The 115,343-nt window shown below is 53.2% G+C and carries 100 protein-coding genes, 7 pseudogenes and 1 riboswitch (2 of these 108 cut by a window edge); of the genes and pseudogenes, 51 read left to right on the forward strand and 56 right to left on the reverse strand.

Annotated features, from left to right (window positions below):
* The 3 genes in view from AAF463_RS22435 to AAF463_RS22445 are tightly spaced (each overlapping or abutting the next) and all read left to right on the forward strand, a layout consistent with a single transcriptional unit that may run on beyond the window.
* Positions 1-229, forward strand: partial view of a heavy metal response regulator transcription factor gene (locus AAF463_RS22435; protein ID WP_350262138.1) — the 3' end only. It extends 446 nt beyond the left edge of the window; 229 of the gene's 675 nt are visible here — the last part of the coding sequence; the start codon falls outside the window, past its left edge; it ends in the stop codon at positions 227-229.
* The gene (locus AAF463_RS22440) at positions 226-1,110 is read left to right on the forward strand and encodes a HAMP domain-containing protein (RefSeq protein WP_350262139.1); all 885 of its coding nucleotides are present in this window, start codon (positions 226-228) and stop codon (positions 1,108-1,110) included. Before AAF463_RS22435 ends, AAF463_RS22440 begins: the two co-directional genes overlap by 4 nt.
* Positions 1,107-1,589: an ATP-binding protein gene (locus AAF463_RS22445; RefSeq protein WP_350262140.1), complete on the forward strand. Its 483-nt coding sequence runs from the start codon at positions 1,107-1,109 to the stop codon at positions 1,587-1,589. Before AAF463_RS22440 ends, AAF463_RS22445 begins: the two co-directional genes overlap by 4 nt.
* Before the next feature lie 73 nt (positions 1,590-1,662).
* Here the strand turns inward: AAF463_RS22445 and nfsB are convergent, their stop codons facing one another.
* Both nfsB and AAF463_RS22455 read right to left on the reverse strand, forming a co-directional pair.
* Complete coding sequence (gene nfsB / locus AAF463_RS22450) at positions 1,663-2,316, reverse strand: oxygen-insensitive NAD(P)H nitroreductase (protein WP_350262141.1); 654 nt, start codon at positions 2,314-2,316, stop codon at positions 1,663-1,665.
* A gap of 115 nt (positions 2,317-2,431) precedes the next feature.
* Positions 2,432-3,433 (reverse strand): zinc-binding alcohol dehydrogenase family protein, encoded by a 1,002-nt coding sequence (locus AAF463_RS22455; protein WP_350262142.1) that lies wholly within the window; start codon positions 3,431-3,433, stop codon positions 2,432-2,434.
* A 142-nt stretch (positions 3,434-3,575) separates the two neighbouring features.
* Here AAF463_RS22455 and AAF463_RS22460 point away from each other — a divergent pair, with 142 nt between their 5' ends.
* Complete coding sequence (locus AAF463_RS22460; RefSeq protein WP_101761732.1) at positions 3,576-4,496, forward strand: LysR family transcriptional regulator; 921 nt, start codon at positions 3,576-3,578, stop codon at positions 4,494-4,496.
* A 241-nt stretch (positions 4,497-4,737) separates the two neighbouring features.
* Here AAF463_RS22460 and AAF463_RS22465 read toward each other — a convergent pair whose 3' ends face one another.
* The 4 genes from AAF463_RS22465 to AAF463_RS22480 all read right to left on the reverse strand — a co-directional run bounded on the left by AAF463_RS22465 (position 4,738) and on the right by AAF463_RS22480 (position 8,688).
* Positions 4,738-5,511 (reverse strand): FCD domain-containing protein, encoded by a 774-nt coding sequence (locus tag AAF463_RS22465; protein ID WP_036650080.1) that lies wholly within the window; start codon positions 5,509-5,511, stop codon positions 4,738-4,740.
* 78 nt (positions 5,512-5,589) lie between these two features.
* Positions 5,590-5,907, reverse strand: coding sequence for a PTS sugar transporter subunit IIB (locus AAF463_RS22470; RefSeq protein ID WP_008110135.1), 318 nt, complete (start codon positions 5,905-5,907; stop codon positions 5,590-5,592).
* A gap of 9 nt (positions 5,908-5,916) precedes the next feature.
* Entirely contained in the window at positions 5,917-7,344 is a 1,428-nt protein-coding gene (locus AAF463_RS22475; RefSeq protein ID WP_271460521.1) for a glycoside hydrolase family 1 protein, read from the reverse strand.
* 9 nt (positions 7,345-7,353) lie between these two features.
* Entirely contained in the window at positions 7,354-8,688 is a 1,335-nt protein-coding gene (locus AAF463_RS22480) for a PTS transporter subunit EIIC (RefSeq protein WP_110866738.1), read from the reverse strand.
* A 168-nt stretch (positions 8,689-8,856) separates the two neighbouring features.
* On the opposite strand from AAF463_RS22480, the gene AAF463_RS22485 reads away from it, so the two are divergent.
* Together AAF463_RS22485 and AAF463_RS22490 are read left to right on the forward strand one after the other, a co-directional pair.
* A complete protein-coding gene (locus tag AAF463_RS22485; protein WP_110866737.1) occupies positions 8,857-9,168 on the forward strand; it encodes a PTS lactose/cellobiose transporter subunit IIA in 312 nt (103 codons plus the stop codon).
* Positions 9,169-9,261: 93 nt separating this feature from the next.
* Positions 9,262-9,891, forward strand: coding sequence for a LysE family translocator (locus AAF463_RS22490; RefSeq protein ID WP_350262143.1), 630 nt, complete (start codon positions 9,262-9,264; stop codon positions 9,889-9,891).
* A 69-nt stretch (positions 9,892-9,960) separates the two neighbouring features.
* Here the strand turns inward: AAF463_RS22490 and AAF463_RS22495 are convergent, their stop codons facing one another.
* Together AAF463_RS22495 and AAF463_RS22500 are read right to left on the reverse strand one after the other, a co-directional pair.
* Entirely contained in the window at positions 9,961-10,446 is a 486-nt protein-coding gene (locus AAF463_RS22495) for a hypothetical protein (protein ID WP_101761737.1), read from the reverse strand.
* 173 nt (positions 10,447-10,619) lie between these two features.
* Complete coding sequence (locus tag AAF463_RS22500) at positions 10,620-12,806, reverse strand: TonB-dependent siderophore receptor (RefSeq protein ID WP_350262144.1); 2,187 nt, start codon at positions 12,804-12,806, stop codon at positions 10,620-10,622.
* A 278-nt stretch (positions 12,807-13,084) separates the two neighbouring features.
* On the opposite strand from AAF463_RS22500, the gene fes reads away from it, so the two are divergent.
* The 4 genes and pseudogenes from fes to entS all read left to right on the forward strand — a co-directional run bounded on the left by fes (position 13,085) and on the right by entS (position 24,479).
* The gene (gene fes, locus AAF463_RS22505) at positions 13,085-14,443 is read left to right on the forward strand and encodes an enterochelin esterase (RefSeq protein WP_350262145.1); all 1,359 of its coding nucleotides are present in this window, start codon (positions 13,085-13,087) and stop codon (positions 14,441-14,443) included.
* Positions 14,436-14,657 (forward strand): MbtH family protein, encoded by a 222-nt coding sequence (locus tag AAF463_RS22510; protein ID WP_350262146.1) that lies wholly within the window; start codon positions 14,436-14,438, stop codon positions 14,655-14,657. The genes fes and AAF463_RS22510 overlap by 8 nt, the downstream gene beginning before the upstream one ends.
* Positions 14,658-14,708: 51 nt before the next feature.
* Positions 14,709-23,111: pseudogene (locus AAF463_RS22515) on the forward strand (amino acid adenylation domain-containing protein).
* Positions 23,112-23,216: 105 nt separating this feature from the next.
* The gene (gene entS / locus AAF463_RS22520) at positions 23,217-24,479 is read left to right on the forward strand and encodes an enterobactin transporter EntS (RefSeq protein ID WP_350262147.1); all 1,263 of its coding nucleotides are present in this window, start codon (positions 23,217-23,219) and stop codon (positions 24,477-24,479) included.
* Here entS and fepB read toward each other — a convergent pair.
* The 8 genes from fepB to AAF463_RS22560 all read right to left on the reverse strand — a co-directional run bounded on the left by fepB (position 24,476) and on the right by AAF463_RS22560 (position 30,873).
* On the reverse strand, positions 24,476-25,426 hold the full coding sequence (gene fepB, locus AAF463_RS22525; protein WP_350262148.1) for a Fe2+-enterobactin ABC transporter substrate-binding protein: 951 nt from the start codon (positions 25,424-25,426) through the stop codon (positions 24,476-24,478). The two genes, entS and fepB, sit on opposite strands and share 4 nt — an antisense overlap.
* A gap of 212 nt (positions 25,427-25,638) precedes the next feature.
* Positions 25,639-26,568 (reverse strand): ABC transporter substrate-binding protein, encoded by a 930-nt coding sequence (locus AAF463_RS22530; RefSeq protein ID WP_350262149.1) that lies wholly within the window; start codon positions 26,566-26,568, stop codon positions 25,639-25,641.
* A 9-nt stretch (positions 26,569-26,577) separates the two neighbouring features.
* Positions 26,578-27,312, reverse strand: coding sequence for an ABC transporter permease (locus AAF463_RS22535; RefSeq protein ID WP_192413244.1), 735 nt, complete (start codon positions 27,310-27,312; stop codon positions 26,578-26,580).
* On the reverse strand, positions 27,296-28,012 hold the full coding sequence (locus tag AAF463_RS22540) for an ABC transporter ATP-binding protein (RefSeq protein ID WP_350262150.1): 717 nt from the start codon (positions 28,010-28,012) through the stop codon (positions 27,296-27,298). The genes AAF463_RS22535 and AAF463_RS22540 overlap by 17 nt, the downstream gene beginning before the upstream one ends.
* Positions 28,009-28,974: a HesA/MoeB/ThiF family protein gene (locus tag AAF463_RS22545; protein WP_350262151.1), complete on the reverse strand. Its 966-nt coding sequence runs from the start codon at positions 28,972-28,974 to the stop codon at positions 28,009-28,011. The genes AAF463_RS22540 and AAF463_RS22545 overlap by 4 nt, the downstream gene beginning before the upstream one ends.
* Positions 28,975-28,985: 11 nt before the next feature.
* Entirely contained in the window at positions 28,986-29,744 is a 759-nt protein-coding gene (locus AAF463_RS22550; protein WP_222234267.1) for a thiazole synthase, read from the reverse strand.
* Between the two features lie 3 nt (positions 29,745-29,747).
* Complete coding sequence (thiS, locus tag AAF463_RS22555) at positions 29,748-29,945, reverse strand: sulfur carrier protein ThiS (RefSeq protein WP_110866723.1); 198 nt, start codon at positions 29,943-29,945, stop codon at positions 29,748-29,750.
* Positions 29,929-30,873, reverse strand: coding sequence for an FAD-dependent oxidoreductase (locus tag AAF463_RS22560; protein WP_350262152.1), 945 nt, complete (start codon positions 30,871-30,873; stop codon positions 29,929-29,931). Before AAF463_RS22560 ends, thiS begins: the two co-directional genes overlap by 17 nt.
* A gap of 129 nt (positions 30,874-31,002) precedes the next feature.
* Positions 31,003-31,122: riboswitch (TPP riboswitch) on the reverse strand.
* Positions 31,123-31,297: 175 nt separating this feature from the next.
* Between AAF463_RS22560 and AAF463_RS22565 the strand changes: the two genes are divergently transcribed.
* A complete protein-coding gene (locus tag AAF463_RS22565; protein WP_350262153.1) occupies positions 31,298-31,735 on the forward strand; it encodes a 6,7-dimethyl-8-ribityllumazine synthase in 438 nt (145 codons plus the stop codon).
* 129 nt (positions 31,736-31,864) lie between these two features.
* On the opposite strand, the gene AAF463_RS22570 is transcribed toward AAF463_RS22565, so the two are convergent.
* Positions 31,865-32,590 carry a pirin family protein gene (locus AAF463_RS22570; protein ID WP_222234265.1) on the reverse strand — a complete coding sequence of 242 codons (726 nt, stop codon included), beginning with the start codon at positions 32,588-32,590 and terminating at the stop codon, positions 31,865-31,867.
* A gap of 123 nt (positions 32,591-32,713) precedes the next feature.
* Here AAF463_RS22570 and AAF463_RS22575 point away from each other — a divergent pair, with 123 nt between their 5' ends.
* Positions 32,714-33,589: a LysR family transcriptional regulator gene (locus AAF463_RS22575; protein ID WP_192234573.1), complete on the forward strand. Its 876-nt coding sequence runs from the start codon at positions 32,714-32,716 to the stop codon at positions 33,587-33,589.
* 104 nt (positions 33,590-33,693) lie between these two features.
* Here AAF463_RS22575 and AAF463_RS22580 read toward each other — a convergent pair whose 3' ends face one another.
* From AAF463_RS22580 to AAF463_RS22600, 5 genes are all read right to left on the reverse strand, one after another.
* Positions 33,694-34,926 carry an MFS transporter gene (locus tag AAF463_RS22580; RefSeq protein ID WP_101761051.1) on the reverse strand — a complete coding sequence of 411 codons (1,233 nt, stop codon included), beginning with the start codon at positions 34,924-34,926 and terminating at the stop codon, positions 33,694-33,696.
* 148 nt (positions 34,927-35,074) lie between these two features.
* Positions 35,075-36,019 carry an ROK family protein gene (locus AAF463_RS22585; protein WP_350262154.1) on the reverse strand — a complete coding sequence of 315 codons (945 nt, stop codon included), beginning with the start codon at positions 36,017-36,019 and terminating at the stop codon, positions 35,075-35,077.
* A complete protein-coding gene (locus AAF463_RS22590; RefSeq protein ID WP_350262155.1) occupies positions 36,016-36,882 on the reverse strand; it encodes an ABC transporter permease in 867 nt (288 codons plus the stop codon). The genes AAF463_RS22585 and AAF463_RS22590 overlap by 4 nt, the downstream gene beginning before the upstream one ends.
* On the reverse strand, positions 36,882-37,802 hold the full coding sequence (locus AAF463_RS22595) for an ABC transporter permease (RefSeq protein ID WP_350262156.1): 921 nt from the start codon (positions 37,800-37,802) through the stop codon (positions 36,882-36,884). The genes AAF463_RS22590 and AAF463_RS22595 overlap by 1 nt, the downstream gene beginning before the upstream one ends.
* Positions 37,803-37,820: 18 nt before the next feature.
* Positions 37,821-39,356: an ABC transporter substrate-binding protein gene (locus tag AAF463_RS22600; protein WP_271460535.1), complete on the reverse strand. Its 1,536-nt coding sequence runs from the start codon at positions 39,354-39,356 to the stop codon at positions 37,821-37,823.
* 201 nt (positions 39,357-39,557) lie between these two features.
* Between AAF463_RS22600 and AAF463_RS22605 the strand changes: the two genes are divergently transcribed.
* The 3 genes from AAF463_RS22605 to AAF463_RS22615 are packed head-to-tail and all read left to right on the forward strand — an operon-like array spanning position 39,558 to position 43,944.
* Positions 39,558-40,691 (forward strand): ROK family transcriptional regulator, encoded by a 1,134-nt coding sequence (locus tag AAF463_RS22605; protein WP_350262157.1) that lies wholly within the window; start codon positions 39,558-39,560, stop codon positions 40,689-40,691.
* Positions 40,692-40,702: 11 nt separating this feature from the next.
* Positions 40,703-42,145: a M81 family metallopeptidase gene (locus AAF463_RS22610; RefSeq protein ID WP_350262159.1), complete on the forward strand. Its 1,443-nt coding sequence runs from the start codon at positions 40,703-40,705 to the stop codon at positions 42,143-42,145.
* The gene (locus tag AAF463_RS22615) at positions 42,142-43,944 is read left to right on the forward strand and encodes an ABC transporter ATP-binding protein (RefSeq protein WP_350262161.1); all 1,803 of its coding nucleotides are present in this window, start codon (positions 42,142-42,144) and stop codon (positions 43,942-43,944) included. Before AAF463_RS22610 ends, AAF463_RS22615 begins: the two co-directional genes overlap by 4 nt.
* Positions 43,945-44,045: 101 nt before the next feature.
* Here AAF463_RS22615 and AAF463_RS22620 read toward each other — a convergent pair whose 3' ends face one another.
* Both AAF463_RS22620 and AAF463_RS22625 read right to left on the reverse strand, forming a co-directional pair.
* Complete coding sequence (locus AAF463_RS22620; protein ID WP_350262162.1) at positions 44,046-44,492, reverse strand: tautomerase family protein; 447 nt, start codon at positions 44,490-44,492, stop codon at positions 44,046-44,048.
* A gap of 81 nt (positions 44,493-44,573) precedes the next feature.
* The gene (locus AAF463_RS22625; RefSeq protein ID WP_101761059.1) at positions 44,574-44,786 is read right to left on the reverse strand and encodes a hypothetical protein; all 213 of its coding nucleotides are present in this window, start codon (positions 44,784-44,786) and stop codon (positions 44,574-44,576) included.
* A 362-nt stretch (positions 44,787-45,148) separates the two neighbouring features.
* Between AAF463_RS22625 and AAF463_RS22630 the strand changes: the two genes are divergently transcribed.
* Positions 45,149-45,439 (forward strand): hypothetical protein, encoded by a 291-nt coding sequence (locus AAF463_RS22630; RefSeq protein WP_101761060.1) that lies wholly within the window; start codon positions 45,149-45,151, stop codon positions 45,437-45,439.
* 75 nt (positions 45,440-45,514) lie between these two features.
* Here AAF463_RS22630 and AAF463_RS22635 read toward each other — a convergent pair whose 3' ends face one another.
* A complete protein-coding gene (locus AAF463_RS22635) occupies positions 45,515-46,789 on the reverse strand; it encodes a Glu/Leu/Phe/Val dehydrogenase (RefSeq protein ID WP_217547614.1) in 1,275 nt (424 codons plus the stop codon).
* A 492-nt stretch (positions 46,790-47,281) separates the two neighbouring features.
* Here AAF463_RS22635 and AAF463_RS22640 point away from each other — a divergent pair, with 492 nt between their 5' ends.
* On the forward strand, positions 47,282-48,709 hold the full coding sequence (locus AAF463_RS22640) for an amino acid permease (protein ID WP_350262164.1): 1,428 nt from the start codon (positions 47,282-47,284) through the stop codon (positions 48,707-48,709).
* 8 nt (positions 48,710-48,717) lie between these two features.
* Here the strand turns inward: AAF463_RS22640 and AAF463_RS22645 are convergent, their stop codons facing one another.
* A complete protein-coding gene (locus tag AAF463_RS22645) occupies positions 48,718-49,887 on the reverse strand; it encodes an ROK family transcriptional regulator (RefSeq protein ID WP_137387222.1) in 1,170 nt (389 codons plus the stop codon).
* A gap of 464 nt (positions 49,888-50,351) precedes the next feature.
* The gene (locus AAF463_RS22650; protein ID WP_350262166.1) at positions 50,352-50,933 is read right to left on the reverse strand and encodes a TetR/AcrR family transcriptional regulator; all 582 of its coding nucleotides are present in this window, start codon (positions 50,931-50,933) and stop codon (positions 50,352-50,354) included.
* A gap of 86 nt (positions 50,934-51,019) precedes the next feature.
* Here AAF463_RS22650 and AAF463_RS22655 point away from each other — a divergent pair, with 86 nt between their 5' ends.
* On the forward strand, positions 51,020-51,910 hold the full coding sequence (locus tag AAF463_RS22655) for an ABC transporter six-transmembrane domain-containing protein (RefSeq protein WP_350262168.1): 891 nt from the start codon (positions 51,020-51,022) through the stop codon (positions 51,908-51,910).
* A 47-nt stretch (positions 51,911-51,957) separates the two neighbouring features.
* On the forward strand, positions 51,958-55,074 hold the full coding sequence (locus AAF463_RS22660; protein WP_350262170.1) for a multidrug efflux RND transporter permease subunit: 3,117 nt from the start codon (positions 51,958-51,960) through the stop codon (positions 55,072-55,074).
* A 361-nt stretch (positions 55,075-55,435) separates the two neighbouring features.
* Here the strand turns inward: AAF463_RS22660 and AAF463_RS22665 are convergent, their stop codons facing one another.
* The 4 genes from AAF463_RS22665 to AAF463_RS22680 all read right to left on the reverse strand — a co-directional run bounded on the left by AAF463_RS22665 (position 55,436) and on the right by AAF463_RS22680 (position 60,765).
* On the reverse strand, positions 55,436-56,980 hold the full coding sequence (locus tag AAF463_RS22665; protein ID WP_350262172.1) for a methyl-accepting chemotaxis protein: 1,545 nt from the start codon (positions 56,978-56,980) through the stop codon (positions 55,436-55,438).
* A gap of 549 nt (positions 56,981-57,529) precedes the next feature.
* On the reverse strand, positions 57,530-58,783 hold the full coding sequence (locus AAF463_RS22670) for a diguanylate cyclase (RefSeq protein ID WP_350262174.1): 1,254 nt from the start codon (positions 58,781-58,783) through the stop codon (positions 57,530-57,532).
* A 548-nt stretch (positions 58,784-59,331) separates the two neighbouring features.
* Positions 59,332-60,051: an SDR family oxidoreductase gene (locus AAF463_RS22675; protein WP_110866704.1), complete on the reverse strand. Its 720-nt coding sequence runs from the start codon at positions 60,049-60,051 to the stop codon at positions 59,332-59,334.
* Positions 60,052-60,132: 81 nt separating this feature from the next.
* Positions 60,133-60,765 (reverse strand): glutathione S-transferase family protein, encoded by a 633-nt coding sequence (locus AAF463_RS22680; RefSeq protein ID WP_350262460.1) that lies wholly within the window; start codon positions 60,763-60,765, stop codon positions 60,133-60,135.
* A gap of 123 nt (positions 60,766-60,888) precedes the next feature.
* Here AAF463_RS22680 and AAF463_RS22685 point away from each other — a divergent pair, with 123 nt between their 5' ends.
* The 4 genes from AAF463_RS22685 to AAF463_RS22700 all read left to right on the forward strand — a co-directional run bounded on the left by AAF463_RS22685 (position 60,889) and on the right by AAF463_RS22700 (position 64,585).
* Positions 60,889-61,770, forward strand: coding sequence for a LysR family transcriptional regulator (locus tag AAF463_RS22685; protein WP_350262176.1), 882 nt, complete (start codon positions 60,889-60,891; stop codon positions 61,768-61,770).
* A 123-nt stretch (positions 61,771-61,893) separates the two neighbouring features.
* Complete coding sequence (locus tag AAF463_RS22690; protein ID WP_110866701.1) at positions 61,894-62,667, forward strand: enoyl-CoA hydratase/isomerase family protein; 774 nt, start codon at positions 61,894-61,896, stop codon at positions 62,665-62,667.
* A 101-nt stretch (positions 62,668-62,768) separates the two neighbouring features.
* A complete protein-coding gene (locus AAF463_RS22695) occupies positions 62,769-63,890 on the forward strand; it encodes an alkene reductase (protein WP_350262177.1) in 1,122 nt (373 codons plus the stop codon).
* 293 nt (positions 63,891-64,183) lie between these two features.
* Positions 64,184-64,585 carry a VOC family protein gene (locus tag AAF463_RS22700; protein WP_350262178.1) on the forward strand — a complete coding sequence of 134 codons (402 nt, stop codon included), beginning with the start codon at positions 64,184-64,186 and terminating at the stop codon, positions 64,583-64,585.
* Positions 64,586-64,740: 155 nt separating this feature from the next.
* Here AAF463_RS22700 and AAF463_RS22705 read toward each other — a convergent pair whose 3' ends face one another.
* Entirely contained in the window at positions 64,741-65,286 is a 546-nt protein-coding gene (locus AAF463_RS22705) for a cysteine hydrolase family protein (RefSeq protein WP_350262179.1), read from the reverse strand.
* 612 nt (positions 65,287-65,898) lie between these two features.
* Between AAF463_RS22705 and AAF463_RS22710 the strand changes: the two are divergent.
* Positions 65,899-66,215: pseudogene (locus AAF463_RS22710) on the forward strand (tyrosine-type recombinase/integrase); the annotation flags it as partial.
* A gap of 96 nt (positions 66,216-66,311) precedes the next feature.
* Here AAF463_RS22710 and AAF463_RS22715 read toward each other — a convergent pair.
* On the reverse strand, positions 66,312-66,860 hold the full coding sequence (locus AAF463_RS22715; RefSeq protein ID WP_350262180.1) for a TetR/AcrR family transcriptional regulator: 549 nt from the start codon (positions 66,858-66,860) through the stop codon (positions 66,312-66,314).
* A gap of 133 nt (positions 66,861-66,993) precedes the next feature.
* Here AAF463_RS22715 and AAF463_RS22720 point away from each other — a divergent pair, with 133 nt between their 5' ends.
* The 4 genes from AAF463_RS22720 (at position 66,994) to AAF463_RS22735 (ending at position 70,916) form a co-directional block, all read left to right on the forward strand.
* Complete coding sequence (locus AAF463_RS22720) at positions 66,994-68,085, forward strand: alkene reductase (RefSeq protein ID WP_350262181.1); 1,092 nt, start codon at positions 66,994-66,996, stop codon at positions 68,083-68,085.
* 74 nt (positions 68,086-68,159) lie between these two features.
* A complete protein-coding gene (locus AAF463_RS22725; protein WP_350262182.1) occupies positions 68,160-68,942 on the forward strand; it encodes an SDR family oxidoreductase in 783 nt (260 codons plus the stop codon).
* A gap of 132 nt (positions 68,943-69,074) precedes the next feature.
* On the forward strand, positions 69,075-69,893 hold the full coding sequence (locus tag AAF463_RS22730; RefSeq protein ID WP_350262461.1) for an oxidoreductase: 819 nt from the start codon (positions 69,075-69,077) through the stop codon (positions 69,891-69,893).
* Positions 69,894-70,916 carry an NADP-dependent oxidoreductase gene (locus tag AAF463_RS22735; RefSeq protein ID WP_350262183.1) on the forward strand — a complete coding sequence of 341 codons (1,023 nt, stop codon included), beginning with the start codon at positions 69,894-69,896 and terminating at the stop codon, positions 70,914-70,916.
* A 905-nt stretch (positions 70,917-71,821) separates the two neighbouring features.
* On the opposite strand, the gene AAF463_RS22740 is transcribed toward AAF463_RS22735, so the two are convergent.
* Positions 71,822-72,250 carry a cupin domain-containing protein gene (locus AAF463_RS22740; RefSeq protein WP_192235554.1) on the reverse strand — a complete coding sequence of 143 codons (429 nt, stop codon included), beginning with the start codon at positions 72,248-72,250 and terminating at the stop codon, positions 71,822-71,824.
* A 305-nt stretch (positions 72,251-72,555) separates the two neighbouring features.
* Here AAF463_RS22740 and AAF463_RS22745 point away from each other — a divergent pair, with 305 nt between their 5' ends.
* Positions 72,556-75,012 carry a membrane-bound PQQ-dependent dehydrogenase, glucose/quinate/shikimate family gene (locus AAF463_RS22745; RefSeq protein WP_350262184.1) on the forward strand — a complete coding sequence of 819 codons (2,457 nt, stop codon included), beginning with the start codon at positions 72,556-72,558 and terminating at the stop codon, positions 75,010-75,012.
* Between the two features lie 520 nt (positions 75,013-75,532).
* Here the strand turns inward: AAF463_RS22745 and AAF463_RS22750 are convergent.
* Entirely contained in the window at positions 75,533-76,132 is a 600-nt protein-coding gene (locus AAF463_RS22750) for a TetR/AcrR family transcriptional regulator (RefSeq protein WP_192413345.1), read from the reverse strand.
* 169 nt (positions 76,133-76,301) lie between these two features.
* Here AAF463_RS22750 and AAF463_RS22755 point away from each other — a divergent pair.
* From AAF463_RS22755 to AAF463_RS22770, 4 genes and pseudogenes are all read left to right on the forward strand, one after another.
* A pseudogene (locus AAF463_RS22755) lies at positions 76,302-76,511 on the forward strand (glutathione S-transferase N-terminal domain-containing protein); the annotation flags it as partial.
* Between the two features lie 83 nt (positions 76,512-76,594).
* Positions 76,595-76,741, forward strand: coding sequence for a hypothetical protein (locus AAF463_RS22760; protein WP_350262462.1), 147 nt, complete (start codon positions 76,595-76,597; stop codon positions 76,739-76,741).
* Between the two features lie 27 nt (positions 76,742-76,768).
* Positions 76,769-77,068, forward strand: coding sequence for a putative quinol monooxygenase (locus AAF463_RS22765; protein WP_192413349.1), 300 nt, complete (start codon positions 76,769-76,771; stop codon positions 77,066-77,068).
* A gap of 178 nt (positions 77,069-77,246) precedes the next feature.
* On the forward strand, positions 77,247-77,945 hold the full coding sequence (locus tag AAF463_RS22770; RefSeq protein ID WP_350262185.1) for an FCD domain-containing protein: 699 nt from the start codon (positions 77,247-77,249) through the stop codon (positions 77,943-77,945).
* Between the two features lie 42 nt (positions 77,946-77,987).
* Here the strand turns inward: AAF463_RS22770 and AAF463_RS22775 are convergent, their stop codons facing one another.
* The 3 genes from AAF463_RS22775 to AAF463_RS22785 all read right to left on the reverse strand — a co-directional run bounded on the left by AAF463_RS22775 (position 77,988) and on the right by AAF463_RS22785 (position 81,275).
* Positions 77,988-79,322, reverse strand: coding sequence for an MFS transporter (locus AAF463_RS22775; protein WP_350262186.1), 1,335 nt, complete (start codon positions 79,320-79,322; stop codon positions 77,988-77,990).
* Between the two features lie 96 nt (positions 79,323-79,418).
* Positions 79,419-80,411: a transketolase family protein gene (locus AAF463_RS22780; RefSeq protein WP_192413355.1), complete on the reverse strand. Its 993-nt coding sequence runs from the start codon at positions 80,409-80,411 to the stop codon at positions 79,419-79,421.
* A 27-nt stretch (positions 80,412-80,438) separates the two neighbouring features.
* Positions 80,439-81,275: a transketolase gene (locus AAF463_RS22785; RefSeq protein ID WP_110868397.1), complete on the reverse strand. Its 837-nt coding sequence runs from the start codon at positions 81,273-81,275 to the stop codon at positions 80,439-80,441.
* Positions 81,276-81,477: 202 nt separating this feature from the next.
* Here AAF463_RS22785 and AAF463_RS22790 point away from each other — a divergent pair, with 202 nt between their 5' ends.
* Positions 81,478-82,440: a LysR substrate-binding domain-containing protein gene (locus tag AAF463_RS22790; RefSeq protein WP_350262187.1), complete on the forward strand. Its 963-nt coding sequence runs from the start codon at positions 81,478-81,480 to the stop codon at positions 82,438-82,440.
* Between the two features lie 327 nt (positions 82,441-82,767).
* On the opposite strand, the pseudogene AAF463_RS22795 reads toward AAF463_RS22790, so the two are convergent.
* Positions 82,768-82,899 (reverse strand): annotated as a pseudogene (locus AAF463_RS22795) (SDR family NAD(P)-dependent oxidoreductase); the annotation flags it as partial.
* Positions 82,900-83,035: 136 nt separating this feature from the next.
* On the opposite strand from AAF463_RS22795, the gene AAF463_RS22800 reads away from it, so the two are divergent.
* Both AAF463_RS22800 and AAF463_RS22805 read left to right on the forward strand, forming a co-directional pair.
* Positions 83,036-83,635, forward strand: a complete 600-nt coding sequence (locus AAF463_RS22800) for a TetR/AcrR family transcriptional regulator (protein ID WP_350262188.1) — start codon at positions 83,036-83,038, stop codon at positions 83,633-83,635.
* 16 nt (positions 83,636-83,651) lie between these two features.
* On the forward strand, positions 83,652-84,044 hold the full coding sequence (locus AAF463_RS22805; protein ID WP_350262189.1) for a VOC family protein: 393 nt from the start codon (positions 83,652-83,654) through the stop codon (positions 84,042-84,044).
* 140 nt (positions 84,045-84,184) lie between these two features.
* Here AAF463_RS22805 and AAF463_RS22810 read toward each other — a convergent pair whose 3' ends face one another.
* Complete coding sequence (locus tag AAF463_RS22810; RefSeq protein ID WP_350262190.1) at positions 84,185-85,135, reverse strand: AraC family transcriptional regulator; 951 nt, start codon at positions 85,133-85,135, stop codon at positions 84,185-84,187.
* Positions 85,136-85,231: 96 nt separating this feature from the next.
* On the opposite strand from AAF463_RS22810, the gene AAF463_RS22815 reads away from it, so the two are divergent.
* From AAF463_RS22815 to AAF463_RS22830, 4 genes are all read left to right on the forward strand, one after another.
* Positions 85,232-85,975 carry an SDR family oxidoreductase gene (locus AAF463_RS22815; RefSeq protein WP_350262191.1) on the forward strand — a complete coding sequence of 248 codons (744 nt, stop codon included), beginning with the start codon at positions 85,232-85,234 and terminating at the stop codon, positions 85,973-85,975.
* Positions 85,976-85,992: 17 nt separating this feature from the next.
* A complete protein-coding gene (locus AAF463_RS22820) occupies positions 85,993-86,397 on the forward strand; it encodes a VOC family protein (RefSeq protein WP_350262192.1) in 405 nt (134 codons plus the stop codon).
* Positions 86,394-86,606: a hypothetical protein gene (locus tag AAF463_RS22825; RefSeq protein WP_350262193.1), complete on the forward strand. Its 213-nt coding sequence runs from the start codon at positions 86,394-86,396 to the stop codon at positions 86,604-86,606. Before AAF463_RS22820 ends, AAF463_RS22825 begins: the two co-directional genes overlap by 4 nt.
* Positions 86,607-87,017: 411 nt before the next feature.
* A complete protein-coding gene (locus tag AAF463_RS22830) occupies positions 87,018-87,902 on the forward strand; it encodes a GGDEF domain-containing protein (protein WP_350262194.1) in 885 nt (294 codons plus the stop codon).
* 202 nt (positions 87,903-88,104) lie between these two features.
* Here the strand turns inward: AAF463_RS22830 and AAF463_RS22835 are convergent, their stop codons facing one another.
* The 3 genes from AAF463_RS22835 to AAF463_RS22845 form a co-directional block, all read right to left on the reverse strand.
* A complete protein-coding gene (locus tag AAF463_RS22835) occupies positions 88,105-88,488 on the reverse strand; it encodes a Rid family hydrolase (protein WP_350262463.1) in 384 nt (127 codons plus the stop codon).
* Between the two features lie 363 nt (positions 88,489-88,851).
* Positions 88,852-90,309, reverse strand: a complete 1,458-nt coding sequence (locus AAF463_RS22840; protein ID WP_350262195.1) for an MFS transporter — start codon at positions 90,307-90,309, stop codon at positions 88,852-88,854.
* Between the two features lie 117 nt (positions 90,310-90,426).
* Complete coding sequence (locus AAF463_RS22845; protein WP_222234220.1) at positions 90,427-91,173, reverse strand: glucose 1-dehydrogenase; 747 nt, start codon at positions 91,171-91,173, stop codon at positions 90,427-90,429.
* 129 nt (positions 91,174-91,302) lie between these two features.
* Between AAF463_RS22845 and AAF463_RS22850 the strand changes: the two genes are divergently transcribed.
* A complete protein-coding gene (locus AAF463_RS22850) occupies positions 91,303-92,163 on the forward strand; it encodes a LysR family transcriptional regulator (protein ID WP_271460547.1) in 861 nt (286 codons plus the stop codon).
* Positions 92,164-92,386: 223 nt separating this feature from the next.
* Here AAF463_RS22850 and AAF463_RS22855 read toward each other — a convergent pair whose 3' ends face one another.
* The 7 genes from AAF463_RS22855 to AAF463_RS22885 all read right to left on the reverse strand — a co-directional run bounded on the left by AAF463_RS22855 (position 92,387) and on the right by AAF463_RS22885 (position 99,937).
* Positions 92,387-92,965, reverse strand: coding sequence for a DUF308 domain-containing protein (locus AAF463_RS22855; RefSeq protein WP_350262196.1), 579 nt, complete (start codon positions 92,963-92,965; stop codon positions 92,387-92,389).
* Between the two features lie 214 nt (positions 92,966-93,179).
* Positions 93,180-93,833, reverse strand: a complete 654-nt coding sequence (locus AAF463_RS22860; protein WP_350262197.1) for a hypothetical protein — start codon at positions 93,831-93,833, stop codon at positions 93,180-93,182.
* A 322-nt stretch (positions 93,834-94,155) separates the two neighbouring features.
* Positions 94,156-94,746, reverse strand: a complete 591-nt coding sequence (locus AAF463_RS22865) for a TetR/AcrR family transcriptional regulator (protein ID WP_350262198.1) — start codon at positions 94,744-94,746, stop codon at positions 94,156-94,158.
* A gap of 54 nt (positions 94,747-94,800) precedes the next feature.
* Complete coding sequence (locus AAF463_RS22870) at positions 94,801-95,382, reverse strand: cytochrome b (RefSeq protein ID WP_350262199.1); 582 nt, start codon at positions 95,380-95,382, stop codon at positions 94,801-94,803.
* Positions 95,382-96,425: a catalase family peroxidase gene (locus AAF463_RS22875; protein WP_350262464.1), complete on the reverse strand. Its 1,044-nt coding sequence runs from the start codon at positions 96,423-96,425 to the stop codon at positions 95,382-95,384. Before AAF463_RS22875 ends, AAF463_RS22870 begins: the two co-directional genes overlap by 1 nt.
* A gap of 352 nt (positions 96,426-96,777) precedes the next feature.
* On the reverse strand, positions 96,778-99,087 hold the full coding sequence (locus AAF463_RS22880; protein WP_350262200.1) for an FdhF/YdeP family oxidoreductase: 2,310 nt from the start codon (positions 99,085-99,087) through the stop codon (positions 96,778-96,780).
* Between the two features lie 643 nt (positions 99,088-99,730).
* The gene (locus tag AAF463_RS22885) at positions 99,731-99,937 is read right to left on the reverse strand and encodes a DUF3606 domain-containing protein (protein WP_192413387.1); all 207 of its coding nucleotides are present in this window, start codon (positions 99,935-99,937) and stop codon (positions 99,731-99,733) included.
* A gap of 346 nt (positions 99,938-100,283) precedes the next feature.
* Here AAF463_RS22885 and AAF463_RS22890 point away from each other — a divergent pair, with 346 nt between their 5' ends.
* Positions 100,284-100,523, forward strand: a complete 240-nt coding sequence (locus AAF463_RS22890; protein ID WP_137387215.1) for a transcriptional regulator — start codon at positions 100,284-100,286, stop codon at positions 100,521-100,523.
* 126 nt (positions 100,524-100,649) lie between these two features.
* Here the strand turns inward: AAF463_RS22890 and AAF463_RS22895 are convergent, their stop codons facing one another.
* A complete protein-coding gene (locus AAF463_RS22895) occupies positions 100,650-101,528 on the reverse strand; it encodes a LysR family transcriptional regulator (RefSeq protein ID WP_350262201.1) in 879 nt (292 codons plus the stop codon).
* Between the two features lie 104 nt (positions 101,529-101,632).
* Here AAF463_RS22895 and budA point away from each other — a divergent pair, with 104 nt between their 5' ends.
* From budA to AAF463_RS22910, 3 genes are read left to right on the forward strand one after another with little or no spacing between them, the layout of a single operon-like run.
* Positions 101,633-102,415, forward strand: a complete 783-nt coding sequence (gene budA, locus AAF463_RS22900) for an acetolactate decarboxylase (RefSeq protein ID WP_350262202.1) — start codon at positions 101,633-101,635, stop codon at positions 102,413-102,415.
* A 14-nt stretch (positions 102,416-102,429) separates the two neighbouring features.
* Positions 102,430-104,109 carry an acetolactate synthase AlsS gene (gene alsS, locus AAF463_RS22905; RefSeq protein WP_350262203.1) on the forward strand — a complete coding sequence of 560 codons (1,680 nt, stop codon included), beginning with the start codon at positions 102,430-102,432 and terminating at the stop codon, positions 104,107-104,109.
* Positions 104,110-104,125: 16 nt separating this feature from the next.
* Positions 104,126-104,899: a (S)-acetoin forming diacetyl reductase gene (locus tag AAF463_RS22910; protein WP_350262204.1), complete on the forward strand. Its 774-nt coding sequence runs from the start codon at positions 104,126-104,128 to the stop codon at positions 104,897-104,899.
* 456 nt (positions 104,900-105,355) lie between these two features.
* Here AAF463_RS22910 and AAF463_RS22915 read toward each other — a convergent pair whose 3' ends face one another.
* Complete coding sequence (locus tag AAF463_RS22915) at positions 105,356-106,291, reverse strand: aromatic alcohol reductase (protein WP_350262205.1); 936 nt, start codon at positions 106,289-106,291, stop codon at positions 105,356-105,358.
* An 85-nt stretch (positions 106,292-106,376) separates the two neighbouring features.
* On the opposite strand from AAF463_RS22915, the gene AAF463_RS22920 reads away from it, so the two are divergent.
* From AAF463_RS22920 to AAF463_RS22930, 3 genes and pseudogenes are all read left to right on the forward strand, one after another.
* Entirely contained in the window at positions 106,377-106,778 is a 402-nt protein-coding gene (locus AAF463_RS22920) for a helix-turn-helix domain-containing protein (protein ID WP_192235511.1), read from the forward strand.
* Between the two features lie 235 nt (positions 106,779-107,013).
* Positions 107,014-107,265: a hypothetical protein gene (locus tag AAF463_RS22925; RefSeq protein ID WP_350262206.1), complete on the forward strand. Its 252-nt coding sequence runs from the start codon at positions 107,014-107,016 to the stop codon at positions 107,263-107,265.
* A gap of 84 nt (positions 107,266-107,349) precedes the next feature.
* A pseudogene (locus AAF463_RS22930) lies at positions 107,350-107,952 on the forward strand (site-specific integrase).
* Between the two features lie 78 nt (positions 107,953-108,030).
* Here AAF463_RS22930 and AAF463_RS22935 read toward each other — a convergent pair.
* On the reverse strand, positions 108,031-108,396 hold the full coding sequence (locus tag AAF463_RS22935) for a VOC family protein (protein ID WP_271460557.1): 366 nt from the start codon (positions 108,394-108,396) through the stop codon (positions 108,031-108,033).
* 57 nt (positions 108,397-108,453) lie between these two features.
* Between AAF463_RS22935 and AAF463_RS22940 the strand changes: the two genes are divergently transcribed.
* Complete coding sequence (locus AAF463_RS22940) at positions 108,454-109,170, forward strand: YafY family protein (protein ID WP_271460558.1); 717 nt, start codon at positions 108,454-108,456, stop codon at positions 109,168-109,170.
* A 156-nt stretch (positions 109,171-109,326) separates the two neighbouring features.
* Here AAF463_RS22940 and AAF463_RS22945 read toward each other — a convergent pair whose 3' ends face one another.
* The 3 genes and pseudogenes from AAF463_RS22945 to AAF463_RS22955 all read right to left on the reverse strand — a co-directional run.
* Positions 109,327-110,682, reverse strand: coding sequence for an amidohydrolase family protein (locus AAF463_RS22945; RefSeq protein WP_350262207.1), 1,356 nt, complete (start codon positions 110,680-110,682; stop codon positions 109,327-109,329).
* 163 nt (positions 110,683-110,845) lie between these two features.
* Positions 110,846-112,001 (reverse strand): annotated as a pseudogene (locus tag AAF463_RS22950) (IS30 family transposase).
* 381 nt (positions 112,002-112,382) lie between these two features.
* Positions 112,383-113,926: pseudogene (locus AAF463_RS22955) on the reverse strand (methyl-accepting chemotaxis protein); the annotation flags it as partial.
* 382 nt (positions 113,927-114,308) lie between these two features.
* Between AAF463_RS22955 and AAF463_RS22960 the strand changes: the two are divergent.
* Together AAF463_RS22960 and AAF463_RS22965 are read left to right on the forward strand one after the other, a co-directional pair.
* Positions 114,309-114,740 (forward strand): MarR family transcriptional regulator, encoded by a 432-nt coding sequence (locus AAF463_RS22960; protein ID WP_110868376.1) that lies wholly within the window; start codon positions 114,309-114,311, stop codon positions 114,738-114,740.
* 202 nt (positions 114,741-114,942) lie between these two features.
* A protein-coding gene (locus AAF463_RS22965) for a nitroreductase (RefSeq protein ID WP_350262465.1) crosses the window boundary here: on the forward strand, positions 114,943-115,343 show its 5' portion. 310 nt of this gene lie beyond the right edge of the window; the window shows 401 of its 711 coding nt (coding positions 1-401); the start codon lies at positions 114,943-114,945; its stop codon lies beyond the right edge, outside the window.

Consider the following 115,343-nt stretch of genomic DNA (forward strand, 5'->3'; position numbering starts at 1 on the left):
TCTCACCAACAAAGAGTTCAACCTGCTGCATCTCTTCCTGCTGCATCCCGGCGAAGTGCTGACGCGCACCGTGATCGCCTCACGCGTGTGGGACATGAATTTCGACAGCGACACCAACGTGGTGGATGTGGCGGTGAAACGCCTGCGGCAGAAAATTGATGGCCCGTTTGCCCAGCCGCTGATTCACACCGTGCACGGCGTAGGTTACCGCTGTGAAGCTGAATTATGAAAACCCGGTCTCTCGCCACGCGCCTGTCGCTGCTGCTGAGCGCCACGGTGATTGTCATTTTCTCCCTCAGCGGCATCGCGCTTTATCACTCGCTGACGACGCAGATTGGCGTGCGCGACGACGCGGCGCTGCTGACGCGCATCGATCAGATTCGCACGCTGCTGCGCGATGAAGATGCGCTTACGCTGATCCAGCAAAAACCCCGTCTGTTCGCCAATATGCTCGGCAATACCGAATCGTTATTGGTGCTGCGTGTCCCCGGCCAGCCGCCGCTGATTGTGGTCAATCCCGGCCAGCGTCCGGTCCCGGCGATTACGCCGGTTCCAGCCGATCAACCGCTGGCGCTGTCGTCGGTGCATCATCTCGCCGCCGCTGACGGCACGCCGTTTATCTCAGCGGCCGCGCTGGCGCCAACGCGCGATGGCAACGGCCAGATTGAGATCATCACCGGCCGCCTGATGAGCGACCGCACGCAAACGCTCAACGGTTATCGCGATCAAATCATCCTCGCCAGCGCGCTGGCGGCCTTGCTGGTGGCGGCGATCAGCATCTGGCTGGTGCGGCGCGCTTTAACCCCGCTGCGTCGTTTGGCGGCGCAGGCGGATGCGATTGACGTGCGCCATTTGTCGCAGCGCATGCCTGAACAGGCAGCGGTGGAATTGCAGCCGCTGGTGGCGGCGTTTAATCAGATGTTGAGTCGCCTTGAATTGGGTTATCAGCAGTTGAGCCAGGTTTCTGCCGATATGGCGCACGACCTGCGCACGCCGATTAGTACGCTGATCGGCCAAACCGAAGTGGCGCTGAGTCAAAAGCGCAGCGTTGCGATTATCAGGCGCTGCTCGGATCCAATTACGAGGAGCTGGAACGGCTGGCGAAGATGATTGATAACATGCTGTTTCTCGCCAAAGCGGAAGATGCCAGCCAGGCAATGGATTGGCAGAACATCGATCTGGCGCTGCTCGGCGAGAAGTTGCAGGACTACTTTGACGGCATGGTGGAAGAGCAGTCGATGCGGCTGGAGATGGCGCTACACGGCGAACTGCGCGCCGATCCGCAACTGCTGCAACGCGCGCTGGCCAATTTGATCGCCAACGCGCTGCGCTATGGCGACCAAAACTCAACCATTCGCGTGTTTAATCAGGACCATTCGTTGACAGTGGAAAACCACGGCCCGGCATTAAGTGAGGAACAGCAGGCGCGCATTTTTGATCGTTTCTGGCGCGCCGATAGCTCACGACATCAGGGCAGCAGCGGTTTGGGCTTATCGATTGTGCGCAGCATTATGCGTTTGCATCAGGGAAGTTGTGAGATGCATAGCGAGCAGGGTGTGAACCGTTTTACGTTGCGGTTTCCGTATTGATCTTGCGCGATAAATCGCGCCGCTACAGAAACGTGCGTCCATCCGTAGCGGCGCAATTTATTGCGCGAAATATTTAAATAAAGGTAAAAATCTCGTCACGTGGCAAACGTGATTTCGGCAGCGCGGCGTTGAAATCCGCATCGCTGCGATAGCCCAGCGACACCAGCACCACGCTGGTAAAGCCTTTCTCACGCAGGCCCAGTGCCTGATCCAGCGCGCGCTGGTCAAAACCTTCCATCGGTGTGGCATCAATGCCCAACATCGCTGCGCCCAGCAACAATCCGCCCAACGCCAGGTAAACCTGCTTTTCCATCCACTGCGGAACATCGCGTGATTCATAGCGATGCATATCGACATAGCTGCGACGCACCATGTCATTGTTCGCTTTGCTTTCCGGCTTGGCGTAACGGCCATCAGCATCTTCCTGATCGAGCACGTTCTGCAAATGCGCTTCATTCAGATCGGTGCGCATGCACAGCGCGATAACATGCGAGGCATTGCGCACTTTCGGGCTGTTATAGGCAAAGGCGCCATCGGTGGATGCGGCGATTTGCTCGCGACCCGCTTCGGTTGACGCCACCACAAAATGCCACGGCTGCGAGTTCACAGATGACGGGCTGTTGCGCAGCACGTTCAGCAGGGTTTCGATTTCATCCTGCGGCAGGCTTTTACCTTGTTCAAAGGCTTTTACAGTGTGACGACGAGCGACTGCATCATTGAGTGTCATGGCCTATTCCTTTTTCTTTGTAGCGCGATAAATCGCGCCGCTACACAAGTGTGCGGATATCCGTAGCGGCGCAATTTATTGCGCGTGGTTTGCATCATTTATTGCGTTAATTTGGTTAAAACCCGCTCAATACGATCTTACCGCGTGCGCGACCGCTCTCAATCAGCGCATGCGCCTTGCGCAAATTGGCGGCATTGATAATGCCGTGATGTTCGCCGGCGGTGGTTTGCAGCGTTTTGTCATCAATCAGCTGGCTCACGCGCTGCAGAATCTCATGTTGGCGCTGCATATCGGTGGTATGGAACAGCGAACGGGTGAACATCAATTCCCAGTGCAGTGAAATCGCTTTGCGCTTCAGCGGCACCGCATCCAGCATCTCAGGATCGTCGATCAACGCCAGCTTGCCCTGCGGCGCGAGCGCATCAATCAGCTGATCGTAATAGCTGTCGGTGTGCGTCAGCGAGGCGACATAGCGCACCTCTTTATGTCCAATCGCCGCCAGCTGTTCGCCCAGCGGTTGAGAATGATCAATCACATGGTGCGCACCGAGTGAACGCACCCAATCCGCCGTTTCCGGGCGGGAAGCGGTGCCGATCACCGTCAATTTGGTTAGCTTGCTGGCGAGTTGCGTCAATATGGAACCGACGCCGCCACCTGCGCCAATAATCAGTAGCGCGGCGTTGTCATCGGCTTGTACCTCAAGACGATCAAACAGCAGTTCCCACGCAGTCAGCGAGGTCAGCGGCAGCGCGGCGGCATCGGCGTCATTCAGTGAACGCGGTTTGTGCCCGGCGAGGCGTTCATCCACCAGCCCATATTCGGCATAGCTGCCGGCGCGCGTGATATCACCAGCATAAAACACCTCGTCGCCCGGCTGGAACAGCGTGACGTCTGCGCCCACTGCTTCCACCACGCCTACCGCATCCCAACCCAGAATGCGCGGCTGATCGGTTGGCGCACCGGCGCGCACTTTGGTGTCCACCGGATTCACCGCAATGGCGTGAATTTTTACCAGCAGATCGCGCGCGCCCGGCGTTGGCTTATCAACCTCAAGCTCATACAGCGCATTTTCATCGGAAATCGGTAAACCGTTTTGGCTATAAACAATGGCTTTCATCAGGCAGATCCTTATTCATCAGCAGGTTTGGTGAAGTAAATTCAGCATAGCGGTCCGCAGCGCAATGAAAAATGCCAGTTGCAGGTGAACACTTTCACTCTTAGAGTGAAAATCCCTGCTGACTACCACGATGAATAAGAAGATGATCCGACTGGAAGATGTCACTCTGTTTGTGCGTTCAGCCGCACTCGGCAGCTTTTCACGCGCGGCGCGAGAGGTGAATTTACTGCCCGGACAGGTCAGCGCGGCAATTCAGCGGCTGGAGCGGGAACTGGATCGCCGCTTGTTCGCCCGCTCCACCCGCAGCCTGCGCTTAACCGCCGAAGGGGAAAAGTATCTGCCCTTTGCGCAGGAGATGCTGGCGCTGATGCATGCCGGTGCCGACAGCTTGCAGAGCGATGAAGATGCGCTGAGCGGCGAGCTAAAAATCGCGCTGCCGTCGGATATTGGTCGCAATATTTTGCTGCCGTTGATCACTGACTTTTGCCGCGCGCATCCGGCGCTGGCGGTGCGGCTCTCCTTTTCCGACCAGATCAGCGATGTGTTCCGCGATCCGGTGGATATCGCCATTCGCTACGGCAAGCTGGAAGACAGCAGCTACGTGGCGTTGCCGCTGGCGGAGGACAATCGCCGCGTGATGGTGGCGTCGTCGGATTACCTTGATCGTCACGGTCGCCCGCAACAGCTGGAGGAGATCGCCCAGCACCATCATGGCCTGCTGTTTATGATGGGCGGCCACGTTTACGACAAATGGACCTTTCCGCAGGATGGCATGCGCCGCCAGATCACGGTGAAAAGCCGCATGCTATGTGATGACGCCGAAGTGGCGCGCCGCTGGGCCATCGCCGGCATGGGCATCGCCTATAAATCGTGGATTGATGTGTGTGACGATGTGCTAGCCGGCAGGCTGGAGCGCGTAATGCCAGAGATGCCGGGCGAAAGCACGCCGCTGCACCTTATCTGCCCGCATCGCAAACAGTTTTCCCCAGCGATTCGCGCACTGCACGAGGTGCTGCGCACGCCGCTGCGTGCGTTAACCGCGAAGCTCACCCAGCATGAGTAGCGTCGTGATTTATCGTGCAGCTTAGTCATTGAACTTTGCGCGCTGCGTTGTAATTACTGTCACACGGGGGCCCGCATTTAGGTCGTAATGCTCGTCAGTCAAGACGTGAAAATCCTTAGTTACCGAGAGCACACATTGTAGCGGCGCAATGCATTGCGCGATAAATCGCGCCGCTACGGAGGAAGCGGTGATTTGATACGGCGCTTAACTGAGCGGCATTACGCCATGAATGGCGACCTCATCACATCAACTTACCCTGGAAAATCGGCACGGATTCGAACAGGTAGCCATCAAAATCAGGCGCATCGGCATCGGATAACTCCAGCAATGTGTTCTTGACGTTTTCCAGGTGCTGCCACATCGCCTGCCAGGATCCCATCACATCACGGCGGCGCAGCGCGGCCAGAATCGTTTGATGATCGCCCAGCCACTTCAGGCGATAGGCGCGGGTTTCATACTGCGGACGCAGTTGCTGCCAGAGCGGGCTGGCTTCGTGATGACGCCAGACGCTGGTAACGGTATCGAGCAGCATCTGATTTTGCGTCGCGCCTGCCAGTAGCAGATGAAATAACTTGTCGTTATCCTGGCTGCTGTCGTTGAGTGCGATGGCGCGCTGCTCTTGCTCCAGCGTGCGGCGCAGGTTTTCAATATCGGCTTTGGTGGCCATTTTGGCGGCGAAGGCCGCGATGTTGCTCTCCAGCAGCTGACGCGCCTGCAACATCTCGAACGGGCCGACATCGCTGCGGAAAAAGGCCTCTTCCGCATCCTCGCTTTCCGAAGGAATGCGCATCACGTAAACGCCAGAACTTTGACGAATATCCACCGTGCCTTCCAGCTCCAGCATTAGCAACGCTTCACGCACAATGGTGCGGCTCACGCCCCAGGTTTCGGCCAACTGCCGCTCTGGCGGCAGTCGTGATCCAACCGGATAATGACCATCAAGGATTTGCTGACGCAGATGCTGACCAATTTCCTGATACTGCTTTTTCTCTTGTGGCGCTTCGGCTTTTTCCACGCTCTCACCCTTTTGCATCATGGTGCATTCGGCCCGGCCGCATCCTGTGCGAGCCGGAGCCTGACTGCTATCTGGGCGCTAGTGTACCAAAGCCAGTGCCTGATCGAGTACCTTTGCACCATTCAACGTGCCGTAAGCCACGGTATCGATCACCGCAATCGGCAGCTGATAGCTGTCGGTCAGCTTTTTATTCTCCTCCAGCTTAAAGCGCACCTGCGGTCCCAAAAGCACCACCACCACGTCCTGACCGTAGTTTTGTAACTCTTCACGCAGGTTCTGTTCCGGAATAGCGTAGATCTGATACTCAAGACCGCGTGCTACCGCCTCTTTCTCAATGCGGGTGACTAACATCGAAGTCGACATGCCTGCTGCGCAGGCCAGAATAATGCGTTTCATTGGTGGTCCTTATTTGGCTTCATCGTCAATGTTGAGGGTCAATTGCTGGGTGTCGCGCAATTGACGGAACCAGTGCGCGGATTTCTTCATCCGCCGCTGCCGCTGGTTGTCGAGGTCGATCTCGATCAGTCCGTAGCGGTTTTTGAAGGCGTTCATTGGTGAAACGTTGTCGGTGAACGCCCACAGCATGTAGCCCTGACAGTTGCTGCCCGCTTCACGCGCACGCACCGCCTGGTAGAGATGTTCAGCAATAAAGTTGATGCGGTAGTCGTCCTGAATTTCGCCCTGCGCATCCTTAAACTGCGCTTCGTTCTCAATGCCCATGCCGCTCTCGGCCACAAACCACGGCAGATTGCCGTACTCCTCTTTCATGCGCTGCGCCATGTCGAAAACAATGCGCGGCTGAATTTCCCAGCCGCGCGAGCTGTTCATGCGGCGGCCCGGCAGCTCAAAATGTTCGTAGTAAAAGGCCGGATGGAACGGCGTCTCCGGATGCCAGGCGCGTGAAGGCGCTTTAACACGATGCGGATAGTAAAGATTCAGCCCCACTTCATCGACGGTGTTGGCGGCGATGATCGCCAGCTCTTCCTCGGTCGCATCCCACTGCACCTCATGTTTATCCAGCAGCTGCAGTAATTCCGCTGGATAAACGCCTTTGATTGCCGGATCGAGAAACACCCGGTTGTAAAACAGATCGTAGATTTTTGCGGCTTTAACATCGTGCGCCGCCGAAGAGCGCGGATAGGTCACTTCCGGATTGAGAATGGTGCCCACCGTGCCGGCGTAACCCTGCTGGCGGAACAGCTTGACCACCTTCGCCGTGGCGAGATTTTTATGATGATTCCACTGCATCCACTTATGGGTGTTCTGTTCATACGGCCAGCGCAGCGCATCAAGATAGACGCGCGTCTGCACCACAATCGGCTCATTGAAAACAAACCAGCGCGTCACTTTTCCGGCGTAGCGGGCAAACACCTTCTCGGCATAGCGGGTAAAAAGCTCAACCACATGTTTTGATTGCCAGCCGCCATACTCCTCCAGCAACTGCAGCGGCAGTTCGTAATGTTCGAGACACAACATCAGTTCAATGCCCTGTCGCTGCATCTCATCAATCAGCTGGTCGTAGTAGGCCGCGTACTCCTCGTCAACCACCGCGTTTTCATAGTCGGTGAGAAAACGCGACCAGTTGATCGAGGTGCGATAGTGCGTCAGCCCCGCCGCTTTCATCAGCGCCACGTCTTCGCGGAAGCGGTTGATAAAATCCGTTGCTACCGCCGGTCCATAGCCGTTATGCCAGACGTGGCGATCCTGCTGATACCAGGCATCCAGATACGAATCCTGGCCGGCTTTTTTGCCGCTCCAGCCTTCGGTTTGCCAGGCCGATGCCGCCGCGCCGAGAATAAAGCCTTGCGGCAGCGCAATAGTGTGCTTACTCATAGATTCTCCTTAATTTTGTGCCAGTTCGGCCTGCAGATTTTTCGCTTCAGCCGCTTCGGCGCGACGCGCGGCCACTTTGACAAAAGGCAGATAAATCAACACAGAAACTACAATGCAGATGATTTGCGTAACCACCGCGCCCATCGAACCGGCGGTAGAAAGCCACGCATTGATGATCGGCGGCGTAGTCCAGGGAACCATCACCACCGCTTTGCCGGCAAAGCCCATCACCGTGGCGAAATAGCCAATCGAACCGGTTACCAGCGGGGTGATGATGAAGGGAATGGCAAGAATGGGGTTGAGCATGATCGGCATACCAAAAATCACCGGCTCATTGATGTTGAATAAGCCAGGTCCAAACGACAGTTTGGCGATTTCACGCATCTCTTTGCGTTTGGTGGCAATCATCACGGCGGTTAAAAGCCCGATAGTCAGGCCGGAACCGCCGATGCTCATGTACACGTCCCAGAATGGCATGGTGATGATGTTTGGCGCTTCCTTACCCTGCTCGAAGGCGTTCATGTTGACCAGAATCGCCCCCAGCAGCAGCGGCTCACGAATCGGTTTCACCATCTGGTTGCCATGAATACCAATCACCCAGAACAGCTGGGCAACAAACATCAGCAGCAGAATGCCCCACAAGCTCTGCACCACCGATTCCAGCGGCTGCTGCACCACTTTGTACACTGCGTCGTACAGGTACATGCCGGTGATCTGATGGAAGATGAAGCCAAAGGTGGCAACCAGCGTAACGGTGATGATCGACGGAATCAGCGCGGAAAATGACGCGGCAACGTTCGGCGGCACGGTATCCGGCATTTTGATTTTTAGCCGTTCAACCTGCTCCAGCCGGCAGTAAATCTCCACCGACAGAATGGCGATAAACATGCCGAGGAACAGACTTTTGGTATCGGAGAACTGTTTCGCCAGCACATCGGTTACCACCTGCATCTGGCCATCCACCAGCATTTGCAGCGTGGTGGGCGTCACCGAGATGAAGCAGATGATCGCCAGCAGGCCGGGAAACAGCGTTTTAATGCCGTTGATGCGGCCCAGTTCGATACCAATCAGAAACACCGCGCCGATATTCAGAAAGCTCAGCGTGGCGTAGTTAATGCTACTGGTGATCGGTTTCAGATCGGCGAGAAACGACAGCGCAGAGAAACTGGCGAGGCCATTTTTCGGGTCCAGCACCATGTTGGAAATCAGCACCGAAAACGCGCCGACGATGATCACCGGCATCAGCGTAATAAACGAGGCTTTGATCGCCATGATGTAGCGGTAGCTGTTGAATCGCGTGGCAAAGCTACCCAGTGAATCGATAAGACGTTCCTGTAGAGACATTGGTCAACCCTCAGCGGTTTTAGGTGTTATGCATCAGCTTGATGGTTCGTGGCATACCAAAATGGCGATATCCGCCGTTAATTTCTGTGATCATGCTCGCGGAACTCCTTTTTGGTATTCCGGTAGCGTCGTTATTACCAATTTGGCATACCAATAAGTGAGGCGGATATGGATTTTGAACAAACGATGATGGAGTTGCTGATCAATGCCGGTGAGGCGCGATCGCAAGCCATGATGGCGATCCAGCAAGCGCGTAAAGCTGACTGGCAAGGGGCGGACGAGGCTTTAGCGGCATCCGACGAGGCCGCGAAAGCCGCGCATAAAATCCAGACCGCATTGATTGGCGCCGATGAAGGCAGCGGCAAAGTGCCGGTTACGCTAATTTTGGTGCATGCGCAGGATCATCTGATGACGGCGATGCTGTGCCGCGATTTGGCGGGCGAGTTGGTGCTGTTAAGGAAGGAGTTGCATGGGGAGTAAGGATGCAGCAAGGATGAATAGTTAAACCATTCTGGAAGAATGCAGCTTCAGGCGATATAACATTGGTTCACTTCCGCCATCGCAGAGGAACCTTTGGCGCTGTCACATGAACTGATTCTTATCTACACCACCTATTTCGTCGCTACCGCCAGTCCCGGCCCGAGCAATATGGCGATTATGGGCACGGCGATGAAACAGGGACGCGGCGCGGCACTGGCATTAGCGAGCGGCGTGATTGGCGGTTCAATGATGTGGGCGCTGCTGGCGGCTTGCGGGGTTCTCACCGTGCTGGCCACCTTTGCGCAACTGCTGATTGTGCTGAAGATTGGCGGCGGATTGTATCTGCTGTGGCTGGCGTTCAAGGCAGGGAAATCGGCGCTGCGTCGGCCAGATGCCAGTGAATTCGCACCGGTCAGCGAAAAAGCGCGCTTCGGCAGAATGTTTCGTCAGGGCATTTTGATGCACGTCGGCAATCCTAAAGCGATTTTGACGTGGGTAGCGATCATGTCGGTGGCGTTAAAACCGGGTGCGGCGGCATCAACCTTACCGATGATTATTGCGGGCTGCGCGGCAATTTGTGTGCTGGTGTTTGGCGGTTACAGGCTGCTGTTTTCCACTGCGGTGATGACGGCCTTCTATCGCCGCATCCGTCGTGGGCTGGATGCGCTGCTGGCTTGCTGCTTCACAGTTGCGGGATTGAAACTGGTGTTTAGCCGGAGTTGATGTGGGCAGGTCGCCATCAATGGCGACCTGAAAAAAACATACTGGTGCGCATTTATGCGCACCCATACATCAGGAATTATTCGGCGGCGTGGCGTCGGTTTCGCTGAACGCGGGCTTCTGCCGCGTTACAGAATAGACCACGTTTTTCGGGCTGTTCGGATCGGTGGTGACATCCACGGATGCGATGGTCACTTTGCCAAAACCAAACAGCGTCTGCACGTAACCACCAATCTGGTGTTTACCTGGCGCAACACGAATTTCTCGTTTTTCACCCTTCTTCAGCAGCCCCGCATCCTGACCATCTACCGTCACATAGACAGAAGAACCGTCATCGGTACGCGTCACCAGGTGTGAAACGTTAATCACCGTTGGGCCGGTCTCGAATGGAGAAGGCGAATCATTATTGTCGATTGGCGCGCCGGTTGCAGGCTGAGCGGCGGATGCGTCCGCAGTCGCAGTGCTGTCATGAGATGTACCAGTAACGGCGGCAAGGCGGGCGCAGCCGGTGAGCATGATTGTTGCCATCAAAGTGGCTAAAGTGAAGCGCGATAACATCGTGACGAAAAACCCCTGCTAAATGAGAAGCGCGTATTTTAACGTGACTTGCAGAGTGATGACAGTCACACAAATACAGTATTTTCCGAAAACCGCTTAATAAATACCTGGCTGAAAAGCGCGTCGCACGGAATGCGAAACGAAACGGCGGCCACGCAGGCCGCCGGAGGGAATTACCAGCTGTAGCTGACCGAAGCCACAATGGTGCGACCGCTGCCGTAGAAGCAGGCACTTTCGTTACTGCATGACGCCACGTAGTGCTTATCCGCGATGTTGTTGACGTTCAGCTGCAGCGTGGTGCCACGCAGCGAGTTCGCCGCTTCGCCCAGCTCATACTTGGCCATCGCATCATACAAGGTGTAATGCGGTACTTTGTCGACGCCAATTTCATCCGCTGGCGCGGTGCCGGTATAACGTACGCCGCTGCCCAGCGTTAAGCCGCTCAGCACGCCATCAAGGAAGGTATAGCTGCCCCACGCCGACGCCGCATGACGCGGAATGCTCGACGGTGAATGGCCGATGCGCTGCGTGATGCTGCTCTCTTTGGTCACCGCATCGGTGTAGGTATAGGCCGCTAACAGTTTGATCTCTGGCGTGATCTGCGCATGCGCTTCGGTTTCGATGCCCTTCGAACGCACTTTACCAATCTGCTCGTTGTAGCCGGTCACGCTGTTATAAGCGGTGATGTTTTTCTGCGTGATATCAAACGCTGACACGGTAAACACCGCATCCCAACCCACCGGCTGATACTTCACGCCGACTTCGGTCTGTTCGCCGGTGGTCGGTTTGAACGGATCGGTGCCTGGCGCGCCGCTGTTGAGGTTCGGCTCGAAGGAAGTGCTGTAGCTGACGTACGGTGAAATGCCGTTATCGAAGGCATACAGCAGACCCGCGCGGCCAGTGAACTTGTTGTCATTCTGCTGAGTTTGGCTGTCGTCGGTGCGATCCTCCGTGCGCACTTCGCTCCAGTCGTGACGTCCGGAGAGCAGCAGGTTCCACTGATCCCACTCCAGCTGATCCTGCAGATAAACACCCACCTGATCGAGCTTCTTGCGCGTGCTGGTGGTGAGCGTCAAATCGCTCTCGTTGATCCTGATGCGCGTCGGATTCGCCCAGTCGAGGATGTACTGATCGCCGCTGTCGCGCCACAGTTTGTTATCGACGTCGCTCCACTTGTAATCGAGCCCGCCGAGCACGGTGTGCGCGATGTTGCCGGTTTCAAAGGTGGCTTTCAGCTGGTTATCAAGACCCAACTCTTTCGACTTGATCTTGTCATGCTGCGGACGACGATTGATGGAGTGATCGTTATCGGCATCAAAGGTATACACCAGATATTTGTACGATTCGTCCATGTTGCTGTAGCGCAGATTCTGCGTGAAGCTGATGTTATCGCTTAAATTGTGCTCGAAGATATAGCCAATCGACGTCTGTTCGCGCTTGGCTTCGTTAAAGCTTGGATCGCTGACGTTGAAATCGTAAGGGATAAAGCCCGCGCTGCTCTCTTTCAACGTACCGCTGGCCGGCAGGAAGTTACGGTATCCCGCTTTCGGCTCATTTTGATACATCGTCAGCAGCGTGAAACTGGTGTCTGCGTTCGGCAGCCAGGTTATCGCTGGCGCAATCGCCATGCGCTGCTGTTTGTTGTCCTTAACGAACTCATGTTTGGTGCTGGCAATACCGTTCAGGCGGTAAAACAGCGTGTTGTCATCATTCAGCTTGCCGCCAAAATCAAACGCCGCTTCACCCAAATGCTGATTGCCGGTGCTGAGCTGTACTTTGTGAATGCTCTGCGCGGTCGGGCGCTTGCTGGTCATTGCCACGATACCGCCCGGATTCACCTGGCCGTACAGCACAGAAGCTGGGCCGTGGATCATCTCTACGCGCTCCAGCAACCAGGGATCGATCTGCCCCGCTGCGCCCGCCTGGCCGGATAAACCGTAGCTCAGGCCATCAAGGAATTTTGGCGCGTAGCGGAAACCGCGCGCGATGATCTCATCATTACGGTTGGAGTTACCGCGATAGTTGGTCAACACGCCGCTGCTGTAGCTCAGCGCATCGGCGACGGAGGCCGCAGCCTGATCGTCCATCTGCTCGCGGGTAATCACCGAAATGGATTGCGGGGTTTTGCGCAGCGGCGTAGCGGTTTTGGTGCCTGCCGCGCTCTCTTTCGCCACGTAGCCCTGCAGCGGCGAAGTCACACTTTCACGCGTGTCGGCGTTGACGGTTAGGGTCTCTTCGGCAGCCAGGCTGAAGGCGGCTGGTGTCACCAATAAAATTGAGGCCAGAGAAAGGTACAGAGGATTGAATCTGAATTGCCGTACCACAGCAGGTATTGCTGAATTTTTAGCGTTAACGGACATAGTTGCCATCTCTATTTCAAACTGCCTTGTAAATGAAATAATCCGTTCAGTCGCCCTCACCCTACGACAAGGGCCGTAACGGATTGAAATATTAATCTCTTGCGTAATTGACGGTCCTAATCTCCCCGCGTGACGTCCTTCACAAAATAATCCACTGAAATTACGAAGGTTTATCAGGCACGAAAAATCATATTGCAAATGTAAATCGTTATCAATAGCATTTGCATTAGCTTTTATTAAGTAAAGACAGTGAACAAAATGTGGAGATGGGTTGCAGGATGTTTCTAACAAGCGCAGAAAATACGACGCAGACGTGGTTGCCCGCCGGAACAGTTGCGCAATGGTTGCAGCAGGCCGAAATAGGAAGCGAAAGCTGGTGGCAGCGGCTGTATGCGGTAGGTACGCCGCTGGTGGAGCGTGACGAAAGCGGTCAAACGACCATGCACTTCTTCTGGCGCGATCCCGAAGGACATTCCGCACGTTCTTCCACTGAACGGGTTTATATCGATATTAACGGCGTCACCGATCACCACAGCGAAGCGCCAGAAAGTCTGGTGCGCGTCGGCGACAGCAACGTCTGGCATTGGTCGACCGCCATTGAATCTGACTGGCGCGGCAGTTACAGCCTGATCCCCGCCACCGCGCAGCAGTTACCGCCGCTGTTTTGTGGCGATGATGCCGAATGCCGCGCGCTGCAGCGTAAGTGGTGGATCTCGCTGATGCCGCTAGCGATCCCCGACAAATTCAATCCCACGCCGCCGTTTCTCAGCAGTCGCCGTTTTGCGCTGAGCAACGCGCACATGCCGGATGCGCCGGATCAATCGGCCTGGCGCGCGCTGGATGCCGGCATGGCGGAAACCTGGCCGGATACGCTGCAAACCCTGCAGTGGCACAGCGCGTTGCTCAACGTCACGCGCAACGTCTGGCTTTATAGCACCGGTGCAACCGCTCAGCCCGAACAGCGTCCGCTGGCAATCCTGCTCGATGGACAAAACTGGGTGTACGGCCAACCGATTTTCAGCGCGCTGGATCAGGTCACCGCCGATGGCACACTGCCGCCTGCCTGCTGGCTATTTATCGATGTCATCGACAGCCAGCACCGCGAAGCCGAATTGCCGTGCAATGAAACTTTCTGGCAGGCGGTGCAGCAGGAACTGTTACCGCTGGCACGCCAGCACGCGGCGTTCAGCAGCGACGCCGACCGCACGCTGGTGGTCGGGCAAAGCTATGGCGGACTCGCCGCGCTCTATGCCGGTTTGCACTGGCCGCAGCGTTTTGGCCGCATTCTCACGCAATCCGGCTCCTTCTGGTGGCCGCATCTGCAATACATCCGCGACTACGCCAACCGCGAGCAGCACGCACCCGGTTTGCTACTGGAGCAGCTGCAACAGGGCGACTTACCGCCGGGCAAGCTGAAAATTTTCCAAGAAGTGGGCGATCGCGAGGCGGACATGGTGTACGTCAACCAGCAGATCGTCCCGGCGCTGCAAGCCGCAGGCCATGAATTACATTTTCGCCGCTTCGCCGGAGGGCACGATGCGTTGTGCTGGCGTGGCGGTTTGATCGACGGCTGCCGCTGGCTGCTGGCCGATTTTCTCTCCCCTACATCAACCTCTGAAGGTAACCACCATGTCTGAACAACAGAATCCGTTTGATAACGACGCGCTCGATTTTCTGGTGCTACTTAACACGCGCCAGCAGTACAGCCTGTGGCCGGCTTTTGCCCCGGTTCCGGCAGGTTGGCACAACGTGGCGGGACCGCTGACGCGCAGCGCCGCCATTGAGTTTATCGAAGCAAACTGGCACGACATGCGGCCAGCGACGCAACAGACGTCGTCTACCGCGCATTAAATTTTTTTAACTTTCTCTTTTTTAAATTGTTTTCTCGACAGGAATTGTCCTTTGGCATCGCTAAACAACTATTCTCCAGCCTATCCACTCGTCGCGGCACAGCCCGGCATCTGGATCGCTGACAGCATTGCGCAGCAGCGCAATCAATTTACCGTGGCGCACTACAGCGTGCTGCACGGCGACATCAATCGCGCGGCGCTGGACAGCGCCATTCAGCAGGCTATGGCGGAAGCCGATACCGTGCAGGCGCGCTTCGGCCTGGATGAGCAGGGCAATCCGGCGCAGTGGTTTGGTGCACAAGCGCCGGTCGCGCCGGAATGGCATGATTTCAGCCAGCGCGGCGATGCCAGCAGCCAGGCGCACAAACTGATGCAGGCCGATCTCGCTGCCGATCTGCCCGCCGACGGCGACAAACCGCTCTATCGTCACGCGCTGATGCGCATCGGCGACGGAAGCTGGCTGTGGTATCAGCGCTATCACCATTTGCTGGTGGATGGTTTCAGCTTTGAAGCGCTGACTCAACGCGTCGCAGCGATCTACGCCGCCCTTTGCGCCGGCGAAGCGCCCTCGCCCTCGCCGTTTACCCCGTTCACCACGGTGATTGACGAGATTCAGCAGTGGCAGGATTCGCCGGCTTTTACCCGCTCCGCCAGCCACTGGCAAAGTTACGCGGCGGATTTGCCGGAAACCCTGACGCTTGCCAGTGAAAACGTCAGCGATCCCGGCGATCGCCCGATCAGCTGTCAGGTAACGCTGCCGCAACTGACCACGCTGCGTCAGCAGCATCCACTCGCCGACAGCAGCGAAGGCGATATCGTCAGCGGGCTGTTGGTGGCCTATCTGGCCCGCTTCAGTAACAGCCAACGTTTGTCAATTGGCTTCCCGTTTATGCGCCGCATGGGTTCGGCGGCGATTTCTGCCCTCGGCCCGGTGGTCAACGTGTTGCCGCTGATTTTCAGCGTCAGCGATGAGATGACCTTGCCGATGCTGGTGCAGCAGGTGCAAAGCGAAATCCGCAAAGCGCGCCGTCATCAGCGTTATGAAGCGGAACAGCTGCGCCGCGATCTCGGTCTGGTCGGCAGCAGCCAGGCGCTGTATGGCCCGGTGATTAACGTCAAGGTTTACCACGACGATCTTCAATTCGATGGCCATGCAGCCACAACGCACACGCTGGCGATGGGCCCGGTCGACGATCTCGAGTTTGAAGTTGGCTTCCGCGCTGGCGCATTGCAGCTGACGCTGGTGGCGAACCCGCGCCGCTACGAGGCACAAACGCTACAACGTCACGCCGAGCGCATCAGCCACGTGCTCACGCAATTCGCGGCGGATGCCAACACGCAAATCGGCGCGCTGTCACTGCTGGCGCCACAGGAACAGATCGATCTGCAACGCTGGTCGACCGGACCAACCATCGTGCCGCCCGCCGATACCCACACCATCGTCGATATCCTGCTGCAAGCCGCTGAGCACTACGGCGAGCAAACCGCGGTGGTGTGCGGCGATCGCAGCCTGAGCTATCGCCAGTTAGCCGATCGCGCGATGCAACTGGCGCATCTGTTGATCGCGCGCGGCCTGCAGGCTGACGATGTGGTGGCGATTGGCATTCCGCGTTCGGTGGATTCACTGGTAGCGATGTTCGGCGTGCTGGCGAGCGGCGCGGCTTATATGCCGCTCGATCTCGACTATCCGCGCGAACGCCTGGCGCTGATGTGCGATGACGCGCAGCCGAAGCTGCTGCTGACGCACTCCAGCACGCTGGCGCAAATGCCGGAGTTGCCGCATCTGCTGATTGATCAGATTGCGTTGAACACCCTTTCCACCGCACGACCCGATACCCCACTGTGCGGCGACGATCTGGCCTACATGATTTACACCTCAGGATCGACCGGCCGCCCGAAAGGCGTGATGAGCACTCATCAAGGGTTGCTCAATCTGTTCCTGTCGCACCGCGAGCATCTGTTTGGCCCGGCGATTGCGCGCTTCAGCGCCAGCAGCCCGCGCCGCATGCGCGCTGGTCACACCGCTTCCTTCTCGTTCGATTCCTCATGGGAACCGCTGTTCTGCATGCTGATGGGCTGCGAGCTGAATATCTTCGACGAAGAGCTGCGCCGCGATGCCTAGGGCCTGATTCAGCAGATGAACGCGGTGCCGGTTGATTTGCTGGATATCACGCCGTCATTCTTCTCGCAGATGATCGACAGCGGCCTGCTGGAAGCCGATAACCATCGTCCCTCTTTCGTCATGATTGGCGGTGAAGCAGCCACGCCAACGCTGTGGAAGCTGATGCAGCAACAGCAGCAGATGGAGATCCACAACTATTACGGCCCGTCGGAATACACCATCGATACGCTGGGTGCCAGCGTCATGGCGTCGCCGCAGCCGGTGATTGGTCGTCCGGTGGGGAACAGCGAAGTCTATCTGCTGGATAACCAACTGCGTCAGGTGCCGATTGGCTGCGCTGGCGAGCTGTATATCGCCGGAACCGGCATCGCGCGCGGTTATCTGCGTCGTCCCGATCTCACCTGCGGACGCTTTGTCGCTAATCCCTTCCGCGACGGCGATGTGATGTACCGCAGCGGCGACCTGATGCGCTGGCGTCAGGATGGACAGCTGGCGTTTATTGGCCGTACCGATCACCAGATTAAAGTGCGCGGTTTCCGTGTCGAACTCGGTGAAGTGGAAAATGCGCTGGTGGCGCTGCCGGAAGTCAGCACCGCCGTGGTGATCGCCGAAGTAATGGGCGCCACGCATCGCCTGATTGGTTACTGCTCGGTGCAGGATGATGCGCTGCGCGCCGATGCCGATCTCAACGCCCGTTTGCTGGCGCAGCTCGCCACGCAGCTGCCGGATTACATGGTGCCTGCGGTGCTGATGGTGATGGACGAATTGCCGCTCAACGTTAACGGCAAGATTGATCGTCAGGCGTTGCCAAAGCCGCAACAGGCGCAGCAAAGTCAAAGTCGCGCCGCCAGCACGCCGCAGGAGCAGCTGATTTGCCACGCGATTGGCAGCCTGCTGGGGCTGGAGAGCGTTGGCGCGGAAGATGATTTCTTCGCGCTCGGCGGCGACAGCATCTCAGCGATGGGGCTCAGCACCGCCGCCCGTCGCGCTGGCTATCTGTTGCGTCCACGCGAAATCTTTGCCGAACGTACCGCTGCACGCATGGCGCGGGGTTTGCAGCCGCTGGCACAACACCACACCGGCGCGCGCGTCGCGCAACAGGGCGCGATTGGCGGCTTGCCGATTCTGTACTGGTTCAACGCCCAGGCGGGCATCAATGCGCGCTTTGCTCACGGCGTGCTGCTGTCGGTGCCGCCGCAGTTGCAGCTCGTTCAGTTGGAACAACTGATCGATCAGCTGGCGCAGGCGCATCCGGCGCTCAACGCCTTTACGCGCGGCGATCAGCTGATTGTCGGCGAAGCGCTGACGACGCGCCCTGCCCGCGTGCGTGCGCTGGAGGTGCAGGACCGCGACCGCGCAGCGGAACGGGCGTTTAGCGAAGATGCTGAGGCGCTCGACCCGGCTAAAGGCGCGCTGCTGCACGCCACGCTGCTGCAGCAAGAAGGCGCCAGCTGTGGGCTGGTGTTAACGCTGCATCACCTGATTGTCGATGGCGTCTCGTGGCGCGTATTGCTGGAAGAACTGCAACAGGCCGGTGACGCACTGCTCAATAACACGCCGCTGGTGATCCCCGCCGAGGAAACCTCGCTGCACGACTGGTCTGCCGCGCTGCTGGCGAACCTTGCGGCGCGCGCCAGCGAGTTACCGTTCTGGCAGCAGATGCTGACGGAACCGCTGCCGCTTGTCGGTCAACGGGCGATTCAGTCCGGCGATCGCCAACAGCATCAACGCACGCTGCTGGATGCCTCAACCACGCACGCGCTGCTCAACACGCTGCCGCAGTACTATCGCGCCACCAGCGAAGAGCTGCTGCTGACCTTGTTGACCCTCGCTCTGCGCCAGCTCAACGGCAGCGCACAGCAGCGCGTCACGCTGGAATCGCATGGCCGTGCCGAACTAAATGCGCAGCAGGATCTGGCGCGCACCGTCGGCTGGCTGACGTCCGAATTCCCGCTGCTGCTGCCGTTGCCAGAAAATCCACATGCGCCGCTCAATGAGTGCGTACGCGCGGTGAAAGCGGTACTGCGTGCGGTGCCGGATCGCGGTATTGGCTACGGGCAGCTGCGCTGGCTCGATGCACATCGCGGCGTGACGCTGGAAAAACTGGCAGCGCAACATGCGCCGCAGGTGCTGTTTAACTACCTCGGGCGCTTTACACCGCGCAGCGGTGACTGGACGCCACAGCGCACCGCGCAACAGTTCCGTGACACTTTCGCGGTATTACAGGATGACGCGCTGCCGCTGCAGCACGCGCTGGAACTCAACGTCTTCGTTGAGGAGCAGCCACATGCGGCGCAGCTGGCGCTGAACTGGAGCTGGGCGGACGGCGTGCTCAACGCCGAAGCGATTGCCGATTTACATCAGGCAATGGCGGCTACCGCGCAGGCGCTGATCGCGCTGGCCCAACAGCAACCGCAGCACGCCGCCCACACGCTGGTGGCCGCCGAGGTGGCGCTGGAAGGCGTTGATGACGCGCTGCTGCAACAGCTGCATGCGCGTCACGGTGCGTTTAGCCATGCGCTGCCGTTGTTACCGCTGCAAAAAGGTTTGCTGTTCCACGCGCAAACCACCACGCAGCAAGGCAGCTATAACTCATTAACCCGCCTGACGCTGAGCGGCGACATCAGCGCCGCAGCGGTACAAACCGCGCTCGACGCGGTGTTACAGCGTCATCCGCAGCTGGCGGCGCGCTTCGACGCCGAACTCAGCCTGCAACCGCTGCAGCTGATACCGGAAGGCGAATTGCACTGGCCGCTGACGCTGCTTCAGTTGGGCGAGGAAGAGGACATTCACGCGTTGGAACATCAGGCGCTGGCGCAGGATCTGTTTAGCCAGCCAATCATGCTGCACGCCACGCTGATCGCCCATCGCGATGGCGCGCGCTGGACGCTACTGCTCAACGCGCATCACTTGGTGGTGGATGGTTGGTCAACGCCGGTGATCCTCAACGATCTACTCAGCGCGCTGCGCCAGCATATCTTGCCCGCGCACAGCAGCAGCTACGCCGACATCGTGCGTCAGCTCAGCCAGCGCGACAGCCATGAAGCGCGTCAGCAGTGGCAAGCTTGCCTGAAAGACGTGCGTCCGACGCTGCTTTATCCGCAGGCCGCCGATAGCGCGGTCAACGAAAAGCGCATTACGCTGGATGCCACGCTGGAGCGGGAACTCTATGCCCTATGCCGGGCGCGCGGCTTAACCCTGAACACCGTGATGCAGGGATTGTGGGGCTTGCTGCTGTCGGTCGCCAGCGGCCAGCAAGACGTGGTGTTTGGTGCGCCGGTTTCTGGCCGTTTTGGTCAGATTGACGACATCGATCAGCACGTGGGCCTGTTCAGCAACACGCTGCCGGTGCGCGTGCGCTTCGATCATCAGCGTCCATTACTGGCGCAGCTCGCCGATCATCAGGCGCAGCAAATCCAGCTGATTGAGCAGGATTGCCTCGGCCTCGCCGAGATTCAGCAGTTGGTCGGCGCCGGTACGCTGTTCGATACCTTGCTGGTGGTGGAGAACTATCCGGACAACCAAACGCTGCTGGATGCCAACGCCACCGTGCGCTGCGAAGCGATCCATAATCGCGGTTACACGCACTATCCGCTGACGCTGCTGGTGCTGCCGGGCGAACAGCTGACGCTGCTGATGGAGTATCGCGACTGCGTTAGCGAGCCGGAACGTCTGGCCGAGCGGCTGTTATTGCTGTTGCAACAGCTGGTCAGCACGCCGGATCTGCCGCTGACGCAGTGGAAATTGCAAACGCTGGCCGAGCAATCGCTACTCGCCTGGGTGAATAACACCGGCGTTCAGCTGGAAAATGAAACCCTGCAGCAGGCGATTGCCCAGCAGGCGGCGCGCACGCCGGACGCGCTGGCGCTAATGGATGTGGATCACCGTCTGAGCTACGGCGACATGCAGCGTCAGGCCGCGCTGCTGACGGATCGCCTGATTGAAGCGGGCGTGATGCCGGGCGATATCGTCGCCGTGGCGCTGCCGCGCTCGGTGCGTCTCAGCATTGCGCTCACTGCCATCCTGCAGGCGGGCGCGGCGTACTTGCCGCTGGATATCGGTTATCCCGATGAACGTTTAGCTTACATGGTGGAAGATGCGCGGCCGTGGGTGCTGATCACCGAATCCGCGCTGGAAACCCGCTTTGCCACGTTTGGCACGCTGATGATGTTTGATGGTTTAGCCAATGAAAACCTTCAGCCGCGTCACCCTTTGCCGCAGGCGGACGCCAGTCGCCCGGCTTACGTGCTTTACACCTCGGGCTCGACCGGTAAACCTAAAGGCGTGGTGGTGAATCAGCGCGCCATCGTCAACCGCCTGCGCTGGATGCAGGCCAGCTATCCGCTGCGCGCCGACGATGTAGTGTTGCAGAAGACGCCGTGCAGCTTTGATGTATCGGTGTGGGAGTTTTTCTGGCCGCTGATGACCGGTGCGCAGCTGATGATGGCGCCGCCGGAAGCGCACCGCGATCCGCAGGCGCTGTGGCAGCTGATCGACGATTATCGCGTGACCACCCTGCACTTCGTGCCCTCGATGTTAGCGGCCTTTGTCGGCCATCTCGCCGCGCAAACCGAGCAAGCTTGCCCAACGCTGCGCCGCGTATTCTGCAGCGGTGAAGCGCTGGCGTGCGACCTAGCGCGCAGCTATCAGGAGATGATCGCCGCGCCGCTGCACAATCTGTATGGCCCAACCGAAGCCGCCGTCGATGTCACCTGGCAACCGGCCAGCGGCAGCGCGCTGGAAGGCCTTAACGGGCCGGGCGTGCCGATTGGTCGTCCGGTGTGGAACACGCAGCTGCATATTCTCGATAGCCTGCTGCGACCGGTGCCGGTTGGCGTGCCGGGCGATCTCTATCTCAGCGGCGTGCAGCTGGCCGATGGCTATTTGCATCGCGCCGACCTTACGTCACAGCGCTTTGTCGCCGCGCCGTTTGCCGAAGGCGAGCGCATGTATCGCACCGGCGATATCGCCAGCTGGCGCGCCGACGGTGCGGTTGAGTATCTCGGCCGCAGCGACGATCAGCTGAAAATGCGCGGACAGCGTATCGAGCCGGGCGAAATCGAACAGGCGCTAGTGGCGCTGTCGGGCGTGGCGCAGGCGGTGGTGGCGGCGCGCGCGCTGACGCAGCACGCCACGCCGGGCGTCGATAACCGTCAGCTGCTCGGCTGGCTGGTGGCCGAAACGGGCGTGCCGCTGGATATCGACGCGGTGAAGCAGCAACTGGGCGAACGTCTGCCGGCGCATATGCAGCCGGTCAGCTATCTGCTGCTCGACCATCTGCCGCTCAGCGCCAACGGCAAGCTGGATCGTAAAGCGCTGCCGATGCCGCAGCTCAGCGCACGCAGCGGCCGCCTGCCGCACAGCGCCAACGAGCGTTTGCTGGCGGATCTGTTCCAGCAGCTGCTTGGTTGCGACAGCGTGTTTGCCGATGACGACTTCTTCGCGCTCGGTGGTCATTCGCTGCTGGCGATGCGTCTGGCGGCGGAACTGCGTCGTCGTGAGGTGCCGCCGCTCAGCGTCGGGCAGATCATCGCCGCGCGCAGCGTGGAGAAGCTGGCGGCGCTGCTTGACGGCGGTGCCAACAGTGAAAGCGGTGGCAACGGCGAACTGCTGCCGCTGCGCGCCGGTCACGGCCCGACGCTGTTCTGCATCCATCCGGCATCCGGCTTCGCTTGGCAGTACAGCGCCCTGCTGCACTATCTCGACGGCGACTTCCCGATTGTCGGCCTGCAATCGCCGCGGCCAAATGGCGTGATTGCTGCCTGTCACAGCGTGGAGGCGATGTACGAACGCCATCTGCAGGCGATTCGCCAGCAGCAGCCGAGCGGTCCGTATTTCCTGCTCGGCTATTCACTCGGCGGCACGCTGGCGCAAGGCATCGCGGCACGTTTGCAGGCGCAGGGTGAAACGGTGGCATTTCTTGGCCTGCTGGATACCTATCCGGCAGAAGGTCAGGACTGGCGCACGCCGGATGCCGATGAAGCGGAACAGGAAGTGGCGCGTGAGCAGGCCGAGTTTATGGCTGCGACCGAAGATGAGCGCGATCCGCTACTGCGTGAAGAGAAGGCGGCGATGTTTAGCACCATCGTCGCGAACTACAAAGACGCCGTCGCACGCCTGGCTGAAGCGCGTACGCCGCGCTATGCCGGCCACGCCACGCTGTTTATGGCCGAGAAAACGCTGCCGCCGGAGATGGATGTGCGCGCCAGTTGGGCACCGTTCGTTGATGAATTGACGATCTTCCCGCTGGATTGCGAACACGCCGATATTCTTTCAGCAGATTCGTTGCAGGTGCTGGGACCGTTGATAAATCGTTTGTTAGCTCGGCGTTAATTAAGGCACATACCGTAGCGGCGCGATTCATCGCGTTCTGTCAAAAAACGCGCAATAAATTGCGCCGCTACGGGTGATGCAAATGTGATTCACCGTTGGAGATTTATGGCTAAGCCCTCGATATTCTTAGATTTCAGTTTGCTTAAAAACAATGCATCCTTCCGCGCGATATTCTGCGCGCGCATGCTCTCGGTATTCGCCCTTGGCATGCTGGCAGTTGGCGTACCAGTGCAAATTCAGGCGATGACCGGCTCCACGCTGCAGGTTGGCGTGGCGGTAATGCTTGATGGCGTCGGCATGTTTATCGGCCTGCTGCTCGGCGGCGTGCTGGCCGATCGCTACGATCGCCGCAAATTAATCCTGTTCGCGCGCGGCACCTGTGGCATCGGTTTTGTGCTGCTCAGCCTCAACGCCTTCAGCCCAGCACCTTCGTTGCTGGCGCTCTACTTCCTCGCCTTCTGGGATGGCTTCTTTGGCGCGCTTGGCATGACCGCGCTGATGGCGGTGATCCCGCTAATCGTCGGACGTGAACATCTGGCGGAAGCCGGTGCGCTCAGCATGCTAACGGTGCGCCTCGGCGCGATTTTGTCGCCCGCGCTCGGCGGCATGATCATCGTTGCGGCGGGTGTCGGTTGGGCGTTTGCGGTCGCCGCGATTGGTACGCTAGCAACGCTGATTCCGCTGGTGCGTTTACCGTCGATGAAGCCCGAAAAGCAGGAGCCGGAGCATCCGCTGCGCGCGCTGGCGAGCGGCATGCAGTTTGTCTGCCAGCATAAAGTGGTCGGCGCGGTAGTGTTGGTTGGCTTGCTGCTCAGCATGGTTGGCGCGGTGCGTATTCTGTTCCCGGCGCTGGCGCTGACCTATCACGCCGATGCATCCGCATTAGGATTGATGTACTCGGCGGTGCCGCTGGGTGCGATGATCGGGGCCTTTACCAGCGGCTGGGTGCGGCAGTTAACGCGCCCGGGATGGGTGCTGATGGGTTGTGCGCTACTGGCATTTGCCTGCATCGCCTCGCTCGGTCTTTACAGCCATCTGCTGCCCGCACTGCTGGCGCTGGTGTGTTACGGCTACAGCAACGCCATCGCCTCGCTATTGCAGTTTATGCTGACGCAGCACCACACGCCGGATGCGCTGCTGGGACGCGTCAACAGCCTCGGCACCGCGCAGGATGTGACCGGCGATTCGGTCGGTGCATTGGGTTTAGGCGCGCTGGCACGCGTGCTGGCACCGTTGAGCAGCGTGCTGTGGTTTGGCGGATTGGCGGTGGGATTGCTGGTGCTGTTGTCGCTGGCGGCGCGCGGCCTGCGCTCGGCGCGCCTCAGTGAACAACCGGACGCGCCGCAGCCCGCCACCGCAGATGCTTAACGGGTAAACTGCCGCTCGATGCTGCTGAGCATATTGCTGGCGCTGTAGTAATCGAGGCGGAAAGTATCGTTACCCACGGCAAAGATGTCGTGCTGCTGTACCGCCGGCAGATGGGCGAGGAACGGATTCTTCGCCACCTGCGGCACGGTTTTCTCATCAGCAGCGAATAGCAAAAGCGTGTTACCGGTGATGCCATCGGCCATGTTTTCGCCGTTCAGCTGAATAATGTCATTGCGCTTACCCATGCTGGTGCTGCCCTGAAAACTGGCGGGCGGCGCGGCCAGCGTAAAGCCCAAATCCTGTAACAGTGCGCCCTGCGCCGATGCGGGCGTCCACAAGTTCATCCCGCGCCCATCTTCGTAATAGACCAGCGCAGAGGTCGGCTGCGGCGGCAGCGTAATCTTGTGACGCACTGCTTCGACTCGTTGGTCGAATGCTGCGATCACCTTATTGGCATCAGCTTCATGGCCGGTAATCTCGCCCAGCTGCAAGGTCAATGCCTGCCAGCTTTTATCGCCGTAGTCGATCACTAACACCGACGCGATGGTTTGCAGCTGATCGTAAAGGCGCAGCGCCGAATCGCCGCCGGTGGCGGCAATCACGATCAAATCCGGCGCTTCGGCGGCAATCGCTTCGGCATTCGGCTGTGAGATATAGAGCGGTTTAACCTGACGCGCTTTGGCCATCGCGCTCCATTGCGTAAAAAAGCCCTGCGCATCCGATACGCTGCTATTGCGGCTGGTGGCGCCGGAGCCAATCAGCGGCGCGTTAATTGCCAGCAAAGTGCCACTCAGCGTAACGCTGGTCGAGACAATGCGCTGCGGCGGCTGTTGCAGCGTGAAGGGGCCTTTCGGTGTGGCGATAGTGCGCGGCCAGGCGGCGTCGGCTTGTACATGGGTGCAGATGAAAAACAGGCTAAGCAGCAGAGAAAGAGCGGGGAAACGCATCAGGTTGTCCATCACTTGATAGTTGAGAATAAATATCATTATCAAAAATAAGTGTAGGTGCAAGGGAAATTGTGCGTGGTTTCCCCTCACCCTAACCCTCTCCCGCAAGCGGGAGAGGGAATAATTAGGTGTAGAGAATGGTTAGATGGGCGCGGCCGGCTCCTTCTCCTGCGCGCGGGAGAGGGCTGGGGTGAGGGGCAAACCGCACCAACTTACAACGAATAGCGCGCCATCGGCGCTACAGCCTTAATTACACCATTACCCTTCATATACTCACCAAACGCCTGATAGCGCGCCTGATCAAACGCCGCACTGTGCGCGGCGAAATATGGCAACGTCGCCTGCCACGCCTCGTGATTGAGCGGCGTATTTAGCTCGGGATATTGCTTAATAAACGCCTGCCACGCTTCCTGCGGATGCGCGCGTAGCCACGCCACGCCGGCATCCAGAGCACGTAAAAACTCCGGAATGCGTTTGTCCTGCGCGGCAGTTTTCTGGTTTGCCAGGATGATCAACTCATCATAAGCAGGCACGCCGTAATCTTCCGGCTTGAACACCGTTGGCTTCGCGCCTTTGTCTTTCAAATCCAGCAGCTCATAGTTACGGAAGATGGTCATCGCGCCATCAATCTTGTGCGTTAGCAACGCGGAGGTGCCATCCATATTCAGGTTGATAAGCTTCACCGAGTCGGCATCAACGCCCTGCGTTTTTAGCATATTGCGGATCGCCACGTCTTCGGTGCCCGGCACCGCGTAGCCGATGGTTTTGCCAGCGAAATCCTTCAGCGAGTGAATATCGTCTGACACCGTGGTCAGCGTATTCAGCGGCTGATTAATCAACGTGCCGACGCGGATCACTGGCACGTCTTTATCCACCAGCGTGTAGAGCTGCGGCTGGTAGCTGACGGCGAGATCGACTTTGCCCGCCGCCAGCAGCAGCGGCACGGACGCCGAATCGGCGGGCGCGATCATCTCGACATCCAGCCCCTCTTTCTTAAACGCGCCGCTGTGCTGGGCAGCAAAAATCGCTGCGTGATTGGGGTTGATAAACCAGTCAAGCAGCAGGCGAACTTTCTCCGCCGCCTGCACGTTAGCGGTCGCCAGCAGCAGCAACGCGGTCAATGCCATTCGTAGGGTTTTCACGGTATTTCCTTATGTAGATTGCCAGAGGATTTTCTTGCGCATCAGCGCCACGCTGCCCGAAAGCAGCAGCGCCAGAATCAGTAACAGCAGCAGCGCCGCGAAGCTGGTGGCGGTTTCGAGTCGCGCGTTGGATTGCATCATCAGATAGCCGAGCCCTTCGCTGGCGCCGACCCATTCACCAATCACCACGCCAATCGGGGCCAACACCACCGCCATCTGCAGGCCGGAGAAAAACTGCGGTAACGCGGCAGGCCAGCGCACGCGCCAGAAGATGCGGAAACGCGACGACGTGGAGGTTTGCGCCAGCTCCAGCCAACCGACCGGCGTACGGCACAGCCCATCAAACAGTGACAAGCACAGCGGGAAGAACAGGATCAAAGCCGCCACCACCACTTTTGAGGCGATGCCAAAGCCGAGCCACAGCACCAGCAGCGGCGCGAGGGCAAACACCGGGATTGCCTGGCTGGCGGTGACCAGCGGAAACAGCACGCGACGCAGCAGCGAACTGGCGGCCATCAGCACCGCCAGCGTCACGCCCGCGCCGACGCCCAGCAACAGCGCCAGCACAATTTCCGCCAGCGTATAGAGCGCGTGATGCCACAGCAGTTGACGATGCAGCCACAGCGCCTCCAGCACCGCCTGTGGCGCGGGCAGCAGGAAACTCGGCACGCCGCTGTGACGCGCCAGTAACCAGCCGCACAGCAGCACCACGATCAGGTAGATCGCGCTAAACACTGTTTTCATGGGTATTCAGTCGGGAGAAGAGTTGCGCCTGCGCCTGCAGGACGTCGGGATGATCAAACGGACGCGGCGCGTCACCGCTAGCAACCGGCCAGCTTTCGATAGCCAGCGGCTGGCCTTGCAGCAGCAGAATGTCATCGGCCATGCGGCACGCTTCCAGCGGATCGTGCGTCACCAGCAGCACAGTTTTGCCCCGCAGTAATCGGGCGGTCAGCGTTTGCAAACTGAGTTTGGTCATCACATCCAGCGTGGCGAAGGGTTCATCCATCAGCACCACGTCGCGCTGCGCATAAAGCGTGCGTGCCAGCGCCACGCGTTGCCGCATGCCGCCGGAGAGTTGATGCGGGGGTGCATGCGCCACGTCGCTGAGTTTTACCTGCTCGAGCAGCGCCAGCGCACGCGGGCGATCCGGCTTGTCGCCGCTGAGCCGCGCCGACAGCATCACGTTGTCGAGCACCGTCAGCCACGGATACAGCAGATCCTGCTGGCCCATCCACGCCACGTTGCCGCTCAAGCCCTGCACCGCGCCCTGCTGCGGCTGGAGTAAACCGGCCACCAACCGCAGCAGCGTACTTTTGCCGATGCCGCTGCGTCCCAGCATTACCGTGGTTTTGCCACCGCGCAGGTGCAGATTCAGCCGCTGACACAGCGGTTTATCGCCCCAGCTAAAACTCACATCGTTGAACAGAATGTCCTGATTCATGGGCGATTGGCCGCCAGAATCGCCAGCTGATGAAATCCGCGCTGCGCCAGCGCGCCAGCGGCCTGCGCGGCGCGGATGCCGCTGGCGCACACCAGCACGATGCGCTGCTGGGCGGGCGGCTGCCACGCGGCGATCGCCTGCGGCAAGATGCGCTCAACGCCATCCGCCACGCTGACCGGCGCTTCTTCATAGCTGCGCAGTTCGACAATGCAGTCATCGGCGGCCAACTGTTGCGGATCGATAAACGGCACCGCATGTTCCGGCTCTTCAGCATCATCAAAGCGGAACTGGCGGAAGTGCCAGTTCACAAAATCGCAATTCACCAGACAACCGAGCGGCGATGGCGACAACTGCAGCAGCACGCTGAGCGCCATCTGCGCCTGCATCGCGCCGAGCGTTGCCACCGCCGGGCCCATCACGCCTGCGGTGTTGCAGTTCGCGGCCGATGACGGCAAGCGCGGGAACAGCGCGCGATAGCTCGGCGCGCCGCCACAGAATCCGCCGACGTAACCTTGCCGCCCCAGCACCGAGGCGCTGATCAGCGGCATGCCCGCCTGCATGCAAGCATCGGAAAGTTGGTAGGTGACGGCAAAGTTATCGGCGGCGTCGATCACCAGTTCGCATCCCGCCAGCGCCTGCTGCAGATTGCTGGCGCTCAGCGACTGCTGCAGCGCCTCGATTTGCACCTGCGGATTGCGCTGCTGCAAGGCGTGCTGCGCGCGCAGCACTTTGGGCTGGTCGATATCCTGCTGCGTAAACAGCGTTTGCCGATGCAGGTTATGCAGCGCCACCACATCGTCGTCATACAGCCGAATATGGCCGACGCCCGCGCCCACCAGCTGCGGCAGGAGCGTGGCGCCTAGTCCGCCCGCGCCCGCCACCAGCACGCGCGCGTTAAGTAGCTTTTGCTGCCCGGCTTCGCCGATTTCCGCCAGCATCATCTGGCGTTGATAACGTTGCATAGTTGCCGTCCTTAACTCAGATTTGCCAGGCCGAAGATCGGCGTGGACGCGGCTGCCATATCGCGCTTCTCCATCAGTCCGGCAGCGCGCGCGGCTTGTCCGGCTTCAATCGCCAGCCGGAAGGCGTTGGCCATGCCGATTGGATCGCCGGCTTTGGCGACGGCGGTGTTGAGCAAAATGCCATCGAAGCCCATTTCCATCGCCTGCGCCGCCTGCGACGGCGCGCCAATGCCCGCATCAATGATCAGCGGGATGTCGCTGAACCACGCACGCATGGCGCGCAGGCCGTCGATATTGCGCAAACCCTGGCCGGAACCAATCGGCGCGCCCCACGGCATCAACAGTTCGCAACCCGCTGCCAGCAGCTTTTCGCCGACGATCAGATCTTCGGTGGTGTACGGAAACACCTGAAAACCCTCTGCGCTGAGGATGCGCGCTGCTTCCACCAGCGCGAAAGGATCGGGCTGCAGCGTGTCGGCATGGCCGATTACTTCCAGTTTGATCCACGCGGTGTTGAACAGTTCGCGCGCCATGTGCGCGGTGGTGACGGCCTCTTTTACCGTGTGACAACCGGCGGTATTCGGTAACACGCGGAGGTTAAGTCCGGTCAGCAGTTCGCGGAATGCCGCGCCCGCCGCGCCTTCGCGCCGCAAACTGACGGTGATGATGTCGGTGCCGGAGGCGGCAATCGCCTGCTGCAAAATAGCGGGCGAAGGATAGCCAGCGGTGCCGAGCAGGAAGCGTGATTGCGGTTCAAAATCGTAAAACATCGCTTAACCTCCCTGCATCGGTGACAGCACTTCGAGCTGGCAACCTTCATCCAGCCGCTGCGTGTCGTACTGACTTTTTGGCACAAACGCACCGTTGTAGGCGGTGGCGACGCAGGCCACATCAATTTGCTGCTCGATCAGCAATTCGCTCAGGCTTGTTGCCTGGGTGCTGATGGCGCGGCCGTTAAGCTGAATATTCATTATTGAGTTCCCCAGAAATGCGTTGCATCAGCTGCTCTGCCAGCATTGGCGCCAGCAGAAAACCGTGGCGATACATGCCGTTGAGATAAAAGGTGTGATTGTGATAGTCGATTTCCGGCAGATTCGCCGGATAGGCCGGACGCAGCCCGCTGCCGCTCTCAATCACGCGCGCTTCGGCTAACGCGGGATGGATGGCATAGGCGGCGCTGAGTAACTCCATCATGGCGCGCGCGCTGATGGCGCTGGCATCGTCGCTCTCGATCATGGTGGCGCCGAGCATAAAATGGCCGCCGCGACGCGGCACCAGATAGCAGGGAAAACGCGGATGCAGCAGACGAATCGGGCGGGAAAACTGTACTTCATCGCTGTGTAAAATCAGCATTTCGCCGCGCACCGCACGCAGGCGCGGCAGTTGCGGCGCGGCGTGGATGCCGCGACAATCGATAATCTGCCCGCTCGGCGCGTGATTGCTGAATGACACGCCGCGCGCGATCAGCGCGTCACGCATTTCCTGCAACGCCAGACGCGGATCGAGATGCGCTTCCCCGGCGAAAAACAGACCGCGCGCAAAGCGTCCTTCCAGCGCCGGTTCAATGTCGGCGGGATCGATCCATTGATGCTGCTCGGTCATGCGGGCGAAACGGTTGAGTTCCTGGCTATCGCGCGGCGGCGCAACCACCAATGTGCCCTGATGCTCGACGCTGCTGACGCGCTGTTGCCACCACGCGGCGGCGTGTTGCCCATCAGTGATAACATCGCGCGGCGCGCTTTCGGCTTCACACCAGGGCGCCAGCATGCCGCCAGCAAACCACGATGCCGGGCGGCGCGCGTCATCGCCAATCACCTCAACGTCTTCACCGCGTTCCGCCAGCAAAGTGGCTACGCATAGGCCCACCACGCCGTAGCCAAGCACGCTCCAGCGGCTCACAGCGCCGGATCCAGGATGTTCAAACAGGGGGAATTCACATCGGCCTCTCAGTGTTAGCTGAGACCCGCAGATACAGGAGAAGGGAAATGGCGCATCCATCGAGCTGGTTTGAGCGCCAGACAGCCCAATGATAAAGACTGTCAGTCTTCCTACGCCAGTATCAACTGGGTCAGGTTCAAAGGGTCGCTAAACCGCGCAGCGCGCTATTAGCCTCTCAGTCTCTTTGGCGAGACTCCCCCGACGCGTCTATTTGTATTGCAGGCGATGGTCGCCGTCAAGCGCGGAATTACCGGATGCTTTACGTGGTATTTAGCATCACGGCATTTATCGCTACTTAGGCTTTGTGGATCACAAACGTAACATATGGTATACAAACACATTATTTTATGCGCAAGAACACATTACAGGTGATGTCGGAATAACCATGAAGAATATTAAAATTGCATTTATTAAAGCCGGCTGGCACAAAGAAATTGTCCATAATGCCCTGGTGGGTTTTGAAAAAGAATTAGCCGATCAATCCGTAGAAGCACAATTAAAAGTGCTGGAAGTGCCTGGCGCATTTGAAATGCCGCTGCTGGCTAAGCGTCTGGCCGAAACCGGCAAATACGATGCGATCGTCTGCGCTGCGCTGGTGGTTGACGGCGGTATCTATCGCCATGATTTCGTTGCCGCTGCGGTGGTTGATGGCTTGATGAATGTGCAGCTGACCACCAACGTACCGGTGTTCTCCGTTTCATTAACGCCACATAATTTCCAGCCGGTTGATGTGATTGAAAACTTCTATACCGAGCATTTCATTAAGAAAGGCAAAGAAGCGGCACGCGCGGTGTTAGCGATCCATAATTTGTCGATTGATTGATGCATTAAAAAGGGAGCACCTCTTCAGGCGCTCCCTTTTTATTTATGATGGCCTTCAACGGCTCATTTTCAGAATAGTGCCAGTCATCTCGTAAAATAGTCTAACGAATAAAGTATCAGCTATTCGTCATTAACGCTGTGGATGATTCACTTCCAGCGGACGCAGATCAAACACCAGCACTTCCGCATCATCACCGTTAGCGAACTGCAGCGCGCTTTCGTTGCGAACGCGTGCACCGTCGCCCTCTTTGAACTTCACGCCGTTCACTTCGATGCTGCCGCGAGCCACGTGAATATAGGCGTAACGATCGGCATCCAACGCGAAGGTTTGCTGCTCGACACCGTCGAACAGTCCGGCATAAACGCGAATATCCTGACGCACGCTGAGTGAACCGTTATCCCCTTCCGGCGAAATAATCAGGCGCAGCTGACCGCGTTTGTCACGTTCCGCCACTGAAATCTGCTGATAACCGGGAGGCGAATTACGTTCGCCAGGCACAATCCAGATCTGCAGGAAGTGCACGTTGTCCGTTTTCGAGTGGTTAAACTCGCTGTGCGTGACGCCGCTGCCGGCGCTCATTAGCTGCACATCACCCGGCACAATCACCGAACCGGTGCCCATGGAATCTTTATGCTCCAGCGCGCCTTCCAGCACGTAGGAGATGATCTCCATGTTGTTGTGCGGATGCGCACCAAAACCGCGACCCGGTGCAACGCGGTCATCATTGATCACCAGCAAATCTGAGAAGCCGGTTTGTTTTGGATCCCAGTAACTGGCAAAAGAGAACGTATGATGCGAATTCAACCAACCGTGGTCACCCACTCCGCGTTGTTCTGACAGGCGTTGTTCAATCATGGTCTGCTCCTCAAATTTGCTATTGGGGGGCGATTGCCCTTCCCGTTGCAAACAAGTATACGTAAACTGATTTGCCTAACAATGCGTCAAAATGACAATGACTGTCACCGATAAGTGGACAATATGCAGATTGAAGATCTCCGTATTTATGTAGCCGTCATCAAAGCCGGCAACTTCACCGCTGCCGCCGAACAGCTGATGCTGTCGAAGCAGTATGTCAGCCGCCGCATCGCCGCGCTGGAGGAGTCACTTGGCGCGCGGCTGCTGAATCGCAACACGCGGAAGTTGTCAGTGACCGATAACGGCCAGCTGTTTGCGCAGCACGCGCAGCGCATTCTCGATGATGTGCAGGAAGCCGAGCTGGCGGTATCGGGGCGTCGTCAGGTGCTGCAGGGCAGCTTCCGCCTGAGCGTGCCGATGTCTTTTGGTATAAGCCATCTGTCGCCGTTTATTGCCGAGTTTCTCAGCCAGCATCCGGGTTTGCAGTTTCAGGTTGAACTGGCGGATCGGCATGTCGATATGGTGGGTGAAGGATTTGATATGGCGATTCGCATCGGTACGCTGCCAGATTCGAGTTTGATCGCCAGGCGACTGGGCGAGTTTCGTCGCGTGATCTGCGGCAGCCCGTCCTACCTGCAGGGCGCAGGCGCACCGCGAACGCCGGAGGAGCTGAGCGAGCATTTGTGTCTGCGCTACGGGCGCGAAAGCCAGACCGGCTGGGAACTGTTTAACGGCGACCAGCGCAAAGTGATTAGCGTGCATGGGCCGATGGTGAGTAATAACGGGGAAATGCTGCGCGACGCAGCAGTGGCCGGATTGGGTCTGATTATGCTGCCAGAGTTTATTGTGGCGCCAGCGCTGGCGAGCGGTGAGCTGGTGAAGGTGCTGGAAGAGTGGCAGCCGACCTCGCTCCATCTCAATGCGCTCTATCCGCAGCACCGTCAGCGCAGTGAGATCAATCGGGTGTTTATGACATTTTTGCAGCAGAAGTTGGCGTAAAAATTAAGTCCCCGTTGCGGCGCGATCTAATGCGCATATCAAGGGCGGCAATGTGCCCATCCCGGCAATACGTAATATATCGCGCCGCTACGGTAGGTAGGGTGTTAATGACTTTCGTGTGCAAAGGTAATCGATTTACGGCGCGCATCGCGCATCGCCACCGCATGGATCAGCAGACCCAACACCGCCAGAATCGCGCCTACCCAACCGGTGGATTGCCATCCCAGACCAGCGGAAATGGTCACGCCGCCCAGCCATGCACCGAGCGCGTTAGCGAGGTTAAACGCCGAATGGTTCATTGCCGCCGCCATGGTTTGCGCATCACCGGCAACATCCATCAAACGGATCTGCAACACCGCCGCCAGCGCCACCATGGTGCCCACCAGCATGACGTTGATGGCACCTGCCAGCGCATAATGCGCGGCAAATACGAAGGCGCTGAGCACCAAAAATGACCAGATCAGCAAAATGCGGATAGTCTTTTCAATACCGCGATCGGCCAGACGACCGCCGGCGATGTTACCGATGATCATGCCTAAACCAAACAACGCCAGCACCGCCGGGATCCAGCTCACCGGCATCTGCGCCAGTTCGGTCATGGTCGGCTTCACGTAGCTAAACACCGAAAACAAACCGCCGCTGCCCACCGCGCCAATCGCCAGCGTCAGCAGTACCTGTTTGCGCGTCAGCGCCGACAATTCGCGCAGCGGGCTGGCATTTTTGTCGCCCGCTACGTTTGGCACCCACAGCCAGATCAGCAGCAAGGTCACCAGCGCCAGACCGCCGACAATGGCGAAGGCATCGCGCCAGCCAAACCATTGGCCGATAGCGGTGACGGCGGGCACGCCGAGTAAGTTGGCAATGGTCAGGCCGAACAGCACCATCGAGACCGCTTGCGCGCGTTTGCGCCGTTCAACCAAACCGGCTGCGACCAGCGCCGCCACGCCGAAGAAGGTGCCATGTGGGAAACCGGCGAGGAAACGCGCCAGCAGCATCGAGTAGTATCCCGGCGCTATGGCGCTCAGCAGGTTGCCGGCGGCAAACAGGCCCATCAGCGTCATCAGGAAATTACGACGTGAGGCGCGCGCGCCCAGCACCGCCAGCAGCGGCGCACCAATCACCACGCCCAGCGCGTAGATACTGATGAGATGCCCGGCCGAGGGGATCGATACGTTGAGACCTTTGGCTGCATCGGGCAGCAGTCCCATAATGACGAATTCGCCGGTACCAATGGCAAAGCCGCCGGTGCCGAGCGCGAACAAAGCTTTTAGCACGCTCTGACGCGGCAGCGATGCCTCATCCGGCAGCTGAGTAAGTTGGGGTTGTACTGATGACATGAGTTTTCCGAACCGCAAGTGAAGAACTCAGTCAGGATCGTGATTGCCTGAAACAATCATCGTCAGGACTGAGCAGAGTGAGCGGCTTATGATAGCGCAAAATCCCGCTTCCGTAGCGGCGCAATTCATTGCGCGATAAATCGCCCCGCTACAGAGTGTGCGTATTCTGCAGCGCCAACAGCGCTGCGCCCATCATGCCGCCGTGATGCGCGAACTCACCTGGCACCACCAGACGATGTACGGTGCGGCGCAATACGTAACCCTGCACCACCTCATCTAACGCCGCGATCAGCGGAGCCACCGATGCCAATCCGCCACCCACAGCCACGCGCGACGCGCCGGTGATATTGATGGTGTATGCCAGCGGCTGACCGACAATTTGCAGCCATGCCTGAACGGTTTGCTGCGCCAGCGCATCCTGCTGCTGCCAGCATTCGATGATCTCAATGCTGCTCGCCGTGCGGTCATGCAACGTCTGATGCAGATTTTCCAGCCCGCGCGCACCGCCGTAGCTGTCGAGACAGCCCTTTTGCCCGCATGGACACGCCTTACGCGGCAGTCGCCGCGTGACGCCATCAATCTCCACTTCGGTTAACGTGATCGGCCCATGTCCCCATTCGCCGGTCAATCCGTTTTGCCCGGTAATGATGCGCCCATCTGCCACCAATCCGCCGCCAACGCCCGAACCCAGAATCGCGCCAAACACCACTTTGTGACTTTTTCCCGCGCCCGCCAGCGCTTCCGCCAGCGTGAAGCAGTCGGCATCGTTATGCACAATCACCCGGCGTTGCAGCAGCGCGCCCAGCTCGTTCGCCAAACTGTGCTGGTGAAACGCGGGGATATTGCTGGCAAATATCTCGCCAGTTTCGGGTGCCACAATGCCCGCGGTGGAGATCGCTACCGCACTGCTGGCGGTAAACTGCAGGTGATGCTGGGCTATCATGCGACGTACCAGCGCGGTGAAATCGTCCCAGCTGGTAGCCGGAATTTTATGCTGATCGAGCAGGATTAATTGATCCTGCGCATTCATCACGCCTAGCTTGATAAAAGAGCCGCCCAGATCGAGGCAAATCACCGCAGATTGTCTTCTCATAAACGTTTATCCATCACATCACGCAAACCGTCGCCCAACACATTGAAGCCCAGCACGGTAATCAAAATCGCCAATCCGGGAAAGAGTGACACATAAATATTCAGGCCAAGGAAGTTGCGCCCATCGCTCATCATGGTGCCCCACTCCGGCATCGGCGGCTGCACGCCTAAACCGAGGAAGGACAAACTGGCGGCGGACAGCACCACCGCGCCCGCCGTCAGCGTGGATTGCACAATCAGCGGTCCAATTGAGTTACGCAGAATGTAGTGCGTAATGATGCGCGGATAGCGCACCCCGAGCATATGCGCCGCTTCGATGTACTCCATGTTCTTCAGGCCCAGCGTCAGGTTGCGGCTCAGACGCGCATACACCGGAATCGAAAACAGCGAAATGGCGATCAGCATATTGGTCAGTCCTTCGCCGAGCACGCTAACGATCAAAATCGCCAGCACGATGCCGGGAAAGGCGAAGATGATATCCATCACCCACATGATCAGCGCATCAATTTTGCGTCCGGCTAAGCCGGAAATGATGCCAAGCGGAATACCGATCACCATGGAGATCGCGACGCTGAGGCTCACTTCAAACAGCGTGATACGCGCGCCGTAAATCACGCGTGAAAAAATATCGCGGCCATAATCGTCAGTGCCAAACCAGTGCACGGCCGACGGCGCTTGCAAGGTGTTGAGCAGATCCTGCTCCACCGGATCCCAATGGGTAATTAGCGGGGCCAGCGCGGCGGCGAGCACCACCAGCAGCACTAACGCACCGCCGATGGCAATGGACGGATTTGCCAGTAAAGTGCTGATCAGGTGTCGGCTGCGCGAACGCGGCGGCAGCACGGAAGTATCAATGCTGTTCATCAGTCGAACCTTATTTTTGGATTGAGCAAGCCAATCAGGATTTCGCCCACCAGATTCATCAGCACCACGCCAGTCACGGCCACCAGCGTCACGCCCTGAATCACCGGATAATCGCGGTAGCGCACCGAATCCACCAGCAAGCGGCCAATGCCCGGCCAATTGAACACCGATTCAGTGACCACCGCGCCGCCAATCAGGCTGCCGAAGTTGAGCGCCACAATGGTGACAATCGGGATCAGTGCATTTCGCAGCGCATGCTTCCAGTTAATGCTGGCGGAAGATAATCCTTTGGCTCTGGCGGTACGGATGTAATCCTGACTCAGCACATCCAGCATGCTGGAACGCGTCATGCGGGCGATCATCGCCATCGGCAGGATTGCCAGCGTAACCGTGGGCATGATGTAGTTTTTCCACGAATCGGCGCCCAGCAGCGGTAACCAGCCCAACTCGACGGCGAAGTAATTCATCGCCAGTAGCGCTAGCCAGAAGTTGGCAATCGACGCACCGGCAATGGTCAGCACCATCACGATTTGATCCGGAATCCGCTGGCGATAAATGGCGCCGGTCATGCCCGCCGGAACACCTATCGCAATCGCCAGCAGATACGCCAGCGCCGCCAGCGATAAGGTGTACGGCAAACGCTCGCTGATCTCCGTCATCACCGGACGCTGCGACTGCAACGACAAGCCAAGGTTGCCGTGCAGCGCTTCCGCCGCGAACCTGACATATTGCAGCGGCAGCGGCTGATTGAGCCCCAGCCGCACGCGCATACTGTCCACAGCTTCCTGCGGCGCTTCCGGTCCCGCCATCAGCCGCGCCGGATCGCCCGGCAGCGCGCGGATGGCGATAAACACGATAATCGACACGCCCAAAATGATTAACGGCAGCGAAAGCACCTTTTTTGCGACATACGCTTTCATATCACATCAGCCATGAGGTTATTGCTTCACTGCGTCGCGCACGACGATTTGTCCGCCCGGCTGCATAACCACGCCGCTGATATTTTTACGTGCGGCATAGAGATCGTCCTGATAGAACAGCAGCACCTGCGGCGCTAATCCGCTGATCTGTTTTTGCGCCTGGAAGTAGAGATCTTTGCGTTTGGCATCGTCGAGTGTGGATGCGGCGGTATCGATCAGATCATCGGTTTGCTTGTCGCTAAAGAAGCCCAGATTGGCCCCGCCCGGCGCAAAGCTGCTGGTGTGATACAGCGGACGCAGCTGCAGATCCGAGCCATATAAACCGGAAGACCAGGACGCCAGCACCGCATCGGTGCCCTGCGCGGCTTTCTCTTTGCCATCAGCAAATGCTGCTTTGGTCCACACGCCGCTCTCCATCTGGCGCACGTTAAGTTTCACGCCGATTTTGCTCCACATGCCCTGCAGCACTTGTGCGGTACGCGCATCCGGCGCCTGCACCGCAATCGACATCGGGAAACCGTCGGCATAGCCCGCCGCTTTCAGCAAATCTTTGGCTTTTTGCAGATCGTACGGATAGTCATGCAAGCTTTTGTCGTAGTTGGGATCGACCGGTGCCAACGCGGAGTTTGCCGGTTGCGCATAACCAAACATGATGGCTTTTACCAGCGCCTGCTGGTCGGTGGCGAAATTCAGCGCCTGACGCACGCGCACATCGCTCAGCGCTTTGCTTTGGGTATTGAGATCGACCCAGAACACCGCCGCGCCCGGCGACTGTTTAAGATTTACGTTGGCGTTGTTTTTTAACATGCCGGCAAACTGCGGCGGCACCGGGTTAATAATATCAACCTGACCCGATTGCAGCGCCATATTCATCACTGAAGGCTCGCTGCTCCACGTCCATTTAATTTCATCCGGACCGGAAGATTTCCCCCAATAGTCGGGATTCTTTTGTTCAAGTACATATTCACCGGATTTGTACTGCACCAGTTTATAAGGCCCGGTGCCGTCGGCTTTATTGTTAATACTGCCCGCCTTGTCCGCTTTTGGGCTTACCATTAATCCTGGGCCGGAGGCTAAAACAGTTAAAAAAGCCGGATTAATTTTTTTCAGCTGAAACGTGACGGTAAGTTCGTCTTTTTTCTTCACGTCCTGAACAAAGGTGCGAATTTTCCCACTACCCGCTAAACCGCGCTGCGTATTTAAATGACGCTGGAAGTTTTCCACTACCGCATCGGCATTAAAGGGCGTGCCGTCGTGGAATTTCACATTGGGTCGCAGGGTAAAGGTCCAGTTAAGTCCGCTGTCATCGGATGTCCAGGATAATGCCAGTGCCGGAATGATTTTGCCGTCATCACCGAGCCGCGTCAGGCCTTCATACATTGGGTCCAGCACCGTACCGGTAAAGGTCGCGGTTTGGTTGCCGGGATCCATGCTACGCGGCGGTTCGTTCTGCATGATCACCAACTGGCTGGCAAAAACGGAGGCGCTCGCCATCGACGCCAGTAAACAACCAGCCAGCGTCAGTACCTTGAAATGCTTATTTTTGCTTTCCATGAAGGCCCTCAATGAATCATTGAAATGATCGATGAAATATCCACGCTATATAAGCCACACTCACTAAACAAAAGCCAATAGGTTGGTTCATATAATTTACTTATAATCAGATCTGCATTCAGAAATTTAACTAAATAGCGTTGTATTTGTTTTCTGTCCTTATTATTGTCAGCGCATAGTGCTAACGCTGTGAGAACCTTAATGCTCAATGCCCACCAGCAACAAATTCTGCGCTTACTTATTGCGTCGCATGGCATGAGCCGCACCGTGCTTGCGGAAAAAATGAAATTAAGCAAAGCCGCAATTAGCACGCTGGTGAAAGAGATGCTGCAGGCCGGATTGCTGGAAGAGAGTATTCCGGAATCCAGCGGCCAGGGTCGCCCATCGGTGTTATTAAAAATGCGTGCCGACAGCGCCTATTTTCTCGGTGCCTCGCTGCTGGACGAACGCGTGGTATTAGTGCTGATTGATATGCACGGCCGCACGCTGGCCGCCACCCAGATGCCGTTGAATCTCGATCCGCCGCAGCTGGCCAAAACCATTGCAGCGGCAATCCCGGATCTGATTGCGCAGAAATCAATTACGCAGGATCAGCTGATTGGCCTGGGCGTGACGCTTTCCGGCTTTGTCGATGAACATCAGGCGATTTGCGTGCAGTCGGCGCTGCTGGGCTGGAAGAACGTGCCGCTGGCGGAACTGCTGAAACAGCAAACCGGGCTGGAAGTGTCGTTAGAAAACGATGCCAAAGCGCTGGCGGTGAGCGAGAAGATTTTCGGCGTGGCAAAAAAGGCGCGCAACTTCACCCTGATCTCGCACGGTGACGGCATTGGGTCGGCGCATTTCTTTCAGGGCCAACTGCATCGGGGCGCACACGGCGCTGCCGGTGAAATCGCCCACTGCACCATCGAGCCCGGCGGACGTCCCTGCCGCTGCGGCAAACGCGGCTGCCTCGATACGCTGGCCTCGTTAACCGCCATCCGCGAAAGCGTGCGTGATAAAGCGCTGAAGTGTGAATCGATTACCGAATTGGAAGCGCTGGCGGTGAAAGGTAACAGCGCGGCGATTGCCATTTTGCATCAGGCCGGTCATGCGCTGGGCTTATCCATCGCCAATATTATCCAGATGAACGATCCCGAGTTGATTGTGATTGCGCATCAGCCCAATGCGTTTGATGGATTGCTAAAAACCGTGGTGATGCAGGCCATCGACAGCCATGTGCTGCCGTCGATTATCGGCAAAACACCGATCGCCAGCATGGTGATCAACGAAGAGAGCTGGGCCAGAGCCGCAGCCAGTGTGGCGGCGTATCGTTTTATCATTCATTTACCCGACTAGCGGAGGCTGCTATGCGCATTGCTTTTGGTGGCATTCATACTGAGTGCAGTACTTATAATCCGGTGCTGAATTATGCCGACGACTTCCGCATCGTGCGCGGGGATGAACTGACCACCAATCCTTATTTCGCCTTTTTGCAGGATTATGATGCCGAGTTTCTGCCGACCTTCCACGCGCGCGCCATCGCCGGTGGTCCGGTGGCGCGCGTCACCTACGACGATTTTAAGCAGGATTTTCTGACGCGCCTCACGGCACATTTGCCGGTGGATGGCGTTTATCTCGCGATGCACGGTGCGGTTTATGTTGAAGGTATGGAAGATGCCGAAGGCGACTGGATCAGCGCCACGCGCGAGCTGGTCGGCGCGGAGTGCCCGATCACCGTCAGCTACGATCTGCATGGCAACGTTACGCAACGCATCATCGATGCCATCGATATGTTCTCGACCTATCGCACTGCGCCGCACATTGATGTGGAAGAGACCATGCGCCGCTCGGTATCGATGCTGGTGAAAAGCCTGCAAACCGGCGTCAAACCCGGCGTGGTGTGGGCGCCGATTCCGGTGGTGTTACCCGGTGAACGCACCAGCACCGAAGATGAACCCGCCAAAAGTTTGTATGCCCGTTTGCCCGCGATAAACCAGCTGGAGCACGTCTGGGATGCGTCGCTGATGGTCGGTTACGTCTGGGCCGATGAACCGCGCGCCACCGCCGCCGCGATCATGACCGGCACCGATGCCGATGTGCTGGCAGAACAGGCGGCTAAACTGGCGCTGGCTTACTGGCAGGCGCGCGATGAATTTAGTTTTGGCTGCGTCACCGGCAGCATTGAAGAGTGCGTCAGCATGGCCATCGCCAGCGAAACCGCGCCGGTGATTCTGGCTGATTCTGGGGATAATCCCACCGGCGGCGGCGTCGGCGATCGCGCGGATGTGTTGGCGGAACTGATTCGCCAGGGTGCGCAGCAGGTGATCGTGGCTGGAATCACCGATAAACCGGCCACTGACGCGGCCTTTGCTGCTGGCGTTGGCGCAAGCTTAACGCTGAATGTCGGCGCATCACTCGATCCGGCCGGCGGCAAAGTGCAGGCCGAATTTGTGGTGAAGCATCTCAGCGATGATGCGCGTTCGCTGGCGAAACAGGCGCTGCTGCAAACCGGCGGCATTACGCTGGTGGTCGCCGACCGTCGCCGTCCTTATCACAATCTGGCGGATTTCGCCCTGCTCAGCCTCGATCCTGCAGCGGCCAAAATCGTGGTAGTGAAGTCCGGTTATCTGTCGCCGGAGCTGGCCCCGCTGGCCAATCCCAACCTGATGGCGCTGTCGGAAGGCGTAGTCGATCAATATGTGGAACGCTTAACTCGCAAGCGTAAATTACAGCCCGCCTATCCGTTCGATACCGATTTCACTTATCTGCCGGTTAGCCACTTATCGGCACGCTTTATGGCAGCGAAATGAACGCGCCCGCTTTAGCAGTCGAACCGGTGCTGCGCATCGAAAATCTGACCGTTGCCTTTCGCGTTGAGGATCAATGGCGCGAGGTGGTGAAGAACCTGTCGCTCACCGTTAATGCCGGTGAAACGCTGGCGATTGTCGGTGAATCCGGTTCGGGGAAAAGCGTTACCTCGATGGCGATTATGCGCTTACTCAACATGCGCCACGCGCGCGTCAGCGGCAAAGTGCTGCTGAACGGCGTCGATCTGCTGACGCTGAGCGAATCCGCCATGCGTGACATTCGCGGCAATGCGGTGGCGATGATTTTTCAGGAGCCGATGACCAGCCTGAATCCGTCGTTCACCATCGGCAATCAAATTGCTGAGGCGCTGATCAATCACCGTAAAATCAGTAAACGCGTCGCGCGTGAAGAGACCATTCGGCTGCTGGAGAAAGTGCGTATTCCCAACGCGGCGAAACGCTTCAATGATTATCCGCACCACTTTTCCGGTGGCATGCGCCAGCGCGTGATGATTGCGATGGCGCTGGCGCTGCGGCCAAAACTGCTGATTGCCGATGAACCGACCACCGCGCTGGACGTCACCATTCAGGGGCAGATTCTTGACCTGATTAAGACGTTGCAGGAAGAGGAAGGCACGGCGGTGCTGTTTATCACCCACGATATGGGCGTGGTGGCAGAGGTGTCGGATCGCACGCTGGTGATGTATCAAGGCGATGTGATGGAAACCGGCACCACCGCCGCGATTTTTTCCGCGCCCGCTGCGGATTACACCCGCACGCTGATTGCGACCGTGCCGCAGCTTGGCGCGATGCGCGGCATTGCTGGACCGCGTAAGTTTTCCTTTGACCAGCGCGACGCATCTGAGACCAACGCTGTATCGACATCGCAGCAGCCGCTGCTGTCGGTTAAAAATCTCAGCACCCGCTTCAGCATCCACGAAGGCGTATTCAGCCGCAAAACCGGCGCGGTACATGCGGTGGAGAACATCTCGTTTGATCTAATGCCGGGCGAAACCTTGTCGCTGGTTGGTGAATCGGGCTGTGGAAAATCCACCACCGGACGTTCACTGACGCGCCTCGTCACACCCGACGCGGGTGAAGTGGCCTTTGATGGTTACGACGTACTGAATCTTTCTGCTCATGAGCTGCGCACTTTGCGCCGCGCCATGCAGATGATTTTTCAGGATCCGTTTGCCAGCCTCAATCCGCGCATGTCGGTGCTGGAAGCGCTGACCGAGCCTTTTCTGCAACATCGCTTAGGCAGCAAAACCGAGGCGCGCACGAAAGCCGCCTCGCTGATGGAGCGCGTCGGGTTATCCGCTGACATGATGAAACGCTATCCGCACGAATTTTCCGGCGGCCAGCGCCAGCGTATCTGCATCGCTCGCGCATTGATGCTTGATCCAAAAATGATCATCGCCGATGAATCGGTGTCGGCGCTGGATGTCACGGTGAAAGCGCAAATCATCAATCTGCTGCTCGACCTGCAACAGAGCCTTGGCTTGTCGTATCTGTTTATTTCCCACGATATGGCGGTGGTTGAGCGCATCAGTCATCGCGTGGCGGTGATGCTGCTGGGTGAAATCGTCGAGATCGGCCCGCGCGCGGCAATATTTGAAAATCCGCAGCATGATTACACGCGTAAATTGCTGTCGTCGGTGCCGGTGCCCGATCCGGCGCGCCGTCATGTGAAGCGCCAGATTGACATCAGCGAGCTGAAAAGCCCGGTGCGTGCATTGGGATTTGTGCCCGAAGCGCGACGTTATCGTGAGGTGAGTGAGGGGCATTGGGTAATGGAATGACTGCTTTTTACAAAGCGTACACGCTGTAGCGGCGCGATTTATTACGCATGAAGTTTATGCACCAATGCGCGATATACCGCGCCGCTACGATTTGTGCGGCTCTAAACTATCATCCCCAAATCCAACATCTTCCCGCCGCTAAAACTCCAGTCTTCGGGCTGGGTTTGCTGGATGATGATCATTAAATCATTGGGATCGAGATTGAGCCGCTGTTGCAGCCGTTCACTCAACACCCGATAGGTTGCCCGCTTCTGTTCCGCGCTGCGCGGTTTGCCTGCCACAATGTTCAGCAACACATAGCGATCGCTACGACCACCGCTGAGATAATGGCGATCGTAGATAAAGCGCGGCGCCGCCAGCGATTCAATCACCTGAATGCGTTGCTGCCCGCTGCGGGAAATATGGGCATCGCACTGTGTCAGCACAATGCAGCAGATGGTGCGCAGCAGATGCTGGGGCAGCTTACGCGGCGTGCGGTGGCAGGCTATATTCATCACAGTGAGGTTGGAACGGCTTAGATGCGTTGTGCTAGCGGGTAAAACATCCATTGCTGGCCAGTTTCTGTCCTGCTCGTTAAAGTTAAATACAACCTTCTGCCGCTATTTTTCAGGCAGAAGGTTTTTCACACATTATTCTTTCATGCATAACAAGCAAAATACCGCTCGGCTGTTGGGATAATGCGTGTGGAAATATTGCCAGGCATGGTCAGGAGAATAAAATGATCCCATGAACACACGATTATCATAGGCAGGAGCCAGGCGGCAACTATCGCGGTGCAGATTGCAGCACCCTTCTGTATCTGCCTGACTAAAGACATAAAAATCCGTGATGCTTAAGTTCATCCGCTACTCCTCATGGGCAGAGATAAATACTAATTAATAAAAATCTTTAAAATCGCCCGTTGCGGATACTATTTGTACACTTTTTAGTAATCAGCCCAAAGTGAGCCATAAAATAATTATAGTCTGCGTGGAGTCGGCTGTCTTTAATTAAAAATAAACTTATTTAAGCCGAACGTAATAAAAGAGTAATTTAATAACTATTATTTAACCCTTTTTGTCGCTGCGCTTAATAGGGCCAGTATTTACTGTTAACGGCGGTCATCACTTATAAATTCGCGCTAAGATTTATCTTAAAAAAATGAAATTCATTTCTGGTCAATTAAACTTAAGTAAACTTAAATTAAGCCACCGGAGATAATATCATGCTCAGTTATACTATCCGTATCGAATTGAAAGAACCCACCGCTGGCGCGCAAATTGAATTGCTCTATGCGATGCTTGAGAATGGTTTCGCGCGTAGCTTGGTGTGCGAGAAAGGCTACACTTATGTGTTACCCACCAATGAATACGTTTATGTAGGCAGCGAGAATATAAGGAGTTTAACCGACCGGGTGGTGACTTTGGTGAGCGAGTTCAGTGAGGATCCTTCGGTGATGATTACTCAATCCGCCGCAAGGTGCTGGTCAGGTTTACGCGGCGTAAACCTCGCTTAATAGCGAAGATAAACGCCCTCTGCCCACTACGAAGGCGTTTATCCTTTAATTTAAACAAACTTAAAATATAATTAATTAGCCCGGATAAATACCGCGATCTTTACGTGCCAGTAAAATACGTTCGCAGGCAACGATATAAGCGGCAGTGCGCAGCGAGCAGCGCTTTTCGGCGGCCTTGTCCCAAACGTGAACCATGGCTTGGGTCATGATGCGGTCCATACGCTGGTTAATCTCATCTTCGCTCCAGAAGAAACTCGCCATATCCTGCACCCATTCGAAGTAACTCACCGTTACCCCGCCAGCGTTACAGATTACGTCTGGCACCACCTGCACGCCGCGACTCGCGAGCATATCATCTGCATCCGGATAAGTTGGGCCGTTTGCCCCTTCCAGTACCAGTTTGGCACTAATAACTTCTGCGCGCTCGCGGGTAATTTGTCCTTCCAGCGCCGCCGGGATCAGAATATCCATGGCGGTGGTCCAGAACTGCTCTCTGTCGATCTCTCGCGCGCCAGGGAAGCCAGCAATCTGTTTATGTTCGATCTGCCATGCAGTCAACGCGGCTAAGTCAATACCGCCTTCGTTGAGTAAGGTTGCGGTGTGATCCTGAATCACCACCACACGCGCACCGGCTTCGGCGAACAGACGCGCGGCTTCGCTACCGACATTACCAAAGCCCTGCAGCGCCACGCGTGCGCCTTCAATGGTGATATTGGAGCGTTGTGCCACTTCCCGACCGGTAATAAATACGCCACGCCCCGTCGCTTTCTCACGCCCTAACGAGCCGCCCAGATGGATCGGTTTACCAGTGACCACCCCGGTAATGGTGGTGCCGTGATTCATGGAGTAGGTATCCATCATCCACGCCATCACTTTGCCATTGGTGCCGACATCGGGTGCGGGAATATCTTTCTGCGGGCCAATAATCAGGCCGATTTCACTGGTGTAGCGGCGGGTTAATCGCTCCAGTTCACCTTCAGACAGCGAGTGCGGATCGACACGGATGCCGCCTTTGGCGCCGCCATAAGGCAGGTTAACCGCCGCACACTTGATGGTCATCCAGGCGGATAGCGCCATCACTTCATTCAAATCGACAGCAGGATGGTAACGCACGCCCCCTTTGCCCGGCCCGCGTGAGAGATTGTGCTGTACGCGATAGCCTTCGAAGTGGCGAATCGAGCCGTCATCCATCTGCACCGGGATGTCGACAATCAGTGCTCTTTTGGGGTGACGCAGGGTTTCTATCCAGCGAGACAATTCACCAAGATGAGGCGCAACACGGTCAATTTGGCTCAGGTAGGTAGTCCAGGGAGATGTACTGCTTTCAGAAGCGTAAGATAACTTTTCCATGAGAAGCCTGTAGGTTCAGAGTTATTTATATTGAAAAGACGTGGAAAGGTAATGCATTGCACTAGACGGAAAGTAATTTAACACCTTTTCAGACAAGCGGGTCAGGCCAAATAAGAGGGGTTTAACTTTTTCGACACAAAAATGCCTGAATAAATGAATAACTAAGCATTAAAAAAGAGCCACATATGGCGCATATCCATGCATTAATTATGCACTTAATTGCATAAATTTTGATTTTATCCCTATTTTTCAGTTCTTTGATGGTCATCAAAAAGTGAATAAACTGTTATTTTTCCGCATTGACTTTGTTAACACTCGCCACCACGATGAGTAAAACCCAGCTGGAAACCTCCATCATGAATTAGCGTTTTATTAATTTCGTTTTTCTTTCATCTATTTAAACGTGCCTCTTTAAGGTTCGACCCATATTTGCCATTGATGCTTGCGGGCAGGCATCGTCATGCGTCTTTTCGCCAGACTGAAGGAATCATTGTGTCTAACAAACCTACACAAGGGCAGATTCAGCCTGCTCGGGCTCACGACGCCCCGCAAAAACTGCAGCGAGGGCTGAGCGAACGCCATATTCAGATGATCGCGCTGGGCGGATCGATCGGTACCGGGCTGTTTATGGGCGCGGGACGCAATATTGCGGTAGCCGGAACCTCGATATTAATCATCTACCTATTGGTGGGTTTTTTTAGCTATATGGTGATGCGGGCAATGGGGGAAGTGCTGCTTAGTCGGCTCGACTATCGCTCGTTTGCCGATTTTGTCAGTGATTATCTCGGCCCCAAAGCCAGCTTCTTTCTCGGTTGGTCGTACTGGCTAAGTTGGGTGGTGACCTGCATCGCCGATGTGGTGGTATGCGGCGCGTATATGCAGTATTGGTTCCCGGAAATGTCGGCGTGGATACCCGCGTTATTTACCCTCGGTATTTTGTGTCTGTTTAACATGTTGTCGGTGAAGGCTTTTGGTGAAGCTGAATTCTGGTTTGCGCTGATCAAAGTGATCACCATCATCGCGCTGATCATCACCGGCGGATGGATGGTATTTACCGGCTGGACCTCGCCGGATGGCGTTAAAGCCTCGGTGCACAACCTCACCGATCCTGCGGTGTTCATGCCGCATGGCATCACCGGTTTTCTGGCTGGTTTTCAGATCGCGATTTTCTCTTACACCGGCATTGAGCTGCTCGGCACCATGACGGCAGAAACGCGCGATCCCGAGAAAATTTTGCCGCGCGCGATCAACTCTCTGCCGCTGCGGATTGTGATTTTCTACTTGCTCTCGATGATGGTGATCATCGCGGTGACGTCCTGGCAAGGGGTATCGCCGGATACCAGCCCGTTCGTGACGCTGTTTGCCAAAGCCGGCTTGCCTGCGGCGGCAGCGATCATTAATTTCGTCGCACTCACCTCGGCGATGTCTTCCGCCAATAGCGGCGTCTACTCCAGCACCCGCATGTTATACGGCTTATCGATCGAGAAGCATGCGCACTGGCAGTTTCGTATTCTTTCACGCACCACGCGTATCCCGCTGCGAAGCCTGCTGTTCTCCTGCTTCTGCATGCTGAGCGGCACCTTGCTGCTGTTCCTGGTGCCGAATGTGACAACACTGTTCACCATCGTTTCGACGCTGGCCGCCATTCTGGTGATCTATTGCTGGGGTATGATTCTGGTCTCTTATCTGGTGTACCGCCGGCAGCGTCCGGATCTGCATCAAAAATCCAAATTTAAGATGCCCGGCGGCAGGATGATGGTGTGGGCGACGCTGATGTTCTTCCTGTTTTCGGTAGTGATCATGATATTTGATTCCGACACGCTCGCCGCGCTAGCCGCTTCGCCGGTGTGGTTCATTGCGCTGTGGCTGTGCTGGAAGATGAAGGAGAAGCGGAAAACGGCAGTGAAGGTCGCGGCATGATCAGGCCGCTACTTCATCAACACGTTAAACTGTGGATTGAACTCGTCAAAAATCGGCAGCGCGGCGGCACCCAGCGCGGCGGTATCGCTGCCGGTCATACCGATCTTTACGCGTGTTCCGGTGAGGTAGCGACCGCGCACTGACTGATAGAGCGGCGGCAGGCGACGCATGATTTTATCCAGCAGCACCGCAGGCATCATGCCGCCGATTATCACGCTTTCGGCATCGAAGATGCATTCCAGCAGGTTAATCGCCTGACGCAGCGGCGTTAACACGCTATCGATCCATTTATCGAACAGCGCCGGATCGACTTCCAGCAAATCTTCCGGCAAAGCGGTCATCGGATCGAGCCCGCAAAACTCGTACGCCGCCTGCAGTGAAACATAGCGTTCTAAACAGCCGTGGTTGCCGCAGTAACATTCACGTCCGCCCGGCTCCACCACCACATGCCCGACTTCGCCGGCGTTATGCGCATGGCCGCTATAGACGTGGCCATCCATGATGATGCCAGCGCCCAAACCGGTGCCGATGTAGAGATAGACAAACGAATTGAGCTGACGCGCGACGCCATGAAAGCGCTCACCAATTGCTGCCACCGTGGCATCGTTTTCCAACGTCACCGGCACGCCGCTCATCGCGGCGAGTTTGGCTTCGATGTCCACCTGTTCCCAGCCGTGCAGCGTGGTCGGCCCCATTGAAGAGATGCCCTCAACACCAAACGGACCGGGCATCACCACGCCAATGCCCAGCACTTTCTGCCAGCGATCGCCCAGCTGCGTTTTAATTTCGCTGAGCACGTCGGCGATGCGGGCTAATGTGGCATCCGGCTGGGGTTTTTGTACCAGAATCAGGCGGCGGAAATGAATTTCGCCGGTGAGATCCACCAGCACAATCAGCAACGTTTGGTGATCAAGATGGATGCCGATCGAAAAGGCGCTGGCGGGATTAAGCGTCACCGGAATTGCCGGTTGCCCGCGTCCTTGTTTGCGCGGCGCGCGACTGGTGAGCAGTTCGGCCTGCTCCAGCTCTGCCACAATATTTGACACGGTTTGCGGCGTCAGCGCGGTGAGACGAGCCAGCTCGGCGCGGGTCAGTTCGCCGTGCAGACGAATGGCTTCAATGATCACGCGGCGATTGTGCGCCCGTGCGTGTTCCAGATTGGTTCCCGACGTTTTCACCTTGCTCCCTTCCCTTTCGTCACCTGCGCTGCGAATAGCCGCATCAATATCTCTGATCGCACACACATTTTACAACCCTTTCGGGCAGGTGAATGGTTGAGGCGGGGATGTCGATAATTCTAACTCTTGGTGACCATCCCAACGGTTATTTGATAAAAAGCCAACCCGCCACGGCTACCAGGCCGGTTAACAACGATGCGAAAACCGCGCCTGTTACGAATGAATGAGTTGTCGTCTGAAATAATTAATGAACGGGCATGGCTCTGTATTTGTATTTGGTTAATCCCAGCAGTGGATGTTGCTGGTACAGCTATTTTTCCGTTTAATAGCCCACTTCATAATTTAAACATATCCATCCGGGGAGCTTGCAGGAGACAGAGTTGAAGCAAAACGCTTCTGCCGCCCCTAAGTCTTGACCGCTCAACCCTTGCAGTTCAGAGCCGTCACGCTAAATTAATGTTTTATCAGCATGTCAGTATGTTTCTATGGATAAAATCGTCGATATCTTCCTTCGCCTGCTCTACTAAGCCTTTAGATGGCAGGGTTAAGATCTGCTCACTATAACCAAACAGCATTGCATCCAACTGGCGCGCTACGCGGTGCACATCAACAATTCGGAACGACTGCTCGTCCATGCCTGTCTGAATAATGTTTGCCAGCACCTCATGCCACTCATCCAGAAAGGTTTGCATCAGACTCGCGTAAGCTTCGTCATGGGTAGAGAGTAACCATAAGGAACCATATAATTTACGGGTCGGGTCGGGGGCATCGGTAATCATCCCCTTAATAAATTCCTGCAATTTTTGCCTGGCGGATAAAGGCTGAATGATGAGACGAAATTCCTTAATTTCTGCATTGATAAAACTTGTTACTGCCGCGAGACTCAGCGACTGCCAGTCTTTAAAATAATGGTAAATATGGCTTCGTGACAGGCCCAGATACTCTGTTACATCTCGCGTTTTAACCTTATCAATACCCTTCTCTGTAAATAACTCAATAACCGCATTAAGAATTTTCTCTTTCATTAGCTCAGATTTAGCGTTCATCTCTTACCTCAGTTGACTTTGAGCAGTTGCTCAAATAACATATACCATTATTGAGCACTTGCTCTATTTTAACAGAAGTACCACTCATGAACACTGAAAATATAAAGGCTATCTCCCCGACCACAAGCGCCTCCGGCACGCTGAAATCACTGGCTAACCGCTACCGCAAAAAGCTGTTCTTTACTTTTTTATTGGTCGTTGCCGAAAACGTCACTTATCTGTTGTATCCGATCCTGGCTGGCGTCTCCATAAACGCCATCATGTCCGGGCAGACGATAAATGCGATGCTCTATGGCGTATTGATCTTATTTATCTGGTGCTTGGGTGCAGCGCGCAGAAGCGTTGATACCCGCACTTTTGCCAGGATTTATGCGGCCCTGGCCGTATCCGTGATTAAGACTCAACGTAAAAATAACTTAAATCATTCAACCGTTGCAGCACGGGTTGTGTTGTCGAGAGAGTTTGTTGATTTTTTTGAACTGCATTTTCCTATGCTCATCACTTCGCTGTTTTCGATGATGGGTGCCGCAGTGATGTTGCTGATTATCGAATTCTGGGCGGGTATTGCCTGTTTGGTCATCCTGGCTTTACTGGCCTGTTTCCTGCCTGGTTTTGCCCGTAAAAATGAAGTGCTCTATAACAAACTCAATAATCGGCTGGAAAAAGAGGTTGATTTTGTTAGCAGGGCGACATCGTTATCTTTACAGCGACATTACTCCACGCTCGCCAGATTACGCATACGCCTCTCCGATCGCGAGGCAATGGGATATCTGTCAATCGGCGTGCTTGTCGCCATGCTATTTAGTCTGACCATTATCTGGATGACGCATACAACGGGGATCAGTGCCGGGCACATTTATTCGGTCATGACCTATATGTGGATGTTCGCTACCAGCCTGGATAATGGCCCTCAACTGCTGGAGAAATACTCCCAGCTGAGTGATATCGGCCGCCGCGTCCATACGGAACAAATCTGATCCTAACGCACACTGCAAATTTTACTGCTTAATTCCCGGATATTCCGATGCCGCAATTTTTTATTGAAAGGCCTGTTTTTGCATGGGTTATCGCCCTGTTTATTGTACTGGCAGGCATAATTGCCATTCCGCGGTTGCCCGTGGCGCAGTACCCCGCTGTGGCTCCTCCGAGCGTCAGCATTACGGTGACCTATCCCGGCGCCACGCCAGCAACGATGAATGAGTCGGTCATTTCGTTGATCGAGAGAGAAATCTCCAGCGTTGACGACATCCTTTACTTCGAGTCTTCAAGTGATACGTCAGGCACTGCCAGCATTACAGTGACTTTTAAACCCGGAACGGACATCAAGCTCGCTCAGGTTGATGTGCAGAACAAAATCAAGGTGGTTGAATCCCGGCTGCCGCTGACCGTACGTCAGAACGGTCTGAACGTGGAGGCGGCCAACGCGGGATTTCTGATGATCGTCGGGTTGCGCTCGCCCTCGGGTCGATTCAGCGAACAGGACCTTAGCGACTATTTTGCGCGTAACGTTTCTGAGGAACTACGCCGCGTGCCAGGCGTTGGCAAAGTACAGCTGTTCGGCGCTGAGAAAGCAATGCGCGTATGGCTGGACCCGGTCAAACTATTTAACTATAAGCTCTCGGTCAGCGACGTTACCACCGCGCTAAGCCAGCAGAACGCCCAGGTCTCGCCGGGCAGAATCGGCGATGAACCGGCGCAGCCCGGACAAGCTGTGACCTACCCGCTTAACGTACGCGGGCAGCTCAGTTCTGAGGAAGAGTTCCGCAACATTACGCTTAAGGCGCTAAGTAACGGTTCGCGCGTCCGGCTGGCTGACGTGGCGCGCGTGGAACAGGGTCTACAGAGCTACGCGTACGCGATTCGTGAAAACGGCCATCCGGCTACTGCCGCAGCGATCCAGCTGATGCCGGGTGCCAATGCCGTCAGCACGGCGGAGGGCGTGCGTTCTCGGCTTAATGAACTCTCAACGGTGCTGCCGCAGGGCATGGCGTTCTCGGTGCCGTTTGATACCGCGCCGTTTGTGAAGCTGTCGATTGAGAAAGTCATCCACACTTTTATTGAAGCCATGGTGCTGGTATTCCTGGTGATGCTGCTATTTCTGCAGAATCTGCGCTACACCTTTATTCCGGCAATTGTCGCGCCGGTGGCGCTGCTCGGCACTTTTACCGTAATGCTGATGAGCGGGTTTTCCATTAATGTGCTGACCATGTTTGGCATGGTGCTGGCTATCGGCATCATTGTTGACGATGCGATTGTGGTAGTGGAGAGCGTTGAGCGCCTGATGGCTGAAAAAGGCCTGTCGCCAAAAGAAGCAACACGTGAGTCGATGCGCGAGATTACACCAGCGATTATCGGTATTACGCTGGTGCTTACCGCCGTATTTATTCCCATGGGATTCGCCACCGGCTCGGTTGGCGTCATCTATCGGCAGTTCACACTTTCGATGGCTGTTTCCATTTTGGTCTCGGCTTTTCTTGCGCTGACGATGACCCCTGCACTGTGTGCTTCCCTGCTGAAGCCGATTGCGCAGCACGGCGTAGAAAAGAAAGGCTTTGCAGGCGTGTTTAACCGCCGCTTCAGTACCCTAACAACAAGCTATGAGCGGGCATTGCACGCCACGCTGCGCCGTGGCGGCCGCGTCATGCTGATTTATGCCATGCTGAGTGCGGTGATTTTTGCTGCCTATCTGGCGCTGCCTTCATCCTTTATCCCTGAAGACGATCAGGGCTACTTTATGACGTCGATCCAGTTGCCGTCAGATGCCACACAAGAAAGAACCCGTCATGTGGTTGATCGGCTTGAAAAAACGATCATGGAAAGGCCCGGCATTGCCAGTAATATCTCCATCTTTGGCTTTGGTTTTTCCGGATCCGGTCCGAACACCGCGATGGCCTTTACCACCCTGAAAGAATGGGGCGAACGGCAAGGCGCAACCGCTGATGGTGAAGCAAAATTTGTCCAGACGAAGATGAATGACGATCCCGCCGCCACGGTAATGAGCCTGATGCCGCCCGCGATTTCTGATATGGGGACTTCATCGGGTTTTGATCTCTACCTCGAAGATCGTGCCGGCCGCGGTTTTGCAGCATTGTTGCAGACAGCCTCAGAGCTAACGGAGAAAGCCAATAACAGTGGCGTGGTCAGTGATGTCTACATTGAGGGTTTACCTGCGGGTGTAAGTGCCACTCTTGAGGTAGATAGAGAAAAAGCGCAGGCAATGGGCGTCAGCTTTGACGACATTAATCAGATGCTGTCAGTCGCGATTGGCTCAAACTACGTCAATGACTACGTAGATAACGGGCGAGTACAACAGGTTATTGTGCAGGCGGACTCCCGTTACCGTATGCAGCTGGCAGATTTACTCAAGCTTTACGTCAGGAATGCCTCGGGTGAGATGGTGCCGCTGTCGGCCTTTATCTCGACGGACTGGACCCAGTCGCCGCAGCAGCTCAGTCGTTATCAGGGCTATCCGGCGATTAAAATCACTGGCAGCGCCGCTGCTGGTTACTCCAGCGGGGCAGCGATGGCTGAAATGGACCGACTTGCCGCTTCTCTTCCAGCAGGCTATTACGCCGAGTGGACTGGCACCTCGCTGCAGGAACGTAGCTCAGCGGCTCAAATGCCGCTGTTGATCGCCTTATCCGTTCTTATTGTTTTCCTGGTGCTTGCCGCGCTGTATGAGAGCTGGTCAGTACCGCTTTCAGTAATACTTGTCGTTCCGCTGGGTATGGCTGGCGCTCTACTGGCGGTATTTCTCGCAGGTATGTCTAACGATGTTTTTTTCAAGGTCGGTATGATCACACTAATCGGACTTTCAACCAAAAACGCCATCCTCATTGTAGAGTTTGCGCGACAACTTTATGCGCAGGGTGAGCCGCTGCTTGAGGCAACGAAGCAAGCAGCCCGACTACGCCTGCGGCCAATTATCATGACGTCACTGGCTTTTACTCTTGGTGTGGTTCCCCTGATGATGGCAAACGGTGCCAGTAAGAGCACCCAGAATGCGATTGGCACAGGCGTGTTCGGCGGGATGCTTAGCGGTACGCTGCTGGCCATCTTCTTTGTGCCCGTATTTTTTGTGATTATCACATCGGCTGTGCAAAAGCTTAGCGGCTTGCTGAAAAGGGTAAATAAAGGCTGAATGCTAAGCCCAGGCAATCCTGAGTTGATTGCATTGCCATCCATCGACAATGTTAATAAACCCTGCTTTAAACGCGAAGACCCACTTTTCGCTCATAGTGGACGCTGTCATGCACAGCGTCCACTATGGCAGGAGCGGACATTGTTGGCATCGTGATTATTGTTCACTGAGCAGTTCATATTTCGGTAATACCCGGCCATCGTCACTGACAACGTATTTAGCGCCATCTCAGCGACCCATCCTTAACAGGAAGAGCCACAGAGTAAGCTTGCCTAAGGCTGTTTTCACACGGAGTCGAACGAAAAGAATTCAAACAATGCGGGGCCCAGATTAAATAAGAGCCCCAATGTAAATGAAAATATTAAACCTGGAACGCTTCAACCATGCCTCGTAACGCATGTGCCTGAGCAGAAAGCTCTTGCGACGCAGAGGAGGACTCTTCAACCAACGCAGCATTGTTCTGCGTTACGCCATCCATTTGGCTGACGGCAATGCTGACCTGTGAAATTCCCTGCATTTGTTCAGAAGAAGCCAGAGATATCTCGTCCATCGCATCCGCAAGCTCACCTACCATGCTGACGATTTTCATGATGCTCTGCCCGGTTCCTGTCGCCACGTTCACACCACTTTCCACCTGCCCTACGGCCTGCTCAATGAGTTGTTTGATATCCCGTGCAGCAGTCGCACTTCGTTGTGCTAACGTTCTGACTTCACCGGCAACCACGGCAAATCCCCTTCCTTCTTCACCGGCGCGAGCAGCTTCAACGGCGGCATTGAGTGCAAGAATATTGGTCTGGAAGGCAATGCTTTCGATGACGGAAGTAATATCCCTCACTTTTGTCGCGCTGAGAGAAATCTCGTTCATCGTATCAGACATTTTCTGCACATCCGCCTCGCCTGCTCGCGCCAGCTCTGCTGTCCCACGTGCAACTTGTGCCGTCTGCTGTGCACCTGCAGTATTACTTTTCACCGTTGCCGTGAGTTGCTCCATACTCGCGGCCGTTTCCTGAAGCGCAGCGGCTTGCTGTTCAGTGCGGGATGAAAGTTCAGTGTTACCTTTTGATATCTCATCCGCGGCTAAAGCAACGGATCCAGCCGAGTCTTTAATTTGTGATACCAGTCCACGTAGACTCTCCTGCATACGATCTAACGATGCCAGTAAGCTGTGCTTATCGTTACGGCGCAAGGTTATTGAGGTTGTCAGATTCCCCGCGGCGATGGCTGCCGCAAGTGCCTGTGCCTCGGCGGGCTCGCCGCCTAGCTGACGCATCAGTACACGTACGATTAAATAACCGGTCACCACAGAAATAATCACTGAGAGCGCCGCCATTATTAATAAAATAAACGCTGTACGTGTCGTGGATGCACTATTCTCAGCCATCGTATCCTTGCTGAGTGTCATTTCGATGTTTGTTAGCGCATCCAGCGATCCCATTAATGCCTGTTGCGCCGGTCGCGCAGTTTTCATGAGGTAAACCGTTGCTTCTTGCTGACGGTTATCGAGTCCCATTTGACCTGCGATCATTAACGTCTCCATCGCGGCGCTCTCAGAGGCAACGACTTTTTCAAGAGCCTCCTTGCCGTGAGAGGAAACATTGATCCTCATGCTATCCACCAGCTCACGGCGCTTCTCAATATAATTTTTCTGCTGCGAGATTAATCTTTGCCATTCAGGCTGCATTTCTACGGGATCGCTCAGTAAAGCCAGGTTGCGAACGGCAATGGCCATATCTCGAGCAATTCCCCGCATATCCTGAACCAGCGTAAAGCGCTTCATCTTGTTATTGACCGTATCTTCCATCCCATCCCGCGCCTGCCATAATGCGTTCAGAGCAATCCCCGTGCACAATACGAAAAGAATAATGAGCAGACTGAAACCCGCAGCCAGACGTGTAGATATTTTCATTTATAATTCTCTTAAAGTTCAAGATGCTTTGCCGAAGAAAAGGAATTATAGACAGTGAAATTAACCCTGCCTGCGCGACAAATTAATAAGGGCTTCACTCAAATTCATCACGCACGGAAAATATAAGAACTGCTTGAGTTATCACGGTTTACTTAAGTTAAATTTGGCATTTTTAAATGCTTTGGATTAATTTAACTCCGTAAATAACTCAATTTAAATTAACCTTTATTTTAGGGAAAATATTTTATATTTTTTTAGTTACATTATTTTAAAAACGAAGCGTGTTTTAAAAACACGCTTACTTCGAGAAAATTTAACTTATGTTACGCTCTTACCATTACTCAGATTGGATTGAAAAGGAAACGACAGCTTCCTGTAATACCAGCAAACGCCATAATCATACTGAAAGTCTGTCCTATTTTGTCCTCACCGTGGTAACGGCGACCGGCATGCCCTCCTCTGGCCAACTTCATCACATATTTGAAGATCATGCTAAATGGAAAAGAAGTTGAGCGCCGAAGAGAGCATGTGAAACGGGCTGGCTTAATCTCACATTGGCAGCGTATCAGGTTGGAAAAATTGATATGACCCATCACGTCGTGCTTTAGCCTGATACATCGCTGTATCGGCATTTTCAAATAAGGTTTTTACCGTTTTTGTCCCAAATCGTGCCAGGCTGATGCCAATCGATGCGCCGATCTTTACTTCTACGCCATTAATAGCAAATGGAGCTTTCAGGCCGTCTATGAGGCGCAGTGCAATACCGGCTGCAGCATCATGACTACTGCACGTTGCTGCCACGACAAACTCGTCTCCTCCCTGGCGTGCTAACGAGTCGCCCTGGCGCATGCAACTTTGTAGCCGTTCGCTTACCTGCTGCAGCAACATATCCCCTGTTGCGTGCCCCATCGAATCGTTAACTGCTTTGAATCCATTCAGATCGATAAACAGGACAGTCGTATACGCAGGATCTTCTACGTGCGTAAGCATGGATTGCACTTTGTCGTTGATCCAGGCTCGGTTTGGCAGTCCGGTTAAGGTGTCGCGGGTCGCGAGCAGCTCAAGCATCAACATCTTTTCTTTATCCCGGGTGATGTCACGCGAAACCAGCACTGCTCCGATATTTTTACCTGTAGAGGGATCGCTTACGCCACAGGCCTTAGTGCCAAGTGTAATGTAGTGACCGTTACGATGCCGCTTGCGCACCTCGACGACGTCTGGTAACTCAGCACCGTTGAAGATATTTGCCAGAACTGCCGCAGCAGGCTTTTGATCGTCGATATGCAGGAAATCCACCACCAGCTGGCCCACCATTTCATCGGCTGACCAGCCTATCATTTCGCTATACGAAGGAGAGATCGAAACGTACCGACCATCCGCATCACAGTGGGCGATCAGATCAGTACTGTTTTCTATCAACAGACGATATTCTGTCGCCGTACGCAGCGCGTCCTGAAGGGCTTTGCGCTGTCCGGTAACATCTAAAACGAAGCCGCTAAACTGTGTATGAGAATCACTTGGTTGGCATGCCGGCAGACCTGAAACAATCACATGGCGCATCGTTCCATCCAGACACTTGATCGGCACCTCTATATTAAAAGGCGTCTTAAACTCTAATGCCGCTGTCAGCTGCATCGCGATTTTTGCATCTTCCTCTACCAGCGCAAGGCTAAGCCACTCACCAAGCGTTATGCCTTTAAGTAGTGGCAATAAGCCTTCAGGGCTTTCCTGGCTGGCAATGCAAATGCCCCGTGCATCCGTCGACCAAACGGCAGAAAGTGTGGGTTTGATCGCGATATTCATGCTGGTGATTCCGTTGTTTGCCGATGATGCTGAACACATTTATTTCTGCTGCTAAAACCCATCAGGTGCTAAAAAAGTGCCTGATAATGATAACGTCATGCTTTCCATCGCAGCACTGCCAGAGCCTGTTATGAGGCATCTTAGGGCCGCAAGAGCTGATCTCTATTTATCGGCTGATGAGTTCAGGATCTTTAGTGACCCGCATTAAACATCGCCGATCTCGACACGGCGTTTCGCTTCGTGCTTTTTATCGAGCAGGTATTATCCAGCGACATATGATGCTCATGCCATACGCGTGGGCGCGTCTGAAAATGCATAGGCAATATTTACCACTCCGTCTTCAGTCGGGCAATTATAGGTGAGTATTGAGTCATCATACTTTGCTTTCTTCTCAACGCTCTCAGAGCTGTAAACACATGACCTGCTTCGTGGTTAAAGTGGATCGTGCAGTATGCATGTCGGCTTCTCGCCAACAGCGGACATAACAGCATGCCGCTATTAAGTCACTTGAAGGGGCAAAATTTGATTCTGGCCTCGATTTTTACCTATCAAAAAATTAGGTTGCCTATCGATGCACCGCCATCAACATATAAGGTTTGTCCTGTTATAAAGGCCGCATCCTCCGACATCAGAAAGGCAATTGTTGCAGCGATCTCAACCGGTTGCCCAAACCGTTTCATAGGTACACCCGCAAGATAGCGCGCCTCACCCTCACTTCCTGGCGGATTGTTTGCCCTGAAAAGTTCGGTTTCAGTAGGACCGGGCGCCACGGCATTCACGGTAATTCCGGTCTGAGCGAGTTCCAAAGCCCAGTTACGGGTGAAACTAATCAAGGCCGCTTTAGCTGCGGCATACGCGGTCCGCTCAACGCTGCCCAGCACGGTAAGACTGGAAATATTGACGATCCTTCCCCAGCCCCGATCCTTCATTCCAGCCAGAATAGCCTGAGTTCCCTGTATCGCCGGGAAGAGATTGACGCGCATCACATCGTCAAACTGGATTAAATCGATTTCACCAAGGCGCTGTGGCTTTACCAGCCCGACGTTGTTTACTATCCCGTCAAAGACGAATTGCTGACTCAAGGATTCAAAGGTCTGGCGGGTTTGCTCAACGTCTGCCAGATCTGCGTTGATTAAGGTACCGGGAAAGTGTGGGTTAGCGCCTCGCGCCAGTCCAACCACCTGATGCCCCGCACCGGCAAGCCGATGGGACAGTGCCAGCCCGATGCCCTTACTGGCACCGGTAATCAGAAATGTTTTCTTCATCATTTACTCCAGTTATTGATCTCAGGGACAGAGCGCCGGAACAGGGTTAAAAACCATCTCTCAGATATTCTAAAGTGCAGCGCCTCAAACTGAGGCGAGCGCGTTAACGCGTTCAATCGCGCGCTTGACGGCAGGGCGTGCCGCCATCTGTTCAAACCACAGTGTAACATTCGGTGCGTTTTCAAGGCTTACGCCAGCAAACTCGCGACGCCACAACCAGCCAAAGTGCGCGATATCGGCAATCGAAAATGCCTCTCCAGCGACAAACTCATGATCGGCAAGGATGCTATCCAGCACTTTTACTGTACGGTCGGCTTCTGATGAAAAACGTTGCATTGCCAGCGGTTGCGGCCCAGCTGCCTGACGTAGAAAGAATCCGGCCTGACCAAAAGCAGGCCCCAGTCCAGAAGCATGAAAAAATAACTGCTCAAATACGCGCGCTCTTTCCAGGCCAGCGGCAGGCAAAAGTTTTCCGTTCTTTTCGGCAAGATAAACCAGAATAGCGGCGGATTCGGTCAGCACCCGCTTCCCGAAACCGGCATCCGTATCGACAAGCACCGGGACTTTGCCGTTAGGATTAAGGGTGATGAATTCAGCCGATTTCTGCTCTCCTTTACGCACATTCACAGCGTGTAAAATATAATCAAGACCGAGTTCTTCCAGCGCAATCGGCACTTTGATGCTGTTAGGCGTAGCAAATGCATAGATATCTATCATGATCCTTTCCTGGTTTAAATTACCGCCGGGCCATTCCCGAGGTGCTGTGCAAGATATTGGCTGGCACGTCACGGGAATGGTAGATATCCTGCCGGGATAACAACTATTCTTCAGGGGAATGAGATGGATCGCTTTCAGGCTATGGCCACGTTTATTCGCGTAGTTGATACAGGGTCCTTTTCAGCTGCGGCCAGACAGCTCAACATCGGTCAACCTGCCGTATCGAAAATTGTGGCTCAGCTAGAAGCCCGCTTACACACCAGTTTGTTGACCCGTTCAACCCATGGCCTGACACCAACCGAGGCAGGCCAGCGATTTTACGAGCGGGCGCGTCTCGCCTTGCAGGAAGCAGACGAGGCTGAACTGGCCGCCAGAGGCGCGGGAAAAGGGCTGTCCGGAAAATTACGCATTTCAGCAGCCACCACGTTCGCGAGGCTGCATGTCATTCCTCAGCTTCCACGTTTTCTTGGGGAACACCCCGAATTGGATGTGGACGTCATTCTTGATGACCGGGTGATTGACCTGATTGCCGAAGGTGTTGACGTGTCGTTAAGGATGGGAAACCTGCCCGACTCTACTGCCGTAGCCCGTAAACTGGCGACAAGTCCACGATCCGTTATCGCCACGCCAGACTATCTTGCCAGCAAAGGGGAGCCCAGCACGCCAGCCGAACTGGCAGAACATGATGCCGTTCTTTATAACCCTCAGCCAAGCCTGTGGTCATTTACCCGTGAGGACGCGGTTATTCCCATTTCTTTGAGAGGGCGCATTCGAGTCAGTGCCGCCGAAGGTCAGCGCGCTGCCGTGCTCAGTCATATGGGATTGTGCATTGCTTCTGACTGGATGTTTGCAGGGGAACTTAAAAGCGGCGCGGTCAGAAAAGTGCTAACGGCATGGCAGCTGCCATCCATCGATTTGTGGGCCGTGTTCCCTAATGGCCGTCTGGCAAGCGCCAAAGCACGACAGTTCGCCGGCTTTGTAGAAACCATCATGGCGAAAAAATAGCTATAGCTATTCCTTATGGGAATAGCTGTTATCTAATCATGAGGCGATCCCATTTTATTGGGAATGGAATAGTGTTGTTTCACGGCCAGCCACTCCGGGCTGGAAACAACAAGGATCGCCTCCATGACAACGTTTGACTCTTATCGTAATGCCTTTGCCAATGCCCGCCTGACGCGCAAACCCAATGGCGTACTGGAAGTCCAGTTCCACACAGCCGGTGAAAAACTGGTTTTTGATGGCCACACCCACGAACAGTTTGTTTCCCTTTTTCACGCCATCGGCGAAGACCGTGAAAACCGCGCGGTGATCCTCACCGGCTCAGGTGATGCCTTTATGGACGCCATCAGCCCGGAAGGGTTCGATTTCTTCAGTCCGCTCGGTTTCGATAAAATCCTGCGTGAAGGCAAAAAGGTGCTCAGCAACATTCTGGATATCGAAGTCCCGATGATCACCGCGTTAAATGGCCCGGTGCTGCTTCATAGCGAATATGCCTTGCTGACCGATATCGTACTGGCAACTCCAGAGACGGTTTTCCAGGATAAACCCCATTTCGAATTCGGTATTGTTCCCGGCGATGGCGTTCACATTTTGTGGCCAGAAGTCATTGGCTCAATACGCGGTCGTTACTTCCTGCTTACCCGTCAGGTGCTTGATGCACAGACGGCGAAAGAGTGGGGGGTCGTGAACGAAATTGTTCCCGCAGACAACCTCCTTGCTCGTGCACATGAAATTGCTGACGGTATTGCCGCCCTTCCGCCGCTGACCTCGCGTTATACCCGTATTGCACTGACTCAACGCCTGAAACGACTGTTAGAAGAAGGCATTGGTTATGGTCTGGCCCTTGAGGGAATAAGCGCGGCCCAGGTTGTACACACCATGGCTCAGCAACAGGCCTGATGGCTAGCCACCACCGATAAAGTAAACCACTGAACTTGATAATGACCATAACGAGGAACTCCCTGTGAACAGGAGCTCTTCCTCATTGCGAGGGGAATATTATGAAGACGTTACTGTTACCTGTTTCTGCTGGAAAATTACAGCTGAGTCACCGCGTGGTGATGGCGCCCACCACGCGCATGCGAACCGTAAAGGGCGGTATCCCGGGCGAATTAATGATTGAATACTATCGCCAGCGTGCAAGTCAGGGAGGACTACTTATCGCTGAAGCAACCGCTGTGTCTCCCTTTGCTAACGCTTATGAAGATGCTCCGGGTATTTTTACTGATGAACAACAGTCGGGCTGGCAACGATTAGTCGAGGCGGTACATGCTCGTGGCAGTCAAATCGTACTTCAGCTTTGGCATCCGGGCCGCCAGTCGCTGCCTGAATTGTCAGCAGGCCGCCAGCCCATCGCCCCTTCTGCGCTGATCGCCAGAGATACCTATGGCGTGGTTAAAAATCCCCAAGGCGCGTATGAGGGCAAACTTTTTCCTGAGCCCCGTGCTTTAGAAACGAGTGAGATAAAAGGTCTTATGGATGAGCTGCGACAGGCCGCCCTTCGAGCCAAAGCCGCTGGATTTGATGGTGTCGAGTTGCATGCAGCCAATGGCTATTTACCTGAACAGTTTCTGCTGGATGGCAGCAATCAGCGCACTGATAACTACGGTGGCAGCCTTGAAAACCGTGCGCGTTTTTTGCTGGAGTCAGTGGAAACACTCAATGCTGTGTGGGGGCCGGGACGCGTTGCCTTACGTATTTCACCGAGCGGTATCTATGGCGATATGCATGACAGTAATCCCACGGCGACTTTCCGCTATCTGGTCGAGCAATTGAACCCGTTAGAGCTGGCCTATTTGCACATTATTGAACCCCGTATCGTCGGTCCAGATGACAGGGAGTCAGGACATTATTCCGAACCGGTCGCAAGCCGAGATTTGCGTGCTTTTTATCAGGGAACCATTATTGCGGCAGGCGGTTTCAAGCCGGATGATGCAGAAAGTATGCTGCAACAGGGTGACGCTGATCTCATCGCCTTTGGTCGCCTTTTCACTTCAAACCCCGACCTGCCAGAGCGTATTCGCCATGCATTCCCATTGACCGCATTTAACCGCGACACCTTCTTTGGCGGGGACGCGCGAGGTTATAACGATTTTCCTGCTTATTCCCCTTTACCGCTGTAAAGGGTGGTTTGATTGCATCGACCACATGTGCTTTAGAACCATAGAAAATTTAGTCATTATTGATGATCCGGTACGCCAAACTAATACCGGATCATTTGTAATTTAAAATCGACATCAACTTTTTAAAGCTGAGACGTCCGCTTTTCGCTCATAACGGACGTTGTGCAGGCCCATGTCCGCTATGAGCGAAAAGCAGACTTCAGTGCTTTGGACAAACCCATAATGCAACTAAGGATCATTTATGTTAAAAAAATGTTTCTTGGTAGTTATGTCTGAAACCTAATGGAACAGAAATGAGAACGCAGAAGCGATGCATGGGATATGTGGCCATAGTCGTTGATGACTATGATCGGGCAATTGAGTATTACACGGAAACGCTGGGGTTTACTCTCGTTGAAGATACACCTCAGCAGGGTAAACGTTGGGTCGTAATCACACCTAACCCGGAAAGCGATTGCAATCTTCTACTGGCACGCGCTTCAAATGAGAGGCAGGAAGATTTTATAGGCAATCAATGTGGTGGAAGGGTATTCCTTTTTCTGCAAACTGATGACTTTTGGCGCGACTACAACTCCATGAAATTAAAAGGCGTTACATTCTCCCAAGAGCCTCGCGAAGAGGAGTACGGAACAGTAGTTGTATTTGAGGACCTGTACGGCAACCGCTGGGATCTTTACCATAACAAGCAAAATTAAAACTCCCTAACGGTTGAGTCATTACGACGTTTCCGCCCCCAAAATAATGTCCGCTTTTCGCTCATAGCGGACCTTGTCTAAGACGCACTTCTGCTTCGTGCCTGAAGCGGACTTTAAGCACCTTAGCCGCCCTGAGGGCGGCTCTCAGTCTCAACTCATTTCTCAGAGTGAAAGGCCCAGTCAGCTGCTGTCGCGAGCGACACAAACGGGCCAGCTAGTGTGACGTTGTGGTGGCTGATGATTTCATTTGCGGAAAGGTAATTGTTATCCATTGTCGTGTGCGCATCTGAAATCAGCACGGTACTGAATCCCTGTTCCGGTGCTGCGCGGCAGGTAGTGTCCACACAGAATTCTGTTTTCATCCCGGCGATAACCAGTTCCTTAACACCTCGCTGGCTAAGCTGATGCTGCAGGTTCGTATCCCGGAAACAGTTGGGGTGCTTTTTGATAAACACGACATCGTGCTCGGCGTTCACATTCATTTCGGGTATCAGTTGTGTCAACGGACTTTGCTCAGAGAAGTGAGAATCATCAGGTCCGGTGTGGCGGGCAAAAAATACGGGCACCTTAGCCTGCCTCGCTTTTTCAATCAGCAAGCAGATGTTAGACAGAACCGAGTCGGCAAAATACGGTGAGGCGGGGCCACGGAAAAGTCCCTGCTGCATATCGATAACTAAAAGCGCATTTTCAGATGAAATCATGATGTATCTCCATTCAGTGAGTCATGAACGGAGAAATTTTCTTCCCCGTCCGGTTTGGCGGGGAGTCAGAGTCTGTTTTGTCAGGAGCCAGTCACAGATACGCCCACGCCGCCGAAAGTTCCGGTGGTGGTAACGGTTGTAACTGGATGAACTGACTTAATCATTTTCTGACTTTCTCTTATGGGTTGGGTATCAGGAACAGGAAACACAACGAATCCAAAAAAACTGCTCTTTTCTTTTAGCACTGAGATTTACCGGATTCAACAAATATGTTTCCTGAATATTGCCGAGCTTTGTTGGCACCCCCTGACCCGCAAAGGAAAGCAATTTGGCTTCCGCTTCTCGCTAATATGGGACATTGGCCTGACGTCATTACACTTTTTGGCAGAAGCAGATATTATCTGAGTTATGCAGTTTCACCTGGCTAAGCTCGTCTATTTATCTCAGTGCATCTTACAACAGGTTAATGCTGTTTATCAGATAGCAACGGCTTCATGAAACTGCGTTCGTGGCTAAGGATGAACTTTTTGTGGTTAGTTTCATCGAAAAGTTTGACACATTCCGCCTTACTTAAAGTGGCTACTCTGTATTCTTCATACTGCGCAGGGGGCAGTAGCGGCCAAGATCAAAATGGCTCACCTGCGAAATGGCGACTATCTATTCCAGTCTCGCGTTGGCTCAGAACGCCACATCTCAACCCGGCAATATAACCGTATTTTTCACGGATGGATTGAGAAGCTCGGTCTCTACGATTCGCTTTACAGCACGCATTCTATGCGCAGGACTAAACCTTATCTAATCTACAAAAAACAAAAAATCTGAGGGTAATCCAGCTTCTGTTGGGCCATAAAAAACTCGAAAGCACAGTTCGTTACCTGGGCATTAAAGTCGATGATGCCCTGGAGATATCTGAATCGATTGAAGTCTAACTAGCGAGGGTTGCAACAGCAGCCCTGTGCCAGAAGCAGACGTTGATGATTTATTTATATGCACTGCTGAAAAAAAGTCCCCTAAGCCCAACACATTCAATCCTCACTGGCTTCATGATTAACAAGACGCGCACGGCAGACATCCAGAATTTCATCAGCCAGAGCGGAATTATCTGGGCAGGCACGAGACAACACCAGTGCACCCACAAGATGGGCGATGGTATCTATCAGGTCAGCGCGCGTGCCATTTTCAGTTCCTAAAACGGCGAGTTGGCGTTCAAGTCCGGCGGCAAATGTCGCCTTGATTGATTCAGACTGACGGGATGTATCGGTGCCCAGTGCTGACATCACGCACCCTTTTCCCATATCATCGCGATGTTGTCGGGAGAGGTAGTATGCAATAAATTTTTCCCGGTCCACATCTGCCGTGCTTTCTGCAGTACGCGTAAATCCGCAGCTCATCGCTTCCGCCATCAGGTCTGCTTTTGAACCAAAGTGCTTGTAAAACCCGCCATGGGTTAAGCCTGCCGCTGACATCAGTTCCGCCACGCCCACGCCATCGTAACCGCGTTCGCGAAAGAGTTCTGAGGCCGTTTCAACAATGCGTGTCCGGTTTTCCCGAACCTGCTCTTTCGACACTTTCATGCTTTCCTGCCCCTCTTAAAAATTGAGTTTAAGTATACATTGATGATGACCGTAATCAAACGAGTTGACATTATAGATTATGATCATCATCATTATATTGACACCTCAACCCACCATTAACGGGCGAATAAGCATGACGAATCAGACATTATTTCAACCCTATGAACTTGGCTCACTAACACTGGCCAACCACATCGTGATGGCACCGCTGACACGTAACCGGGCCGGAACGGGGCTGGTACCGGGCGAACTGGCGGCGACCTACTACGCCCAGCGTGCCACAGCAGGATTGCTGATCACTGAAGCCACGCAGATCTCCGCACAGGCGCAGGGCTATCAGGATACGCCGGGGATCTACACGCAGGCTCAGATCGATGGCTGGCGTAAAGTGACTGACGCGGTGCATGCCAAAGGTGGGCGCATATTTGTACAGTTATGGCACGTAGGACGAATTTCTCATGTCGATTTACAGCCGGGTGGTGCTGCACCGGTCGCGCCGTCTGCCATTCGCGCCGAGACAAAAACCTTTGTGAACAATGGCTTTGCTGATGTTTCTGAGCCACGTGCGCTGGAGTTGCAGGAAATACCGGGGATTATCGACGATTTCAGAACGGCATCGGCCAATGCCATTGCCGCCGGCTTTGACGGCTTAGAGATTCACGGCGCGAATGGTTATCTACTGGAACAGTTCCTCAAAGATGGCGCAAATCAGCGAACTGATGAATACGGCGGCTCTGTTGAGAATCGTGCGCGCCTGCTTCTGGAAGTCACGGCGGCTGTAAAAGATGAGATTGGTGCTGACCGCACCGGCGTACGTATTTCACCGGTTTCTCCTGCTAATGCGATTTCGTGCAGTGATCCGCAGCAGCAATATGATTACGTCGCTGACCAACTCAGCGCATTAGGCATCGTGTACCTCCATGTAGTTGAAGGTGCGACGGGCGGCCCGCGTGATGTATCCCCGTTCAATTACGACTCCCTGCGCCAGCGTTTTAAAAACACCTACATTGGCAACAATGGCTATGACCTGGAACTGGCGTCCGCTCAGCTTGCGCAGGGTAAAGCCGATCTGTTCGCGTTTGGTCGCCCGTTCATCTCCAATCCCGATCTGGTCGAAAGGCTGAAGACGGGCGCACCTCTGGCCTCAATCAATCCTGAAACACTTTATGGCGGTGGCGCAGCGGGATATACCGATTACCCGTCGCTGACTGAGACCAGTAAGTAAAGCACCGGTGTGACGGTTCTTCATACATCGCACATGGCGAATTCTGTTTACACTTTAATAAAGAAGATCAAATTATGACTAAAGCTTCAGTTCTCATTACAGGCGCATCCACGGGTATTGGTGCGGTTTACGCTGAACGGTTCGCTCGCCGGGGCCACGACCTGGTTTTGGTTGCGCGCGACAAAACGAAGTTAGAAATACTGGCCGATCGTCTGCGACAGGAAAATGGCATTTCTGTCGATGTTTTGCCTGCTGACCTTACGCAAACGAGCGATTTAGCTGTGGTCGAAGCTCGCCTGCGTGAAGACGCGCAGATTGGCATTCTTATCAATAACGCGGGTATTGCACAGTCCGGCAGTTTTACAGAGCAGACACCTGATTCAATAGAAAGCCTTATCGCGCTTAATGTTACTGCGCTGACGAGACTTGCCAGTGCCGTGGCACCACGCTTTGTGCAAGCAGGCGAGGGATCGATCGTCAACATCAGTTCCATCGTCGGCCTCGCCCCAGAATTTGCCATGACGGTTTACGGCGCCACCAAAGCCTTCGTGCTTTTTCTGTCTCAGGGAATGAATGTCGAGCTGTCATCTAAAGGCATTTATATCCAGGCGGTGCTCCCTGCCGGCACTTACACGGAAATCTGGGACCGTGCGGGTATCGACATCACTAACTCGGCAAAATTCATGGAAGTGGGCGAGTTAGTGGATGCCGCACTGGTAGGTTTTGACCGCCGTGAACGGGTTACCATTCCGCCTTTACATGTTGCTGCCCGCTGGGACACCCTCGATGCTTCGCGTCAGGCTCTGCTTTCAGACATCAAACAAGATGAATCCGCAGAACGATATAAAGCACTGTAATCAATGAGGTGTCCTGTGCAGAACGGTCTTCCGGCTGTTCTGCACAGCGGTAAATCCGACATAAATCCATTACAGCCTGTCGTCTCATCAGCGATGAGAAACCTGAAACATCTCATGAAGGCCTTATTCAGCATGGCAAAAAAACGTGTTGCACTGGTTACCGGCGCGTCCTCGGGTATCGGCGAAGCGTCTGGTCATAAACTTTTAGCCGCAGGATTTACGGTATATGGTACGAGCCGTCGTGGCGCTCAGGCGGGAAAGCATCCATTTCCTTTACTGGCGCTGGATGTGACGGACGACGCTTCTGTTGAGGCCGCCATTGAGGAGTTGCTGCGTCTGGAGGGGCGAATCGATGTTCTGGTCAATAATGCGGGCTTTGGGGTTGCTCCAGCGGCGGCGGAAGAGAGTTCTGTTGAACAGGTCAAACACATTTTCGACACCAACTTTCTGGGCATCGTCAGGTTGAGCCGCGCAGTGATCCCTCATATGCGCCGTCAGGGCAGCGGACGCATCATCAATATCGGTTCGATCCTCGGCATCGTTCCGTTGCCGTATGTGGCACTTTATGCTGCCAGTAAGCATGCGGTCGAAGGGTATACCGGAGCACTGGATCATGAACTGCGCACACAGGGCATCAGAGTGTCTGTCATCGAACCTGCCTACATGAAAACACAGTTTGAAGCCAATAATATCGAGGCGGATGCAAAGCTTCAGGAGTATGACCAGATCCGGGCTAAGCTGACGAAAGTGGTGAGTAAGGCAATGGCTGAGGCGGAAAGTCCGGAGGTGGTGGCTGACGTGGTGGTTAAAGCTGCTCAGACTTTACGCCCGAAGGTGCGCTACACGGCGGGAAGGCTGGCAGGTCAATTGAATTTTATTCTCAGATTCGCCCCTGCGTCATTCCTGGATAATGTGGTGCGCAAAAGTCTTCAGCTTGATGCGAAAAAATAAATGAAGAATAAGACGATGAAAGCACTTACGTTTAAACGCTATGGTAAATCCCCTGAGCTGGGATTCGATAACATCGATTGCCCTTCCCCCGATGATAATGAAATTCTGGTAAAAGTTTTCGCTGTGGGTCTGAACCCGATTGATAACATGATCCCAACCGGAATATTCAAACCGGTTTTGCATTTTAAACTCCCCGCTACTTTGGGAAGCGATTTAGCCGGGGTTGTCATCGCCGTGGGGAGTCGAGTGATGCGGTTCAAGCCAGGTGACGAAATTTTCGCCAGCACTTTCGACACGGGAATAGGTTCTCTTGCGGAGTTTGCAGTGGTGCCAGAGAGCGCTGCAGCCATAAAACCCACGAACCTGGATTTCGTGCAGGCGGCTTCGCTCCCGATGGTGAGCCTCACATGCTGGCAGGCGCTGACAGAGCGAGCCGGGTTGCAGCCTGGTCAGAAGGTCTTCATCCCGGCAGGTTCCGGGGGGATTGGCAGTTTTGCCATCCAACTGGCGAAGCACCTTGGCGCACAGGTGGCCACGACAACCAGCACAGACAACGCCGGGTGGGTGAGTCATCTGGGCGCAGACGAAGTGATTGATTATAAAAAGCAGGAATTTGAAAACGAGCTGAGCGGTTACGATGTGGTTCTCGGCACTATCAGAGGCGATTCAATTGAAAAATCCACTCAAATTCTCAAGCCGGGTGGAAAGATTGTTTCTCTCATCGGTCCATTAGATGCTGCGTTCGCCCGGTCGCGGAGACTCAACGTCCTGCTGCGTTTAGTTTTCGGGCTGATGAGCCGCAAGATCATACGTCTTACAAAAAATCGAGGCCTCATTTATTCATTTCTTTTTGTCCGTCCTGATGGCGATCAGCTCGCCCAAATCGGCAAACTCATTGAGGCAGAACAAATCAGGCCAGTGATCGACAATGTATTCCCTTTTATAGAAGCAAAAGAAGCTCTTGCCTATTTGGGTCAGGGGCACGCGAAGGGCAAAGTAGTCGTTAAGATGCAGGAGTCATAACAAATGAAATTTGAATCTGTTTAAAAAATATCGAAAGAAAAACGCCACTAATTTGACGATATATCAAGGCCATGTTGTCATCTAAATTGATGGCCTTGTATGTCCGCTATTCGCTCATAGCGAGCCTGACGCGCGCGTCCGTTTCCTGCCATAAGCGGATGCGACGGCTCTGAATGAGAAATTAATAGTTGAAGGTATAAGATCTCTGGCTGACGGTGATTTTAAAAATGAGCGAAAAGATCATCGGTTTAGTATCTTGTACACGAATGTCAATACGGCCTATGAAACGCTCTTTGTTGAATTATTCATTAATGCGTATTAATAAAGATGATTAATACATTGCCGAATTTATTGAAAAGTACAAAACCGAGCTCAAATTCAGCAAAGAGATCATCGCCCCTACCTTCAAAGGAGAAGCGGTTGAAAAATCAGGGAAGAGCTTATCAAAGTAGTGAAGGAGCATCATATCAGCGCTAGTTAGCATAATGCTGCTCGTATTAAAAAAGCGATTTAAAACCACCTTTGATATTTATCTGCGAAGCGCCAATTGATGCTATCGAATTAGCTACGTTAAAACGTTAACATCTGGTGCATCGTGGCGGAAAGAATAAAGACGGAAATGCGGTCGTGGTGACAGATCATGATTTGGATGAGTTAATTGATAATGCCATGGCTATAGGTGAAAAAATTCACTCAGTCTGGAAAATGCGATTAATGGTGAATCGGTTGAAACAAATACTGATTTCCAAATCGGCTTTAGCTGACTTATTGCTTTTGAATGAAATCACACTAACTGAACTCTGTGTCAGAAGACCATGCCACGCATGACAGGTACAGCTTTGATATGTGGCCTGCCCGACCTCTGTCGCCAGAACACTCACGGCAGAACATCGGGCAATTGCGCGCTATCCCTGCCCGTTACGTAGCATAAAATCAGACGCAGAGCCGTCCTCAGGGTTCACAAAAATGATATCATCAGGTTCCCGACGGGGACTGTCGATGGACAGGAAAACGACGGGCTCTTCAATGAGCGTTGGCAGCGCATGAACCACGTTACGCTCAAAAAATAACAGGTGACCCGGAGCAAACTCGGCCTCGGTGCTTTCATCTTCCATCCAGAACGTCCCTCTGCCAGATACAACATATAAATACTCATCACACTGTTGATGGAAATGCGGGGGAACACCTTTGTAGGCTCGGAAGACCCTGCAACTGGCTTGAGGCCTGTCCGTCAGATATTCATCCGCCAGCATGCTTTCAGAGGTCTCAGGGAGTTTCTTAGCTATTTCAGCAGGAATGAACCGCTCGGATTTCTTTTGGCTTTTAGTTCCCATATTTAATCCCTTTTTAAAGTTAACGAAATTTCAGATGCGTACTTTATGAGATAAATAAAGCAGATATTTTATGAACCCAACCATCTGATTAATACCTCACTACTCAAGCGCACCTGCCCCTTAAAACTATAGGCATACATTTTCATTTTTAATATGATGAGTTTTTTCTCATGCACTCATGAATTAAAAGCCCGTTGGATAATTAGTGCTTAATATAAATAACTGGTGTGACAAAATACTTACATCGTGATAACAATTTGCGCGCTTTATTTAGTTTAATTATTCATACAGGCAAGGTCATAATCGTGAATCAACCTTCAAACCTCAAGAACCGTCCAGGATGGGTCGGTAAACTGCTTGCAGCAATACTGTTGCTGTTGGGAATCTACATGCTTGCCGGCGGTGTCTGGCTTATCTCGCTGGGAGGTAACTGGTATTACGCCATTGCAGGCGTCCTCAGCATTCTGTCTGGGGTGGCCCTTTTCAGGGGGAAAGCTATTGCGGTTCTCTGGTTCAGCCTGCTGTTCTTCGGCACGCTGTTCTGGACGATATCTGAATCCGGTACGGATTACTGGCGCTGGGTGCCTCGTTTCGCACTGATACTGCTGCTGGCGATCGCGTTCTCCTTCCACCTGTCAACGCTGCTTCCACGCCTGCAGCGTAAGCACAGCGGGGCTGTGACGGGAGTACTGGTTCTCACCTTTATTGGCGCGGGCGGTCTGGCATTTCTTCCTCATAACACGACCGAAGCCAATGGTTTTCCGGCACCTGACGGTAAAAACTTTTCCGCTGACACCGGTACCGGAACCACTTCACAGGAGGTCAAAAATGACTGGCCTGCCTATGGTGGAAATTTGTCTGCAGCACGTTATTCTTCAACGTCACAGATTACGCCTGCAAACGTCAGTAAATTGAAGGTTGCCTGGCAGACTCATGCGGGAGATTTGCCACCAGGCGCTCGCTGGGGAACGGAGAACACACCAATCAAAGTGGGTGATTTCCTTTATGTCTGTACAGCTGCAAACAACATAGTCGCCTTAGACCCTACTACGGGAAAACAAAAATGGCGCTTTGACCCTAAAATTAACCGGGATGCGCTGCCATATACCCCCGCATGCCGCTCTCTGGCCTATTTTGACGGTACTCAGAAACCCTCTCAACAACCTTCGCAGCCCGCTCCTGCCACCGCCAGCGTGTATCAGCACTGCGATCGCAGGATCATTCTGGGCACGCTGGATGCCCGTGTATTCGAGGTGGATGCGCAGGACGGAACCCGTTGCACTGATTTCGGCAAGAACGGTGAGGTATCCATCCTTAAGGATATGGGTGAAACCTACACCGGCTACGTTTCGATTACCTCCGGAGCGGTAGTGATCAGGGATACGATTGTTGTTGGTCATCAGGTCATTGACGGCCAGCGTGTCTTTGGCCCGCCAGGCGTTACTAAAGCCTACGACGTTCGAACCGGCAAGCTAAAGTGGGCATGGGATGCTGCTAATCCAGAGGACGCCACGCCCAAGCACGGCAATGACGCTTACAAGCGCGGAAGTCCTAACGTTTGGACCTCGTTTACCGGTGATGAAAAACTGGGGCTGGTGTATCTTCCTGTCGCTAACCCTTCCGGTGACTACTGGAGCGCGCCGCGTACCCCTGCTGAGCTGAAGTACGGCGATTCGCTGGTAGCACTTGATATCAACACCGGGCTCCCGCGCTGGAACTTCCAGACGACCCATCATGACATCTGGGATTTCGATCTGGGCTCACCTCCTACCCTCGTTGACTATCCTCAGGCCGATGGCAGTAAAATTCCCGCTATCATTCTGCCGACCAAAAACGCTGAGCTTTACGTTCTTAATCGTGAAAATGGCAAGCCGCTGTTTGATGTGATTGAAAAGCCAGCGCCACAGGGAGGAACCGACCCGGATAAGCGTTCGCCGACCCAGCCATATTCCACTTTCAACAGCATGCGCAAACCGGATCTGACGCCTGCCAGCACCTGGGGACTGACGCCATTGGACCAGCTGTACTGCCGGATTAAATTCCAGCAGGCTGACTACAGAGGCGCCTATACGCCGGGCTCAATCGGAAGACCGTTTATTTCCTATCCGGGCTACAACGGCGGAAGTGACTGGGGTGGCGTTTCAGTTGACCCTGTGAATGGTCTAGTCATTGCCAACTATAACAACACCGTTAACTATACCGAGTTTGTGGCAAGGAGCGTTGCGGATAAGCTTCACGTCCATCCTTCGGATAAAATTGGCTATAACCTTGACACCCATGCCAGTCCGCTGACACCTCAGAGCGGCGCGCCGTTTGCGCTGAACATCAACCCGGGCTGGCAGAATGGCTTTACCGGCATGCTCTGCAACGAGCCCGCGTACGGTGGCATTCGTGCAATTGATTTGCGTACCGGGCACACCGTCTGGGATCGCCCGCTGGGGACGGCCAGGAAAAACGGTCCATTTGGCATTCCAACCGGTATGCCGATCAACATCGGAACGCCTAACAATGGGGGTTCTGCCGTCACAAAAGGCGGGCTGGTCTTCATTGCAGCAGCGACGGATGACCTTATCCGTGCCATTGATATTAGAACCGGGAAAACGGTCTGGTCAGCGCCGCTGCCGGCAGGTGGCCAGGCAAACCCAATGGTTTATGAACAGAACGGTAAAGAGTATGTGGTGATCGAAGCAACCGGACATCATTTCATGAGAACAGGTAAAGGCGATTATGTCATCGCCTACGCGTTACCGGACACAATCTGATAGCCATCACGGCACCTGCGGGTGCCGTTTTTGCGGCTGCTACACTCAGTGCGATAATTAAATTTAAGCAGAGTGTATGAAGGATGAACACGCTAAAAAAAACCGCAGCAGGTTTACCTGCAGCACGAACTCGTACTTCAGAGCGATAAAGCATGGAGCGGGCAGCCTTATTAGCACTATCCTTCGGGCAGGCCACAGCTTTCCGTCATGCGTATGCCCCTCCCACCCCACACGGAATTACCCCGGCATACCCACCCATGCCGATGCAGCCTAAGTACTGTCAGGCAAGTTAACCATGCAGTAAAAAGAGACGGGAAAAGCTATACACTTTATGCGAGTGAGACGCTAAACGCGACCACAGACAGCACGCAACGGGGATTTACCCTCGTTGATGCGGTAGAAATGGTTAAATTTTTTGCAGACGTGGAGGTGCAGGCTCTATCAGTGTCATTAGTAGGACAGATGTCTGAGTTTTAGTTTTTTTGCCGCCACTTTTTCGATTAAGGGTGTAAAACCCGACTCAATGCCCTATGCCCTTACACAGCACACGCGCACAGCCCATTGCCAGATCTTCCAAAGTCATTTCATCCCGGGGAACCCTGGCAGCCTGATCGATCATCCCGACGAAGCATCGCGCGACCGTCAGCGCATCGACGTCCTTGCTGAATACCCCCAGCTCCTGCTCCTGTGCAATGTTGTCCGCGATCCATACGGCGAGCGAGGCTTTAGTTTCTGTGCAGCCCGGCGGCTGGAACAGACCAATTTCTGTCAGATCCGGATCTTCTGCGAGAAAACTCAGGAAACTGATAAAGCTGAACTGGAGACTTTTGACCAAGGCTTCTCCGCCGATGGGCTTTTGGATCAGCAAATCTTTCGTGATGATCCTGAGTCTGCGGCGAAACTCATGAACGAGCTCCTCATATGCGGCTTCTTTGCTGTCAAAATAGATGTAAAACGTGGGTTGGCTTAGCCCGCTGGCTTTGACGATATTGCTCACTTTAGTGCTGTGAAATCCCAGTCTGGCGAATTCGCGGCAGGCATGCTCCAGCAGGCGCTGGCGGGTTACTTCGCCTCTGGTAGGCTGCGGACTGTTCTGAGGCTGGGTAACGCGATGTGACAAAGCAGGGCTCCGATAAGTAAACTGGATCAGCAACGCATCTAGTGTAATCACTCTCTAACAGCTAAGTAAAATAAAGGATTATGTGTGGACACCAAGATTACTCACAAGTAACATTACTTTTGAGTAATGTTACTTGTGAGTAATCTAGAATCTACAGGGAGGCTGCTTGATGAAGTTATATATTTACGAGCATTGTCCATTCTGCGTCCGGGCCCGCATGATTTTCGGGATAAAGAAAATTCCTTTTGAACTGCGCGTTATGTCTGAAGCTGATGCTGAAACGCCCACCAGCATGGTCGGTAAAAAGATTGCTCCCATTCTTGAGAAGGACGACGGCACTTTCATGGCTGGGAGTAGGGATATCGTTCACTACGTTGATGGGCAGTATGGCGGGAGGTTCCTGAAAGGCACAGGGAATGCCAGCTCGGTGAACTCGAGACTCTCCTGGAGTACTGGGAAGAGATCAATGAATCGGACTTCAGGCTTTATCCCTTATTGCGCTCGCTCACGATTGTCAATGACATCCGATTCGGTGCAAAGACGCGCAACTATCTTGATTTCATGTCTGCCCTGAGCGGCGTGAATAACTTGTTTGATCAGGCTCAATAAGCCAATTGTTACTATTCAGGAGGCACTATGACTGTACCAGTCGTCGCATTATTTACCGTTAAGGAAGGCTTTGAAGATAAGGTTCATGAAATGTTTTGCAGCGTCATTGCGAGAACTCTGAGTGAAGAAGGCTGCATTACTTATCAGCTTAACCAGGACGCAAAGAATCCCCGTCGTTTTGTCTGGACCGAAGAATGGTCTTCTCTTGACCTACTGCAAAAGCATCTGAATGCTGACCATATCGTTAAACTCTTCAGCGAACTCCCGCCGTATATTGAGCATTCAGAAGTCGTGGCACTGAAAAAAATAGCGGGCGGAAACGCCTGAAACCATCTGACCGGCAGGTAATGGTCTGATTTCATTACCTGCGGGGAGAACAAGAAACTTTTGCTCAGAATGCTGTTCTGTCTCCGCCCGGCACGCCTCTTATGTTGTCATCCCCTGATGCAGGCGTTAGGATATTCGGTAACCCACCCGCCCTCTGTAATCATCTTATGTGATAAACATGACCGGAATCCCCGAAGAAAGTCAGTCCCTGATCAAACGGATACTCGCGACTGCTGCGATTGATAAAAATGGCATATACAGACTGCCTTCTGAACGGGTCCTGGCGGAAAAAATGGGGGTTCAGCGATCCATTATCCGAAATGCCCTTTCCTCTCTGGAATTTTTTGGTTTTATTGAGCGTAATCAGGGAAGCGGAACGTTTCTCAGAATGCCTCGCCTGTCATTTGCCAACCTCTATTTTGATATTGCCTCACAGTTAGGCTACATCTCGCTCGATACCATCGAAGACGCCCGGGAAATGTTCGAGAAAATGCTGGCCGAAGAAGCGGCCACGCATGCATCTGATGAAGAAATTGCCGAACTCGAACGCCTGAGCGATCTGATAGTGACGGTTGAAGGTTTTGAAGAAAAGGTTGAGGCAGACTATCAGTTTCACCTTGTGCTGGCTGGTATGACCCATAATCCTGTCATCATGCTTTTTTATCAGAGCATCGCTTCTTTCATCGCCGATTTGCTGAGAAAACGACGCAGCATCATGAAAGGTCTGAACGAATCGGAAACCCGCATTAACAGTAATCACAAAGATATTGTTAAGGCCATTGCGGCCCGCGATCCCGATGCCGCCAGGGCAGCCATGGAGGCACATTTCGCCCACTGGGAGCGGGAAAATATGCTGATGAATCTGCTTATGCAGTGATCGTGCAACCGGCTGCGTGCAGCCGGTTACATTGGCTGTTTATCACTCCAGTTCAGCACCTGCAGGCAGAGGTTCACGAATGGTAAAGACCACCACCAGACAAAGTGCTGCGGCGATACCCAGCGTGATGAACACCGCATTCCAGCTGTAGTTATCCAGCAATACTCCGACGATCAGAGGCATACACACCGCTCCCAGCTGCCCGCCCATGTTAATAATCGCGTAAGCGACCGGATAGGTTTCCCTGGACGCCCGAGCCATGGCATATACCGAGTAAGCTGAGTACCCCAGCGCTATCAGAAATCCCAGGCAGAACAGCAGCAGGCCCAGCAGGTAGGGGTTCTGTGGCGCTATAGTCATCAACCCTGTCATCACAATCGTGCAGACTGCACTGAACATCATCAGGGGCTTACGGCGCCTGGCCAGCAGATTATCCGAAATCCAGCCGCCGCATAGATTCCCTATCACGTTTCCGGCGAACGGCGTGGCAGCCAGCGCCGCGGAAGCCACGATGGACAGCTTGTGTTCCTGCAGAAGATATTTTGGCAGCCAGGACATAATCACGCCGTCAACAATCCCCACCATGCACATGTAACCGATTGCTGCACCGTAAATATCCCATGATCGGAAAATAGACCGGGATGAGTCGAGTGGGGTGAGCTTTGTCGTTCTGATCATGCGGTCAATGAAGACATATCGGAACGCCCGGCTTTTGAAACGTCGCCTGCTCCCTTCTTCATCACGGCTGACTTCCGCGATGTAATCCGCCTCCTGTTGATTCACAAAGCGGCTTTCTGCCGGGGTATTCCTGACCAGGACATACCACACCAAAGCCAGAATGACTCCCGGTATTGAAAAGAACAGAAAGATATGGCGCCAGTCATAATGAATCAGAATCCAGGCACAGATGGGAGGAACCAGCAACGGGCCGAATTTTGAACCGGCCAGAAAAATGCCCGTGGCCGTCCCCTTCTCTTTCGTTGGAAACCAGTTGTTGATGGTGGCCGTTGAGCTGATCACGACGGGAGCTTCGCTGACGCCCACCAGCGCGCGCAGAATTTTAAGGTGCCAGACAGAATCAACTTTGCCCATCATAAACGTGAAGACGGATGTCAACAGCATACCGGCGGCATAGGAAAACCGGATCCCTTTACGTTTAACAAAAAAGCCCGCCGGGATCTGGCACAGTCCGTAACCGGCAAAAAACAGGCTGATGATGAGACCTATCTCTGAATTGGTCAGGTCATATTCTTTCTGGATAAAAGGAATAGCGAAGCCGATGTTTGCCCGGTCTGCCTGTGCAACCATAAAGAGTATAAAAATGAGTGCTATCACAAACCATCTGTACTGACTCTTCCTTTTTAATTTATCAATCATGATAAGCCCTTTATCTTTCGGAAATTTTCAATGGCAAGGCTTTAAAACAGAGTTGCACACACCCCTGCACACGCAGAGGCGTGTGGATGACATGCTTTATTGTTTAATCCAGGATGCAATGTTGGAGGCAAGTGAACGTGCGGATATCTCATAGCGGTCATGAAGCGTTGGCAGCGCGCCAGCATCCAGGAATCTATCCGGCAGCCCGACCTGCCTGAATGGCCGGAATATTCCGTTTCGCATCAGCGCGGAGGCTACGGCTTCGCCCAGTCCGCCAATCACCGTGTGGTTTTCTGCGGTGATCACCAGACAGTTACGTTTTTCCGCCTCACGGCAAATGGTTGCTTCATCCAGGGGTTTGATGGTTGGCGAGTGCAGTATCGCGACGCTGATACCCTCTTTTTCCAGCAGGTCACGGGCCTGAATGGCGCGCATGGTCATTAGGCCAGTCGAAATAATCAGCGCCTGATGGCCGTCTGCCAGCAGCTTCGCTTTTCCGACCTCGAACCTGTAGTCAGGGAACCGATCCAGAATGACCGGCACTTTTCCTCGCAGCAAGCGCATATAGACAGGACCTTCATGTTCATATATGGCCGGAATAGCCTGCTGAATATCAATGGCATCGCATGGATCGATGATGGTCATGTTCGGCATGCCGCGAAAAATAGCAATGTCCTCGGTTGCCTGATGGCTGGGGCCATATCCCGTTGTGAGCCCCGGCAATGCACAGATGATTTTGACGTTAAGCTTTTCCTCTGCGATAGCCATACAGATGAAATCATAGGCTCGTCGTGCGGCGAACACGGCATAGGTGGTGACAAAAGGCGTAGCCCCCTCGCGGGCCAGCCCTGCAGCGGCGCTCATCAGCAGCTGCTCAGCCATACCCATCTGATAAAATCGTTCCGGGAACTCGCGCGAGAAAATATGCAGATCGGTATAAGCCGCCAGGTCTGCCGACATGCCGACGATATCATTGTGTTTTTTTGCGAGCTCGACCAGGGCATGGCCAAAGGGAGCCGGAATGGTTGCCTGCCCCTCTTCAGCAATTGAAGCAATCATGGCAGATGTAGTCAGTTTTTTAGTGGTCATAGTGGCCTCATTGAGTCGGAAGTGATTTCAGATATGGCGTTTCAGGACATCAAGTGCCTGCTGCCACTCGGCATCAGCTACGCGAATGAAATGATTTTTGTCTCTCTCTTCCAGGAAAGGCACTCCCTTCCCCATCAGCGTATCGAGAATGATCACGCGTGGCTGATCGCCCGCGTGATGCCGGGCCGCATCGAATGCACTGACAAGTGCCTGCAAATCGTGCCCGTTCACGCGCTGAGCAAACCAGCCAAACGCCTCAAACTTTTTATCGACCGGCTCAGTGGCCAGAACTTCCTGACTGTCTCCGTCCGCCTGTTGGCGGTTAACATCTACCAGCGCGATCAGGTTGTTGAGCTTCCAGTGGCTGGCGGAAAGCGCGGCCTCCCACGTCGACCCTTCATTCAGCTCACCGTCCGACAGCAGGTTATACACCGCCGCATTGTTCCCTTTTCTCTTAAGGCCCAGCGCCATGCCAACAGCAATACCCAAACCATGCCCTAGCGAGCCGCCGGTAATTTCCATCCCCGGGGTATAGGCCGCCATGCCGGACATCGGCAGAATGCTGTTGTCGCTACCGTAATTCTCTATCTCATGCTCAGGAATGATTTTTGCCTCGATGAGAGCGGCGTACAGGCCAATTGCGTAATGACCGATTGAAAGCAGAAAGCGGTCACGACCTTCCCATTCAGGATCTTCCGCCCGGAAGGACATGGCATGGAAATAGGCCACCGTGAGCGCATCGGCAATGCCCAGTGCCTGCCCTATATAACCCTGCCCCTGCACGGCGCCCATACGCAGGGCATGCCGGCGAATCGAATAAGCGTGTTCAGAAAGGCCGTGAAGGTTGTGATTCAGTTCTGACATCAGAAGTCCCCTTGAGTGATATGTCTTAATGGTTTACCACTTAACAACAAACCTCGTTCTTATGTCCATTTACGCTTGCTGTATAAATAAATAACTGTGAGAGCGATCTCGATAAATGGTTAACCATTCAATGAGAATTGACTGTGACCGCCTTTTTGAAGCTGATAAAATAGGGTCAGTCTGGTGTTACAGAGGTCTGAAAATGAGAAATTATGCGGAGATCCCTTCACTGAAGTGTCTCCAGGTTTTTGAGCATATTGCCCGGGCGGGAAACGTGGTTCGTGCGGCTGAAGCGTTGGGTATTTCCGCGTCAGCCGCGAGCCATCAGCTAGCCACGCTGGAAAAGAGCCTGGAGTGCCATCTGTTCGAACGTCACGCTGCCGGCGTGAAACTGACCGCCAGGGGAGAAGCTTACCTGGAGATCATTGGTGTGCATCTACAGGGGCTGATTCAGGCAACCGCGGAGATGAAGGCCGCAGGCCGCGTGAACAAAATCCATATTCACAGCTCCCCCACCTTCGGCTACCTGTGGCTTTTACCGCGCATTCAGTCATTTCAGCAGCAGTATCCCGGCACCGAAGTCACGCTGGCCTGCTCGTATGAGGACGTGGATTTCGGACGCGGCGAAGTGGATATCGCTATCCGACATGGCTTTCCGTCATGGGAAGGTTTCGATATCAGGTCCGTGAGAAATGAACGCATTCTGCCCATGGCATCACCGGAGTACCTTGCGCACGCACCCGTCAGTGCGCCAGAGGATTTGATCTCACGCAGGCTTATCTATTCGGAAAATACATTACTACGCTGGCCTGAGTGGTTCCGGGCACATAACATCGTCCAGCCCGCCCAGCCCTGGCTTTTCAGGTTTGATCGCTCATATATGAGCCTGGAAGCCGCCGCGATGGGGCACGGTGTGGTGCTTGAAAGCGAGCTTCTGGCAGAGAAATTCCTGCGTCAGGGTACGTTGGTCAGGATCCTTCCTGAGCAGTTTAGCCATACCATCAGCGCACATCATCTCGTCATGCCGCTGGGCTACCGGAGCAGGCCAAAGCTGCAGAATTTTCTGGGATGGTTTGAAGAAAATTTAGCCTCTGCCGGGACTGTAAATACACCTGCCCTTACCGGCCCGTCTGACAGTCAGACAACGTCCGTATCTCCATCATAATCCGGGTGCATAAGATGCTCTCTAGACCTACAGCTTTAGGCTGAAGACTTCCTTTTCACTTGATGAAAGAGAGGAAATATCCATAGGGCTGATAGCAAAAGTCAGCATCATGAACTGACACTTCTCACTCATAGCGGGTATACGCTCCCTGCATCAGTCAGCATTTTGCCAAAAGCAGACATGCGCACTGGGCCAACACAACGGGTGAGCGAGAGTAATTTTTTAAATGAACATACCTACCCTCTGTCAGGACTGAGAGGTGCCCCCGTCAGCGAACAGCTCTATACCATTCACATAACTTGAGGCATCACTGTTTACCGCCTCTTAAAGGGGTTGTGCATTTCGGCCAGTGATAATGACGTCTGCGCCTTCGTCGCTCAGATTTTTCGCTATAGCCAGACCAATGCCGCTTCCACCACCAGTGATAACGGCAACCTTTCTATTAAATGACTGATTCATAATTGCACCATGTGTTTTTTTGTAGTGGTCACTATAGTAAATTCTGAACAAGCTGTTACTAACCTCTTGTAGCGGTCACTACAAGAAAGTTTTAAGATGGCAGTCAGAAACACCTCTGATGCAACGGATAAAAACTATGCGCGATACCAAAAAAACAATTAAAGCACCTAGGCGTGTATTTGACAGAGAGTCCGGCGTGCAGATAGCTAAAGCGCTGTTTCATCAGCGTGGTTATGATGCTGTGGGTATCACGGAACTGACAAAGACGCTGAATATAAATCCTCCCAGCCTTTACGCCGCTTACGGTAGTAAAGCAGGGCTGTTTGAACGCTGCCTGGAACTCTATGTTGCAGAAGGAAACCTGCCGGCGGACAAAATCCTGACTCAGGGCAGGCCGCTGAATGAGGCGGTTGCAGATCTTTTTATGACTGCTGCACGTCTATACGCCCGATCCTCAGTCCAGCGAGGCTGTCTTGTGGCTGAAGGTATGCGTGCCGATGATCCGCAGGCCCGCGAGCTGGCAAGTCGCTATGGTCAGGCAGGAATTCAGTTCATCAGAAGTTATATCCGGCAGTATGAACCTGCACGGGACCGGGAGCTTTCTGATTATGTCGTGACAACGCTGCGGGGATTTTCTGCCGCCGCAGTAACGGAACTGTCAAAAGCCAGGTTAACTGCCGTGGCTCAGCTGGCCGGTCAGGCATTCAGCACTCTCCTGACGCCAAAAAATGTTTAATCAGGAGGTAAAAGTTATGTCTGTTATCGACCATGTTGAGATTGCTGTAAAAAATGCTCTGATATCGCTCAAATTCTTTGAAGCAGCCCTCGCTCCGCTGGGGTTCAGCTTGGTTGTTTCTGTACCCCCGGATCGGACTCTAACTGGTGGTGCCCGGTATGGATTGGGCCCGGAGGGGTACCCGAGGCTCTGGCTTCATGATAAAGACATAACAGGCGCTTCAACACATCTGGCTTTTGCTGCCAGTGAACGGGCCATAGTCGACGAATTCTGGCGTGCCGCTCTACAGGTAGGCGGTAGAGACAATGGCGAACCGGGAATTCGCCATCATTACCACTCTCACTATTACGCCGCTTATATCTTAGACCCTGACGGTAATAACATCGAAGTCGTCTGTCAGAAAGGATGAGTAAGATGGCCGGACGACACTTTGCGAAATTGAACCCCATCTGAATTACGGCCTGTTAGTTTCGCCTGGCTGCTACCCGCGAAGTGAAATATCGTGTGGTGAGTTATTGCTTTGTTACGGCAGCAAAATTTACTGCCGCATCAAACGTGGTGATTCAGCGGGCTTTCTGCACCATCAGCGTCGTACCTTAGACTTGCAACGTCTTTCAAAGGAGAGCGGCCAAAGAAACGGGCGTACTCGCGATTAAACTGAGGCACGCTGCGATAACCCACCTCCATGGCAACAGATGTGACGCTCTGCTGGCGCGCCAGTAATTTGGTTCTGGCATGGAGAAGACGTACGCGCTTCTGATACTGGACCGGACTCATGTTTGTCACGGACTTAAAATGACGATGAAAAGCCGATACGCTCATGGCTTCCTGTGCGGCCAGTGATTCAACCACAAATTCATCAGCAAAATTATGTCTTATCCAGCGAATCGCATTACCTATCCGCGCCAGCATGGTTCCCGGTGAAGCAATATCCCTCAGCATCCAGCCATGTGGGCCTTTCAGAACATGATAAAGGATTTCACGTTCATATACCGGTGCGAGAGCCGGGATATCTTCAGGGCTCTTCATCAGGCGAAGCATTCTTACCCAGGCATCCAGCAGCTCGGGCGTGACGGCAGCAACGGAAAAAGCACCCGACTGTGGATCAGCCTTCACGGGAGGTAAATCAGCCAACAACGTCGCTATCCGCTCAGGTGTCAGGGTCAGACTAACCGCGAGATAAGGAGCACCGGTGGCCTCGGGAAGGACTTCGCCTACGGCTGGCAAATCTACTGACATGACAAAGTAAGAAGCAGGGTTGTAGTGGAATACCCGGTCACCTACCGTCATGGATTTACTTCCCCGCAGTATGAGATTAACCATCGGCTCATAGACCGCAGCCAGTGCATGCGCGGGAACGTCCCCCTGCACCATTGCCACACGCGGTATACCGGTTTCGGTTCGCCAGTTTCGGGCATGAGCGGCCAGAAGGCGCAGTTCGTCAAGCAGGGGTTCCAGTGTCAAGGTCAGCCTCCTCCGTATGATGATTAAAGCGAGCATAAAGCAGAAAAAGGCAAGAATCGAGCAGGAACGCAGAGGCTGAGCTGTCCCGGAGGTTTTATCCTTTTTCCTATCGCAGACAGAAAGGATGAAACCTTGAAAATTGTACTGATTACCGGCGGCAGTGGCGGAATTGGCGCCAGCGTGGCGCAGCAGTGCGCGGCTAAAGGGATGGGGGTGATTGTGACTTATAACAGCCATCCTGAATCTGCCCTGAGGGTTGTGAAGGAGATTGAAGCGTCAGGCGGCCATGCCGTTGCGCTGCATCTGGATGTGGCTCGCACCGAAACCTTCGGCACTTTCCGCGATGCCTTACTGGAGATAGTCAGTGTCACCTGGGAACGTGAGCACATTGACGTGCTGGTTAACAACGCCGGGTTTGGACTCTTCAACCCGATTGAAACGGTGACGGAGAGTGAGTTCGACACTCTTTTTGCCGTGCACCTGAAGGGCCCTTTTTTCCTGACTCAAAAGCTGCTGCCTCTGATTTGCGATGGAGGACACATCATCAACGTTACCAGCGCCACCACGCGTGTGGCGACGGCAGGTGTTGCGCCCTACGCTGCTTTTAAAGGCGGCCTTGAAGTACTGACCCGCTATATGGCCAAAGAGTTCGGGCCGCGGCGCATCCGGGCAAACGCAGTCTCTCCGGGTGCAATCCGTACGTCGCTGGGCGGAGGACTGAATGATGAGTTTGAGGCGCTGCTTGCCTCACAGACCGCGCTGGAACGCGTGGGGGAACCGGACGATGTCGGCCGGGTCATCGCAGGGCTGGTCTCTGATGAAGGCATCTGGATCAACGCACAATCCATTGAGGTTGCCGGCGGCTACCAAATCTGAATCCTTCCGGAGATTTTATGCTCGATCATCTGTTTTTAACGGTCAGCGATACAGACCGTTCTGTCCGTTTTTATACGGAAGCGCTTGCTCCTCTCGGCATCACGGTTCGTCATGATTATGACGGAAAAGAGGGGCCGCCAGGCCATCCGGATTTGAAAGGGTTCGGTGTTCAAGGCCGGATCTTTTTCTGGCTACGCGAAGGAACTGTTGCGCCAGCTGCTGTACATGTCGGGTTTGTCGCGCGAAATCAAACAATGGTGAATGAAGCCTATGCTTCAGCCATGCGTGCCGGCGCGTCTGACAATGGCGCACCTGGCGCCCGGCTTCACTACGATCCCCGCTACTACGCCGCCGGCGTTTTCGACCCCGATGGCTACAGCCTTGAATTTGTCTTTAAAGAATGGCAGCACCCTCAATCATGAAAACACTACTGATTTATGGCGCCACCGGATACACGGGACACATGACCGCCGCCCAGGCTAAAAGTGCCAGCCTGAATATTATCATTGCTGCAGAAACAGGCCGCGGCTGGGAGTATTTGCCGGTGAACTTGACGTCAGTATGCGGGTATTCGGCCTGGAGGACGCTGCTGAAATCGCGCACGCGCAGTTGCGGAAGTTACCGGGGCTGACGGGAAGATCCACCGACTTATGGCGCTGAGGATAAAGCCGCCAAGTTTTTATGCTGCATATGGCAGTAAGGTTAGACTGTATGAACGGAGCCTGAAGCGTTATTTTCCCCTCTTCACTCATTGCAGACATCATTTCTAAACATGTCCCCTTTGTGCCAGAAATGGGCGCTGGTAGTCCTGCATTGCATTAATAGTCTCAGAGCAGGTCAGGTATATCCTGAACATTATTGAAACCATAAGCATCTAATCATAAATAGAAAACAAATCAGCAGGATTGAGTTGGAAGCCTTTTTTTTCTTCACGTGAAACAATAAATTAGCACACCTGGTTAGTCACCTCAGCCACACAAACCATCACCTCAATAAATAATTATGTGGTACTATTTATACCTGACCAAAACAGGATAGCGTGATGAATTTCAAGATACACGACAAACTCATACATGAAGTTGAATCTCCTAAAGGACTTCTTTATAGGATGGTGATCACTTATACTTGCTTTATGGCAACCTTGATTATTGTTCTCTCTTTTGCTATTGGTGACACTTCAAAAATCAACTTTTATTTCTTCATTAATTCTTGCACTGTAGCAGTAATGGCATGGTTTATCAGGAAATCTTTTAATATCCAATCTACTGAGGTGAACTTGCTTGTTTTTAGAGTGAGTTTGTTTCTGCTTTTGAACTCATCCCTGGCTTCAATGGCAGGCGGACTTGGTTTAATAGAAAGAGATACAGCATCATTAATTGCTTCAATTATTTATATTCCAGCCATATTAATGATTATTTTTTTATTTGAAAAGTTTATATCCTACGTGAACCATAATTATAAATCAGCGGTTAATCTTTCACTTACAGACGAATTAACAGGGTTGCCTAACAGAAGACATTTGAATGTTATATTGAGAGGATTGGAGAACCGGTCAGGAACTATCTGCATTGCTGATATTGACCACTTCAAAAAAATTAATGACACATATGGTCATGAGGCTGGAGACAGGGTGCTGAGAGATACCGGGCTGAGGCTAAGTAACCTTGTAAGCGAGAATGTTTTTATTGCAAGATCGGGTGGTGAAGAATTTGCCATCGTTATCTTTGATAATATCAATGCAGAAGATATCATCAGAAAAATTAAAACTTCGGTTTCAGATGCATGCAACGGAAGTTTCGGTATCACGCTAAGTATTGGTGTGGCAACCAAGCTTAAACATGACTCATCTTCTTCTGCTATCAATGCAGCTGATGATGCCCTGTACAGAGCTAAGAGAGCAGGTAGAGATTGCATTATCTACGACTAGTCGTTTAAAAATAATTAATTTTCCATAAAAGGGAGGAAGAAAGTTTAGGAGAATTTCCGCCCTCTTTTGTTTGATTAATTGAAAGCTAACGGTTTTTATGGAAAAGTCGGATGTCCGCTTCTCGCTCATAGCGGACCTGACATACCGGTCCGCTTAATGCCAGAAACCGACACAACTATTATTTTAGTGCCCACGCCTAAAACTATCTTTTGGCCACAATCCGCATTTCCACAAGGGCATTCTCAGGAATGAACTCTGACACGCCTATAGCTGACCAAGCTGGATATGGCGCCTTTACATACTCATCTTTTACTCTGGAAAAAACGTCGATATGTTTTTTGAGGTCAATGTGAAAAGTGGTCATCTCAAGTATGTGTTCATAGTTTAAACCAGCGGCATTTAAATAAATGCCAAGCTTATAAAAGGCATCATGAAATTGTTCTTCAGGATGCTTACTTATAGGTTTATCTCTTCGTGCTGCGGTAACACCGGAAAGATATACTGTGCCATCTGCTTCGATAACGGGGGAAAAGTGCCAATCATCGAAATAGTGTTGAAATTCTTCAGGGACGATAGATTTTTTCATAATTTCATCACCAGTTGATGAGTTAATAAATGTCAGCATTTTCAACATTAAATGCCCTCAGCGCTCAGGATGTTCAACCTATCCATCCATTGCTCATTGAGCATAGAAGATATTGCCATGCGCGCATATCCTTATTGTGCCAGTAGCGGACGACTATGATGTCACGATTCATTCATGAATACCGAATGAATCCCTGATACGATAAAATAAATAATCTGCCTGAAGTACGTGCAAAACAAAGAATTATCGTTGTGCATACTTCCTGCAGAAACTGCGCAGCCTGTCAGGAAACTAAAAATAAAAAAAAGTTCTCAGCTTGCTGCCTAATTATATGGCGCTTACCGTCAGCTGAGAACTGTCGCGTTACCTTTGAGATAAGCCATCCGGAGTCATGGAGCGATCAAAGGAGCGCCGAATTAGCCTGATACTTAACCCTGCCCCTATAGCCAGGCAGATAGCCATCGTCAGAAGCGCGACGATAAAAGCATGGGTAATGATTGCGACGCTGTTACCGTTCCCCAGCATGCTGTAAAAAATGCCGCCGATAACCGCGACACTTAGCGCAGTGCTAATTTGTAATGTCGAGCTGGTTACGCCAGCAATCATACCTGAAAACTGTGGCGCGACCCGGCCTGTCACCATCCGCACCAGAGTTGGCATCGCCAGCCCCTGACCCAGCCCAGTCAGGAAAAGCAGCATGGCGAGCGGCAGCATCGCGGGAGAGTGACCGGGCATCGTCGTAGCGATCAATCCTGCCATACCTGCCAAACCTGCGGTTTCACATCCCATTCCGATGGCGCTAAGGTAATTTCCGGCATACTGCCTCAGATACGGTGTCAGTAACGGACCAATGAGAAATCCGACACCAAAGGGTAGAAAAAGCGTGCCTGCAACCAAGGCATTTAAATGTAAGGCACTCTGCAGATAGACAGAAAACAGAAGAAAGAACGCGCCGATTGAATAAAACAATAAAACAATCATAAGTCCCTGGCCTAGCCCTGGCGCACGTAACACGCTCGGGTTGAGCAGTGGCGATCCCCCTTTGCGACTGAGGTTGTGCTCATATCGCCATAACAGTGAGGCCAGCAGCGGGAAAGCAGAAAATAACAGCCACGTCCACCAGGGCCACCCCGCCTCACGCCCTTCGATTAGCGGCACAATCAGTGTACTCAGCGTTAATGTGGCCAGCAGTGTGCCAACGGGGTCAAGTCGCTGAGCAGCTCGCGGCCGTTTTTCTTGCAGTAGTGGCAGGCCAAAGAGAATCACCAGCAGCGTCACAGGCAGATTAATGAGAAAAATTGTCCGCCATCCAAGGTGGAAGAGATCGGCTGATATCAGAATGCCGCCCAGAACCTGTCCAATAACGGAGGCCAGACCAAACACGGCTCCATATATACTGAGCGCTAAGGGTCGCTCCGCTTCGGGGAAAATGACCTGCACGGCGGCGAGCGCCTGAGGAGCCATAATGGCGGCCGTGGCGCCCTGTAATATGCGTCCAGCAATCAGTATCCAGGATGACCAGGCAAAACCACACAGCAATGATGCCGCGGTAAAACCAATCAGCCCAAGAAAAAACATTTTTCCCCGACCATAAATATCGCCCAGACGACCTCCGGTGATTAATGTCACGGCATACACAGCGGCGTACGATGAAATGACCAGCTGTTCTGCTGAGGAAGATGTGCTCAATTCATTATGAATAGCAGGCAGTGCCACATTAACGATAAAAAAATCGAGCGGTGGCAAAAATGCACCTACCAATAAAATGACAAACATAGCCCAACGGCGTGGCTCGGCTTGCAGGATGCTATGTGCCGACATAGATCACTCCTTATGGAACGGTACGGTCCCTGTTAGGGATGTGTGGTCATCGCAGAATGCGCAGTTGACCAATCAGTGCAGGTGACGCCGCCTCGGGGAAGCGCAACACCGATCCGATCAGCGCATGCCGCCGGAAGCCAGAATAATCTCCCCAGTAATCCATCTGGCCTCATCGGAGGCGAGAAATGAGACGATTGGGGCGACGTCCTCCACCTGACCTATACGGCCAAGCGGCGTTTGCTCTTCATTCCAGGTTTGGAAGTCCGAGCCTATTGCGCCTGCGCTATGGCTTCCTTCCGTTTCGATCAGGCCCGGGTTGACCGCATTCACGCGAATTCCCCTGGGACCGAGCTCAAGTGAAAGCACACCGGTAATGGCATCAATCGCCCCCTTAGCACCGCTGTAGATGGCACTTTCAGCAATAAAGACTCGGGTGACGAATGAACTGATATTGATGATGCTGCTGCCGTGACCCAGGTGCGGTGCGGCCGCGGCGCTTACTAACAAGGGTCCAAGCACATTGATATCAAATTGCCTGCGGTACAGCGCTTCAGTGCTCTCTTCAATTTTGGCGAACTGGTAAACACCGGCGTTGTTCACCACGATGTCGAGCCGCCCGAAAAGAGCAATGCTGGTATTAATTAGTGCCTCGACCTCAGTCTGACTGGTGACATCCGCTGCGACTGCCACAGCCTCACCCTTGGTGGCTTTAATATCGACAACAACCTTTTCAGCAGCGTCTCTATCTGAGGCGTAATTGACGATAACCCTGGCGCCATCAGCTGCCAGCTGACGGGCTATACCTGCTCCGATACCTTTTGAACCTCCGGTAACCAGAGCAACTTTGTCTTTTAATTTATGCATAATCTCAGCTTCCTGTTCGTGTCGCCTGAGGCGACGAATTTAAAGAAGCCATGGTGATGCCTGCAAAGTTGTTTGAGAACTGACACTTTTGTATATTGGATGTTCATTTTTGAACGGTGGAATCGAAGCATGGATTGGGGGGATGTTCAGGTATTGCTTGCGGTCATGCGTAACGGCTCTTTCGGGAAAGCAGCCCTGAGTCTGGGCGTAAGTCATCCTACAGTAGGACGCCGTATCAAGGCGCTTGAGGATGAAGCGCAGCAGGCGCTGTTTCGCCGGACAACGGAGGGATTGGTGCTGACAGATGCCGGAGACGGGATCATGAAGCTGGCAGAAGCGATGGAAAATTCCGCGCTTGCCATGGAACGTCGTCTGGCAGGCAATCACGATCGCCTTGAAGGAATACTGAGAATATCATCAGCAGAATGGTTTACTAACTATGTGCTGGCCCCCGTGCTGAGTGAATTGACACGTCGTCATCCGGCGATTGTGCCGGAAATTATTGCAGGTTACCGCCTGCTCGATCTGTCGCGCCGTGATGCCGACATCGCGTTTCGCATCGTACCTTTTACCGATCCGAATATTGTTCAGCGCCGTTTGATGCGTGTGCCCTACGCACTTTATGGCACGCCACAGAATGCACAGGCACTGCTCACAGCCCCCTCTTCGGTGGGGCTGATCCTGATGAATACTGGGCAGTCACATTTTCCTGACGTCTCATGGCTTCTTGATCATTTCCCGCAGTCAAAACCTGCCTTTAAAAGCACAAGCCGCGCGGTTCAGGCGCAGATGTGTCTGCGGGGGATGGGCGTAGCCGTGCTGCCACGGCCTTTGGGTGATGCCACCACCGGGCTGCAGCGTATTGAAATGCCTGACATTCCGCCTTCAAGAGACATCTGGGTCGGCTACCATCAGGATCTTCGTCATATGGATCGCCTGCGTGCACTGCTGGATATCGCAGATAGTATGCTGGCTTCACAACAGGAATAGGCTGACGTGCCGGGGCACCCAGGTGAAACCAGCGGGCAAAAGCGCTTCAGGTATGTTTGTGCGTTTCCTCACGAAGACTCATCTGAGCAAAGACATGGGCTAACTTATGACGAAATGATAATAATCAATATGTCGACCAGATGGATAACCCTACATGCCGGGTTATCAAGTTCGCCCTAAGCCGCCCGTTAAATACTGACAGTCACACCATTTTTCTGAACACTCAGCAGGCAGCTTTGTCTTTACGCCCGTTCTTAATGGTCAGCGTGATAGCTGAAATCAGGAAATAGAGAACACCAAAAGCGGCGTAGGGTGCAATCGTGGTGACATCCAAAGCAGCATTACTACTCGCCTGTTTAAACATAAATACACCCGCCAATGCAGATTGCGCGCCACTCAAGACCATAGCCCATTGTCCATTTGAATTTTTCCAGCGACGGATGGAAGCAGAAAGCTGAAATACACCAGAAAAAATCGCCCATATTCCAAAGACTTTAATGGTTGTATTCATGCTGATAGAAAGAGCCCAGATAATAGCCGCTGCGACAACCAGGCTAACGATAAAGTTGAATTTTTGGGGTGGGTTTAGTGCTAAGCCCCCTGACTGTCTTGCATCAAGATAATTGGCGAATGCGTCCCATGTAGGATACAAAACAAGCAGAATGGCACCAACTGTGGGATTGTGTTTGCCAATGAATAGCGCAAGTGCAATCCAGATAATTGAACCGGCAGCACGGATATAATAATAAGATTGAAGCCATTGATTTTGAATGTAGGTAGATGTAGCGAAATTGGATTTCATGATGATTCTCCGAAATAGGTTGGACTTCACAGAATATTCCAGACGAATGATGGCCGAATTAGAGTCGGCAATTATTTAGTCGCAGGATTAAGAAAATGTGTAAAACTTATAACAACAAACTTTTTAAGGAAAAACAGAGCGTATAAAAATGGTTGTTCGATAAAAAAGAAGACACTATGTCAAAAATTAATCTTAATTTTTATACAGTTTTGGATTAACGATATAGGTTTAGGTCGCAAGCATTCTGGCGGTAACCTGTTCTGTCTAACCTACGCAGTCTACGTATACGCAAGGGCTGCCTTATGTAACCTGACACAGAGATCCGGACTAAGTCAGGAAAAATCCCGATAAAAAAGTAGGTTAAAGGCGCCATCACAGCAACCGGAATCGTTTGCTGACATTCATATTTAAAATCGGTATTAAGTAAATAACTGCTGGAATCCCTGTGTACTTCAGGATGTTTTTTGTTCATTATCTCACACGAACCAGAAACGGATTCAGGAACATATTCCGCCTTACTGACGTCAGCTATCTCCCTGCAAAAACCGCCAGTTACGCTACGTTGTCTAAGGTGTTCACAATACTGTTTTCCTGAAAAAGAAACTGACCTGAATGGCTGTAATAACATCTTCCTGCTAGCGAGTAGTTGAGCAACCAGCGAGTCGATGTCTGCCGGGTGTGGTGGCATACTGATCGATTGCTTCAATACGGCTGGCTCATTCAATCCATAATTTCCGGAGAGTTTGAGCTGAGTCTGTAAAAAGGGCTGAAAACCTGACGCAATGGTAACAGAAGACCGGGAATTCATTCTTTCGATGTTTAATGCTGCCAGGTCCGGCATTGAATGCAAAGCGCGGATAGTGTTCATTAATAATTTCTCCATCAAAGTAAAGTCACATTGAAATAGCCTCAATTAAAATCCTCGCTGGCTATATCACTTCCTCCAAATCATGCTTACGTCGGTACAGACAAACACTGCATCACAGACCTACTAGAAGATAGTCTGAGTTGCGACAATGCCACCTGCATTTATTCTTTCTATCACCCGGATATTTCATTCAACGTCACGAAATAGTCACGAATTCCAGTCAAATATCTAACCGGCATAAAGGCTGCTCATCAACTATTTCAGCCTGAGTAGCCGAACACTTGAAGAGTTCGGCTAGTAACGTTTTATTGTCTGAGTTACCTCAGCTGGTTTTCGTTAATCTTCTAATCACTGGCTCGACAATTTGCTGAAATAAATCAGCGTTATTAAAGGCACGCGAAGATATAATTGCACCATGCACCGTAGCCATTAGCGATTTGGCCTCTGTAGCTGCACTTTCCCGCAGAATAAAAACGCCATTTTTTTCACCCCTGCTCAGTACATCAGTGAGCCAGTTAGTGAGATCGTTGAAATGCCCACTGACTTCCTTAGCCACTTCTTTAGGTAAAATCGTTAATTCAACAGCCAGCATCACGCAAATGCAGAAAGGAGAATTGTTCTCACGGATGCAGGTCGCCCAGAAATTCACGTAGCTGTTAATTTCACCTAATGCATCACCAGAGAAATGCTGGCTGGTTGCCGCCATTCCTGCCTGTGCCTGCTGTCGATAATCACTCACGACTGCCTGAACCAGATCCGCTTTGCCAGGGAAATGGTGGTGAATACTCGACTTACGAATCTGCACCCGCTCGGCTAAATCAGCATAACTGAAGCTGTTATAACCGCCTGCTGTCAGCAGAATTCTGGTGTGGTGCATAATCTCTTCGGCTTTCTGTGAACGTTCTGTACTCATGCTTGCTCCAGCAGCGACGGTAAAATAACTGCGAATCGATAAACGGCCACGAACCTACTCAGCGTCAGCCGGATTGTCAAGCGCACCGCGCGTCAAGCGTTTGCGTTTATATGCACCCGCCATACTGCTAAATACGCCATCGCGCAGAATTAAAGCGTGGTACAAAGCTGCGGCAAGATGCAACATAACAGTGATGAAAAGCGCCATGGCTACCAGGCTGTGGAGCGGACGTAAAATGGCATAAGCGTTGTTGCTGATCGGAACAATGGGCGGCAGCACAACATGACCCAGTGTGACAGGATACCCCGCCGCCGACAGCATCGCCCAACCGATCAGGGGCTGAGCCAGCATCATGGCATACAGTGCCCAATGAGACAGATGCGCTAAGAATTTCTGCCAGGCAGGCAGCGTGGCTGGAAGTGCTGGCTTAGCAGTGCTGAATCTCAGCCAAAGCCGCACAATGACCAGCATTAAAATCATCAAACCCAGCGGCTTATGAATCGCAACCAGCAGGCCGTGCAATGATGAAACCGTGGATACCATTGCGACACCAATAAATAACATGGCCATAATAGCCGCAGCCATCACCCAGTGAAGTACGCGCAGTGCCGGGTGAAAAGTGTTGTTCTGTTTCATCAGTGGGCTCCGGCCTGTTCATGAGTGCGTGCATTATAGGATTTAGCGTAAGCGGATGAGCGGGCATTAAGAAGCGGGTCATCCGAAGCCGTAATACCATCAGGTAAAATCAGCGGGTCATAATTAATGTCGTTACAAACGCCCTGCTGTTGTGCCGTTGTCTTATTAATTGTCAGCGTTCCGGCATTGATCACCTGACGATCGGCAGGCCATCCAATCGATGCGTCATGGCCTTTATCACCAGAGCCCGCCACTGTAACCATCAGATCCCATTTCTGCGGCCCGTTCGCTAGCCGCTGCTGTAAATCACGCTGCAAGAAATTGGCGTCGTTTTTCTCATTTTCATCCATCGCCTGATAGTCAGCGTGCGGCACCATACTCCAGCGCACCAGGTGGGAATGGCCCTCTTTATCAATGAAATTAAAGGCGTTCAAACTGTTAAATTGATCGCGGACCCAGCTGGAAGAGGGAACATATTGCTTTGCCCAGGCAAAGAAAGGTTTGATTTCTGGATGCTGTCGTACAAAAGCCTGCATTCTGGCTGGATCAGGTTTACCGGTTTTTGCATCTGGTAGCGTGGCGGTTTGCAGGTCATAGAAGCCCTGCACGCTTTGTACCGGAAAAAAAGGCATTGCATTCATGCCTGTGCGCCACTGTTCACCATTTTTCTGATAGAAAGCCAGCGCCATACTGCGTATAGGCACTGCATAATCAGGCGCATTCGGATTTCCGCCTGCGATAGCTAAACGGCCCACCACAGGCGTAACGCCTGAGGCAAACAGTGCCGCACGTGACAAGGCGCTGGCGGTACCGTTGGCAGAAAAATCCCCCAGGATACAGACGCCCTTTGCATGATTACGGCGATAACCCGGGTGATTGCCGTTAGATTTTTCTAAGGCAGTAATCAGCTTATCCGATGTCAGCCTGCCAGTATCCAGCCACCCGCCCGCCCACACGAACAAGGCGATCAGCAGTAATGGGATCACAATTATTATCGCCAAGCGCACTATTTTATGACCGACAGAAAGAAAAGGTTTATTCATGAAAACACTCAACATTGCAGAATTTAGTTCACTGTTCATCCGGGCGTAATCATTAAGATTTTGCTTTTAATAACTGGATGACATTCAGAAGTCATGTAAGACGCTCGATAAATCTACTAGTAGGTAGGCTGCACTGTCAAACAATTATTTCTCCTTTTATAAGTTGCTGTCCCCTCCATGTCATACCGGCTTGTTCACATTCTGGAGTGGCCCCGTTCCCGCAAACAATTGCAGTCCTTACGATGAGGGCTCAGCTCCTCGCTCATAGCAGACCTCAAGGCATTGCAAACTGGCGCCTCTTTTGCCACGGTTGTGGCAATCAGAAGGCAGGCAAGCCTGCCTTATTTTCACTTTAATGGGATTCAACAGCCTGCGGAGTGACAACGTCGCGTGACCGCAGCGTGATACGTACCGGCGCAGATTTATACGATGGCGTACCGCTCTCCTTGTCGATGTAATCCAGCGGGATCAGGACGTTAGCCTCCGGATAATAGGCTCCAATCGATCCTTGTGAGATGGCATAGCGAATCACCGTCATGGATTCCAGACGCATACGGTATCCCGGCACTGCTGACTCCAGATCCACAACATCCCCGTGCTCAAGCCCCAGACGTTCCAGATCAAAGTCACACATAAACAGGACGTCACGGCGGCCAAATACTCCGCGGTAGCGATCATCCATGGCGTAAATCGTCGTGTTGTATTGATCGTGACTGCGAAGCGTAATCAGACGTAGCACGTCGTCGCCCGGCACCGTCAAGTCTTCATGCGTGCCTTGATAAAGCGAAAACATCGCTTTACCGCTCGGGGTCGGCCAGATGCGATCCCGCGGCGGCAGTGGCATCTGAAAACCACCGGGTTGGCGAATGCGGGCATTGTAATCATCGAATCCGGGTATGGTTTTTTCGATCAGGTCGCGGATGAGATCGTAATCGGCTATCAACTCATTCCAGTTAACCCGCGTTCTCGGCAGAGCCGCGCTGGCCATCCCGGCAACAATGGCCGGTTCAGAACGCAGCAGCGGCGACGCTGGCTTCAACTTTCCGGAAGAGGCGTGCACCATCGACATGGAATCTTCGACAGTGATCGACTGGCGATTGCCAGACTGCTCATCCAGTTCGGTACGGCCGAGGCACGGCAACAGTAGTGTCTCTTTCCCGGTCAGAAGATGAGTACGGTTCAACTTGGTCGCGATGTGAACACTGAGTTCAAGTTCACGCATCGCAGGAAAGGTAACGTCTGAATCGGGCAGCGCCACGGCAAAATTTCCTCCGAGGCAAATGAGCGCCTTCGCCTGCTTATCGACTATCGCTTTCATCGCCTGCACCGCATCATGACCATGATGCGACGGTGGTGTAAATCCAAACACGTTTTCCAGCTTATTGAGAAAATCGGACGACGGTTTCTCAGTGATCCCCACGGTACGGTTACCCTGCACGTTGGAGTGGCCTCGTAACGGACAAACGCCTGCGCCGGGTTTACCTATATTGCCTCGCATTAGCAGCAGATTGACCAACAGGCGCACATTATCCGTACCGCGGTTGTGCTGTGTAATGCCCATACCATACGTCAGGATAGTGGCATTCGATTTGACGTAAGCTTCAGCGACGCGCCTGAGATCTGCCTGCTTCAGGCCTGAGTCTTGCTCGATTAATGCCCAGGATGTGGCTTCGATGTCCGCCGCGAAGCGCTCAAACCCTTCTGTGTGCTCGCGGATAAAGTCATGATCCAGTGCCGTACCGGTTTCAGCCTCAATCGCCAGCACCGCTTTGGCGATACCTTTAAGCGCAGCCGAATCGCCACCGGCACGGACCAAATAATACGTTGACGCGATATCGGTTGAGCTGTTGGTTGCCATCTCCATGACATTCTGCGGGTCGGCAAAACGCTCAAGCGCGCGTTCGCGCAGCGGATTAAACACGATAATCGGTACGTTACGGCGCGCCAGCTCGTGCAGCGTTCCCATCATGCGCGGATGATTGGTCCCTGGGTTATGACCCATTGAGAGAATAAGCTCTGCACTATCGAAATCGTCCAGTGATACGGTGCCCTTACCGATCCCAATCGACTGAGGCAAACCTACGCTGGTTGCCTCGTGGCACATATTTGAACAATCAGGAAAATTGTTAGTGCCATACTCCCGGGCAAACAGCTGGAACAAATAGGCCGCCTCGTTTGATGCGCGACCGGAGGTATAGAACTCAACCTCATCTGGCGGCAGTGCAGCTAACTTATTGGCAATACGCGTAAAAGCCTCTTCCCAGCTCACTTCGATGAAGGTGTCGCTTGCTGCATCATAGCGCAGCGGCGTGGTTAACCTGCCGTATCCCTCCAGCTCATAATCGGAACGCTGTAGCAGCGACGTAATAGTGTTTTCGGCAAGAAATGCCGGCGTAACGCGCTTGGTGGTCGCTTCCCATGTGACCGCCTTAGCGCCATTTTCACAGAACTGGAAGGTTGAGCCATGATCCTTATCCGGCCAGGCACATCCGGGGCAATCAAACCCATCGGGCTGATTAGTGCGCATCAGCATAGGCGGCGCTTTTAAGGTATCCATTTGGTTTTTAACGGCTATTGCGGTTGCCTTAAGTGCTCCCCAGCCGCCTGCCGGGCCATCATAGGGGTGTACGCCTGGTACTGTGCGATGATTTTTTTTGCTCATACAAATTCGGCTCACGTGAATGTAATTTATGATGCTGCAGCCCCTGCGGAGGTTGCTTAACGTAACAGCGATATGTGCAGGTGTTACCTGAGCCTGAATATCCCTTCATCCACTGGTGTTATGGATAGTTTCAAGGTAGCAAAAAAAAACAGATCCCCCACGCTGGTTATCAATTGGTTACTTTTTTAATTCATTCCTCTATGTGGCTAGCCAAGAGCAACGACCGGAATTTGATCTGTTTACTCAGTGGAAGTGTATTACCGCTTAAGGAAGGCGTACCTGAATGATTATTCTGGAACGTAAAAAGTGTCCCGTTGGGAAAGCAGCCATTTGTACTTTCTTTAACGAAATAATTATCTAATGACGATACATTTATTTCATCGTGCAAACGTTTTACTTTTTCCAGCTAACTGTCACAATAAAAAAGCTACATAAATAGCGCGCTATTATAAAGCACGCGATATACATAAATGATAAAAATTCTTATTTATAGTGACAACACCGGGGAAAACCTTATGCACACACGCTTTTGTTGGGCAGGTTTACGACGCGCCGCAAGTTATAGCGGGCATGTATAAGCAGCACTTCGCTACCACAAGGTCCGTTCGCCACCCTAACGGGGGTGGTTAACGGTTGACCGGCACTAACGTTTTGGGCGAGAAGTCGGGGTTGTCTCAAGCCACGCGCGCACGCTCTCCAGATCCGGTCCGACTTCGCGTAGGGCCTGACTCAGTCGGTCTTGTGTGGTGCTTAACTTCAGAGTCCAGAACGTGATTTGCCACTGCTCGCGTATCTCTACCTGACTGAGGTCTGCGGGAATACGCCGCTGAATGTATTCACGGTTTTTCATTATTTTTATCCTTTTTGTTTTATGTAGGAACGCCCGGCGTGAGGCTTGCCAGCGCAATACATTCCCTATATTGAACAATCATCCTGGATAAAATAGAGGAATATTCCTGCTGTTGAGGTGGGGATAAAAAAGGAGAGTAATCCTGGCGAGGCCAGCGATTTATTCTGACGTGTGTTAACAATATCTATTTCATTAAACTAAAAAATAATTATTTTCATTTCTTCTTATTAAGCCTCTGATAAATGAGAAAATTAAAACACTGCATCCAGGTCAAGTTAACGTGATGTTTAGAGGCGGGTGAGCGATACACCCAAATTCACTCCATCCCGTATTTAAGGAGTTTTCTTTGAGAAATCAACTTTTAGAACGGCCCGTGGCCGTACAGCATAATATTCGTGATCTCAGGCTTGCCGCTGGCCTTTCACAACAGAGTGCCGCTGAGCGTTTCGATCTTAGCCTGCGTGTTTGGCAGTCGAAAGAGTCTGCGAAGAATCCAGGGCAGCTCAGCCAGGGCGAATATGAATTGTTATTGTTGCTGGCTGGTCAACATCCTTACTTTGCACTGGTGTCGCACCAAAAAAAGTAAGCTGCGTTGTCCGTGTCATTCGATAAAGATCAAGCACTGCGATGGCCTCACGCGTTTTGCACAAAAGAGACTGAGTATTTCATTTCGATGGTCAGGCACTGCATCAATGTCACAGAGTTAGCCGTATCACTGGCTAATCAAACTGAGTAGATGCATCACCGTCCTGGAGGGATTGTTGCGCCGCCAGGCAAAGGCGATATCGGTAAACAGGGTGTTATTCTCTATTTCGCAAAATGTAACATGCGGGTTGTTCACACAGCACATGGACTCTGGTACCAACGCGATGCCACAACCTGCTCCGACCATGCCGAGAGACGAGGTGATTTGGGGAGCCTGAATAAATCGTGTTGTGGTGAACCCCGCGCGCAGACAGGTGCTTACGATGAGCTCATACAGGCTGGGAGCGACTTCACGCGGAAACATAATCAATGTTTCGTCCACCAACTGCGCTAATGCAATGGTGCCAGAGGAGCTACATGCATGGCCCGCAGGTAACGCAATCATCATTCTTTCGGTAGCGATGACTTTCAAATTGAACGCTTTGCTGCTTTCACACGGCAAACGAATAAACGCCGCATCAAGCAACCCATCCCGCAGATCCTGCATCAGCAAAGCCATATTCTCTTCCCTGGCAATGAGTTCCATTGCCGGATAACGCGTTCTAAAACGCTGAAGAAGGTCAAACACGGGAGCCCCGAAAGCGACAGAACTGGCAAACCCGAGCGACATCTTTCCGCTTATGCCCCGCGCCATACCACGGGCTTTCTCAAGCGCATGGTCGGCCAGCTGCACAATCTCAGTGGCGTCATTTAGGAATGCCCTTCCCGCATCGGTGAGTTCAACGCCGCGCGTCAGGCGTTTCAGTAATGGTGTCCCAATCTCATGTTCCAGTCGCCGTATTTGCTGGCTCAGCGGTGGCTGAGAAATGCCAAGCATTTCTGCAGCACGAGTGAAATGTAGCGTCTCGGCGACAGCAACAAAATAACGCAGATGGCGAAGTTCCATATCAAAAACGTCTCAAAGTTTACAGGTTTCGCTATTGGATTCGGTAAGCCAAAAAGCCCACCATGATATTAACACGGCTTAACTATTGGTTTGCGAGGTGGCAAATGTGTAATTTTGTATCTGCCTGTTCATGTGAGGAACAGCTGAAAGAAACCGTCTTTAAACTCAATGGTGATTCACCAGAAAAGGTTATCTATCAGACTTCACTGATGAGCGCGCTGCTGAGCGGTGTTTATGACGGATCCACCACGGTGTCCGATCTGTTAAAGAAAGGCGATTTTGGCCTGGGTACGTTCAACCAGTTGGATGGAGAACTCATTGCCTTCGACAGCAAGGTCTATCAGTTACGCTCCGATGGCAGCGCCAATCCTGCCCAGCCCGAGCAACAAACGCCGTTTGCTGTGATGACTTTTTTCAAACCTGAAAATCGCTACCGCTTTACCGAAACCGCCACGCGAGAAGAGGTTCATCAGGTTATCGACAGCAAAATCACTTCAGATAACCAATTCTGTGCCATGCGTATCAGTGGTCGCTTTCATGCCGTACGCACTCGAACCGTTCCCTGCCAATGTCGCCCTTATCGCTCGATGCCGGAAGTGCTGGGCGATCAGCCAACCTTCGCATTTAAAGAGACGCAGGGTGACCTGATTGGCTTCCGTACGCCGCAGTACATGCAGGGAATCAACGTGGCGGGTTATCACGAGCACTTTATTACGGATGACCAGCAAGGCGGTGGGCACATCCTCGATTATGTGCTGAAGGAAGGAACGCTAACCTTTGGCTCCATTAATAAGCTTGTCATTGATCTTCCCCGGGATAATGAATTTCTTCAAGCAGAGCTCACGCCGCACAATCTTGATGAAGCCATTCGCGCCGTCGAAAGCTAACAATAGGGGGCAATATGAAAACGTTAAAAACCCACACTCACTGGAACTGCGGCGCCGATCTCGTGGTCGCGCAGCTTGAAGCACAAGGCGTAAACCACGTGTTTGGCATCCCCGGAGCCAAAATCGACAAAGTGTTTGATTCATTAGTGGATTCTCCCATTCAACTCATCCCTGTCAGGCATGAGGCAAATGCTGCCTTTATGGCCGCAGCGGTAGGCCGACTTACGGGACATGCCGGGGTTGCACTTGTGACCTCCGGACCAGGCTGCTCGAATCTGGTTACCGGCATGGCAACCGCCACCAGCGAAGGCGATCCGGTGGTGGCCATTGGCGGAGCGGTGAAACGATCGGATAGCGCCAAACAGGTTCACCAGAGCCTGGATACCGTGTCGATGTTTCGTCCGGTAACGAAATATGCTGTTGAGGTCACCGCCCCCTCCGCGCTGACCGAATGTGTCTCTAACGCATTTCGTTATGCAGAAAACGGACGCGGTGGAGGTGCCTTTATCAGCCTGCCGCAGGATATTGTTGATCAGCCGGTTTCCGGCAGCCCTTTGCAAAATAGTGGACACGTTAAGTTGGGCGCGGCCCCCGATGCCCTAATTGAGGCTATCAGCCAGGAAATTAGCCGGGCGAAAAATCCGGTTATCCTGCTGGGCCTGATGGCCAGCCAACCAGAAAACAGCGCCGCAATCCATGAACTGCTGTCAAAAAGCCAGATCCCCGTTACCAGTACTTACCAGGCTGCAGGCGCAGTCAGACAGGAGCACTTCTCAAGGTTTGCCGGACGGGTTGGATTATTTAACAACCAGGCTGGAGACCGGTTATTACAGCAGGCGGACCTGATCATCACTATCGGTTATAGCCCGGTTGAGTATGAGCCGGCAATGTGGAACAGCGGCAAAGCCATCCTGGTACATATTGATGTGCTACCGGCTGATACGGATAACCGCTACCAGCCCGATGCAGAACTGGTAGGCGACATTGCGCAGACCGTATGCAAGATTGCCGCCCGTATCCTCTCACCATTAACGCTAAGCCACGCTGCCGCCACTGTACTGGAAGACCGCCAGCAGCAACGCCAATTACTGGCAATGCAAGGTGCCAGCTTAAATCAATTTGCGCTGCATCCCCTGCGCATCGTGCATGCGATGCAAGACATCATTAACTCTGACATCAGCCTTACCGTTGATATGGGAAGCTTTCATATCTGGATAGCGCGCTATCTGTATAGCTTCCGTGCGCGCCAAATCATGATCTCTAATGGTCAACAGACCATGGGTGTCGCCCTACCCTGGGCTATTGGTGCCTGGCTGGTTGATCCTTCACGCAAGGTGGTATCGGTGTCCGGGGACGGCGGATTTTTGCAATCAAGCATGGAACTGGAAACTGCCGTCAGGCTGAAGGCCAATATCCTGCACATCATTTGGGTTGATAACGCCTACAACATGGTCGCCATGCAGGAAGAGAAAAAGTATCAGCGAATTTCAGGCGTCAGTTTCGGTCCGGTGGATTTTAAAGCCTATGCCGAAGCCTTTGGCGCAGCCGGCTTCTCCGTTAACAGTGCGGCAGAACTTGAGCCAACATTGCGCAAAGCAATGGATGTCAGCGGCCCCGCTGTGGTCGCAATTCCGGTCGACTACAGCGATAACCCGCTACTGATGAGTCAGTTACACCTGAGTCAAATTCTCTAATTGAAAGGATATGATTATGAAAAACAGAGTTGCGTTTGTAACCGGCGCCGGACAGGGCATTGGCGCAGCCATTGCCTTACGCCTGGCAAAAGACGGCTTTTCCGTAGCCATCGCGGATTTCAATCTTGAAACGGCGCAGCATGTCGCTGATGAGATTGTCACATCTGGAGGAAAGGCCATCGCGCTGCAGGTTGATGTCACCCAACGCGATAACGTTTTTCACGCCGTTGAAGAAGCGCGCCATGCGCTGGGTGATTTCAACGTCATTGTGAACAACGCCGGTATTGCGCCATCAACACCGATTACCGAGATCACCGAGGAGATTGTTGATAAGGTTTATAACGTCAACGTTAAGGGTGTGATTTGGGGAATGCAGGCGGCGATTAGCGCTTTTTCCGCGGAAAATCACGGTGGCAAAATCATTAATGCCTGCTCTCAGGCAGGACATGTTGGCAATCCGGAGCTGGCAGTTTATAGCTCCAGCAAATTTGCCGTTCGCGGGCTGACGCAGACAGCGGCTAAAGATCTTGCGTCTAAAGGCATTACGGTCAATGCCTTCTGTCCGGGTATTGTTAAAACCCCCATGTGGGAATCGATCGACAGGCAAATTTCACAAGCGGCGGGTAAACCGGCTGGCTTTGGGACGCAGGAATTTGCAAAACGTATTACTTTGGGCCGGCTATCTGAACCGGAAGATGTGGCCGCATGCGTCGCATTTCTGGCGGGACCGGATTCCGACTACATGACCGGGCAATCGCTACTGATCGACGGCGGAATGGTATTCAACTGATTCGCGGATCGTGCTTACCCATACTGCCGTGTGGGTAAGCTATTAATCATGCACTTTTGCCCGCCTGTCTCCGCCCAGCGCCTACCTTCCTGGGATTTTTCAGGACTGATGCAGCCGGATACCGTGATTGGTGCAGTCCGAAAGTAGCCACCTAAACAAGGTTGGTCAAATAGCAATTCACATATATCGGGTTTCGCCCATAGTGGACATGGATTCTCCAAAGGCAGCTTTGTGCCAAAAGCGGACGTTGAAGAATTGATTTAGGGCGAAGGCGGGCCCTAAATATATTAGGGCTTTCATTTTAAGCTCTGGCTCTATGGATAGGTGGGTAAACCGCAATTTCAGCAAAATTGCAGTGGCTTTTTTTCTCTGAAGACAAGAGCAATAGATATTCACAACGTCGGCATCTGATTTTGTTCTGCACCGCTTAAAATAGAGCTTAACAGTACCGGAGTGCTACATGCCGTGCTGTTTTGCCAGCCATTGACTGGCCGTTGTAGTTGAAATTCTCTGACGGTGATTGTAAGTATTGCGCTTACTCCAGGCTACGCCGTCTGGACGTGCGAAAGCAATTCGGTAATTTGCACCAATATCTTGCGGATTGTGCTGCGCATCACCCTGAAGCTGTTGCCTGTCCAGTAATTTTCTGTTTACTTTGATGCCCCAGTAAGCACTCATTAAATCCGCAAGCTCGCTGTAAGTCAGCGTATCACCTGCAATATAGACAATCTCGTTTTTGAAAGTGGGCTGATGGAAGAAAATGTCCGCAGTCAGCTTGCCAATGTCTTCTGGTGTGGTTAGCGTTACCGCGTGCTTCCAGTCTCCTAGGGCACAGACGGTTTTACTTTGCGCGTCAATCACACCAAAACCGGGCTCAAACAAATAGCTGGTAAAAATGCCTGTGGATACGATGACCCACGATGTTGCGTTTTGCTGGCGTAAAAGGTGGCGAACTTCGAGCTGTTCATCCCAAACTTGTTGACCGCTGCCTTTACCCACTACGTCATAATTAACGCCAAATTGCCATGGGAAGTAGCGGGCTACAGCCGCTTTGAATACCGCCTGCGTAATTTTTATCAGTGTTCCTGGCCCGCCGACAAAACCACTGCAGTTGATGACGGCGTCGAAAGCAGCAAATAGTTCACTCAGTTCATCAATACTGTTTTCCTGCAGATCGCCCTCTACTACAGCGATTCCAAGCTTCGTCAGTTCATCCAGCCGTGCCTTGCGCGAGCCAGAAATGGCATAAGCGGCTTCGCTTCTGAGTAACACGCTAATTTTTACATCGGTATGTTCCTGCACTTTATTGCTCATCGCTCTCAATACCTGAATACCAAGCTCGCCTGCACCGAGTACTAAAACAGTATCTTTAGGTTTCTTTTCAGTATTCATTGTTGCTTCCTGTTGTATTAAAACGTCATCCTGACAGCTGACATGACCTGGTTCAATTAGGCACACGCATGATACCGGAGGTGATATGGAGTCTGAGCGGGAAGCACTGTTGCAATTTTCCAGGGAATTTTGTGAGGAATTAAGCAACGATGATGAGGGCCTAAAACGTGAGATCCTGGCTCATGCAGGTAATCGCTGGTCGCTGGGCGTGCTGCATATTCTTGGTACTAACGGACCTCTTCGTTACGGAGAGTTACGCCGCTACCTTACGAGTGTCACTCAAAGAATGCTGACGCGAACACTGAGACATCTGGAGCGGGACGGGCTTATATCTCGCTATGATTATGAGGAAAAGTTGCCCCGGGTGGTTTATGCGATTACAGATATGGGAAAAGAAATGCTTCTGCGGATGCTACCTTTATGGTCTTGGATTATTACATCCGCAAGCTATTTCCGGGAAACAAGAGCACAGTATGACGGTGATTGAATCTTTTGGTGACAACATGGCAAAAAGAGACTTGAGGAATTTTTGCATGTTAAAACTCTCTTCAAGAAAGCTGCAACGTGATATTGCAGCCTACATTGAGAGCCGATAGGTCTGCTTCTCGCTCATAGTAGACCTTGCCACGCGAGCATGTCCGCTTTGTGCCAGAAGCGGACGTTGCTAACTTCATGTTAAGTTGATGCGCAGGAATCTAGTCAAAAGCTAAGAAGAGGCTCATATGTCATCACAATCTATACAATTAGTGAAAGTCATAGCTGATATAGCTATCGCACTCGAATTTACCGAGGAAACTTTAATTAATCCTGATGTGGCCATTGAGATGCAAGAGAGTATTGCAGGAACTCTTCAGTCCCTTGATGAAGTTAGCCGAAAAGATATAGCGGATGTCTTTGAAAGTATCTCGGCTCTTTATAATGGAGAAGTTGCAGACTACGTCAGGTCTATACCTGCTAATTATGGCATCAAGTAAGGAGATCATTAATTATTGCAAGGTCCGCAGATCGCTCATACGGGACACTCATAATCACATCTCCTAACCCAATGGAGATTGAACATGACAACATCCCCCTGGAACAAAAGCCGCATTATCGGCCAGAAACGGCCTCTTCAGATCTCTCATATCTGGGGAATTCGTATCCGTCTTGAGCTGGAAGGAAAAGTTCGTGATCTGGCTCTTTTTAACATGGCTCTGGATAGTAAACTTCGGGGCTGTGATTTGGTTAAGCTAAAAGTTTCTGATATAGCCTATGGGCACTCTGTTTCGGGCAGAGCGACAGTGCTGCAGCAGAAAACGGGCAGCCCTGTTCAGTTTGAACTGACTAAGTGAACCAGAGAGGCTGTAGCCGCGTGGATCAAAATGGCTCAACTAAGTAATAGCGACTATCTCTTCCAGTCCCGCGTTGGTTCTTCAAGACACATCTCAACCAGACAATATAACCGTATTTTTCATGGATGGATTGGGAAGCTTGGTCTCGATGAGACGCTCTACAGTACGCACTCAATGCGCAGAACCAAACCATATCTTATCTATAAAAAAACGAAGAACCTTCGGGTAATCCAGTTACTTTTGGGGCACAAAAAACTCGAAAGCACAGTACGTTACCTTGGCATTGAAGTAGATGATGCTCTGGAAATATCGGAGTCAATTGAAGTCTAGCCTGTGAGGGCTGCAACAGCAGCCCTGTGCCAGAAGCGAATACGTCAGGTTCAAAAATGGGTAGGTAAGCGTTTTAACTTATTCGTCCGGGATACATACCCGGATACGGTGCCCGTCAGGATCAAGCGCAACGAACGTCTTGCCAAAAACAGCATGTTTGGGCTCCTGTTCTATCTGCACACCGCTCTCTGACCATTGCTGATAAAGCACATCAACCTCCTGAATATCTTTCACCATAAAACTCAATTCAGTTCGGCTACCTTCACCGCAGGATACAAAGTCACTCGCTGTCGTTGACCATAGTCCAAGGTTCAGGCCGTTATTAAAGGAAAAAGCCACCCACGTCGGAAGCATCACGTCTGGTTCTGTATTGAATAGCTTCTGGTAAAATCCACTGCTCACAATCGGGTTATCAACATAAAGAATGATCAGGTTAGGTATCATGAGTCTCTCACGCCAAAAAGAATGAGACTTCACTATTGCAGGGAGCATTGACAGAACATGTCAGCATCAGGACCGAAACGAGCAGAACGCCTTCTCAATCTTCTGCAGATTTTTTATCAGCATCGCTATCCGATAAGTGGCCACAGGCTGGCTGAAGAACTTTCAATCAGTCTTCGTACACTTTACCGTGATATTGGCGCACTACGCGCTCAGGGTGCCGACATTCAGGGAGAGGCTGGCACAGGATATATCCTTTCCCGGAGCCATCATTTACCGCCGGTGATGTTTACCCCCGAACAGCTTGATGCACTGGCGCTCGGTTTACGCTGGGTAGCCACATATGGTGATAAGGGGATTGCTAAAGCAGCTTCAGAAGTAACGGGGAAAGTCCGCCACGGTCTTCCGCCACAGTTACAGACACTGTTTGATGACTCGACATTATTGGTGGGAAAGAGACAGGAAGCTCATCACAACTTTGAAAACCTGAGCGTTGTTCGAAGCGCCATCAGGTGGAGACGTAAAATCCGTGCAGGTTATACAGACACACTCGGTAATATGAGTGAAAGAACGATATGGCCTTTCGCGCTGGGTTACTTCTCCGGCGCTATTGTGCTTGCTGCATGGTGTGAAGAACGTAACGACTTCCGTCATTTCGACGTAACGCGATTAAAATCTCTTCAGCACCTGCAGGAAGGATATCCTCATTCCCGGCATAGTTTACTCCGTATATGGCGTAATGCAGGTCTGGATAACATTGTTCCCACGCGTAGCTGAAATGGATATGATTGCTCCAGAAAATCCAAGTCTGTCTTATCTATAAAATATATCCGCTCTTCGCTCATAGTAGATCTCCAGCTCAATCAGCCTGTCCGCTTTGTACCAAAAGCGGACGTTGCTATGTCCTCATGGCTGGCACATTAGCAGGCCTCATTACATGTGCGATTCACTATGTTCCAATAGTTTTTTTGCAGAAGCATTAGTCGCTCTTAGCTGCTCTTCCAGATTAATACCCTGTAGTTTTCCATCTGCTTTGATAATGCGGCCGTCGACAATGACCGTCTCTACATTTTCCGGTTGAGCTGAGTAGACGATGAGGGCTGCCGGGTCGCCACCGCCAAATCCTGCCATATTCAGCGTGTTGGGATTAATTATCTGAATGTCTGCCCGCTTACCCTCTTCAAGGGTGCCGGTTAATTCCCCCAGCCCTATCGATTCAGCAGAGCGACGCATTGCTAACGCCAGAAGCTGGCGCGCGTCTGGAAGCGTTTCATCTTTTGCTTTACCACTTTCAGTAAGCGCGGCTGTGCGGAGCGTTTCAAACATGTTAGCCCCGCCAGACAATGCATTACCATCTATGCCCAGCCCCTGCCTTTCAACGTCCTGAAAGTGATTAAGCAGGGTCAGCCCATAACCAACTCGTTGCTCGCTGACCGGTGTTAATACCAGCCCACCCCCCGATTTTTGCAGAGCATTTAACTGCTGCGGGAGCGCATCGCTTGCGTGTATCACTGTCAGCGATGGCGATAAATACTGACGGTCTATAAGTGCATCGAACATTGCGCGGGCATCGCCGCTGACATGCACCTGAATGGGCAAATTGTGTTGAACAGCAAACCTGTATTCTTTATCCCGCATGGCCCAGTTCTGCTGGCTGGATAAGTCCCTGGGGATCCGCCAGCCCAGCCCGAGTTGAACACGATCCGTTGACTGCTTTTTGAGTTCAGCCAAGTGCGTCAAATCAATCATTCTTTTTGTGGTTTTATCGGGACCACCGTAATACATGATGGCGCGAATGCCGCTTTTTTCGAGCGCTCTGAAGCCAGCATCACCCCATGCAGGGCCATGAATGTTATCAAAGAAGTCGCCAGTAGTCGTGATTCCAGATTGTAACAGTTCAAGCGAACCAGAATAAATTGCCAGCCAAATATCATCCGGCTGCATCTTCTTTGCTAACTTGTTACTGACAGGGAAAAACTTTCCCTGTTTATTTCTGAACTGGCCACGCATGGTGGTGACCCATAAATGATTATGCGCATCGACGAACCCCGGCATTACATATTTACCTCGGGCGTCAATTATCTTTGCGTCGGCGGCGACAAGATTTTTTCCGATCTGTACTATCTGGTTATTGCGGATCAGGATGTCGGTCGAGGGCTGATCCTGTCCGTTGGCTGTCATGGGTAACAGGTAACCCTGGCGGATAAGTAGAGTATTCTGAGGGGCGGCGCTAACTGAAGCAGAGAAAAAACAGGCGATAAATAGTACTGCCTGAAGTTTACAGGACATACCTACTCCTTCGTAAATCAATAGGGTTAACTCAGAGTATAGGCATTGTCATTGCGCTGATGAGACATCTGTTGATTTGATGCCTTTTTAACTCAGTGCAATATTTGTGATGCTTCTATCGGGCTGTGAGAAAAATTCCGAACGTCCGCTTCTCACTATGAGTTCAACCGATGGATGCAATACACTTATTGAACCGTTCTGCGGGTGATTTATAGTCTGGCGTTTTTCTCGGCCTTTAAATTAGCTGAGTGGCAACACTGTAGGTCTTTGCTGGCTGTTAACAGACAGGTCAGTTCATTTGGAAAATATTGTCTGAGCAGCCTGTTAGTATTTTCATTTGAGTCACGCTGCCAGGGAGATTGAGGATCACATAAATAAATCTGAATGTCTGTCGCTACAGTAAATCGAGCGTGGCTGGTCATTTCAGCGCCTCGATCCCATGTTAATGCTATATAAAGCTCAATAGGTAATTCGCGCGCTTATTTGATGAGTGCAGATATAACAATTTTGTTTTTGTTGTCCGTGATTATGGTGAGCATAACAAAGCGGAAACGGCGTTCAACGAGGATGACGAAAGAGGAGTTTTTAGAGCCCTGGATCAGATCACCTCCCCAGTGGCCAGGTATGGTTCTGTCTGCGGCTTCAGCTGGCCTTTGGGTGACAGATATCGCATCCGGGATTGATCCCAATCCTTTCCCTTTAAGTGAAGACTTTGGGGATCAACGTACCGTTCTTCCGCTTCTGAGTCATTGATGCAGTTGTTTTTTAATGCTCCACGGATTTGTATAAAATGCGTTTTTTAAACCATTTTGTGTGACACATGCATTTCCTGATTATCTGGATAACAGGGTTTCAGCCAACCGGCGATTTATTCCGGCGACCAGTCCTGATGCATCTTCTCAGCAATAATTTTACACAATGTGGTGCTTTCATTAGCTTGCAGAGTTTTGGTCTCAGAGCACTTTCCCACGCGGCAGCATTGGCTTTTGCTGCCCGGTATTGTTTTGCACCTCTGTACCTCCTGATCAAGCGGCTGATCGCTGAGGGGGCTCTTGATAAGTTGTTTGCGATCGCCCTGATGGTGATTTTTGCTACCAGCCCTCTGGATATTTCCTCTCTTTCAGCAAGTGAAAAAGATTACCGATACCGTTTTCTCACCAGGGGCGATACCCACCAGTCTGCTGAATAGTGTGCATAATAGAAAAATGATATCTGTCGAACATTCTGGCGATATCATGCAGGAAATCACCTCGCGATTATCTGGCCCAGACAATCGCTTTCTGTTCTGTCGTGTAAAAAGTGAGCGCTCTTTGTTTCATGGCAACGTCCCCCCATGGTTAAGGATAGCGTTGAACTCACAACCCGAAGCGAACATTGCCTGGCTTCATTGTACTACAGCCTGATAATGGATAAGTGTTACCTGCCTGTGGGGATAGAGGGCTCGAGTACCCATACCAACAAGTTGACCAATTAGTTTCGGCAGCGCCACTCTTTATCTTACTGTGCATTCGGATTTCCTTGTGTGAGCCGGATAAGCTCAGGCAGCCGTATGTACCGCCGGCTGTCTGATTTTGTCAGCACTTAGCCCAGTTGTCGTCGCTACTGTGGAATGTTTCAGACAACGGCTTTTACGTTACCGGCTGCATAACAAGTCTGCTGTTGTGTAGCTTAACTTCTGGTTTAAGGATAGAAACGCCTTCACTAATAGTAAACGCTGAGACCATGCCATTCAGCGCTTCAGCCTGTTCGGTCAGTGAATGGGCAGCGGCGGATGCTTCTTCGACCAGCGAGGCATTCTGTTGCGTCACGTCATCCATCTGATTGATCGCCTGATGCACCTGGCTTATTCCCAGAGACTGTTCCTGCGCGGCAACCGAAATTCCGTCTATCAGCTCATTGACCTGACGAACAGCGTCATCCATCCGCGTCATGTTCTCACCAACTTCGCTGGCCTGTAACGTACCCGCCTCAACAAAAGCAATGGAGGATTCAATCAGCGCCTTGATTTCACGGGCAGAGGCGGAAGAGCGCTGTGCCAGGTTTCTGACTTCGCCAGCCACAACCGCAAAACCACGACCCTGCTCACCGGCGCGGGCGGCCTCGACCGCTGCGTTAAGTGCGAGGATATTGGTCTGGAATGCCACGCCCTCAATCAGGGCTATGATGTCTGTGATTTTGGCCGAGCTGCTCCGGATGTCTGACATAGTACCAATCATGGTGCTGACTTTGACGGAACTGTCATCAGAAATCTCACGGGCATTTTTCGCCAGCTTACTGGCCAGCCGGGTGTTTTCGGCCGTCTGCCGGACCGTCTCGCTGAGCTGATACATGCTGGCTGCGGTTTCCTCCAGGGAGGCAGCCTGGCCTGCTCTTCGGTCCGCGAGGATAAATCATCATTGCCCGCGGCTATTTCGCCTGAAGAAACGCTGACGGAGTATGCCGCCTGCCCGACGGTCTTAAGTGAAGTGTCAACCTTGCTTACAAGTTGATTAAACGCTTTCGCGGTAAGCCCTATCTCATCGCGACGAGACTCATCTGCCCTAAGGGTTAAATCAAGATTTTCACTTGCGCTCTCCATTACGGTACGCATGCCATTCATATGGCGGCGAATAGACAGAATGGTTCTTACCGTGAAATAACCCAGTATCACGATACCCGCGGCAGAACCCGCGATGAGTGTCCATAAAGTCTTATGATAAGTACGGGTGTTATGCGCGTCGAATGCGTTGCCGATGCCGACGTTAAGCTGACGCTGCTTCAGATAGTCATAAATCAGGCTACGGGTGGTAGCGCCTACACCGTCATTTCCCTGCAGGTCGGGCATCGCCACATCATCATTGTGCGCTCTGGAACCAGCAAAAAAAGCCGGTAACCTGGCACGCATTTGCTGAATAATGGCAAGTTCACGCTCAGTCATCTGTCGATCTTCGTCGTTAGAAACGTTCACCTCAAGATAGTGCCGGGTACCTTCCGTCAGCTGGTCGATATTTTCATTAATCTCTTTTTCAAACTTTGCCTGCTGGCTGAGGATTTTTGAACTCTGATGCCGGTAAAGACTAATGATAATTTTGTTGCTCGTGTCAATCAGGTCGTCAATATCTGTAATGGAATGGATAGTGTTTTCTTGCACGTACTTAAAACGTGCCTGAAATCCGGTCACCACATTAACGGATGTGGTAACGAGTGCGATCAGTGATATCGCCAGTAGCGAGAAGGTCAGGAAAAGCCGCTGTGAAATGGTCATTACGTGCTCCGATGTTTGCTGTGTTTGGTAAGTTATTGCTTACTTTCATCAACAGTTTCGGGCGAAATAATGCGGGCTTTAGTTACAAGTGTATGCAGATGTGTTAGCTGATTGTTGCTTTCAGAAGAGGCCATCAGCAATGTGCCAGAAGCGGATTTAGCAACCATTATGTTAATTTATCACCGGGAAATAATCGGGCCAATGCCTGTAAGCTTACGTTGAAGAACAGGCCAACCGCCTTTCACTACTTAATCCAGATAGCCTTTTCAGGCTTAAGGAGCGCAGCACAGCCGACGATTTTTTGGCCAGGAAGGTGGTCATGGTTCTTGAAAAAGTTGTGTAATGGCTTACTCTAGTGCACTAGAAGATATCGTTCGAGATAATGATGACTATGTCCCGCAGCGTTGGTATGCAGCTCTCTTTTGCTCTCTATGGGGCAGCTAACCGTATGGCCCGGATGCACAAGCCGTTCCTGGAGCCGTTAGGGCTGACGTTTCCGCAGTACCTGGTAATACTCGAACTCCTGAACGGATCGCCATTATCAGTTGGCACGCTTGGCACCTCTCTCGATATGGACACGGGCACTATCACGCCGCTTGTCAAGCGTCTTGAGACAGCCGGCTTTGTTACTCGTACCCGAGACCCGAACGATGAACGACGTGTGCTGGTCAATCTGACCCCACGTGCCGAGAATATCCGGGAAGAAATCTTGGGCGTTACTAAGAAGATCAAGAGTGCCTGTAAGCTGGACGAAGCTGGACTTATTTTGCTTCGCGAGACTTTGCAGGACCTCTGTAGACCTCGAAACGATTAAAGAGGCCGACTACAGTCTGTTTTTGCTAATTTATCTAGTACGCTAGAGTCTTGCTGACTAGAGATGTTTGGGCGGAATATGACCCGCCATTAAGGTCATCTGATGATCGAAAGAAACTGTCGCCCAGGGCCGTCGTGTCCATGACGTTATGGTTATGGCTACCTGACAGACACTCACCCTAACAAAGGAAGCAGTTATGACTATGAATCTCATTCATTCCAGCGCCGAAACCTCACCAGATGAAACGCTGTCGTTCAGAGAAACTATCCGCACGCGTCGCTCTGTCCGTGGCTTTCTCGATAATCCCGTGCCTTTAAGCATTATCCGGGAGGTGCTGGAAGATGCTCAGTACGCACCTTCTAACTGCAATACGCAGCCCTGGAATACGCACATCGTCCGCGGCGAGAAGCTCAGGCAGCTCTCCAGAATTCTGCACGTCAAAAACGATGCTGGAGAATTCACACCGGACTTTACTTTCGACCAGAACGACTATTACGGCGAATATCGTAAGCGTAACGACGCGCTAGGCAAGGCCTATTATGAAGCCATGAACGTGATGCGCGAGGACAAGGAGGGGCGGCATCGCGTGGGCGCGATGAACTA

It is taken from the genome of Pantoea sp. BJ2, from assembly GCF_040255075.1.
GTDB lineage: Bacteria > Pseudomonadota > Gammaproteobacteria > Enterobacterales > Enterobacteriaceae > Pantoea > Pantoea leporis.

Coding starts and splice junctions, on each gene's coding strand:
- AAF463_RS22610 (WP_350262159.1), top strand. CDS start 40,703: ATGCGCATTGCTTTTGGTGGCATTCATACTGAGTGCAGTACTTATAAT.
- nfsB (WP_350262141.1), bottom strand. CDS start 2,316: ATGACACTCAATGATGCAGTCGCTCGTCGTCACACTGTAAAAGCCTTT.
- fes (WP_350262145.1), top strand. CDS start 13,085: ATGTTTCTAACAAGCGCAGAAAATACGACGCAGACGTGGTTGCCCGCC.
- AAF463_RS22625 (WP_101761059.1), bottom strand. CDS start 44,786: ATGAACTTAAGCATCACGGATTTTTATGTCTTTAGTCAGGCAGATACA.
- AAF463_RS22935 (WP_271460557.1), bottom strand. CDS start 108,396: ATGATACCTAACCTGATCATTCTTTATGTTGATAACCCGATTGTGAGC.
- AAF463_RS22690 (WP_110866701.1), top strand. CDS start 61,894: ATGACAACGTTTGACTCTTATCGTAATGCCTTTGCCAATGCCCGCCTG.
- AAF463_RS22925 (WP_350262206.1), top strand. CDS start 107,014: ATGTCATCACAATCTATACAATTAGTGAAAGTCATAGCTGATATAGCT.
- AAF463_RS22580 (WP_101761051.1), bottom strand. CDS start 34,926: ATGTCATCAGTACAACCCCAACTTACTCAGCTGCCGGATGAGGCATCG.
- AAF463_RS22765 (WP_192413349.1), top strand. CDS start 76,769: ATGACTGTACCAGTCGTCGCATTATTTACCGTTAAGGAAGGCTTTGAA.
- AAF463_RS22875 (WP_350262464.1), bottom strand. CDS start 96,425: ATGAATAAACCTTTTCTTTCTGTCGGTCATAAAATAGTGCGCTTGGCG.
- AAF463_RS22605 (WP_350262157.1), top strand. CDS start 39,558: ATGCTCAATGCCCACCAGCAACAAATTCTGCGCTTACTTATTGCGTCG.
- AAF463_RS22910 (WP_350262204.1), top strand. CDS start 104,126: ATGAAAAACAGAGTTGCGTTTGTAACCGGCGCCGGACAGGGCATTGGC.
- AAF463_RS22670 (WP_350262174.1), bottom strand. CDS start 58,783: ATGAATATCGCGATCAAACCCACACTTTCTGCCGTTTGGTCGACGGAT.
- AAF463_RS22840 (WP_350262195.1), bottom strand. CDS start 90,309: ATGTCGGCACATAGCATCCTGCAAGCCGAGCCACGCCGTTGGGCTATG.
- thiS (WP_110866723.1), bottom strand. CDS start 29,945: ATGAATATTCAGCTTAACGGCCGCGCCATCAGCACCCAGGCAACAAGC.
- AAF463_RS22665 (WP_350262172.1), bottom strand. CDS start 56,980: ATGAAAATATCTACACGTCTGGCTGCGGGTTTCAGTCTGCTCATTATT.
- AAF463_RS22680 (WP_350262460.1), bottom strand. CDS start 60,765: ATGATAGATATCTATGCATTTGCTACGCCTAACAGCATCAAAGTGCCG.
- AAF463_RS22510 (WP_350262146.1), top strand. CDS start 14,436: ATGTCTGAACAACAGAATCCGTTTGATAACGACGCGCTCGATTTTCTG.
- AAF463_RS22885 (WP_192413387.1), bottom strand. CDS start 99,937: ATGAAAAACCGTGAATACATTCAGCGGCGTATTCCCGCAGACCTCAGT.
- AAF463_RS22495 (WP_101761737.1), bottom strand. CDS start 10,446: ATGTTATCGCGCTTCACTTTAGCCACTTTGATGGCAACAATCATGCTC.
- entS (WP_350262147.1), top strand. CDS start 23,217: ATGGCTAAGCCCTCGATATTCTTAGATTTCAGTTTGCTTAAAAACAAT.
- AAF463_RS22585 (WP_350262154.1), bottom strand. CDS start 36,019: ATGAGAAGACAATCTGCGGTGATTTGCCTCGATCTGGGCGGCTCTTTT.
- AAF463_RS22945 (WP_350262207.1), bottom strand. CDS start 110,682: ATGTCCTGTAAACTTCAGGCAGTACTATTTATCGCCTGTTTTTTCTCT.
- AAF463_RS22730 (WP_350262461.1), top strand. CDS start 69,075: ATGGCAAAAAAACGTGTTGCACTGGTTACCGGCGCGTCCTCGGGTATC.
- AAF463_RS22800 (WP_350262188.1), top strand. CDS start 83,036: ATGCGCGATACCAAAAAAACAATTAAAGCACCTAGGCGTGTATTTGAC.
- AAF463_RS22550 (WP_222234267.1), bottom strand. CDS start 29,744: ATGTTTTACGATTTTGAACCGCAATCACGCTTCCTGCTCGGCACCGCT.
- AAF463_RS22685 (WP_350262176.1), top strand. CDS start 60,889: ATGGATCGCTTTCAGGCTATGGCCACGTTTATTCGCGTAGTTGATACA.
- alsS (WP_350262203.1), top strand. CDS start 102,430: ATGAAAACGTTAAAAACCCACACTCACTGGAACTGCGGCGCCGATCTC.
- AAF463_RS22575 (WP_192234573.1), top strand. CDS start 32,714: ATGCAGATTGAAGATCTCCGTATTTATGTAGCCGTCATCAAAGCCGGC.
- AAF463_RS22895 (WP_350262201.1), bottom strand. CDS start 101,528: ATGGAACTTCGCCATCTGCGTTATTTTGTTGCTGTCGCCGAGACGCTA.
- AAF463_RS22460 (WP_101761732.1), top strand. CDS start 3,576: ATGATCCGACTGGAAGATGTCACTCTGTTTGTGCGTTCAGCCGCACTC.
- AAF463_RS22565 (WP_350262153.1), top strand. CDS start 31,298: ATGAAGAATATTAAAATTGCATTTATTAAAGCCGGCTGGCACAAAGAA.
- AAF463_RS22440 (WP_350262139.1), top strand. CDS start 226: ATGAAAACCCGGTCTCTCGCCACGCGCCTGTCGCTGCTGCTGAGCGCC.
- AAF463_RS22600 (WP_271460535.1), bottom strand. CDS start 39,356: ATGGAAAGCAAAAATAAGCATTTCAAGGTACTGACGCTGGCTGGTTGT.
- AAF463_RS22735 (WP_350262183.1), top strand. CDS start 69,894: ATGAAGAATAAGACGATGAAAGCACTTACGTTTAAACGCTATGGTAAA.
- AAF463_RS22825 (WP_350262193.1), top strand. CDS start 86,394: ATGAAAACACTACTGATTTATGGCGCCACCGGATACACGGGACACATG.
- AAF463_RS22850 (WP_271460547.1), top strand. CDS start 91,303: ATGGATTGGGGGGATGTTCAGGTATTGCTTGCGGTCATGCGTAACGGC.
- fepB (WP_350262148.1), bottom strand. CDS start 25,426: ATGCGTTTCCCCGCTCTTTCTCTGCTGCTTAGCCTGTTTTTCATCTGC.
- AAF463_RS22700 (WP_350262178.1), top strand. CDS start 64,184: ATGAGAACGCAGAAGCGATGCATGGGATATGTGGCCATAGTCGTTGAT.
- AAF463_RS22725 (WP_350262182.1), top strand. CDS start 68,160: ATGACTAAAGCTTCAGTTCTCATTACAGGCGCATCCACGGGTATTGGT.
- AAF463_RS22865 (WP_350262198.1), bottom strand. CDS start 94,746: ATGAGTACAGAACGTTCACAGAAAGCCGAAGAGATTATGCACCACACC.
- AAF463_RS22940 (WP_271460558.1), top strand. CDS start 108,454: ATGTCAGCATCAGGACCGAAACGAGCAGAACGCCTTCTCAATCTTCTG.
- AAF463_RS22615 (WP_350262161.1), top strand. CDS start 42,142: ATGAACGCGCCCGCTTTAGCAGTCGAACCGGTGCTGCGCATCGAAAAT.
- AAF463_RS22445 (WP_350262140.1), top strand. CDS start 1,107: ATGATTGATAACATGCTGTTTCTCGCCAAAGCGGAAGATGCCAGCCAG.
- AAF463_RS22860 (WP_350262197.1), bottom strand. CDS start 93,833: ATGAACACTATCCGCGCTTTGCATTCAATGCCGGACCTGGCAGCATTA.
- AAF463_RS22780 (WP_192413355.1), bottom strand. CDS start 80,411: ATGACCACTAAAAAACTGACTACATCTGCCATGATTGCTTCAATTGCT.
- AAF463_RS22675 (WP_110866704.1), bottom strand. CDS start 60,051: ATGATGAAGAAAACATTTCTGATTACCGGTGCCAGTAAGGGCATCGGG.
- AAF463_RS22855 (WP_350262196.1), bottom strand. CDS start 92,965: ATGAAATCCAATTTCGCTACATCTACCTACATTCAAAATCAATGGCTT.
- AAF463_RS22635 (WP_217547614.1), bottom strand. CDS start 46,789: ATGGAAAAGTTATCTTACGCTTCTGAAAGCAGTACATCTCCCTGGACT.
- AAF463_RS22590 (WP_350262155.1), bottom strand. CDS start 36,882: ATGAACAGCATTGATACTTCCGTGCTGCCGCCGCGTTCGCGCAGCCGA.
- AAF463_RS22570 (WP_222234265.1), bottom strand. CDS start 32,590: ATGATTGAACAACGCCTGTCAGAACAACGCGGAGTGGGTGACCACGGT.
- AAF463_RS22650 (WP_350262166.1), bottom strand. CDS start 50,933: ATGAACGCTAAATCTGAGCTAATGAAAGAGAAAATTCTTAATGCGGTT.
- AAF463_RS22785 (WP_110868397.1), bottom strand. CDS start 81,275: ATGTCAGAACTGAATCACAACCTTCACGGCCTTTCTGAACACGCTTAT.
- AAF463_RS22545 (WP_350262151.1), bottom strand. CDS start 28,974: ATGCAACGTTATCAACGCCAGATGATGCTGGCGGAAATCGGCGAAGCC.
- AAF463_RS22660 (WP_350262170.1), top strand. CDS start 51,958: ATGCCGCAATTTTTTATTGAAAGGCCTGTTTTTGCATGGGTTATCGCC.
- AAF463_RS22475 (WP_271460521.1), bottom strand. CDS start 7,344: ATGAGTAAGCACACTATTGCGCTGCCGCAAGGCTTTATTCTCGGCGCG.
- AAF463_RS22775 (WP_350262186.1), bottom strand. CDS start 79,322: ATGATTGATAAATTAAAAAGGAAGAGTCAGTACAGATGGTTTGTGATA.
- AAF463_RS22805 (WP_350262189.1), top strand. CDS start 83,652: ATGTCTGTTATCGACCATGTTGAGATTGCTGTAAAAAATGCTCTGATA.
- AAF463_RS22810 (WP_350262190.1), bottom strand. CDS start 85,135: ATGCTCGCTTTAATCATCATACGGAGGAGGCTGACCTTGACACTGGAA.
- AAF463_RS22455 (WP_350262142.1), bottom strand. CDS start 3,433: ATGAAAGCCATTGTTTATAGCCAAAACGGTTTACCGATTTCCGATGAA.
- AAF463_RS22705 (WP_350262179.1), bottom strand. CDS start 65,286: ATGATTTCATCTGAAAATGCGCTTTTAGTTATCGATATGCAGCAGGGA.
- AAF463_RS22535 (WP_192413244.1), bottom strand. CDS start 27,312: ATGAAAACAGTGTTTAGCGCGATCTACCTGATCGTGGTGCTGCTGTGC.
- AAF463_RS22835 (WP_350262463.1), bottom strand. CDS start 88,488: ATGAAAAAATCTATCGTCCCTGAAGAATTTCAACACTATTTCGATGAT.
- AAF463_RS22470 (WP_008110135.1), bottom strand. CDS start 5,907: ATGAAACGCATTATTCTGGCCTGCGCAGCAGGCATGTCGACTTCGATG.
- AAF463_RS22790 (WP_350262187.1), top strand. CDS start 81,478: ATGAGAAATTATGCGGAGATCCCTTCACTGAAGTGTCTCCAGGTTTTT.
- AAF463_RS22820 (WP_350262192.1), top strand. CDS start 85,993: ATGCTCGATCATCTGTTTTTAACGGTCAGCGATACAGACCGTTCTGTC.
- AAF463_RS22845 (WP_222234220.1), bottom strand. CDS start 91,173: ATGCATAAATTAAAAGACAAAGTTGCTCTGGTTACCGGAGGTTCAAAA.
- AAF463_RS22595 (WP_350262156.1), bottom strand. CDS start 37,802: ATGAAAGCGTATGTCGCAAAAAAGGTGCTTTCGCTGCCGTTAATCATT.
- budA (WP_350262202.1), top strand. CDS start 101,633: ATGTGTAATTTTGTATCTGCCTGTTCATGTGAGGAACAGCTGAAAGAA.
- AAF463_RS22500 (WP_350262144.1), bottom strand. CDS start 12,806: ATGTCCGTTAACGCTAAAAATTCAGCAATACCTGCTGTGGTACGGCAA.
- AAF463_RS22870 (WP_350262199.1), bottom strand. CDS start 95,382: ATGAAACAGAACAACACTTTTCACCCGGCACTGCGCGTACTTCACTGG.
- AAF463_RS22695 (WP_350262177.1), top strand. CDS start 62,769: ATGAAGACGTTACTGTTACCTGTTTCTGCTGGAAAATTACAGCTGAGT.
- AAF463_RS22485 (WP_110866737.1), top strand. CDS start 8,857: ATGGATTTTGAACAAACGATGATGGAGTTGCTGATCAATGCCGGTGAG.
- AAF463_RS22830 (WP_350262194.1), top strand. CDS start 87,018: ATGAATTTCAAGATACACGACAAACTCATACATGAAGTTGAATCTCCT.
- AAF463_RS22720 (WP_350262181.1), top strand. CDS start 66,994: ATGACGAATCAGACATTATTTCAACCCTATGAACTTGGCTCACTAACA.
- AAF463_RS22920 (WP_192235511.1), top strand. CDS start 106,377: ATGGAGTCTGAGCGGGAAGCACTGTTGCAATTTTCCAGGGAATTTTGT.
- AAF463_RS22960 (WP_110868376.1), top strand. CDS start 114,309: ATGATGACTATGTCCCGCAGCGTTGGTATGCAGCTCTCTTTTGCTCTC.
- AAF463_RS22915 (WP_350262205.1), bottom strand. CDS start 106,291: ATGAATACTGAAAAGAAACCTAAAGATACTGTTTTAGTACTCGGTGCA.
- AAF463_RS22770 (WP_350262185.1), top strand. CDS start 77,247: ATGACCGGAATCCCCGAAGAAAGTCAGTCCCTGATCAAACGGATACTC.
- AAF463_RS22715 (WP_350262180.1), bottom strand. CDS start 66,860: ATGAAAGTGTCGAAAGAGCAGGTTCGGGAAAACCGGACACGCATTGTT.
- AAF463_RS22620 (WP_350262162.1), bottom strand. CDS start 44,492: ATGGATGTTTTACCCGCTAGCACAACGCATCTAAGCCGTTCCAACCTC.
- AAF463_RS22540 (WP_350262150.1), bottom strand. CDS start 28,012: ATGAATCAGGACATTCTGTTCAACGATGTGAGTTTTAGCTGGGGCGAT.
- AAF463_RS22880 (WP_350262200.1), bottom strand. CDS start 99,087: ATGAGCAAAAAAAATCATCGCACAGTACCAGGCGTACACCCCTATGAT.
- AAF463_RS22655 (WP_350262168.1), top strand. CDS start 51,020: ATGAACACTGAAAATATAAAGGCTATCTCCCCGACCACAAGCGCCTCC.
- AAF463_RS22740 (WP_192235554.1), bottom strand. CDS start 72,250: ATGGGAACTAAAAGCCAAAAGAAATCCGAGCGGTTCATTCCTGCTGAA.
- AAF463_RS22480 (WP_110866738.1), bottom strand. CDS start 8,688: ATGTCTCTACAGGAACGTCTTATCGATTCACTGGGTAGCTTTGCCACG.
- AAF463_RS22630 (WP_101761060.1), top strand. CDS start 45,149: ATGCTCAGTTATACTATCCGTATCGAATTGAAAGAACCCACCGCTGGC.